This is a genomic window from Sphingomonas sp. UV9, from assembly GCF_004101245.1.
Lineage (GTDB): Bacteria > Pseudomonadota > Alphaproteobacteria > Sphingomonadales > Sphingomonadaceae > Sphingomonas.
The window spans coordinates 627,034-739,696 of sequence record NZ_SCIN01000003.1 but is presented as its reverse complement, the minus strand read 5'-3'; the positions used below and the strand labels follow the sequence as shown (position 1 = coordinate 739,696).

Annotated in this window: 110 protein-coding genes, 1 tRNA gene and 1 riboswitch (1 of these 112 cut by a window edge); of the genes, 43 read left to right on the top strand and 68 right to left on the bottom strand. The window is 66.4% G+C overall.

Annotation, left to right across the window (positions count from 1 at the left end; all coding sequences use genetic code 11):
* Window positions 1–495: 495 nt before the first annotated feature.
* The 3 genes from EQZ23_RS15690 (at window position 496) to EQZ23_RS15680 (ending at window position 4,050) form a co-directional block, all read left to right on the top strand.
* Window positions 496–1,791: a reverse transcriptase domain-containing protein gene (locus EQZ23_RS15690; protein WP_128455338.1), complete on the top strand. Its 1,296-nt coding sequence runs from the start codon at window positions 496–498 to the stop codon at window positions 1,789–1,791.
* A gap of 478 nt (window positions 1,792–2,269) precedes the next feature.
* Window positions 2,270–3,574, top strand: a complete 1,305-nt coding sequence (locus EQZ23_RS15685) for an ectonucleotide pyrophosphatase/phosphodiesterase (RefSeq protein ID WP_128455337.1) — start codon at window positions 2,270–2,272, stop codon at window positions 3,572–3,574.
* 14 nt (window positions 3,575–3,588) lie between these two features.
* On the top strand, window positions 3,589–4,050 hold the full coding sequence (locus EQZ23_RS15680) for a MaoC family dehydratase (protein WP_128455336.1): 462 nt from the start codon (window positions 3,589–3,591) through the stop codon (window positions 4,048–4,050).
* 210 nt (window positions 4,051–4,260) lie between these two features.
* Here EQZ23_RS15680 and EQZ23_RS15675 read toward each other — a convergent pair whose 3' ends face one another.
* From EQZ23_RS15675 to petA, 5 genes are all read right to left on the bottom strand, one after another.
* Window positions 4,261–4,896: a hypothetical protein gene (locus EQZ23_RS15675; protein ID WP_128455335.1), complete on the bottom strand. Its 636-nt coding sequence runs from the start codon at window positions 4,894–4,896 to the stop codon at window positions 4,261–4,263.
* A gap of 290 nt (window positions 4,897–5,186) precedes the next feature.
* Window positions 5,187–5,735 carry an adenine phosphoribosyltransferase gene (locus EQZ23_RS15670; RefSeq protein ID WP_128455334.1) on the bottom strand — a complete coding sequence of 183 codons (549 nt, stop codon included), beginning with the start codon at window positions 5,733–5,735 and terminating at the stop codon, window positions 5,187–5,189.
* Window positions 5,736–5,881: 146 nt separating this feature from the next.
* Entirely contained in the window at window positions 5,882–6,724 is an 843-nt protein-coding gene (locus tag EQZ23_RS15665; protein ID WP_128455333.1) for a cytochrome c1, read from the bottom strand.
* A gap of 21 nt (window positions 6,725–6,745) precedes the next feature.
* Window positions 6,746–8,065 (bottom strand): cytochrome b N-terminal domain-containing protein, encoded by a 1,320-nt coding sequence (locus EQZ23_RS15660; RefSeq protein ID WP_128455332.1) that lies wholly within the window; start codon window positions 8,063–8,065, stop codon window positions 6,746–6,748.
* A 10-nt stretch (window positions 8,066–8,075) separates the two neighbouring features.
* Window positions 8,076–8,642, bottom strand: a complete 567-nt coding sequence (petA, locus tag EQZ23_RS15655; protein ID WP_128455331.1) for a ubiquinol-cytochrome c reductase iron-sulfur subunit — start codon at window positions 8,640–8,642, stop codon at window positions 8,076–8,078.
* Between the two features lie 203 nt (window positions 8,643–8,845).
* Here petA and EQZ23_RS15650 point away from each other — a divergent pair, with 203 nt between their 5' ends.
* From EQZ23_RS15650 to EQZ23_RS15640, 3 genes are all read left to right on the top strand, one after another.
* Complete coding sequence (locus EQZ23_RS15650; protein WP_128455330.1) at window positions 8,846–9,295, top strand: tRNA (cytidine(34)-2'-O)-methyltransferase; 450 nt, start codon at window positions 8,846–8,848, stop codon at window positions 9,293–9,295.
* Between the two features lie 140 nt (window positions 9,296–9,435).
* On the top strand, window positions 9,436–10,278 hold the full coding sequence (gene hemF, locus EQZ23_RS15645; RefSeq protein ID WP_128455329.1) for an oxygen-dependent coproporphyrinogen oxidase: 843 nt from the start codon (window positions 9,436–9,438) through the stop codon (window positions 10,276–10,278).
* Window positions 10,279–10,282: 4 nt separating this feature from the next.
* Window positions 10,283–10,876, top strand: a complete 594-nt coding sequence (locus EQZ23_RS15640; protein WP_128455328.1) for a GNAT family N-acetyltransferase — start codon at window positions 10,283–10,285, stop codon at window positions 10,874–10,876.
* A gap of 122 nt (window positions 10,877–10,998) precedes the next feature.
* On the opposite strand, the gene EQZ23_RS15635 is transcribed toward EQZ23_RS15640, so the two are convergent.
* A complete protein-coding gene (locus EQZ23_RS15635) occupies window positions 10,999–11,739 on the bottom strand; it encodes a hypothetical protein (protein ID WP_128455327.1) in 741 nt (246 codons plus the stop codon).
* Window positions 11,736–12,557 (bottom strand): hypothetical protein, encoded by an 822-nt coding sequence (locus tag EQZ23_RS15630; RefSeq protein WP_128455326.1) that lies wholly within the window; start codon window positions 12,555–12,557, stop codon window positions 11,736–11,738. Before EQZ23_RS15630 ends, EQZ23_RS15635 begins: the two co-directional genes overlap by 4 nt.
* Window positions 12,558–12,671: 114 nt before the next feature.
* On the opposite strand from EQZ23_RS15630, the gene lipB reads away from it, so the two are divergent.
* The 3 genes from lipB (at window position 12,672) to EQZ23_RS15615 (ending at window position 14,718) form a co-directional block, all read left to right on the top strand.
* Window positions 12,672–13,370, top strand: a complete 699-nt coding sequence (gene lipB, locus EQZ23_RS15625; protein ID WP_240663609.1) for a lipoyl(octanoyl) transferase LipB — start codon at window positions 12,672–12,674, stop codon at window positions 13,368–13,370.
* Between the two features lie 88 nt (window positions 13,371–13,458).
* Window positions 13,459–13,725, top strand: coding sequence for a hypothetical protein (locus EQZ23_RS15620; protein WP_128455324.1), 267 nt, complete (start codon window positions 13,459–13,461; stop codon window positions 13,723–13,725).
* A 282-nt stretch (window positions 13,726–14,007) separates the two neighbouring features.
* On the top strand, window positions 14,008–14,718 hold the full coding sequence (locus EQZ23_RS15615) for a hypothetical protein (RefSeq protein WP_128455323.1): 711 nt from the start codon (window positions 14,008–14,010) through the stop codon (window positions 14,716–14,718).
* A gap of 257 nt (window positions 14,719–14,975) precedes the next feature.
* Here the strand turns inward: EQZ23_RS15615 and queE are convergent, their stop codons facing one another.
* The 7 genes from queE to parE form a co-directional block, all read right to left on the bottom strand.
* The gene (gene queE, locus EQZ23_RS15610) at window positions 14,976–15,608 is read right to left on the bottom strand and encodes a 7-carboxy-7-deazaguanine synthase (RefSeq protein ID WP_128455322.1); all 633 of its coding nucleotides are present in this window, start codon (window positions 15,606–15,608) and stop codon (window positions 14,976–14,978) included.
* Between the two features lie 2 nt (window positions 15,609–15,610).
* Entirely contained in the window at window positions 15,611–16,315 is a 705-nt protein-coding gene (gene queC, locus EQZ23_RS15605; protein ID WP_128455321.1) for a 7-cyano-7-deazaguanine synthase QueC, read from the bottom strand.
* A gap of 191 nt (window positions 16,316–16,506) precedes the next feature.
* Window positions 16,507–17,394: an Hsp33 family molecular chaperone HslO gene (locus tag EQZ23_RS15600; RefSeq protein ID WP_128455628.1), complete on the bottom strand. Its 888-nt coding sequence runs from the start codon at window positions 17,392–17,394 to the stop codon at window positions 16,507–16,509.
* Between the two features lie 165 nt (window positions 17,395–17,559).
* Window positions 17,560–18,483, bottom strand: coding sequence for an ornithine carbamoyltransferase (gene argF, locus EQZ23_RS15595; protein WP_206364275.1), 924 nt, complete (start codon window positions 18,481–18,483; stop codon window positions 17,560–17,562).
* Between the two features lie 186 nt (window positions 18,484–18,669).
* Window positions 18,670–19,860, bottom strand: a complete 1,191-nt coding sequence (locus EQZ23_RS15590) for an aspartate aminotransferase family protein (protein ID WP_128455320.1) — start codon at window positions 19,858–19,860, stop codon at window positions 18,670–18,672.
* Between the two features lie 209 nt (window positions 19,861–20,069).
* A complete protein-coding gene (locus EQZ23_RS15585) occupies window positions 20,070–21,257 on the bottom strand; it encodes a hypothetical protein (RefSeq protein WP_128455319.1) in 1,188 nt (395 codons plus the stop codon).
* A 170-nt stretch (window positions 21,258–21,427) separates the two neighbouring features.
* Window positions 21,428–23,437, bottom strand: a complete 2,010-nt coding sequence (parE, locus tag EQZ23_RS15580; RefSeq protein ID WP_128455318.1) for a DNA topoisomerase IV subunit B — start codon at window positions 23,435–23,437, stop codon at window positions 21,428–21,430.
* 158 nt (window positions 23,438–23,595) lie between these two features.
* Here parE and EQZ23_RS15575 point away from each other — a divergent pair, with 158 nt between their 5' ends.
* On the top strand, window positions 23,596–24,441 hold the full coding sequence (locus EQZ23_RS15575; protein ID WP_128455317.1) for an outer membrane beta-barrel protein: 846 nt from the start codon (window positions 23,596–23,598) through the stop codon (window positions 24,439–24,441).
* A 654-nt stretch (window positions 24,442–25,095) separates the two neighbouring features.
* Here EQZ23_RS15575 and EQZ23_RS15570 read toward each other — a convergent pair.
* On the bottom strand, window positions 25,096–25,851 hold the full coding sequence (locus EQZ23_RS15570; RefSeq protein WP_128455316.1) for a GcrA family cell cycle regulator: 756 nt from the start codon (window positions 25,849–25,851) through the stop codon (window positions 25,096–25,098).
* Window positions 25,852–25,916: 65 nt separating this feature from the next.
* On the opposite strand from EQZ23_RS15570, the gene EQZ23_RS15565 reads away from it, so the two are divergent.
* Both EQZ23_RS15565 and EQZ23_RS15560 read left to right on the top strand, forming a co-directional pair.
* The gene (locus EQZ23_RS15565) at window positions 25,917–26,771 is read left to right on the top strand and encodes an ABC transporter permease (protein ID WP_128455315.1); all 855 of its coding nucleotides are present in this window, start codon (window positions 25,917–25,919) and stop codon (window positions 26,769–26,771) included.
* On the top strand, window positions 26,771–28,039 hold the full coding sequence (locus EQZ23_RS15560) for a serine hydrolase (RefSeq protein WP_128455314.1): 1,269 nt from the start codon (window positions 26,771–26,773) through the stop codon (window positions 28,037–28,039). The genes EQZ23_RS15565 and EQZ23_RS15560 overlap by 1 nt, the downstream gene beginning before the upstream one ends.
* Before the next feature lie 73 nt (window positions 28,040–28,112).
* On the opposite strand, the gene EQZ23_RS15555 is transcribed toward EQZ23_RS15560, so the two are convergent.
* The 19 genes from EQZ23_RS15555 to EQZ23_RS15465 form a co-directional block, all read right to left on the bottom strand.
* Complete coding sequence (locus EQZ23_RS15555) at window positions 28,113–28,640, bottom strand: GNAT family N-acetyltransferase (RefSeq protein ID WP_240663608.1); 528 nt, start codon at window positions 28,638–28,640, stop codon at window positions 28,113–28,115.
* 41 nt (window positions 28,641–28,681) lie between these two features.
* Window positions 28,682–29,464, bottom strand: a complete 783-nt coding sequence (locus EQZ23_RS15550; protein ID WP_128455312.1) for a LysR family transcriptional regulator — start codon at window positions 29,462–29,464, stop codon at window positions 28,682–28,684.
* A gap of 10 nt (window positions 29,465–29,474) precedes the next feature.
* The gene (gene apaG, locus EQZ23_RS15545; RefSeq protein WP_128455311.1) at window positions 29,475–29,873 is read right to left on the bottom strand and encodes a Co2+/Mg2+ efflux protein ApaG; all 399 of its coding nucleotides are present in this window, start codon (window positions 29,871–29,873) and stop codon (window positions 29,475–29,477) included.
* Entirely contained in the window at window positions 29,870–31,075 is a 1,206-nt protein-coding gene (locus EQZ23_RS15540; RefSeq protein ID WP_128455310.1) for an aminotransferase class I/II-fold pyridoxal phosphate-dependent enzyme, read from the bottom strand. The genes apaG and EQZ23_RS15540 overlap by 4 nt, the downstream gene beginning before the upstream one ends.
* A gap of 219 nt (window positions 31,076–31,294) precedes the next feature.
* On the bottom strand, window positions 31,295–32,392 hold the full coding sequence (locus EQZ23_RS15535) for a glycosyltransferase family 2 protein (RefSeq protein ID WP_128455626.1): 1,098 nt from the start codon (window positions 32,390–32,392) through the stop codon (window positions 31,295–31,297).
* A gap of 7 nt (window positions 32,393–32,399) precedes the next feature.
* The gene (gene leuB, locus EQZ23_RS15530; protein ID WP_128455309.1) at window positions 32,400–33,446 is read right to left on the bottom strand and encodes a 3-isopropylmalate dehydrogenase; all 1,047 of its coding nucleotides are present in this window, start codon (window positions 33,444–33,446) and stop codon (window positions 32,400–32,402) included.
* Between the two features lie 40 nt (window positions 33,447–33,486).
* Window positions 33,487–34,218, bottom strand: coding sequence for a DNA repair protein RecO (gene recO / locus EQZ23_RS15525; RefSeq protein WP_128455308.1), 732 nt, complete (start codon window positions 34,216–34,218; stop codon window positions 33,487–33,489).
* 118 nt (window positions 34,219–34,336) lie between these two features.
* A complete protein-coding gene (locus EQZ23_RS15520; protein ID WP_128455307.1) occupies window positions 34,337–35,251 on the bottom strand; it encodes a GNAT family N-acetyltransferase in 915 nt (304 codons plus the stop codon).
* Window positions 35,251–36,228, bottom strand: a complete 978-nt coding sequence (locus EQZ23_RS15515) for a polysaccharide deacetylase (RefSeq protein WP_128455306.1) — start codon at window positions 36,226–36,228, stop codon at window positions 35,251–35,253. The genes EQZ23_RS15520 and EQZ23_RS15515 overlap by 1 nt, the downstream gene beginning before the upstream one ends.
* A gap of 87 nt (window positions 36,229–36,315) precedes the next feature.
* Window positions 36,316–38,241, bottom strand: coding sequence for an excinuclease ABC subunit UvrC (gene uvrC, locus EQZ23_RS15510; RefSeq protein ID WP_128455305.1), 1,926 nt, complete (start codon window positions 38,239–38,241; stop codon window positions 36,316–36,318).
* Between the two features lie 325 nt (window positions 38,242–38,566).
* Complete coding sequence (locus EQZ23_RS15505) at window positions 38,567–38,887, bottom strand: SMR family transporter (protein ID WP_128455304.1); 321 nt, start codon at window positions 38,885–38,887, stop codon at window positions 38,567–38,569.
* A 203-nt stretch (window positions 38,888–39,090) separates the two neighbouring features.
* Window positions 39,091–39,708 (bottom strand): hypothetical protein, encoded by a 618-nt coding sequence (locus EQZ23_RS15500; RefSeq protein ID WP_240663607.1) that lies wholly within the window; start codon window positions 39,706–39,708, stop codon window positions 39,091–39,093.
* Window positions 39,701–40,195, bottom strand: coding sequence for an ATPase (locus tag EQZ23_RS15495; RefSeq protein WP_128455302.1), 495 nt, complete (start codon window positions 40,193–40,195; stop codon window positions 39,701–39,703). The genes EQZ23_RS15500 and EQZ23_RS15495 overlap by 8 nt, the downstream gene beginning before the upstream one ends.
* A 57-nt stretch (window positions 40,196–40,252) precedes the next feature.
* Window positions 40,253–40,480, bottom strand: coding sequence for a F0F1 ATP synthase subunit C (locus tag EQZ23_RS15490; protein ID WP_055873230.1), 228 nt, complete (start codon window positions 40,478–40,480; stop codon window positions 40,253–40,255).
* A 38-nt stretch (window positions 40,481–40,518) separates the two neighbouring features.
* The gene (locus tag EQZ23_RS15485; protein ID WP_107962158.1) at window positions 40,519–41,277 is read right to left on the bottom strand and encodes a F0F1 ATP synthase subunit A; all 759 of its coding nucleotides are present in this window, start codon (window positions 41,275–41,277) and stop codon (window positions 40,519–40,521) included.
* Between the two features lie 70 nt (window positions 41,278–41,347).
* Window positions 41,348–41,668: an AtpZ/AtpI family protein gene (locus tag EQZ23_RS15480; RefSeq protein ID WP_128455301.1), complete on the bottom strand. Its 321-nt coding sequence runs from the start codon at window positions 41,666–41,668 to the stop codon at window positions 41,348–41,350.
* A 270-nt stretch (window positions 41,669–41,938) separates the two neighbouring features.
* Window positions 41,939–42,316, bottom strand: a complete 378-nt coding sequence (locus EQZ23_RS15475) for a YdbL family protein (protein ID WP_128455300.1) — start codon at window positions 42,314–42,316, stop codon at window positions 41,939–41,941.
* Between the two features lies 1 nt (window position 42,317).
* Entirely contained in the window at window positions 42,318–42,494 is a 177-nt protein-coding gene (locus tag EQZ23_RS15470) for a YnbE family lipoprotein (protein WP_128455299.1), read from the bottom strand.
* Window positions 42,495–42,541: 47 nt separating this feature from the next.
* Window positions 42,542–45,706: a YdbH domain-containing protein gene (locus EQZ23_RS15465; RefSeq protein ID WP_240663606.1), complete on the bottom strand. Its 3,165-nt coding sequence runs from the start codon at window positions 45,704–45,706 to the stop codon at window positions 42,542–42,544.
* A gap of 86 nt (window positions 45,707–45,792) precedes the next feature.
* Here EQZ23_RS15465 and radC point away from each other — a divergent pair, with 86 nt between their 5' ends.
* The gene (gene radC / locus EQZ23_RS15460) at window positions 45,793–46,497 is read left to right on the top strand and encodes a DNA repair protein RadC (protein WP_128455298.1); all 705 of its coding nucleotides are present in this window, start codon (window positions 45,793–45,795) and stop codon (window positions 46,495–46,497) included.
* A 112-nt stretch (window positions 46,498–46,609) separates the two neighbouring features.
* Here radC and EQZ23_RS15455 read toward each other — a convergent pair whose 3' ends face one another.
* Window positions 46,610–47,071 (bottom strand): EF-hand domain-containing protein, encoded by a 462-nt coding sequence (locus EQZ23_RS15455; RefSeq protein WP_128455297.1) that lies wholly within the window; start codon window positions 47,069–47,071, stop codon window positions 46,610–46,612.
* 219 nt (window positions 47,072–47,290) lie between these two features.
* On the opposite strand from EQZ23_RS15455, the gene purB reads away from it, so the two are divergent.
* Entirely contained in the window at window positions 47,291–48,589 is a 1,299-nt protein-coding gene (gene purB, locus EQZ23_RS15450) for an adenylosuccinate lyase (RefSeq protein ID WP_128455296.1), read from the top strand.
* 440 nt (window positions 48,590–49,029) lie between these two features.
* Complete coding sequence (locus EQZ23_RS15445) at window positions 49,030–49,293, top strand: hypothetical protein (protein ID WP_128455295.1); 264 nt, start codon at window positions 49,030–49,032, stop codon at window positions 49,291–49,293.
* Between the two features lie 218 nt (window positions 49,294–49,511).
* Here EQZ23_RS15445 and EQZ23_RS15440 read toward each other — a convergent pair whose 3' ends face one another.
* The 4 genes from EQZ23_RS15440 to dnaK form a co-directional block, all read right to left on the bottom strand.
* Window positions 49,512–49,970, bottom strand: a complete 459-nt coding sequence (locus EQZ23_RS15440) for a TM2 domain-containing protein (protein ID WP_128455294.1) — start codon at window positions 49,968–49,970, stop codon at window positions 49,512–49,514.
* 71 nt (window positions 49,971–50,041) lie between these two features.
* Window positions 50,042–50,428, bottom strand: coding sequence for a hypothetical protein (locus tag EQZ23_RS15435; protein WP_128455293.1), 387 nt, complete (start codon window positions 50,426–50,428; stop codon window positions 50,042–50,044).
* A gap of 110 nt (window positions 50,429–50,538) precedes the next feature.
* Complete coding sequence (dnaJ, locus tag EQZ23_RS15430) at window positions 50,539–51,675, bottom strand: molecular chaperone DnaJ (protein ID WP_128455292.1); 1,137 nt, start codon at window positions 51,673–51,675, stop codon at window positions 50,539–50,541.
* Between the two features lie 116 nt (window positions 51,676–51,791).
* Window positions 51,792–53,699, bottom strand: a complete 1,908-nt coding sequence (dnaK, locus tag EQZ23_RS15425) for a molecular chaperone DnaK (protein ID WP_128455291.1) — start codon at window positions 53,697–53,699, stop codon at window positions 51,792–51,794.
* A gap of 165 nt (window positions 53,700–53,864) precedes the next feature.
* Between dnaK and EQZ23_RS15420 the strand changes: the two genes are divergently transcribed.
* Complete coding sequence (locus tag EQZ23_RS15420; RefSeq protein WP_206364274.1) at window positions 53,865–54,302, top strand: copper chaperone PCu(A)C; 438 nt, start codon at window positions 53,865–53,867, stop codon at window positions 54,300–54,302.
* Window positions 54,299–54,763 carry a vgr related protein gene (locus tag EQZ23_RS15415; RefSeq protein ID WP_128455290.1) on the top strand — a complete coding sequence of 155 codons (465 nt, stop codon included), beginning with the start codon at window positions 54,299–54,301 and terminating at the stop codon, window positions 54,761–54,763. Before EQZ23_RS15420 ends, EQZ23_RS15415 begins: the two co-directional genes overlap by 4 nt.
* A 137-nt stretch (window positions 54,764–54,900) precedes the next feature.
* On the opposite strand, the gene EQZ23_RS15410 is transcribed toward EQZ23_RS15415, so the two are convergent.
* The 5 genes from EQZ23_RS15410 to hrcA all read right to left on the bottom strand — a co-directional run bounded on the left by EQZ23_RS15410 (window position 54,901) and on the right by hrcA (window position 58,356).
* On the bottom strand, window positions 54,901–55,140 hold the full coding sequence (locus EQZ23_RS15410) for a hypothetical protein (protein ID WP_128455289.1): 240 nt from the start codon (window positions 55,138–55,140) through the stop codon (window positions 54,901–54,903).
* Window positions 55,141–55,247: 107 nt separating this feature from the next.
* Window positions 55,248–56,471: a threonine synthase gene (locus EQZ23_RS15405; protein ID WP_128455288.1), complete on the bottom strand. Its 1,224-nt coding sequence runs from the start codon at window positions 56,469–56,471 to the stop codon at window positions 55,248–55,250.
* A 132-nt stretch (window positions 56,472–56,603) separates the two neighbouring features.
* Window positions 56,604–56,729: a hypothetical protein gene (locus tag EQZ23_RS20505; RefSeq protein WP_276318479.1), complete on the bottom strand. Its 126-nt coding sequence runs from the start codon at window positions 56,727–56,729 to the stop codon at window positions 56,604–56,606.
* 18 nt (window positions 56,730–56,747) lie between these two features.
* Complete coding sequence (gene grpE, locus EQZ23_RS15400; protein WP_128455287.1) at window positions 56,748–57,287, bottom strand: nucleotide exchange factor GrpE; 540 nt, start codon at window positions 57,285–57,287, stop codon at window positions 56,748–56,750.
* Between the two features lie 25 nt (window positions 57,288–57,312).
* The gene (gene hrcA, locus EQZ23_RS15395; protein ID WP_128455286.1) at window positions 57,313–58,356 is read right to left on the bottom strand and encodes a heat-inducible transcriptional repressor HrcA; all 1,044 of its coding nucleotides are present in this window, start codon (window positions 58,354–58,356) and stop codon (window positions 57,313–57,315) included.
* 202 nt (window positions 58,357–58,558) lie between these two features.
* Between hrcA and rph the strand changes: the two genes are divergently transcribed.
* Both rph and rdgB read left to right on the top strand, forming a co-directional pair.
* Window positions 58,559–59,275: a ribonuclease PH gene (gene rph, locus EQZ23_RS15390; protein ID WP_056055360.1), complete on the top strand. Its 717-nt coding sequence runs from the start codon at window positions 58,559–58,561 to the stop codon at window positions 59,273–59,275.
* Window positions 59,272–59,907 carry an RdgB/HAM1 family non-canonical purine NTP pyrophosphatase gene (gene rdgB, locus EQZ23_RS15385; protein ID WP_128455285.1) on the top strand — a complete coding sequence of 212 codons (636 nt, stop codon included), beginning with the start codon at window positions 59,272–59,274 and terminating at the stop codon, window positions 59,905–59,907. Before rph ends, rdgB begins: the two co-directional genes overlap by 4 nt.
* A gap of 162 nt (window positions 59,908–60,069) precedes the next feature.
* Here the strand turns inward: rdgB and EQZ23_RS15380 are convergent, their stop codons facing one another.
* Window positions 60,070–60,780, bottom strand: coding sequence for an EAL domain-containing protein (locus tag EQZ23_RS15380; RefSeq protein WP_128455623.1), 711 nt, complete (start codon window positions 60,778–60,780; stop codon window positions 60,070–60,072).
* Window positions 60,781–60,931: 151 nt separating this feature from the next.
* Complete coding sequence (locus EQZ23_RS15375; protein WP_128455284.1) at window positions 60,932–61,489, bottom strand: CAP domain-containing protein; 558 nt, start codon at window positions 61,487–61,489, stop codon at window positions 60,932–60,934.
* 43 nt (window positions 61,490–61,532) lie between these two features.
* On the opposite strand from EQZ23_RS15375, the gene hemW reads away from it, so the two are divergent.
* The gene (gene hemW / locus EQZ23_RS15370) at window positions 61,533–62,705 is read left to right on the top strand and encodes a radical SAM family heme chaperone HemW (RefSeq protein WP_128455283.1); all 1,173 of its coding nucleotides are present in this window, start codon (window positions 61,533–61,535) and stop codon (window positions 62,703–62,705) included.
* 200 nt (window positions 62,706–62,905) lie between these two features.
* Here the strand turns inward: hemW and EQZ23_RS15365 are convergent, their stop codons facing one another.
* A complete protein-coding gene (locus tag EQZ23_RS15365; protein ID WP_128455282.1) occupies window positions 62,906–64,105 on the bottom strand; it encodes a penicillin-binding protein activator in 1,200 nt (399 codons plus the stop codon).
* Window positions 64,106–64,115: 10 nt separating this feature from the next.
* On the opposite strand from EQZ23_RS15365, the gene rsmI reads away from it, so the two are divergent.
* From rsmI to EQZ23_RS15345, 4 genes are all read left to right on the top strand, one after another.
* A complete protein-coding gene (rsmI, locus tag EQZ23_RS15360) occupies window positions 64,116–64,961 on the top strand; it encodes a 16S rRNA (cytidine(1402)-2'-O)-methyltransferase (protein ID WP_128455281.1) in 846 nt (281 codons plus the stop codon).
* A gap of 48 nt (window positions 64,962–65,009) precedes the next feature.
* Entirely contained in the window at window positions 65,010–65,417 is a 408-nt protein-coding gene (locus EQZ23_RS15355; RefSeq protein WP_128455280.1) for a YraN family protein, read from the top strand.
* Window positions 65,418–65,586: 169 nt separating this feature from the next.
* A complete protein-coding gene (gene gshB, locus EQZ23_RS15350) occupies window positions 65,587–66,540 on the top strand; it encodes a glutathione synthase (RefSeq protein WP_128455279.1) in 954 nt (317 codons plus the stop codon).
* A gap of 187 nt (window positions 66,541–66,727) precedes the next feature.
* On the top strand, window positions 66,728–67,327 hold the full coding sequence (locus tag EQZ23_RS15345) for a DedA family protein (protein ID WP_128455278.1): 600 nt from the start codon (window positions 66,728–66,730) through the stop codon (window positions 67,325–67,327).
* A gap of 6 nt (window positions 67,328–67,333) precedes the next feature.
* Here EQZ23_RS15345 and EQZ23_RS15340 read toward each other — a convergent pair whose 3' ends face one another.
* Window positions 67,334–68,233: a tyrosine recombinase XerC gene (locus tag EQZ23_RS15340; RefSeq protein ID WP_240663605.1), complete on the bottom strand. Its 900-nt coding sequence runs from the start codon at window positions 68,231–68,233 to the stop codon at window positions 67,334–67,336.
* 63 nt (window positions 68,234–68,296) lie between these two features.
* Between EQZ23_RS15340 and EQZ23_RS15335 the strand changes: the two genes are divergently transcribed.
* Together EQZ23_RS15335 and EQZ23_RS15330 are read left to right on the top strand one after the other, a co-directional pair.
* Window positions 68,297–69,757 carry a diguanylate cyclase gene (locus tag EQZ23_RS15335; RefSeq protein ID WP_128455277.1) on the top strand — a complete coding sequence of 487 codons (1,461 nt, stop codon included), beginning with the start codon at window positions 68,297–68,299 and terminating at the stop codon, window positions 69,755–69,757.
* A 41-nt stretch (window positions 69,758–69,798) separates the two neighbouring features.
* Window positions 69,799–71,970: a primosomal protein N' gene (locus EQZ23_RS15330; RefSeq protein WP_128455276.1), complete on the top strand. Its 2,172-nt coding sequence runs from the start codon at window positions 69,799–69,801 to the stop codon at window positions 71,968–71,970.
* Window positions 71,971–72,210: 240 nt separating this feature from the next.
* On the opposite strand, the gene EQZ23_RS15325 is transcribed toward EQZ23_RS15330, so the two are convergent.
* From EQZ23_RS15325 to EQZ23_RS15300, 6 genes are all read right to left on the bottom strand, one after another.
* Complete coding sequence (locus tag EQZ23_RS15325; RefSeq protein ID WP_055873595.1) at window positions 72,211–72,465, bottom strand: ATP synthase F1 subunit epsilon; 255 nt, start codon at window positions 72,463–72,465, stop codon at window positions 72,211–72,213.
* A 117-nt stretch (window positions 72,466–72,582) separates the two neighbouring features.
* Entirely contained in the window at window positions 72,583–74,058 is a 1,476-nt protein-coding gene (atpD, locus tag EQZ23_RS15320) for a F0F1 ATP synthase subunit beta (RefSeq protein ID WP_128455275.1), read from the bottom strand.
* Between the two features lie 4 nt (window positions 74,059–74,062).
* Window positions 74,063–74,626 carry a hypothetical protein gene (locus tag EQZ23_RS15315; RefSeq protein ID WP_128455274.1) on the bottom strand — a complete coding sequence of 188 codons (564 nt, stop codon included), beginning with the start codon at window positions 74,624–74,626 and terminating at the stop codon, window positions 74,063–74,065.
* 14 nt (window positions 74,627–74,640) lie between these two features.
* Window positions 74,641–75,534: a F0F1 ATP synthase subunit gamma gene (locus EQZ23_RS15310; protein WP_128455273.1), complete on the bottom strand. Its 894-nt coding sequence runs from the start codon at window positions 75,532–75,534 to the stop codon at window positions 74,641–74,643.
* Window positions 75,535–75,604: 70 nt separating this feature from the next.
* Window positions 75,605–77,134, bottom strand: coding sequence for a F0F1 ATP synthase subunit alpha (gene atpA, locus EQZ23_RS15305; RefSeq protein WP_055873607.1), 1,530 nt, complete (start codon window positions 77,132–77,134; stop codon window positions 75,605–75,607).
* A gap of 2 nt (window positions 77,135–77,136) precedes the next feature.
* Window positions 77,137–77,697 (bottom strand): F0F1 ATP synthase subunit delta, encoded by a 561-nt coding sequence (locus tag EQZ23_RS15300; RefSeq protein ID WP_240663646.1) that lies wholly within the window; start codon window positions 77,695–77,697, stop codon window positions 77,137–77,139.
* A gap of 289 nt (window positions 77,698–77,986) precedes the next feature.
* Between EQZ23_RS15300 and EQZ23_RS15295 the strand changes: the two genes are divergently transcribed.
* Window positions 77,987–78,664 (top strand): dienelactone hydrolase family protein, encoded by a 678-nt coding sequence (locus tag EQZ23_RS15295; RefSeq protein ID WP_128455271.1) that lies wholly within the window; start codon window positions 77,987–77,989, stop codon window positions 78,662–78,664.
* 289 nt (window positions 78,665–78,953) lie between these two features.
* Here the strand turns inward: EQZ23_RS15295 and EQZ23_RS15290 are convergent, their stop codons facing one another.
* The gene (locus tag EQZ23_RS15290; RefSeq protein WP_128455270.1) at window positions 78,954–79,799 is read right to left on the bottom strand and encodes an oxidoreductase; all 846 of its coding nucleotides are present in this window, start codon (window positions 79,797–79,799) and stop codon (window positions 78,954–78,956) included.
* 114 nt (window positions 79,800–79,913) lie between these two features.
* Here EQZ23_RS15290 and ada point away from each other — a divergent pair, with 114 nt between their 5' ends.
* Window positions 79,914–80,945 carry a bifunctional DNA-binding transcriptional regulator/O6-methylguanine-DNA methyltransferase Ada gene (ada, locus tag EQZ23_RS15285; protein WP_128455269.1) on the top strand — a complete coding sequence of 344 codons (1,032 nt, stop codon included), beginning with the start codon at window positions 79,914–79,916 and terminating at the stop codon, window positions 80,943–80,945.
* 62 nt (window positions 80,946–81,007) lie between these two features.
* On the opposite strand, the gene EQZ23_RS15280 is transcribed toward ada, so the two are convergent.
* Window positions 81,008–82,594: a hypothetical protein gene (locus tag EQZ23_RS15280; RefSeq protein ID WP_206364273.1), complete on the bottom strand. Its 1,587-nt coding sequence runs from the start codon at window positions 82,592–82,594 to the stop codon at window positions 81,008–81,010.
* 74 nt (window positions 82,595–82,668) lie between these two features.
* Window positions 82,669–84,171 (bottom strand): trypsin-like peptidase domain-containing protein, encoded by a 1,503-nt coding sequence (locus EQZ23_RS15275; protein ID WP_128455268.1) that lies wholly within the window; start codon window positions 84,169–84,171, stop codon window positions 82,669–82,671.
* Between the two features lie 136 nt (window positions 84,172–84,307).
* Here EQZ23_RS15275 and EQZ23_RS15270 point away from each other — a divergent pair, with 136 nt between their 5' ends.
* From EQZ23_RS15270 to EQZ23_RS15260, 3 genes are all read left to right on the top strand, one after another.
* A complete protein-coding gene (locus EQZ23_RS15270) occupies window positions 84,308–85,843 on the top strand; it encodes a CpaF family protein (RefSeq protein WP_128455267.1) in 1,536 nt (511 codons plus the stop codon).
* A 262-nt stretch (window positions 85,844–86,105) separates the two neighbouring features.
* Window positions 86,106–87,323: an aspartyl protease family protein gene (locus EQZ23_RS15265; RefSeq protein ID WP_240663604.1), complete on the top strand. Its 1,218-nt coding sequence runs from the start codon at window positions 86,106–86,108 to the stop codon at window positions 87,321–87,323.
* A 7-nt stretch (window positions 87,324–87,330) separates the two neighbouring features.
* Complete coding sequence (locus tag EQZ23_RS15260) at window positions 87,331–88,773, top strand: hypothetical protein (RefSeq protein WP_128455266.1); 1,443 nt, start codon at window positions 87,331–87,333, stop codon at window positions 88,771–88,773.
* Window positions 88,774–88,788: 15 nt separating this feature from the next.
* Here the strand turns inward: EQZ23_RS15260 and EQZ23_RS15255 are convergent, their stop codons facing one another.
* Window positions 88,789–88,974, bottom strand: coding sequence for a hypothetical protein (locus EQZ23_RS15255; protein WP_128455265.1), 186 nt, complete (start codon window positions 88,972–88,974; stop codon window positions 88,789–88,791).
* A 16-nt stretch (window positions 88,975–88,990) separates the two neighbouring features.
* On the bottom strand, window positions 88,991–89,527 hold the full coding sequence (gene phaR / locus EQZ23_RS15250) for a polyhydroxyalkanoate synthesis repressor PhaR (RefSeq protein ID WP_128455264.1): 537 nt from the start codon (window positions 89,525–89,527) through the stop codon (window positions 88,991–88,993).
* Window positions 89,528–89,604: 77 nt separating this feature from the next.
* Between phaR and EQZ23_RS15245 the strand changes: the two genes are divergently transcribed.
* The 4 genes from EQZ23_RS15245 (at window position 89,605) to EQZ23_RS15230 (ending at window position 96,311) form a co-directional block, all read left to right on the top strand.
* Window positions 89,605–90,600 carry an alpha/beta fold hydrolase gene (locus tag EQZ23_RS15245; protein ID WP_128455263.1) on the top strand — a complete coding sequence of 332 codons (996 nt, stop codon included), beginning with the start codon at window positions 89,605–89,607 and terminating at the stop codon, window positions 90,598–90,600.
* Window positions 90,601–90,633: 33 nt separating this feature from the next.
* Window positions 90,634–91,821, top strand: coding sequence for an acetyl-CoA C-acetyltransferase (locus EQZ23_RS15240; RefSeq protein WP_128455262.1), 1,188 nt, complete (start codon window positions 90,634–90,636; stop codon window positions 91,819–91,821).
* A 147-nt stretch (window positions 91,822–91,968) separates the two neighbouring features.
* Window positions 91,969–95,241, top strand: a complete 3,273-nt coding sequence (locus tag EQZ23_RS15235; RefSeq protein WP_128455261.1) for a TonB-dependent receptor — start codon at window positions 91,969–91,971, stop codon at window positions 95,239–95,241.
* Window positions 95,242–95,402: 161 nt separating this feature from the next.
* The gene (locus EQZ23_RS15230) at window positions 95,403–96,311 is read left to right on the top strand and encodes a 2OG-Fe(II) oxygenase (RefSeq protein ID WP_240663603.1); all 909 of its coding nucleotides are present in this window, start codon (window positions 95,403–95,405) and stop codon (window positions 96,309–96,311) included.
* Here EQZ23_RS15230 and alr read toward each other — a convergent pair.
* From alr to EQZ23_RS15200, 6 genes are all read right to left on the bottom strand, one after another.
* Entirely contained in the window at window positions 96,304–97,332 is a 1,029-nt protein-coding gene (gene alr, locus EQZ23_RS15225; protein ID WP_240663645.1) for an alanine racemase, read from the bottom strand. The two genes, EQZ23_RS15230 and alr, sit on opposite strands and share 8 nt — an antisense overlap.
* A 103-nt stretch (window positions 97,333–97,435) precedes the next feature.
* On the bottom strand, window positions 97,436–98,215 hold the full coding sequence (locus EQZ23_RS15220) for an ABC transporter ATP-binding protein (RefSeq protein WP_128455258.1): 780 nt from the start codon (window positions 98,213–98,215) through the stop codon (window positions 97,436–97,438).
* The gene (locus EQZ23_RS15215) at window positions 98,206–99,174 is read right to left on the bottom strand and encodes an iron ABC transporter permease (RefSeq protein ID WP_128455257.1); all 969 of its coding nucleotides are present in this window, start codon (window positions 99,172–99,174) and stop codon (window positions 98,206–98,208) included. Before EQZ23_RS15215 ends, EQZ23_RS15220 begins: the two co-directional genes overlap by 10 nt.
* Window positions 99,175–99,331: 157 nt before the next feature.
* Entirely contained in the window at window positions 99,332–100,105 is a 774-nt protein-coding gene (locus EQZ23_RS15210; RefSeq protein WP_128455256.1) for an ABC transporter substrate-binding protein, read from the bottom strand.
* Between the two features lie 20 nt (window positions 100,106–100,125).
* Window positions 100,126–102,024, bottom strand: a complete 1,899-nt coding sequence (locus EQZ23_RS15205; RefSeq protein WP_128455255.1) for a TonB-dependent receptor — start codon at window positions 102,022–102,024, stop codon at window positions 100,126–100,128.
* A gap of 113 nt (window positions 102,025–102,137) precedes the next feature.
* A riboswitch (cobalamin riboswitch) is annotated at window positions 102,138–102,354 on the bottom strand.
* Between the two features lie 172 nt (window positions 102,355–102,526).
* Window positions 102,527–104,590, bottom strand: a complete 2,064-nt coding sequence (locus EQZ23_RS15200; protein ID WP_128455254.1) for a TonB-dependent receptor — start codon at window positions 104,588–104,590, stop codon at window positions 102,527–102,529.
* A 188-nt stretch (window positions 104,591–104,778) separates the two neighbouring features.
* On the opposite strand from EQZ23_RS15200, the gene msrB reads away from it, so the two are divergent.
* From msrB to EQZ23_RS15190, 3 genes are all read left to right on the top strand, one after another.
* Window positions 104,779–105,228 carry a peptide-methionine (R)-S-oxide reductase MsrB gene (msrB, locus tag EQZ23_RS15195; RefSeq protein WP_128455253.1) on the top strand — a complete coding sequence of 150 codons (450 nt, stop codon included), beginning with the start codon at window positions 104,779–104,781 and terminating at the stop codon, window positions 105,226–105,228.
* 252 nt (window positions 105,229–105,480) lie between these two features.
* Entirely contained in the window at window positions 105,481–105,999 is a 519-nt protein-coding gene (locus EQZ23_RS20350; RefSeq protein WP_240663602.1) for an alpha/beta hydrolase, read from the top strand.
* A 26-nt stretch (window positions 106,000–106,025) separates the two neighbouring features.
* Window positions 106,026–107,156, top strand: a complete 1,131-nt coding sequence (locus tag EQZ23_RS15190) for a major royal jelly family protein (RefSeq protein ID WP_240663601.1) — start codon at window positions 106,026–106,028, stop codon at window positions 107,154–107,156.
* Between the two features lie 110 nt (window positions 107,157–107,266).
* Here the strand turns inward: EQZ23_RS15190 and EQZ23_RS15185 are convergent.
* Window positions 107,267–107,341, bottom strand: a tRNA-Val gene (locus tag EQZ23_RS15185).
* A 44-nt stretch (window positions 107,342–107,385) separates the two neighbouring features.
* A complete protein-coding gene (locus EQZ23_RS15180) occupies window positions 107,386–107,763 on the bottom strand; it encodes a response regulator (RefSeq protein WP_128455252.1) in 378 nt (125 codons plus the stop codon).
* A gap of 156 nt (window positions 107,764–107,919) precedes the next feature.
* Between EQZ23_RS15180 and EQZ23_RS15175 the strand changes: the two genes are divergently transcribed.
* Entirely contained in the window at window positions 107,920–108,765 is an 846-nt protein-coding gene (locus EQZ23_RS15175) for an N-formylglutamate amidohydrolase (RefSeq protein ID WP_128455251.1), read from the top strand.
* Between the two features lie 60 nt (window positions 108,766–108,825).
* Here EQZ23_RS15175 and EQZ23_RS15170 read toward each other — a convergent pair whose 3' ends face one another.
* Window positions 108,826–109,539 (bottom strand): FadR/GntR family transcriptional regulator, encoded by a 714-nt coding sequence (locus EQZ23_RS15170; RefSeq protein WP_128455250.1) that lies wholly within the window; start codon window positions 109,537–109,539, stop codon window positions 108,826–108,828.
* Between the two features lie 184 nt (window positions 109,540–109,723).
* Here EQZ23_RS15170 and EQZ23_RS15165 point away from each other — a divergent pair, with 184 nt between their 5' ends.
* The 4 genes in view from EQZ23_RS15165 to bioD are tightly spaced (at most 54 nt apart) and all read left to right on the top strand, a layout consistent with a single transcriptional unit that may run on beyond the window.
* Window positions 109,724–110,587 carry a 2-dehydro-3-deoxygalactonokinase gene (locus EQZ23_RS15165; RefSeq protein WP_128455249.1) on the top strand — a complete coding sequence of 288 codons (864 nt, stop codon included), beginning with the start codon at window positions 109,724–109,726 and terminating at the stop codon, window positions 110,585–110,587.
* Entirely contained in the window at window positions 110,584–111,228 is a 645-nt protein-coding gene (locus EQZ23_RS15160; RefSeq protein WP_128455248.1) for a 2-dehydro-3-deoxy-6-phosphogalactonate aldolase, read from the top strand. The genes EQZ23_RS15165 and EQZ23_RS15160 overlap by 4 nt, the downstream gene beginning before the upstream one ends.
* A 54-nt stretch (window positions 111,229–111,282) precedes the next feature.
* Entirely contained in the window at window positions 111,283–112,404 is a 1,122-nt protein-coding gene (locus tag EQZ23_RS15155; protein WP_128455247.1) for an 8-amino-7-oxononanoate synthase, read from the top strand.
* Window positions 112,401–112,663, top strand: partial view of a dethiobiotin synthase gene (gene bioD, locus EQZ23_RS15150; RefSeq protein WP_128455246.1) — the 5' portion only. Its footprint extends 355 nt past the window's final position; only the first 263 of its 618 coding nucleotides appear in the window; its start codon is at window positions 112,401–112,403; the stop codon falls past the right edge of the window. Before EQZ23_RS15155 ends, bioD begins: the two co-directional genes overlap by 4 nt.

The following is a 112,663-nucleotide window of genomic DNA, read 5'->3' as shown; positions in this document are numbered from 1 at the left end:
ACCGTTCAAAATATCGGGCGCGAGCGGTTCGCGAAAATTGTTGTGATTACGTTTACGGCGGAGCCGCGCGGTGCTATGCCCCCTTCATCCCGATCGTAAGTGAGGGAGTAGGTTGTTTATACCGTCAACAGCTAATTTCTCGTTGGTGTCGCGCATTGTCGCCTCGCTCGCTTGAATGAAGATGGGATGATCGGTCCAGACGCAAGTCTCGATGATCGCCACTGTTACAGTATACTCGATTTCGTTCGAAAATGTCCCAGCAGAGCGTTAGGAATGGTGCTCGACAGATAATGGTGCTGGGGGAAGTACGTTTCCGATAGGAAAGGTCCGCATGGGACGCGGATTGTTCTTCCCCCCTCTCGTGGAGCGGGCGCAATCGATTGGTCTCCGACACTTAAGCATTATCCGCACTTCGATAAGCCGATACGGCCTAGCGATATCGAGAAGCTGGTACATGATCCTGATGCGGTTGCCCGCAACAGCTTCTATCCCTTCATGCGGTTCGAAGAAAAGTGGCAGCCGTACCGAGATAAGCAAGGCGGTAAACCCGCCAAAAAGATCCGGCAACTTAGATTCGCAAGCCGACGCGATGCTTATATTTATTCCTTTTATCGGCACATTCTTCGCGAGCCGTATGAAGCGGCTTTGAAAGCACGCGGTCTCGACGGTAACGTTATCGCTTACCGAAAGCTGGCGACGCCAGAGGGCAAAGGTAAATCCAACATTGATTTTGCCTTGGACGCTTTCAACGTCATTCGGGCGTATGGCGACGCGGCAGTCGTAACGCTCGATATCAGCAAGTTTTTCGAGAGCATCGACCACCAGCTGCTGCGGCAACAATGGTGTGGCTTGCTGGGGGTGGCGGAACTTCCGCGCGACCATGCAGCAGTCTTCCGCGCTATGACGCGGTACGCGATAGTCGATCGCGACGCCGCATACGAACGACTTGGTTTTCTCAAATGGCAAGCAAAAGGCTCAAGCCAGATTCCGGTTTACACGACCGGATTTAAGGACATGCCGCGCCAATTATGCTCTAACGGCGATTTCCGCGAGAAAATATGCGGCAAAGGTGGCTCGTTCGCCAGCTTAATTGAAACGAACAAGGACGACTTCGGTATCCCTCAGGGGTCTCCGATCTCGGACATGCTGGCAAACCTCTACTTAATCGACTTTGATAGTGCTCTGAAAGCTTACGTCGACGCCATTGGAGGGGCCTTTTTTCGTTATTCAGACGATATTATTATTATCGTTCCCGGCGGCGACGCTGAAGCAGTCGCGGCGCGGGACTTCGCGATGGCGGAAATTAAGAAGCACGGGTCGATGATCGTTATCAAAGAGAGTAAAACGTCTGTACTTCGGTATTACTCCGTGCCGGGTGGGCAGGCGTTCGTTAAGCTGCACGGCGAGCAAGGCCAAAACGGCCTCGAATATCTTGGCTTTCGATACGACGGTAAAGCGGCGTATCTACGCGATGCTACGATGTCTCGGTTGTATCGGAAGGTAACGCGGTCCATACGCGCAGAAGCGAGAGCTTTGGTAAAGCGATATCCCGGGAGGGACCAAGCTTACATTGAAAGCAAGTTCGATGCCCCCAGGTTCATGCAACGCTATGGTCGAGTCGCCGACTTCGACCAGACCGGCAACTATGACACGTGGACGTTTTGGACATACGCAAAGCGAGCTATCGAAACATTCGGCTCGTTAGGTCAGCCGATCGGAAGTCAGTTAAAAAACTATTCCGGGATCGTTCGGACACGTATGGCACACGAGATATCGAAGGCACTCGCATAGGTCTGGAAGCGTGGTCGGATAAACCGATTGCTTCGTGAATCTGATCCGCCGCTCTAGCGTCGCGACGAGAACAGAGGCTTATACCTCTCTCAGGCGCGGACTGATTATGGGATCACGCATATCTTTGCTGAACGACAAGCACTGGCCGCGTACCTAGCGCATATCCGCGTCGCGCCGCTCTAGGATACGTCACCGTCGGCGGACGAGCTTCCGATAATTTCGTAATCGATGACAATAGTAAAGCGTCGGCCAGCAGGCGCCGCTGAGAACACTGTGGTCACGAATGCAATTTCCGCCACCTATCACTATACCCCCCGGCCTCCGCCGGGGAGGTGCTGTTTTCGAACGAACCCGCATCTTGGGGCGTCGCACAATGACTGCGGCTGCGGAACGACGCCGGCCCGACGGATCGCTTCCACTCGCCGGTCGTGCCGCGTAAGGACCGCGCGAAGTCGGCACCTGCTCGGGACGAACGGTTATGATCAAGACGACTGCGCTCGCACTCCTGGGGCTGACGCTCGCCGGGTGCGCCTATCCGTTCACGCCCCCTGCCCTTGCACCGATCACGGCCCCCGCCCCGACAACGACGGCCGCGGCGGCGATGCCGGGCGAGGCACGCGCGCCGGTCACGATCCTGGTGTCGATCGACGGCTTTCGCCCGGATTATCTCGATCGGGGCGTGACGCCCAACCTCAATCGCCTGCGCACGAGCGGCGTTTTCGCGAGCATGCGGCCGTCGTTCCCGAGCGTCACCTTCCCCAATCACTGGACGCTGGTCACCGGGCTGCGCCCCGACCGGAGCGGGATCGTCGGCAACAAGATGGAGGATCCGGCGCGGCCGGGCGAGACCTTCACGATGGCGACCGACGATCCGTTCTGGTGGAGCGAGAGTTCGCCGATCTGGGTCGATGCGGAGAAGGCCGGGATCCGGGCCGCGACGATGTTCTGGCCGGGCGCGAACGTCGCGGTCGGCGGCACCGCCAAACCGAACAGCCACGGCGCGATCGAGGGCGGGACGAGGCCCGAGGACTGGCAGCAGTTCAACCAGCAGGTGAGCGGCACGCAGCGCGTCAACGCGGTGATCGATTGGATGCGGCGGCCCGCGGCGATCCGCCCGAAGCTGGTGACGTTGTATTTCGATACGGTCGACAGCGCGGGGCATGCGAACGGCCCCGATGGCGCCGCGACGACACAGGCAGTCGCGGACGTCGATGCGAGCATCGGCATGCTGATCGACGGGCTCGCCACGCTGGGCCAGCCGGCGAACCTCGTCATCGTCGCAGACCACGGCATGGCCGCGACCAGCAGCACGCGGGTCGTCGCGCTCGACACGGTCGCCGACAAGGCGGATTACCGCGTGGTCGAGAGCGGACCCTATGCGACTCTGTTCGCGGTGCCGGGGCACGAGGCGGCGCTGGAGGCGCGGTTGCTGAAGCGCCACGATCACGTGCAATGCTGGCGGAAAAGCGAGATCCCCGCGCGCTTCCATTATGGCCGCAACCCGCGCGTGCCGAGCTATCTGTGTCTCGCCGATGTCGGCTGGAAGGTCGAGCTGACCGCGCCCACCAAGGCGTCGGCGGGTGGCGCGCATGGCTATGACAATATGGCGCCGGAGATGCGCGCGCTGTTCCTGGCCAACGGGCCGGCCTTCGCCCGCGGCAAGACGATTCCGAGCTTCGACAATGTCGCGATCGAACCGCTGCTGCGCGACCTGATCGGGTTGCCTGCGGAACCGGGACTGGACGGCACCGACGCGCCCTTCCAGAAGGTGTTGCAACGATAAGAGGAGAGGCGCGGATGCAGTATTTCGAGGATATCGCGGTCGGTGGGACGGCGTCGTTCGGCCATTATGCCGTCACGCGCGAAGAGGTGATGGACTTCGCCGCGAAATACGATCCGCAACCGTTTCACCTCTCCGACGACGCTGCCGCGCAGACGCATTTCGGCCGGCTGTCGGCGAGTGGCTGGCATACCTGCGCGATGACGATGTCGATGCTGGTCGGTTATTTGAAGGCGAACCGGCAGGCGGGGCTCGGATCGCCGGGGATCGACGAGCTCAAATGGCTGAAGCCGGTCTATCCCGGCGATACGCTGCGGTGCGAGAGCGAGGTCCTGGAGAAGCGCGTTTCGGCCAGCCGGCCCGAGATGGGGATCTTCAAGAGCCGGATGCGCGTGTTCAATCAGGACGACGTGATGGTGATGACATTCGTGTCCAACGGGCTTGTCGCGACGCGGCCCACGGAGGCGTCGGCCGGCTGATCGCTGGTTTCGTCCCGAACGCCGTCTGGGTGCCGGGACGGAGCTTTTTTGGTTCACGCGAAGCTGCAATGGCGCGAAGAGAAAGGTCAGATTCCGCGCGACGGCTTGGCCACCTTAGAATCTCTACGCGTCTCCGCGCGAACCAATCTTTTCTCTTCGCGCCTTCGCGCCTTCGCTTGGGCCAAGCTGCGCTAGTTCCCGGGGTGTAAGTTACTTGGGCGTACGAACGCCACTGGGATTGCCGCCGCGGAATCCGCGGTTACCTCCACCGAAGCCACGCCCCTGGCCACCGCGATTCTGGCGGTATTCACGTCGATCCTGACGGGCCTCGCCGCGATATTCCTGGCGCGCTTCGCGACGCTCGCCGCGGAACTGACCCGGTGTGACCTGGCCGTTGCGGAGTTGACCGCGATCCTGGCGGCGGTCCTGGCGGAAATCGCGATTGGCCTCGCGCCGATCCTGGCGATACTCACGCGCCGCGGGGTTGTTGCCGCGGGCGAAATTGCCCCAGTTGCCGTTACCGCGATAATTCCCGCGACGGCCCTGCCAATAGCGCTGTTGCGCACCGTTCCAACGATACGGGCGACGATTACGATCGTAGACGTAGACGCCCGAACCCGGATAATAATAATTGCCGTTCCAGCCGTAGTAGGAATTCAGGCCGCCATAGCCTGCGAATCCGTCATACCCTGCGCCGTAATAGCCGCCGCCATACCCGCCCCCGTAATAGGGATCGCTGGCATAGCCGAGGCCAGCACCGCCATAGCCGTAACCGTCAGTGCAGCCGGCGACGCCCAATCCGAGGCCCAGAGCTAGGCCGATAATGCCGAAGCGTTTCATAAACATGGAAATTCTCCCGTACGCGGAGGGCGGACACAACGCGCCGCCATTCGTCGCACAACGGAGACACTATGTCGCAAGTTCCATGAACGGCGTCTGACGGGATTTCGTACCGGGGGCGGGAAAGCGGTCTGACGGGTTTGAGTTCCGCATCAGCTTGGCGGGACCGGGACGCCTCACGTTACTGTTCCCCCCGCGTACGCGGGGGTCCAGGGTAACGGTGCGCTACGGTATTTAGCTGGGCCCCCGCGTCCGCGGAAGAACAAGACTGGAAGGCTTCCGGGGAAAGAGTGCGATCAGTGACCGGGGAAGTGGATCAGGGCGGTTGCTTCGATGCCGTCCGAGCGTAGCGCTTCCGCGCCGCCCAGCTCGGGGAGATCGACCAGGAACTGCGCCTGCGTGACCACGCCGCCGGCCTTGTGGAGCAGGCGGACGGCAGCGCGGGCGGTGCCGCCGGTGGCGATCAGGTCGTCGACCAGCAGCACGCGCGCGCCGGGGGCAAACGCATCGGCGTGGATCGCGATACGGTCCGTGCCGTATTCGAGCGCGTAATCCTCGGCGATAGTCGCGCCGGGGAGCTTGCCGTCCTTGCGGATCAGCAGGACGCCGGCCTTGAGCGGCGCGGCGAGTGCAGCGGCGAACAGGAAGCCGCGGGCTTCGATGCCGGCGACCAGATCGATTGGCCCCGAAACCGCCGCGACCATCCGCTCGATCGCGGTCGCCCAGCCGTGCGGGTCGAGCAGCAAGGTGGTGATGTCGCGAAACTGGATCCCGGGCTTGGGGAAGTCCGGGATGGTACGGATCAGCGCCTTCAGGTCGGCGTTGCGCTCTTGGGTATCGGGCATGGAGCTCCCTTCTCTCTGCACGGAGGCGGTGGATGCGCCGATGCGCGACACTGCGCTACGGCCAAACCGAAAGCGGCGGACAAGGCACCCTGCCCGTCCGCCGCTCCCTGTATCCGTACGCCCTTACCGTGGGCGCCCAGTCGCCATCAATGCTTAACGTCGCGCCAGACGTTCTGGTAGGCGCCCCAGGCAAGCCCGCAGAAGATCAGGATGAAGATGATCGACGCGAACCCGGCGGCGTGGCGTGCCTCGAGGTTGGGCTCGGCGGTCCAGGTCAGGAACGCCGACACGTCGGTCGACATCTGCTCCATCGTCGGCTTCGTCCCGTCCGCATAGGTCACCTGGCCGTCGGAGGTCAGCGGCGGCGGCATCGCGATGTTGAGGTTGGCGAAATACGGGTTGTAGTAGAGACCCTCGGGCGTCTTGATGTCCGGGAATTCCTTCAGCAGCGCGGCCGGCTGCGTCGTGTAGCCGGTCAGCAGCGAGTGGACGTACGCGGTGCCCTCCTCGCGTGCCTTGGTGATCAGCGAGAGATCGGGCGGCAGCGCGTTGTTGTTGGCGGCACGCGCGGCGACCTCGTTGGCGAACGGCGACGGGAAGCGATCCGACGGGATGTTCTTGCGCGTTGCCGCTTCACCCGTCTCCGGGTTGATCGACGGCTGCTCGATCACCCACTGGTTGGCGATCGCCTTAACCTCGGGCTCCGAATAGCCGATCTTCTGCAGGTCGCGGAACGAGACGAGCCGCAGCGAGTGGCAGGCGGCGCAGACTTCCTTGTAGACCTGGAATCCGCGCTGGAGCTGGCGACGGTCGAACTTGCCGAACACGCCATTGGAGGCGAGCTCGAGCTCCTTCGGATGCTTGTGCGCGACGCTCTCTGCGGTCGGTGCGACGGGATCGGTGATGACCCCGACCACGCTGCCGAAGAGCGCGATGCCGAGCACCAGCACGAAGGCCGCGCCGACCAGGGATGCAATGAGACGAACCATGTGTGTATCCTCGAGTTCGTATCAGTGCGCGGCGTGCGGCGTGGACGACGTCGGCGACGTCTCAAGGGCGGTGTGCGCAGGGCTCGTCCCACCGTGATTGGCCAGCACGGCCTCGGTGATCGAGTTCGGCAGCGGCCGCGGCCGTTCGGAGCGCGAGATGATCGGCAGGATGATCAGGAAATGCGCGAAATAATAGGCCGCGCAGATCTGGCTGAGGATCACGTAGAACGCGTTGGCAGGCGCGCCACCGCAATAGCCGAGCACTAGGATATCGGCGACCAGCACCCAGAACGCGATCCGCGCCTTGGGACGATAGTTCATCGACCGCACCGGCGAACTGTCGAGCCAGGGCAGGAAGAACAGCAGCAGGATCGAGCCGAACATCGCCAGCACGCCCCAGAGCTTGGCCGGCAGGATGAAGTCCGCGGTGAAGGCGCGCAGGATCGCGTAGAACGGCCAGAAATACCATTCGGGAACGATGTGCGCGGGCGTCGAGAGCGGGTTCGCCGGGATGTAATTGTCCGGGTGGCCGAGATAGTTCGGGAAGAAGAACAACAGGCTGGCGAACACGAGCAGGAAGATGCCCAGCCCGAAGCCGTCCTTCGCGGTGTAATAGGGGTGGAACGGGACGGTATCCTGCTCGCCCTTCACGTCGACGCCGGTCGGGTTGTTCGAGCCCGGGATGTGCAGCGCCCAGATGTGCAGGATGATGACGCCCGCGATCACGAACGGCAGCAGGTAATGCAGCGAGAAGAAGCGGTTGAGCGCGGCGTTGTCGGGCGCGAATCCGCCCAGCAGCCAGATACGGATGGTGTCGCCGACGAGCGGGATCGCCGAGAAGAACCCGGTGATGACCTGCGCGCCCCAGAAGCTCATCTGCCCCCACGGCAGGACATAGCCCATGAACGCGGTCGCCATCATCAGCAGGAAGATCGTCACGCCGAGCAGCCACACCATCTCACGTGGTGCCTTGTACGAGCCATAATACAGCCCGCGGAAGATGTGCGTGTAGACGACGATGAAGAACATCGACGCGCCGTTCGCGTGGGCGTAGCGCAGGAACCAGCCCGCATTGACGTCGCGCATGATATGTTCGACCGAATCGAACGCGACCGCGCCGTTGGCGGCGTAGTGCATCGCCAGCGTGATGCCGGTGATGATCTGGATCGCCAGCGCGGCGCCGGCGAGAACGCCGAAATTCCAGAAGTAATTGAGGTTGCGCGGGACCGGATAGCCGCCGCCGAGTGAATTATAGACGAGCCGGGGAACGGGAAGCCGCTCATCCAGCCACCGCGTCAGCGGCAGCTTCGGTTCGTATTGCTTGGCCCAGGGAAAGCTCATGTCAGTTTCCTCAGCCTACCGTGACGACGGTGTCGGAGTTGAAGGCATAGTCCGGCACGTGGAGGTTGGTCGGTGCGGGGCCTTTGCGGATGCGCGCGGCGGTGTCGTAGGCCGAGCCGTGGCACGGACAGAAATAGCCGCCGAACGGGCCCTTGTTCTCGCCCTCGCCCGCGCCGAGCGGGACGCAGCCGAGATGCGTGCAGACGCCCAGCGTGATCAGCCAGTTCTTCTTGCCCGCCTTGGTGCGCTCCTCGAGCGTCTGCGGATCGCGCAACGTCGAGATATCGACCGCGTCGGCCTCGCTGATTTCCTTTGGCGTCAGGTTGCGCACGAACAAAGGCTGCTTGCGGAAGCTGGTCTTGATCGCCTGGCCGGGGAGGATCTTCGACAGATCGATCTCGGTGGTCGACTGCGCGAGCACGTCTGCGCTCGGGTTCATCTGGTTGATCAGCGGCAGGACGATCGCGACCGCGCCCACCCCTGCGAACGAGACGGCGGCGATGTTGATGAAATCACGGCGGCGGGGATCGTGCGCGTCTTCATGAAACGGCTCCGGTGATTCACCCGGGGGAACCATATCGTCCACTGTCGCCATTCATCTCGCCCTTGCACGTTATTTTTTTCGTGGCGGTCCGGGCCTTCGGTTTCGCGAAACCACATCCCCATTCCGCCCGACCGTCCCCACGGAGGCTGCGGTCTGATAGACGGCGGGACGATGGTTTGCCAACTGGATTTTGCTTTGGGTTACCGCCGCGCGCTTGCCGCGGTAGAGGGCTCGGTATGCGAATAGCCCTTTACCAGCCCGATATCGCCGGAAACGTCGGCGCGATTCTGCGGACCGCCGCGTGCATGGGAATCGGCGTCGACCTGATCGAACCGATGGGATTCACCTGGAGCGACAAGGCCGTCGCGCGCGCCGGCATGGACTATGTCGGCGCGGTCGACGTGGTTCGGCATGCCGATTGGGATGCGTTCCTGGCGCAGGTCAGCGGGCGGATCGTCCTGTTGACCACAAAGGGTGCGGTGCGGCTGGACGTGGCCGAGTTTCGCGAGGACGACGTGCTGCTGATGGGCAGCGAGGGCGCGGGCGTGCCGGACGACGTGCATGCGCGGGCCGACGTCCGGGTCGTGATCCCGATGCGATCGGGGCTGCGATCGATGAATATTTCCGTGGCGACGGGAATCGTGGCGGCGGAGGCGCTGCGGCAGACGGGGGGCTGGCCGAAGTAACATCCTCCCCTTGCAGGGGAGGAACTCGAGGTCATGCTAAAAGCGCCCCTCTCCATTGTGCGGCGAACCCCCTCCACCATTCGCCAAGCGGCGAACGGTCCCCCTCCCCGTTTCGGGGAGGATTTGGTAGAGAGCCGCGCATGACCGATCTCGATCCCCAGCAAGCCGCCGCCCGCCACTGGTTCGAATCCTTGCGCGACCGTATCTGCGCGGAGTTCGAGGCGATCGAGCGCGAGGCGGGTTCCGACGCGTCGTTCGAATACACCCCATGGGACCGGATCGATCCGTCGGGCGAACCCGGCGGCGGCGGTGTGCGGGGAGTCATGAAGGGCATGGTGTTCGAGAAGGTCGGCGTCAACGTCTCGACCGTCGGCGGGACGTTCGAGGGCGACTTCGCCAAGTCGATCCACGGGGCGGGCGAAGACCCGCGTTTCTTCGCGACCGGGATCAGCCTGGTCGCGCACATGACGAACCCACACGTGCCGGCGGTGCACATGAACTGCCGCTTCCTCAACACGACAAAGCGCTGGTTCGGTGGCGGCGGCGATCTCAACCCACCGCTGCCGATCGAGGAGGACACCGCCGACTTCCACGCGACGATGAAGGCGGCGTGCGACGCGCATGACCCGGCGCATTATCCGCGGTTCAAGGAATGGGCCGAGACCTATTTCTATATCCCGCACCGGAAAGTCGGCCGCGGCGTCGGCGGGATTTTCTTCGATCATCTCGACGGCGATTTCGAGACCGAATTCGCCTTCACGCGCGACGTCGGCGAGGCGTTTCTCGACGCCTACCCGCGGATCGTGCGGCGGCGGATGGATACGCCGTTCGATGCGGCGGAAGAGGCGCAGATGCTCGAATGGCGCGGGCGCTATGCTGAGTTCAACCTGGTGTATGATCGCGGCACGCTGTTCGGCCTCAAGACGGGGGGCAACATCGACGCGATCCTGATGAGCCTGCCGCCGCGCGCGACCTGGTCTTAGAACGGTGGCGCTGATTCCGGTCGCCGACGACACGCTCGCGACGATCGTCACGACGCTGGAAATGCGGAAGCGGCCACCGCTGCGGCCTAGCCCCGGTTCGCGGTTGCGGCTGGTGCGGTGGGAGCGACCGGCGCTGGAGAAATACCGCGCGCTGTTCCGGCGGGTCGGGAGCCCGTGGCTCTGGTACTCGCGGCTGGTGATGGCGGACGACGTGCTGGCGGCGATCGTCCACGATCCGGGGATCGCGGTGTATGCGGTACTGGATCCGGCAGGGATCGAGGTCGGGATGCTGGAACTGGACTTCCGCGCAACTGCCGCGTGCGAAATTTCGTATTTCGGGCTGATCCCCGAACTCGCGGGGCAAGGCCATGGTCGCTGGCTGATGGCCGAGGCCTGCGCGAGGGCGTGGGGCAAGGGTGTGGAGCGGGTGTGGCTGCATACCTGCACGCTCGACCATCCTAGCGCGCTTGGCTTCTACCGTGCGCAGGGATTCGTGGCGGTGAAGCGGACGATCGAGACATTTCCCGATCCTCGGGCGTCCGGGTTGCTGCCGCCCGAGACGGCGCCGCAGATTCCATATTTGGGGAAGCGGGAGTAGTTCGCCCTCTCCGTCACCCCGGACTTGTTCCGGGTCCACTTTTCCGCGAACCCAGCTTTGTCGAGTGTGCGGATCGGTGGGTGCCGGAACAAGCCCGGCATGACGGGGGTGGTGGGGCAGGCCTACCGCGCCAGGCGGCGATAGGCGGAGATTGCGATCAGGGCCATGGCGATGCCCGCGGCCATTGCCGCCACCGCGGCGCCCGCATCGACGATCGCGAGCGCGACCGGATTGGGTTCGCCCGCTTCCCGCAGAGCTCGGTCGAGCATCATGAACGGCGCGCCGGCGATCCAGCCGCTAATGTAGCTGAATGCCGCCAAGCCCATCAACGGCAGCCCGGAACCGCGGCTGAGCGTGAAGCTGCGACGGATCGCGCCCAACGCGCCGAGCGGCGCCTCGGCGAACAGCGCCGGCCCGGTCAGCATCGTCCGGCCGAGAATGTACAGGCCGGGAATCGCGTACAGCAATAGCCCCGCCCCCGCCGGCAGCGACACGATCACCATCGCCAGCAGGAAGCGCGGAAAGATCCGCAGGCAGCGCGTCAACGCCTCACGCAGATCGAGATGATCGCGATCGAGATACAGCGCGTAGAACAGCGACGTGCCGAAGAAGCTCATCACATAGGCGAGCAGGTACCAGCCGCCATGCGCACCCGCCCAGACCTGCACCGCGTCGGCCCACGCCATCGCCTGCGCTTCGTTATCGCCCGCGCCCGCCACCGGCATCGGCGGATCGGGTACGACCAGAGCGAGCGCGAAGGCGGGCAGGAACAGGAACGGCGCGGCGACCCGCAGCAACAGATCGCGGTCGCGTTTGAACAAGGTCCACGCGTCGGAGAGAACGGTCGCGAAATCGAGCTTCATGGGGTGACGGTTTTCTCTCTGACGGCGACATAGAGCTGCGCGGTGAAGACGGCGGCGAGCGCGGTGAAGGCGGTGGTGACGATCGTCGCGGCGACCCCCGATAGGAAGGTCGCGGTGGCGACCCCGTCGGCGCCGAGCGCCAGGCGGAAGAGTATCCCGGTGACCGCCTGCGCGGCCCAGGTGGAGACCAGCGTCACGATCGCGAACAGGATCATCACGCCGATGATCCGCCACGTCAGCCCCTTGGTAAGCCGGATCGAGCGCCGGATCGCCCCGACGCCGAGGCGCTCGTTCAGGACGACCGGGTTGAGCAGCACCAGCCGCGCGCCGATCCAGATGACGGCGATGATGTAGGCGAGGGCGTACAGCCCGACGAACCCGGCGGCACCGGGGCTGGGCGGAGTCATCTGGACGCTCGATCCGTTCGCGGCGGCGGTGAAGTCGAAGCCCGACTGGATCAGCACGACGACCGGCGGCACCATGAACAGCAGCGCGACGATCATCAGGATCACCGTGACGCCGAGCGCCGGCCCGACGCGCGCGCCGGCCTGACGCCGTGCGGAGGACGCGTCGGTCGCCGGATCGGTCGCGATCGCGACGATCGCGAGCTGCGCCCAGATCATCGCCACCAGCGCCGCGATCGTCAGCACGCCGCCGACCAGCGCGAACATCGCCGTCCCCGGCGTCGAGAAGGCGACGAAGCCGTCACGGATCACGCTGGGCAACAACATGCCGAGCAACGCGATCGGCGCGATCATGCCGGTGCGCCCGTTGAGCACCTCGACCGTGCGATCCCAGACCGTTCCCATCTTCACCATGTGCCTGCTCCCCAGCGTCGCCCGATGTGTCGGGGGTTAGCCCAAGCCCCCGCGCTTGACCACATGGTTGCACGTCGGGTTGCAAGTCGGAACGCGGGTGCGCAATTGGGGATCGTGACCACCCTGCCACCCTCCGCCGCCCCCGCCGCCCCCGCCGCCCCCGCCGATGTCGAATGGCGTACCAGCGCCGGTCTGACGCCCTATGCCGATGCACTGGCGGAGATGGAGGCGCGCGCGGTGGCGGTCGGCGCGGGCGAGGCGCGCGAGCTGTTGTGGATGCTCGAACATCCGCCGGTCTACACCGCGGGCACCAGTGCCGAGCCGGGCGACCTGATCGACGCACGCTTTCCGGTGATCCCCACCGGACGCGGCGGAAAATACACCTATCACGGGCCGGGCCAGCGGATCGGCTATGTCGTGCTCGACCTGACAAAGCGCGGCCGCGACGTGCGCTGTTACGTCCACGCGCTCGAATCATGGGTGATCGCTGCGCTCGGCGAACTGGGCGTGGAGGCGTTCGCGGTCGATGGGCGGGTCGGCATCTGGACGCTCGACCGGGGCCGGGAAGCCAAGATCGGCGCGATCGGTGTGCGGGTAAAGCGCTGGGTGACGCTCCACGGCTTCTCGGTGAACGTCGACCCGGACCTGTCGCACTTCGGTGGTATCGTGCCCTGCGGCCTGCCTGAGTACGGCGTTACCAGCCTGCAATCGCTCGGCATTTCGGCCGACCTTGCAACTTTCGACGCCGCCCTGACGTTGACCGTCGATGCTTTCCTTGAAACAGTTTCTTGTCCTCAGGAAAACGAGGCTTGAGGACAAAGCGTTATCGGATTAATGTCCACTACGATTTGGGTATTAAGGGCGAGCAGCCAGCCAAATCCTCTATCTAGGGAGCTTCCACATGCGTGCACTCATTTCCAAGGTCCTGACCGGTTCGCTGATCGCCAGCGCAGCACTCGCCGTTTCGGCGTGCGGTCCCAAGACCGAGACGACCACCGACAACACGATGGTCACCGACATGAACGCCACCGAGGGCATGGACACCATGACCGACAACATGACTGCCGTCGACGGCACGATGAACGGTGGCATGATGGCCAACGACACCATGATGGCGAACGACACGATGATGTCGAACGACACCATGATGACCAACAACGCAATGTAATCTGCGCGGAGGCTGCCCGTTTCGGCGGGCGGCCTCCGACAGGAATTACGTCGTGTGAAAGGCCGCCCGGGCAACCGGGCGGCCTTTTTCGTTCCAGCGCTTTTCGGCGTTGGCAGGCGGATTTGCGCCACCTGGGGCGATCGTTTCGGAGGCGGCGAATCGAGTTGCGCGGGACCCTGCGGACGATGTTCCACGGATCATCGGAAAAGGTTAAATTCGCTTGGGAGTTTTGCGGAAACGCTCTAGATTCGCGGACTTGAAGTGTGCCCTGGGGAGGTTGGAATGAAGGTGTTGCGTACCGCGCTCGCGCTATGCGTGGCGTCGAGCGGGCTAGCGGTAGCGCAGTCGGCGTCGGCGCAGTTCTTTTTGCAGTCGCGCGATTTCTCGGGTGCGGCGGTCGTCGGCGACGAGGCGGATCTTGGCCAGGCCCTGCCGGGCGCGACCTCGGCGGAAACGCGCGCTGCGCTCGTGTGGCACATGCGTGCCGCGCTCAACGTCGCCGCGCTGCAATGCCAGTTCGAGCCGACGCTGCTGACCGTGCCGAACTATAACTCGATCCTCGCCGATCATGGCGAAGAGTTGAAGGGCGCGTTCGATACGCTAGCCAAGTATTTCCTGCGCGTGAACAAGGCCGCGGGCCCCCGCGCGGGGCAGGCCGCGCTCGACCAGTTCGGCACGCGCACCTACTCCAGTTTCGCGACCGTCGCCGCACAATACGGCTTCTGCCAGACCGCCGCCTCGATCGGTCGCGACGCCGTGTTCGCACCGCGTGGGCATTTCTTCGAGGTCGCGCTGGCCCGCTCGCGTGAGCTGCGCAACAGCCTGATCCCGTGGGGCGAACAGCGCTTCCCGCGCTATATCGGCAGCGAGCGGTCGGCGCCCATGATGGTCCGCCTCGACCCGATCTGCTGGAACAAGAAGGGCGAATGGGTCGCGAAGAAATGCGGCGCGCAGAACTGGCCGCCGGTCGGTGTCGGGATTGCCGGGCGGTAAAGTCGCTCCCCGAACCGACCCGCGCCTCCCTCTTCCATCGGGAGAGGGTCAGACGCCGGAGGTGGCGATGGGTAAGAACAATCGGGAACAAGGCGCGACGAACGCTCGCCCCTCCCCTACCGTCACCCCTGCGAAAGCTGGGGTATCTCACGAGGCGGGCGACAGGAGCCCCACGGGGAGATCCCAGATTTCGCTGGGATGACGGACTGGGAGGCAGGGGCATTGGGCGGGTCCGTGGAGGCCCCTGCCCCAACCGCTCAGCGCAGACCCAGCAGCTTGTGCGTCTGGAGCGACAGCCGCCACTGCGGTCGCGCCATCACCATCTCCACACACGCCTCGCGGTTAGCCTCCGCCCTCGGATCGTCGAGCGGCTGAAGCAGCAGGTTCGCGAAGTCCCAGGTCTCGACATCGTCGATATCGGTGCCGGGCTGCGGCCAGACCAGCTTTAGCTCGTCGCCGGTCCGCTGGACGACGATGCTGCCCGCCTTCGGACTGATGCACACCCAGTCGATCCCCGGATGCGCGGCAATCGTCCCGTTGCTCTCCATCGCGATCCGGAAGCCCTCGACATGGAGCGCATCGACGATCGCGTCGTCGATCTGGAGCATCGGCTCGCCCCCGGTCAGCACGACGAAGCGGTCGCGCACACCCTCGCCCCAGAAGCCCGCGACCGACGCCGCCAATTCCCGCGCATCGGCGAACTTGCCACCGCCGAGCCCATCGGTGCCGACGAACTCGGTATCGCAGAACTTGCACACCGCGGTCGCGCGATCCTGCTCGCGGCCTGACCAGAGGTTGCAGCCGGCGAACCGCACGAACACCGCGCGGCGACCGGCGTTCACGCCCTCGCCCTGCAGCGTCAGGAACATCTCCTTGACCGCGTAGCTCATCGTCAGATCGGCTTCACGGCATAGCGGGTCGGATCGGCGATCCCGGCTTCGTCGAAGCCCCGCGCGCGCAGCCGGCAGCTGTCGCATTCTCCGCAATGCAGCCCGCCCGGCGCCGGATCGTAGCACGACCAGCTCAGCCCCAGATCGAGCCCGAGCCGGGTCCCCTCGCGGACGATATCCGCCTTGGTCATGTGCTGGAGCGGCGCCTGGATGCGGAACGGATCGCCCTCGACACCGGCCTTGGTCGCAAGTTCGGCGAGACCCTCGAACGCGGCGATGAACTCGGGGCGGCAATCGGGATAACCCGAATAATCGAGCGCGTTGACGCCGATATAGATGTCGCGTGCGCCCGCCGCCTCGGCCCAGCCGAGCGCGAGGCTGAGAAAGATGGTGTTGCGCGCCGGCACGTAGGTGACGGGAATGCCGCCGCCGTCTTCGGTCCCGGCGCCGTCCTTCGGCACGGCGATATCCGCGGTCAGCGCGGAACCACCGAACGCGGACAGGTCCATCGGCAGGACGATATGGCGCTCGGCACCGAGCGTGTCGGCGATCCGTCGCGCCGCGTCGAGTTCGACGCGGTGACGCTGATTATAGTCGAACGACAGCGCGAGCAGGCGCTGGCCGGCCTCGCGCGCGATCGCGGCGGATACCATCGAGTCGAGCCCGCCCGAAACGAGCGCGACCGCAAAGGGAGCAGGAGATGTCATGATGCGGAGTGCGCTAGGCCAGCGGCGCGCAAAAAGAAAGGGCCGCCCCGGTGGAGCGGCCCTGAGGTCGGCGCAGGTTGCGCCACAAGGGAGAAAAAACGTGCCGAATAAAAGCACGTGATCACGGGTAGTGGAGAAGCGTGAAAGGGACGTTAACGGCCGTGTTTCCCCCTCCCCTCGGGCAGAGGGTTTCAGGCCTCTACCGGGACCGGGAATTTCTTCGCGCAGAACGCGCAATCGACGACGATGAAGCCGGACTCGTCGGCCATCGAGCGCCGTTCCTCGATCGGGAATTTCGAGATCACGCCCTTGATGTAGTCCGGATCGCATCGGCAGCCGCGGCTGATCGGGATATCCGCTAGGATGCGGACGTCGTCCTCCTCGTTGAACAGGCGCCAGACGAGCGTCTCCAACGGCAAAATCGCATCGGTCAGCTCGTCCGCACCCATCGTGCTGCCCAGCGTCGCGACATGCTCCCATTCGGGATGGTCGAGCTTCGTGTGCAGCCGTTCGCGTCCATCCTCGCCCTCGGGAAGATGCTGGAGAAACAGCCCGCCGGCGACGCAACGCCCATCCGGGCCCTTTGCCATGCCGGTACGGATCATCGTCGGGATCTGTTCCGACTGGGTAAAATAGCTTTGCGCGGCCTGAGACAACGTGTCGCCGTCGAGCGGGACGATCCCCTGATAGCGCTCGTTGCTGCTCGCCATGTCGAACGTGATCGCGAGATAGCCGGCGCCGAACAGCGCGAACAGCGTTGGCTCGGTAGGCGCTTCGGCAAGCTTGTCCGCGTCATATTCGATATAGCCGCGGACTTCGCCGCCGCGGTAGTCGCAGACGAGCAGCTGGACGACACCGTTGTCGGTGCGCGTCTGCATGGTCAGCTGGCCGCTGGCGTCCTTGAGGGTGGAGCCGATCAGCGCGGCGAGCGTCAGCGCTTCGGCCAGCAACTTCTCGATCGGGGGCGGATAGGCATGCGCGGCGAGCACTTCGTCGAGCGCGGTGCCGAGCCGGACGATCCGGCCGCGTGCGCTGCGCGCGGGAATCGCGAAGGCCAGCGCGCGGTCGAGATCGGTCATGTTGGGGTCGTTCACCATCGTTCCTTCGTCATTCCCCATCGCGTCGTCATCCCCGCGCAGGCGGGGATCCAGAGCGGCAAACGCTCACGGTTTCAACGCCGGCTCGGAGTTTATGGGTTCCCGCCTCCGCGGGAATGACGGAAATGGGGGCGCGCGCGTGTCCGATCAACCAATCTGCCCGAAGCACCAGCGCAGCACCGATTTCTGCGCGTGGAGGCGGTTTTCGGCCTCCTGCCAGATTAGCGACTGCGGGCCGTCGATCACCTCGGGCGTGACCTCCTCGCCGCGGTGCGCGGGCAAGCAGTGGAGGAACTTCGCGTCGGGCCGGGCGCGCGCCATCAGGGCTGCGTCGACCTGATACGGCGTCAGCGCCTTCAGCTTGGTCTCCGAATCACTCTGCCCCATCGAGATCCAGGTGTCGGTGACGATGATGTCCGCCCCCTCGACCGCCTCTTGCGGCGACGCAACAACCGTCGCGCGGCCCTTGCCGAGCGCGACGTCGGCGTCGGTCGGCTGATACCCCTGCGGGCATGCCGCGACGACGTCGAACTGCATCAGTCCCGCCGCCTCGACGATCGAGGCAAGCACGTTGTTGCCGTCGCCCAGCCACGCGACCTTGAGCCCGGGCAGCGCCTTGCCGCTTTCGACGATCGTCAGCAGGTCGGCCATGATCTGGCACGGGTGCGACGCGTCGGTCAGGCCGTTGATCACGGGCACGCTGGCGTAGTGCGCCATCTCCTCGATCTTCGCGTGATCGTCGGTGCGGATCATGATCGCGTCGACATAACCCGACAGGATGCGCGCGGTGTCGGCGATGCTCTCGCCGCGGCCGAGCTGCATCGAGCCCGCATCCGCGACGATCGAGGTGCCGCCAAGCTGGCGGATCGCCATGTCGAACGAGAACCGCGTGCGCGTCGAGTTCTTCTCGAACACCATCGCCAGCACGCGCCCGTCGAGCGGTGCATCGGGATCGACGCAGCCCTTGGGGAAGCCGGCGCGCGCAGCCTTGCGGTCGAGCGCATCAGCCAGCATCGCGGCGATGCCGTCAGGGCCGGCGTCGGTCAGATTCAGGAAATGGCGGATGGTCATGACATCGGATCCAGTAAAAAAAATGCCGTTCCTCCTGAGTAGGGGCTGAGCGAACCCGAAGACCTGTATCGAAGGACCCCATATCGAAGGACAGTGACCCAAGCGGGCCAATCCTTCGATACGCCATTTCGACTTCTCTCAGTGGCTACTCAGGACGAACGGCGTTTAGTGACCGCGCAAAGGCGCTCAGTCGTCGCTCGCCGGCACGTACACGCGCGCCGCTGCCGACAGCTTCTCGATGCACTCGGCGATGTGGCTCTCGTCGATCACCAGCGGCGGCAGGATGCGGACGACGTTCTCGCCCGCCGATACCATCAGCAGATTGTGGTTGTCGCGCGCGAACGCCACGAACGCGCGGCTGTCGCTCTTAAGCTTCAGCCCGAGCATCAGCCCGGTGCCGCGGACGCTGTCGAACAGATGATCGTGATTGGGGATCATCTGTTCGAGCCCCTGCCGCAACCGATCGCCCATCGCGGTGACGTTCTCGAGGAAACCCTCCTCGAGGATCACGTCGAGGATCGCCTCGCCCGCCGCCATCGCCAGCGGGTTGCCGCCATAGGTGGAGCCATGCGTCCCCGCGACCATGCCCTTGGCCGCCTCCTCGGTCGCGAGGCACGCGCCGAACGGGAAGCCGCCGCCAATGCCCTTGGCGACCGACATGATATCGGGCGTGATGCCGTACAGCTCATGCGCGAAGAACTTGCCCGTCCGGCCATAGCCGCACTGGACCTCGTCGAGCACCAGCAACAGGCCATGCTCGTCGCAGGCCTTGCGCAGGCCGGTCAGGAACTCATGGCTCGCCTGGCGGATACCGCCCTCGCCCTGGATCGGTTCGACCAGGAAGCCGGCGGTGTTGTCGTCGATCAGCGCCAGCGCACCTGCGAGATCGTTGAAATTCGCATAGGCGAACCCCGGCAACAGCGGCTCGAACCCGTCGCGCATCTTGGCCTGGTTGGTCGCCGAGATCGTGCCTAGCGTACGGCCGTGGAACGCGGTGTCGAAGGTGATCAGCGTGTGACGCTGCGGGTTGCCGTTGGCGAAGTGATAGCGCCGCGCAGTCTTGATCGCGCACTCGACCGCCTCCGCGCCCGAATTGGTGAAGAACACCGTGTCGGCAAACGTGTGATCGACCAGCCGCTGCGCGAGATGCTCACCCTGCGGCGATCCGTACAGGTTCGACACGTGCATGAGCGTCGCCGCCTGCTCGGCGATCGCCTTGGTCAAATGCGGGTGGCCATGGCCGAGCGCGTTGACCGCGATGCCGCTGGCGAAATCGAGATATTGCTGGCCGTCCTCGCCATAGAGGTACGCGCCCTCGCCTCGGACCGGACGCACGCCACACCGCGGGTAGACGGGCATGAGCGGGGTGATGGTCACAAGCGCTTCCTTTCCGAAACGAGAAGGGCGACCCACTGGCCGCCCGGAAGGCCTAATACGGGCGCGGTGCCCACCGGGTCAACACCACGTAAATGACGGCCGCGCATTAAGCGCGACAGCTTAGGCATCGTCTGCGTTGGCCGGCAGTCTGCCGCTCACGCGCCCTCCGAGCAGGCACCTCCAGATATCTGGCCAGATATCTGGCACGATCAGGTCGCTGTCGGCTCAACCGTCAGATCGAGAATTTCGACATGCGGGATGTTCGACCTCACTGGAACGCGAGACCCTGTTTTCCTGACAAGGTTATAGACCAGCGAATAGCGCTCGATCCTTCGAATTCCGGGATCGGACGGCGGCAGTTTCAATGGCCGATACATCCGCTCGCCCAGCGCCTTCGTGACCAGTTTCAGCCATCGTTCGTCAACGTTCGGTGACGCACGCACGGTATCGATGTCGCGTACCGATCCGTCGGGTGCCACCCAGAATGCGACATCAGCCCATTGCGGTGTCGACTTGCCGTGCATCACCGTCGTAGCGGAGGTCTGCGGACTCCACAAATCCTGCAAGTCGATCGGCGGGGCGTAGACCAGTTGGGCAATCGTAGCGCTGTCGCCTACCTCAGACTGCGCACAAGCGCGTCCCTCCTTCGTGCCGCCGGTATCCTGCATGCGACACCGCAACAACTTCGCGGCATCGCGGAACGGCGCAAGGTCGGGCTCGGTCGTGTCGTCGATCCGGCGCAGCGCGTCGTAAGCGGTTTCCCGATAATCCGGCCGTTCGCGGGCGAGCGCAGTGTAGAGTCCGGCAACACGGAAAAGCGCATAGCCTTTAACCCGGACATCGCCCGCCGCGTCGGCTTGCTTCGCGACTTTGTTGTAGACGTCCCTTGCGGCGATCACTCGGCCACTCTTCACGAACGCATCGCCAACGGCGAGTCTTTGAATGAAGATCCGTCTGTCGTTCGAGGGAAGACCACTCTTGAGCGCGTCGAGTGAGTCTATTGCCGTAATCCGCGACGCTTCGCTTAAACCGTTCAGCGCCAGCATCCGGCCACTGGCGCGCAACAAATCGCCGACATCGACCGGAAGCTCCTTTCTGTATTTCATGTTCCGCGCCCGCGCCTTCCCCAACGTACGCTGCGCTTCGGCATAATCGCCGGCATGGAATTGGTTCTCGGCATGGGCTAGAGACGCGTCGATTTCTTCCTTTGGCGGACAATTGCGCGCGATACAGGCCGCCAGCGCACGTTCGCTATCCTCAACCCTGCGGCCGACCACCACGATGGTTTTTCCGTCGACCTCGGTGGACTGCGCCGGGGGTATGGTCGGTGGGGCTTGTAGAGGAGCCGGCGGGAGGGATGCTGCGGACTGCAGTAAGGCGATGACTAACGGGATCATGCGACACATCCCTATCTTTCCGACGGCTTACACGCCGCGGTTCGCTGCAGTTTATTCCAGTATAATGGGGATGCAAGCTGGCGATTGCGTCGGAAACCGATGCTTCGAACTCCGGATTTTACGCAACAAACGAAGGCTCATAACCCGGTCTTCCTGATCGTAGCCCGGTGTCACGCGTCGATCGCTTCCTCATCCATCCGACCGGCATTCTCCTGGATGAATGCGAACCTATGCGCCGGGTTGTTGCCCATCAGGCGGTCGACCAGGTCCTTGACCTGCGCGCGCTCCTCATATTCCTGGGGGAGCGTGATGCGGAGCATGCCGCGGGTCGCTGGGTCCATCGTGGTTTCGCGGAGCTGGCTCGGGTTCATCTCGCCGAGGCCCTTGAAGCGGCCGACGTCGACCTTCTTGCCCTTGAAGACGGTGCGTTCCAGCTCGGCGCGGTGCGCGTCGTCGCGGGCGTAGACGCTCTTGGTGCCGACGGTGAGGCGGTAGAGCGGTGGTTGGGCGAGGTAGAGGTGCCCGCGGCGGACGAGCTCGGGCATCTCCTGGAAGAAGAACGTCATGAGCAGCGTCGCGATGTGCGCGCCGTCGACGTCGGCGTCGGTCATGATGACGATGCGTTCGTAGCGCAGCGTATCCGGCGTGCAGTCCTTGCGCGTGCCGCAGCCGAGCGCGAGCGTCAGATCGGCGATTTCCTGGTTGGCGAAGATCTTCGCGCTGGTCGCCGAGGCGACGTTCAGGATCTTGCCGCGGATCGGGAGGATCGCCTGCGTTTTCCGATCACGCGCTTGTTTCGCCGAACCGCCTGCCGAATCGCCCTCGACGATGAACAGCTCGGTCCCCTCGGGCGAGTTGGCGGAGCAGTCGGTGAGCTTGCCCGGCAGCCGCAGTTTGCGCGCGGACGTCGCGGTCTTGCGCTTGACGTCGCGTTCCTGCTTGCGGCGCAGGCGCTCGTCCATCCGCTCCAGCACGTAATTCAGCAGCGCCTTGCCGCGCTCCATGTTGTGGCTGAGGAAATGGTCGAAATGATCGCGCACCGCCTTTTCGACGAGGCCGGCGGCCTCGGGGCTGGTCAGGCGATCCTTGGTCTGGCTCTGGAATTGCGGTTCGCGGATGAACACCGACAGCATCAGCTCGCTCCCGACCATCACGTCGTCCGCGCTGATATCCTTGGTCTTCTTGTTGCCGACGAGGTCGCCGAACGCGCGCAGGCCGCGGACTAGCGCCTGGCGCAGGCCCTGTTCGTGCGTGCCGCCATCGGGGGTCGGGATGGTGTTGCAATACCAGCTGTGCGAGCCGTCGCTCCACAGCGGCCAGGCGACCGCCCATTCGACGCGGCCCTGCGTTTCGCCGTTCGCGCTCGGGAAATCCTGAGAGCCCGAGAAGAAGTCGGACGTCGCGCATTCGCGGCCGGCGATCTGGTCGCGCAGATGGTCAGCGAGGCCGCCGGGGAACTGGAACACGGCCTGCGCGGGGGTGTCGTCGCCGATCAGGTCGGGCGCGCAATGCCAGCGGATCTCGACGCCCGCGAACAGATACGCCTTCGACCGGACCAGCTTGTAGAGGCGTTGCGGCTTGAAGTTCAGTTCGGTGCCGAAGATCTCGGTATCGGGCGTGAACGCGACGCTGGTGCCGCGACGGTTGGGCGTCGCGCCGAGATGCTCGATCGGGCCGAGCGTCAGGCCCTTCGAGAATCGCTGGCGATACAATTGCTTGTCGCGCGCAACCTCGACGACGGTGTCGGACGACAGCGCGTTGACAACGCTGATGCCGACGCCGTGCAGGCCGCCGCTGGTCGCATAGGCCTTGCCCGCGAACTTGCCGCCTGAATGGAGCGTCGAGAGGATCACCTCCAGCGCGGACTTGTCGGGAAACTTCGGATGCGGATCGACCGGGATCCCGCGACCATTGTCGACGATCGTCAGGCGGTTGTTCGCCTCCAGCGTCACCTCGATACGCGTCGCGTGCCCCGCGACCGCCTCGTCCATCGCGTTGTCGAGCACCTCGGCGGCAAGGTGGTGCAGCGCGCGTTCGTCGGTGCCGCCGACATACATGCCGGGGCGGCGGCGTACGGGTTCGAGGCCTTCGAGTACCTCGATCGACGATGCGTCGTAGGTGTTGGCGGCGGTTTTGCCGGCGCCGGGTGCGCCCGGAGACGCGAACAGATCTTCAGCCATGGCGGGAGCGTAGCCGCCCGCGTTGGACAAAGCCACAGGCTCCGTTTGTTCTCCCTGTTACCCGAAAGCCACATTGACGCAGATTGTTATGCTTGCTGCATAATTTTCCAAGATCAGCCGTTTATGAAAAACCTGTCATGAAATTTCCGGGAGTGAATATGAACAAGACGATGATGGTGGCGCTTGCAAGCGTTGCCGCGCTGGGTTTCGCAATGCCTGCCGCTGCACAGGACGTGGCCGAGGAAGCGCCGTTCAGCGGCCTCTATGTCGGCGGCTCGTTCGGTTATGACGTCCAGCCCAACGACAACGGCGAGACGATCGCATTCGATCGCAATCTGGACGGCGTCTTCGGCGACACCATCTCGACTGCGACCGCCCCCAACGCGTTCTCGCCGGGCTTCTGCAACGGCCGCGCGACCAGCAACACCGCGCCCGCCGTCGGTGGTCGTGGTTGCCGTAGCGACAAGGATGGCATCGGCTATTCGGCGCGTGTCGGCGCGGACTACCAGCGCGGCAACATCGTCGTCGGTGTGGTCGGCGAATTCGGCAAGAACGAGATCAGCGACAGCGTCACCGCCTTCAGCACCACGCCCGCCTTCTACACGATGACGCGCGACCTGAAGTGGGAAGCATCGGCGCGCGGCCGCCTGGGCTATGCGGCGAACACGACGCTGTTCTACGGCACGTTCGGCGTCGGCTATGCCAACATCGACAACAGCTTCACGACCGGCAACACCGCCAACACCTTCACCACCAACGGTGGCAGCAAGGAATGGGGCATCGTCGGTGGTGGCGGTATCGAGCAGAAGCTGGGTCGCAACTTCTCGGTCGGTCTCGAATATCAGTACCACCAGTATCAGGACACCGATTACCGCGTTCGCGCATCGGGCGGCCCGACCGGCGGCCCCTTCACGCGCGGCAACACGGCTGGCACCGACTTCCGTCGCAGCTTCGACGATTTCCGCTGGCACAGCCTGCGCGCGACGGCTGCGTTTAGGTTCTGAGGCGACGGGCGGCCTGCGCCACGCTGGCGCAGGACTCGCCCGAGCCCGGCCGGCGTGGCAAGGCCGCGTCCGACGACATGGGCTTTGCCCATGATTAGCGTGATACGGAAAAGGCCGCTTCCTCAGGCGAGGGAGCGGCCTTCTTCTTTTGCGCGCTCGGTGCGCCGAGGAGTAATCCAATCGCCTCGTCATCCTGACGAGCGTGTTGCGAAGGCATGCCCGCCCTTCGCCCCAACACGACCTAAGAGCATGTTCCGGCGCTGAGCACGTGCCTTCAGGACCTTGGTTCCCCGCGAAGGCGGGGAACCAGACGGCCTCCCGCCTTCGCAGGAGAACAAGAAAGTTCAGCACACTCGCGTTTTGCGGCAGAGCACCACCCCGGCGAAGGCCGGGGCCCAATTGGGAAACGTTGCTAAGCGGGGTGAGCGCTCGGTAACCGCGACCTTTCCAACTGGGCCCCAGCCTCCGCCGGGGTGGTAGCAATTTTGAAAAAGGCCGCTTCCTGTCCCGAGAAAGCGGCCTTTTTTTTCACGCTAGCCATGGGCAAAGCCCATGTCGTCGGCCGCGGCTAGCCGCGCCGGCCGGGCTTGGGCGGGTCCTACGCCAAGTTGGCGCAGGACGCCCTGCGCCTCACCTAGGCCGCGGACCGCCGCCTCACCTAGGCCGCGGACCGCCGAACGGGAGCGGCGGGGTCGGGCGGCGATCGCGGCGCGGCAGCTGCGCTTGGTACGCATGGCCGCAGTGATCGACGCAATACGGGAAGCCGGGGTTCACCGCCTTTCCGCAGAAGTGGAAGTCGGGCTCGCCCGGATGACCCAGCGGCCATTTGCAGATCCGGTCGTTCAGCTCGAGCAGGCTCGTCTTGTTCGCCATTTCGGGCGACGGCTTGGCGGGCACGAGGCGGCGCGGCGGCGCGGGCGTGCTCGGGGGCTGCTGTTCACCGGGGGCCTGGCGAAGGAAACCACCAGGGCCGACCGAACGTAGGATCGGCTGCGGCGCACGAACGGGTGCAGCAACCGCCGGAGCAGCCTCATCCTCGTCTTCGTCCTCGTCGTCCTCGGGCCCTTCGACGACAGGCTCGACCATGACCGCCGCGGCGGGCTTCGGGGCAGCGACAACCGGCGCCGCGACGGGCGCTGGCTTGGGGGCCTCGACCTCGACCGGCTCGGGCGCAGAAACAGCGGGCGCGACCGACGCCGACGCCCCCGCCGCAGCAGCCGCCGCCGCCGCTTTGGCCTCGGGATCGGTCGGCTTCACCGGCGAGGGACGCGCCTGCAGTTCGAGGCGGTGCGCCTTGCCGATCACGGCATTGCGGCTGACGCCACCCAGTGCTTCGGCGATCTGGCTGGCGGTCTGGCCGGCCTCCCACATCGTCTTGAGCGTCTGGATGCGCTCGTCGGTCCAGGACATGTTCGTTCCTTAGTCTTCGTCAGCCGGGTTGCGGGCGGCAGCGGCAGCGATTACCCGCAACGCCTATGAGCAGCCAGCCCCCAATCGGTGAAATCCATTCGGCGGTGCGATCCGCCCCCGGCGTTCCCGTCATAAAGAGCGTGAACTGGGAGGGACTGCGAACCCTCTATATCAAGGAGGTGCGCCGGTTCTTCAAGGTGCAGCTTCAGACGGTGTGGGCGCCGGCGATCACCACCCTGCTGTTTCTGATCGTGTTCACGATCGCGACCGGTGCGAAAAGCCCGGTGCCGGTGGGCGGACAGATCGTCGATTTCGCCGATTTCATCGCTCCCGGCCTGATCATCGCGCAGGGCATGATGGGGCCGGCGTTCGCCAATGCGAGCTTCTCGCTCCTCGCCGGCAAGATGCAGGGGACGATCGTCGATTATCTCCAGCCGCCGCTGTCGACCGGCGAGCTGCTGACCGGGCTGGTTGGCGGTGCCGTCACGCGCGCCGTGATCGTCGGCATCGTCGTGTGGGCGGCAATGGCGCTGTACCCGGGCGTGCACGTGACGCCGCATGCGCCGCTGGCGATCCTGTGGTTCGGGTTGCTGGGCGCAGTGTTCCTCGCGCTGCTGGGCGTGCTGACCTCGATCTGGGCGGACAAGTTCGATCATGCCGCCGCGGTCACCAACTTCGTGATCGCGCCGCTGTCGCTGCTGTCAGGGACTTTCTACTCGGTCGACAAGCTGGCGCCGGCGTTTCGTACGTTCAGCCATGCGAACCCGTTCTTCTACGTCATCTCCGGCTTCCGCTACGGGTTCCTCGGGATGGCGGATTCGCCGGTGATGATCGGCGGGATCGTGATCCTGCTGATCGATCTGGCGCTGGCCGTGCTCTGTTACCGCCTGCTCAAGACGGGTTGGAAGCTGAAGAACTGATGCGTGGGCTCGCACTCTGGCTGGTGGCATTACTGATGGCGTTGCTGCCGACAGCGGCCTCGGCGCAGGGTGCGGCCGATCCGGCATTGCGGGCGAGGGCGGATGCGCTGGTCGCGATCCTCGACGGGCGCGGCACGTACGATACCTATTTCGCCGCGCGCTTCCGCGAGAAGGTGCCGAAGGCCAAGTTCGCAACCATCCTCGCGCAGTTGAAGGCCACGCTCGGTGAGCCGCAGAAGATCGACTCGCTGACTGCGACTTCGGCTTGGGCCGCGGATCTGGTCGTGGGGTATGCGCGCGGGACGGCTAGCGTTCGCCTGGCGATCGATCCGGCCGCACCACATGCCGCGACCGGGTTGCTGATCACCGGCACGGGCGCACGCGACGACAGCCTCGCCAAGATCGAAGCGGAGTTTCGCGCGCTGCCGGGCGCCAGTGGCGTCGGGCTATACGCGTTGGGCGAAGGCAAGCCGCAGCCGATCTTCGAATACCGTGCCGATGTGGCTGCACCGCTCGGGTCGGCGTTCAAGCTGTGGGTGCTGGCGGAACTGGCGCGACAGGTCGCGGCGGACGAGCGCCACTGGGCGGACGTCGTGAAGGTCGGCGCGCCGTCCCTCCCCTCCGGCGTGTTGCAGACGTGGCCCGCGGGATCGCCGGTGACCGTGCAGACACTGGCGACGCTGATGATCTCGATCAGCGACAACACCGCGACGGATACGCTGCTGACGACGCTGGGGCGTGCGAAGGTCGACACGCTGGCCAAGGCTGAAGGCGGGACGGTGCCGGTGATGACCACGCGCGAGATGTTCGCGCTGAAGAGCGATCCGGCGTTGATGAAGGCGTGGGCGGCGGGCTCGGTGGACGAGCGGCGCGCGTTGCTGGTCGACAATGCGGTGAAGATCGCCACCGCCAAGCTGGATCCTAGCGTTTTCGCGGGGAAGCCCGTGGCGATCGACAGCGTCGAGTGGTTTGCGAGCCCGGCGGCGATGGCGGGCCCGCTGGACCGGCTGCGCGGCGCGGATGCGACGACGAAGGCGGTGCTGGCGGTAAATGCGGGGGTAGACCCGACGATCGCGGGACGGTTTCGATATATCGGCTTCAAGGGCGGCGGCGAGCCCGGGGTGCTGAGCTTGAACTACCTCGTCCAGGCGAAGGACGGGCGCTGGTATGCCGCGACCGGGAACTGGCACCGGGTGGACGCCGCGGTGAACGAGTTGCGGTTCGCAGGATTGATGGGCCGGGCGCTGGCGTTGCTCGCGGCGCGGTAAACGATATTTTTCCGCGTGCCCGTTTCTCCCGGGCACCACCAGGGTGGCAAAATCAATATGGTGAGTATTGGGGCTAAGCCCGGCCAGCCGCCTGCCAGCTATCGGCGCAGAGTCCGTAGATCAGGCTGTCGCGCAGGCCCAGATGCGTCTCCCACTCGTCGCGCAACAGACGTTCGCGGCGAAACCCCAGCCGCTCCAGCAGCAGGATCGACGCGGCATTCTCGGTATCGGCATCCGCGAAGACGCGGCTACGTCCTTCCGCGAACAGCCGGTCGATCACCGCCGACACGGCCTCGCGCGCGATCCCCCGCCCCCACGCTTCCCGCGCGAGGATGAAGCCGATCTCCGTTACCCCTGCCCCGTCCGCCTCGCTGCCCGAAACCCAGCCGATCGCGCGATCGTCGCCGGTCCGTGTGATCGCCCAGGTCCGCTGGTTACCCGGCGCGGCTTCCTCGGCAAGGTAGGTGCGGACGTCGTCGACGCTGCTGAGCGGGCCGTCGGCCGAATAGGTCATCAACTCGGCATCGGCGAGCATCGGGTGCAACGCCGTCGCATCGCCTTCGACGAGCGGGCGCAACCGCAGCCGCTGCGTCTGCAGCACCGGCGATACACCGGCGCGCCGTGGCCTACGTCTCGGCCGTCTCACGCGGTCAGCGCGTCCACGAGCGCCCGGACTTTCTTCTGGCGCCACTGCGGGAGAGGGGCGACGAGCCAATAGCCCCCCTTCGACGGCTGAGACTCGCCGATGACCTGGACGCGAGACTGTGCAAGATCGCGCCGCGCCAGCAGTTCCGGTACGGTCGCACGTCCGAGCCCCGCCGCCGCTGCGTCGATCGCGAGCCCGGCATCGGTGACACGGACCAGCGCGATGCCGTCTTCTCCCGACCAGGCGATCACCGACTCGCTATCCGTGCCGGGCTTGGCGATCGTCACCATGCCTTCGGATTCGAGCGCCTCGCCCTCATGCTCGCCCGGACCTTCGCCCCAGCGGATCGCGAGATCGAGATTGGCCTCGGTGAAGTCGACATTCTCGTCGGCGGTAATGAGCACGAAGCGGAGTTCGGGATCGGCCTCGGCGATCTGCGCAAGCCGAGGCATCAGCCACTTTTCGGTCAGGTCGCGGGGCGCGGCGATCGTCAGCGACTTAGACGACTGCCCGGCCTGCATCGCGCGCACGGCCTCCTCGAACTGGAGGAAACCGCCACGCAGCGCCCCCAACCCCGCCTCGGCCTCCGGCGTCAATTCAAGCCCGCGGGTGGTGCGGCGGAACAGGACGACGCCGAGCGTATCCTCCAGCGCGCGGATCTGCTGCCCGACCGCGGCCGGGGTGACCGCGAGCTCGTCCGCAGCGCGCGTGAACGACAGATGCCGCGCCGCCGCGTCGAGTACGCGCAGGCCGTTCAACGGGAGATGCGTGCGCTTCATCGCGGCCTCCTCAATTAAGCACCGCAGGCGCGAACAGCGCGAAACGCGGGATTTCTACCGCAAACACCGCGCCGTCCTCGCGGACCATCTGGTAGCTCCCCTGCATCGCCCCCGATGGCGTCGCGAGCGGGCAGCCCGAAACATAGTCGAAGCTCGCGCCCGGCTCGATCACGGGCTGTTCGCCGACCACGCCCTCACCCTCGACCGAATGCCGCGCGCCCCGGCCGTCGGTGATCACCCAATGGCGGGTCAGCAGCTGGACGCTTTCGTCGCCCTCGTTCTCGAGGCGGATGTGATACGCCCAGAACCAGCGGCCGCGTTCGGGCTCGGACTGTTCGGGCAGATAGCTTACCGACACGCGCACCGTCACCCCATCGGTCGTCGCCGCGTTGGGGAACAGCGCCTTCATAGACCCGCCTTGCTCAGGGCCTGGTCGAGATCGTCGATCACGTCCTGCGCGTCTTCGAGCCCGACGTTGATCCGCAACAGGCCTTCGGTCACGCCCATCTCGGCCTGCTTGTCGGGCGAGACGCTCGCATGCGTGGTCGAGGCCGGATGCGTCATCAGCGAGCGCGAGTCGCCGATGTTGTTCGAGATATCGACCAGTTCGAGCCCGTCGAGCAACGCATGCGCCTGTTCGCGCCCCTCGACCTCGAACGCGAAGATCGGGCCGCAGGCGTCCATCTGGCGCATCGCGAGTTCGTGTTGCGGGTGGCTCGGCAGGAAGGGGTGGAGCACGCGCGGTACGCGGCCTTCCAGAAACTGGCCGACCTTCATCGCGTTCTCGGACTGGCGGTGGATCCGCAGATCGAGCGTCTCCAAGCCCTTGAGCACGACCCAGGCATTGAACGGCGACAGCGTCGGCCCGGTGTTGCGCGTGAAGGGCAGCAGCGTGTTGGTGATGAAGTCCTCGGTCCCGCAGACCGCGCCGGCGAGTACGCGGCCCTGCCCGTCCATCATCTTGGTCGCGCTGTACGCGGTGACGTCGGCGCCGAACTCCATCGGCCGCTGAAGTGCCGGTGTCGCGAACGCATTGTCGACCACCGTCGTGATGCCGTGCTCGCGCGCGATGGCGCAGATCGCGGTCAGGTCGGCGATGTCCATCGTCGGGTTGGCGGGCGTCTCGAAGAAGAACACCTTCGTCTCGGGGCGGATCGCGTCGAGGAACGCCTGCGGATCGCGCGCATCGACGATCGTCGTGGCGATCCCGAACTTCGGCAGCAACGTATCGGTCAGCCATCGGCACGATCCGAACGCCGCGCGCCCGCCGACGAGGTGATCGCCGGTCTGGAGCTGGCACAGCAACGCCGCAGTCATCGCCGCCATGCCCGTCGCCATCGTCCGGCACGCCTCGGCACCCTCCAGCAGCGCGATCCGCTCCTCGAGCATCTGCACGGTCGGGTTCTGCAGGCGGGAATAGGTCATCCCCTGCTGCTCGCCGGCAAAGCGCGCCGCGGCGTCGCCCGCCTTGTCGTAGCAATAGCCCGAGGTGAGGAACAACGCCTCCGACGTCTCGCCATATTCGCTGCGGGCGGTGCCGCCGCGGATGGCGCGCGTCGCGGGACGCCAATTCTGGGTGATCGAACGATCCTGGCCGGTCTTGCGCTTCATGCCCGTCGCTTTGCCGGGGGGGAGCCGCGATGACAAGCCTTGCGGTCTCGTCGGGCGGCGGAGATGCACCGCAACACCTCAATCCTCCCCCGCCAGGGGGAGGTGGCTGGCACCTTTGCCAGACGGAGGGGGCGGTAAGGGAAACGTCTGTTCCGTGTCCTCCCCCTCCGTCACCTTCGGTGCCACCTCCCCCTTGCGGGGGAGGATTTTAGAGCTCGCCTAGTACCGCCCCCAGGTGAACTTTGACGACAGCGCGTAGTTCCAGACCGCGCCGACCAGCACGCCGACCAGCGCCGACATCGCCCAGGCGCCGTTGCGGAAATCGTGGAGGAACGCCGCGACGCCGACGTTCGCGATCGCGCCGACCGAACAGATGAGCGCGAACGACACCCAGCCGTCGAGCATCTGCCGCCACCCCTTCAAGCGGCGGTCGCGATACGTGAGCGCGTTGTTGAGGAAGAAATTGAGCGTCAGCGCGGCGAGCGTCGCGACGATCTCGCCCACGACGAAATTCGCCCCGAACCCGACGAACAGCGCACTCAGCACCGCCATGTGGATCCCGACGCCCAACACCCCGATCGCGGAGAACATCGCGAACCGTACCGGCACGATACGCCCGAACATCCGGTCGTAGATCGCGATCAGATATTCCATCGCGACGACGTGATCGAGCTTGCTCTCGCCTTCGGTGCGACAGCGGAAGGTGTAGGGGACCTCGACGAAGCGCAGCGGCGTCGGCGAGGCCGTCAGCAGATCGAGCAGAATCTTGAAGCCGATCGCCGACAGCGACGGCGCGAGGCTGCGGACGATATCGGTGCGGATCATGAAGAAGCCACTCATCGGATCGTTGAGATCGCACTTCAACACGCGGCGCGACATCCTGGTGGCGAGCGCGGATTTGGCGACGCGGTCGCTGTCCCATTCCCCGGTGCCGCCGCCAGCGACGAAGCGCGAGCCGATCACCACGTCGGTCTCGTCCGTCTTCAGCAAGTCGAGCATCGCCGGCAGCAGCGTCTCGTCGTGCTGGAGATCGCCGTCGATCACCGCGACGACCGGCGCCGCGGTCGCGCACATCCCCTCGATGCACGCCGACGACAGCCCACGCCGGCCGATCCGCTGGATCACGCGCACGCGCTTGTCGAGCCGGGCGATCTCGCGCGCGGCGTCGGCGGTGCCGTCGGGACTGTCGTCGTCGACGAAGATCGCCTCCCAGTTGCGCCCGGCCAGCGCCTGGTCGAGCTTGGCGATCAACGTGGGCACGTTGGCCTTCTCGTTGAACGTCGGAATGACGATCGCAAGTTCGAGAAGGTCGGCGATCACGGGGTCAACCGAGTTCGGCGAGAACGGCGTCGCCCATCGCCGACGTCGACAGCGTGCCGCCGAGATCGGGCGTGCGCGCACCGCCGAGAATCGCCGCGGCGACCGCGGCCTCGATCCGGTCGGCGGCGTCGGGCAGCCCGAGCGAATGCCGCAGCATCATCGCCGCGGACAGGATCGCCGCGCACGGATTGGCCTTGCCCTGCCCGGCGATGTCGGGCGCGCTGCCGTGGATCGGTTCGTACATGCCCTTGCTCGAGTCGTTGAGCGCCGCGGACGGGAGCATGCCGATCGAGCCCGCGCACATCGACGCCTCGTCGGACAGAATATCGCCGAACAGATTGCCCGTGACGATCACGTCGAACTGGCCCGGGTTGCGGACCATCTGCATCGCGGCGTTGTCGACATACATGTGGCTGAGTGCGACATCGGGATAGTCGGCCGCAACCTCGATCACGACGTCGCGCCAGAGCTGCGAGGTCTCGAGCACATTGGCCTTATCGACCGACAACAGCTTGCCCTTGCGGGTACGCGCGGTCTCGAAGCCGACGCGGGCGATGCGCGCGATCTCGGTCTCGTCGTAGCGCATCTCGTCATGGCCTTCGCGCAGGCCGTCGGCGGTGGTGCGGATGCCCTTCACGCCGAAATACACGTCGCCGGTCAGTTCGCGGACGATGACCATGTCGATCGAGCGGGCGATCTCGGGACGCAGCGCGGAGGCGTCCTCGAGCCCGGCGAACAGCTTGGCAGGCCGCAGGTTCGCGAACAGGCCGAGGTCCTTGCGCAGGCCGAGAATGGCTTGCTCGGGGCGGAACTGGCGTTCGAGCGCGTCGCAGTCGGGATCGCCGACCGCACCGAACAGGATGGCGTCGGCACGCCGCGCGAGGTCGAGCGTCTCGGGCGGCAGCGGATGCCCCGCGGCCTTGTACGCGGCGCCGCCGACGAGGCCCTCCTCATAGGTCAGGTCGAGGCCGAGCGTATCGAGCACCCGGCGCGCTTCCGCGGTGACTTCGGGTCCGATGCCGTCGCCGGCCAGTATCGCGATCAAGGGCATGTGCGTTCCTCCTGCGCGGCCCTTGCCGGGCGAGGCACGCTCACGCAACCGCCCTTTTGAGCCGATCGACCAGCCGGTCGCGCGCCGCCAACGGGTCGGCGCGCCGGTCGACGAGGATGTCGCGCGCGAGGAAATGGCCGGTCAATCGCAGCCCGTCAAAGATCTCGGGCCAGTCCGCCTCGCCCCCGGCCTTGAGGAAGCGCGGCAACCGCAACAATTTGGCCTCGTACCCGAACGCCGCCCCCCGCGAGACGGCTGCGCCACTCTTGGGGGAAACGAAATCTAGGTCGTCGATCGATCCGCTGGCGACGCAGCGATCGAGATCGAGACCGAAGCCGAGTTCCGCGAGCAGCAGCAATTCGTACCGCACCAACGCCGCCGCCCAGCCGCGCGCAGAGGGCGCCACCTCGATCGCGCTGAGCACCCCCTCCAGCGCGTCGTGGATCTGCGGATAGGGCTGCGCCTCGGGCAGCGCGGCGGCGGTCAGCGCGGTGCTCCATTCGAGCGCGCCGGCGGCAAGCGGCTCGCCGTGCATCTGCGCACGGCTGTGGACCAGCTCGGCCGTCAGCGAGGCAAGCTGTTCGCCGGTCCGCGCGCGCCATTCGCCCTGGATGACGTTCGCCTGGAGCAACACCGGCCGCATCGCCCGCGACCGGCCGCCGCGGACATAACCGGGCTGGACACCATCGTTCCGGGTGAGCGCACGCACGATCGCGCCATGCTCGCCGTGCTGGCGGACGGCGACGACGATGGCGGCTGCGCGGAGATGCATAAGGTGTTCTTAGCCTCTCTTGTGGTGCGTGGGAGACCTCTTGTTCCGCTTGCCCGTCATCCTGACGGAAGTCAGGATGACGGGGGGTGCCGTACGACGATAGAATCTTGATCAAATCCTAGCGCCGGATCTTCTTCGCCAGCCTCGTGAGTGCGGGATGCGCGGCGACGCGCTTTGCCGCGGTTACCGTTGCATCGAAGGTCCGCAGCGCCGCTACCGTCGCGCGATTGCCCGGCGTCCTCCGCAGCAACAGCACATCGACGCACGCCGTCCCGCCGGTGGAGAATTGCCGCTTGTGCTGCCCTTCCCCCTCGGTGAAGTCGAACCGCACAAACCGCCCCTCCGCGAACAGCTCGCGCATCGCCTCGACCTGCAAGACAGCGCCCGGCGACAGCTCGCTATGCGCCGGATCATGCCCCACATAGGTGTAGCACAGCGACTCTCCATCAGCCGTGCAGCACAGATATGCGACCGGAACCCCCGCGAAAAACAACAGCCAGGCACGCAACCCGTCCTGCGCGGCGAGCGATTCGAGATAGCGCACCGAGGCCGCATCGTCCGGCAGTCCCGATCCGAGCAGCTTCTCCTGATAGGTCGTCGCCGACACCGCGCGGGCAAGCGGATGAAACTCCGCGAACGCCGCCGCCTCGTGATAACGCCGGATATCGAGCGCACCGCCATTTGCGACCGCGAGCTTCCTGGCCTTGCGCTTGATCCCCGACCGCGCGCTGCCCGACAAGCCTGCCAACCACGCAGCCTCCCCCGCCGACAGATCGGCATGATACCGCCTGTAGCGCTGCCGGACGAAGGCGAGCAGGCCGTGATCATCGAGACCGGCAAGCATCGGTTCGGGCAACGACGTCACCAGATATCCATCGGCGTCGTCGGGCAGCCGCGGCAGGATCGGTGCGGTCGCCGCGAGCACGGCATCGAGCGAAAACGGCACGCGCACCAATTGCCGGGTAATGGTCGCCAGGGTCCGGGCACCGATCTGGAACTTCAGCGGCAATCGCCGAGCCGCAATTTCCACCATTACAGCCCGCGCGATCGCGGCCGTTCCTCGACCCAGTTCGACCAGAGCTGTTCGGCCTGCCGCCAGCGGGTCCGCAGCTGATCGGGCGCGAGCGGCGTGTCCGCGCGATCGACCGCGAGCGGCGCCCGATCCGCGAAATGATGCGTCGGCAACACGTCGCGCATCTCCGACAGCATCCCGCACAACGCCGTGAAACGCCGCACATGGACCGCGTTGGGTCGCGTGCCGCTCCGGTTCGCCAGTTCGAAACCGTGGCTGACGATCGTCACCACCGCATGGCCGGATACCGCCGCATGCTCCAGCGCGTCATAGGTCTCGCCAGTCGACAGCGCGCAGAGCTGGAAGGTCCGGATCTTGTCCCGCCGATCCTCGATCACGGTGACGGGCACTTCGATCAGGCCCTTGTCCTGTGCGCGCCGCACAGGGGAAATCTGCTGCGCGGGCAACGAGATACGGCTCGTTCCCGGCGCCTCCGAGCCATTATGGCTGCTGTCGTAGCTGAACCCGAGCGTCGCGAGCGCAGTCAACGTGTCGTCATTGGCCGCATAGCTGCCGGCCCGGAAGGCGATGGGATGCGGTGCTCCCGCCTCGACCAGCAATTCGGTGGCGCGCATGAGCAGGTCGGTCTGCTCGGCGAGACTATAGTCGAACAGCGAGAACCGCTCGTGCGCGGCGCCGCGGTCGCCGGCCTTGGCGGTCGTCCAATGGGGGTGGAGGTGAAGTTGAACCTCCTGTCCCGCGTCGAGAATCGTCTCGATCATGCGACGAATGGGGGCAAGGCCGAAGGTGATGGCTGGCATCGGATCGACGAAGAAGCACGCCTTCAGATCATGCCGTGCGAGTTCGGCCAATTGGTAGGCGAGCCCGACGCCGGCCGGCTCGAGCGACCGCGCGTAGATCGCATCGCAATCCAGCCCGGCGACATGGTGCCGCCATGCGAACTCGGTGTCGATGGTCAGGAAGACGGGCGTGGTCACTGCGCCAGCTCTATCCGAGGATAATGAAGATAGGGTTTCGTTCTCTCACGATAGCGCGCCATCTGGGTGTCGCCAACAGCTGGCCGGTCAGCGCGAATGGTAGAAATCGTAGACCTGCTGCGCGACCCCGGCCGAAACGCCCGGCGCCTGTTGCAGGTCCTGCAAACTCGCATTGCGGACCGCACGGCCGGTGCCGAAGTGCATCAGCAGCGCTTTCTTGCGCGCCGGGCCGATGCCGGGCACTTCGTCAAGCGGGCTGGCGCCGATCGCCTTGCTGCGCTTGTCGCGGTGGACGCCGATCGCGAAGCGGTGGACCTCGTCGCGCAGGCGCTGGAGGTAGAACAGCACCGGCGCGTTGACCGGCAGCTGGAATTCGCGGCCGTCGAGCATGTGGAACACCTCGCGCCCGTCGCGGCCATGTTGCGGGCCCTTGGCGATTCCGACGAGGCACACGTCCTCGACGCCGATCTCCTCGAGTGCGGCCTTGACCGTGTTCAACTGTCCCTTGCCGCCGTCGATCAGCACCAGGTCGGGCCATTCGCCCGAATCGCGATCGGGGTCCTCGGCCTGCGCCCGCGAGAAGCGCCGCATGAACACCTCGCGCATCATGCCGAAATCGTCGCCGGGGACCGTCTCCTTGTTCTTGATGTTGAACTTTCGATACTGGCCCTTGCGGAAGCCCTCGGGTCCCGCGACGACCATCGCGCCGGTCGCGGCGGTGCCCTGGATATGGCTGTTGTCGTAGATCTCGATGCGCTGCGGCGGCTCGGCGAGATCGAACAGGTCGGCGACCTCGCGCAACAGCTTGGCCTGCGTCGTCGACTCGGCCTGGCGGCGTTCGATCGCCTCGATCGCGTTGCGCTTTGCCTGATCCATCAGGCGACGGCGGTCACCGCGCTGCGGCACCTGGAGCGCGACCTTGTACCCGGCGCGCTCGCCGAGCGCCTCGACGAGCAGCGCGCCCTCGGGAAGGTCGCGGTCGAGCAGGATCTGCTTTGGCGGCGGCACGTCTTCGTAGAACTGGCCGAGGAAGCTGGTGAGCACCTCGTCCTCGGGGACGTCGTTGGTATGCTGCGGGAAGAAGCTGCGATGGCCCCAATTCTGGCCGCCGCGGATGAAGAATGCCTGGATGCCGATGAGGCCGTCCTTGCACGCCATCGCAAAGATGTCGGCATCACCGACGCCCTCGGCGTTGATCGCTTGCGTGCCCTGGATGAAGGTGAGCGCGCGGAGGCGGTCGCGCAGCAGTGCGGCGAGTTCGAAGTCCATATTCTCGGCGGCCGCCTGCATCTGCGCGCCAAGCTTGGCCTGCACGCCGGTCGACTTGCCCGCGAGGAAGCTCTTCGCGTCGTCGACCAGCTCCTTGTACGCCCCCTCCTCGATTCGGCCGACACACGGCGCGGAGCAGCGCTTGATCTGGTAGAGCAGGCACGGCCGGTCGCGCGTCTTGAAGAAACTGTCGGTGCAGGATCGCAACAGGAACAGCTTCTGGAGCGCGTTGAGCGTGTTGTTGACCGACCCGGCGCTGGCGAACGGCCCGTAGTAATTGCCCTTCGCACGCCGCGCGCCGCGGTGTTTCTGGACGCGTGGAAAGTCGTGATCGTCGCGCAGCAGGATGAACGGGAAGCTCTTATCGTCGCGCAGCAGCACGTTGTACGCGGGGCGGTAGCGCTTGATGAGCTGCGATTCGAGCAGCAGCGCCTCGGCCTCGTTGTTGGTCGTGACGATCGTCATCGACCGGGTCTGCGACACCATCCGCTGGAGGCGTTTCGTCAGCCGCTCGACCTGGCAGTAATTGGCGACTCGGTTCCTGAGCGCGCGCGCCTTGCCAACATAGAGCACGTCGCCGCGCGCATCCTGCATCCGGTAGACGCCGGGGCGGATCGGCAGCGTGTCGAGCACGTTCCGGATCGCCGCCACCCCCGCCGCCAGATCGGGCGCCTCCCCGCCACCGCGGACGGCAAAGGTGGATTTGTCTTCGTTGAAACGATCGGGGGAATTGGGGGAGGACATCGCCGAGGAATCTAGGGTGTGCGAGGGGCTTATGCCAGCGATCGTCTGTGTCTCGGGTACAAGTGATTTTCACGCGAAGGCGCAAAGGCGCGAAGAGAAGGAGTTCGGTTCACGCGGAGGCGTGGAGCCGCGAAGAGAAGATTATCGCGGCAGCGCTCGCCCTAAACTGCCGAAGGCTCACATCCACTCGTGGCTGCTCTGTACATCAACCCGAGACGCAACACCTCCGCGTCTCCGCGTCTCCGCGTGAACCCACCTTCTCTTCGCGCCTTTGCGCCTTCGCGTGAATCAGCCCTCTTCATGCCCTGCGGGCCAAGCGAGAGGATCAGGTTTGTGCGAACACCTTGGTGCCGACGATGCCGACTACGGTCAACGCCATGAAGCCGGCCTGCACGCCGCTGACCTTGTCGCCGAACAGGAGTACGCCGCCGATGATGACGCCGATCGCGCCCGCGCCGGTCCAGATCGCATAGGCGGTACCCGCGGGAAGGCCGCGCATCGCCAGCGCGAGCAGGCCCATGTTGACGAAGCTGAGCACGATCGGGACGCTCGACGCCTGCCACGTGGCGATCGTGGCCGCCCATTTCAGGCTGAGCGCCCAGCAGATTTCGGTGACGACGGCGACTGCGAGGATGAGCCAGGACATGAGTGTTCTCCAACGGGCTCAGATTGGAGACTCGGCCGCCGGAAACCCGGGAAGAGACGGCCGTCTTTGAGAAACGGAAAAAGCGCCAGGCGAACTACCGTTCCCCCGCGGAGGCGGGGGTCCAGGGTTGCAGGCGCTGTCCTATGAGATTCTGGCCCCCCGCCTTCGCGGGGGAACGGCAGCGCCAGTCGCGCTGCCTCCACTTAGTTCAGGCGGCCCAGTCCCGCGATCGAGCGGTCGACCATTGCGCGGTCGGCGGCGGCGTCGTGGTGCTCGGCGATGAGGATGCCGGCAGCCTTCGCCGCAGCATCGGCAGCCCGTGCGCGGACTTCGGCGATCGCGGCACGTTCGGCGGCCGCGATCTTGTCCTCAGCCATCTTAACGCGACGAGCCATCAGATCCTCGGCACCGGCCTTTGCCTTGGCGATGATCGCTGAAGCCTCGTGATGCGCATGCGCCTTCATGGCTTCGGCCTCGACATGCGCGGTCTTGGCCTTGGCCTCGTATTCGGTGCGGATCGCCTCGGCTTCGGCACGGAGCGCCTTGGCTTCGTCGAGCTGCGTGCGGATGCCGGCAATGCGCGTATCGAGCATCTTGCCGATCATCCCTGGAACCTTCTTCCAGATCATCAGCAGGATCACGACGATCATCGCCACCGCGACCCAGCCGGTCGAGGTCAGGCCGAGCGCGGTCGGATCGGCGACGTGCTCGACGCCACCGGGGGCGGTCGTGTGACCCTGGATACCCTGGTTGTCGATCGCACCCTCGGGCGCCATGCCCTCCTCGTGGATCACCTTTGCGGCGGAATCGGGATTAGCCATGAGCCGTGGTCCTGCGTACCGCATCGCTCGCCGCATCCAGGCTGACCTGGAGGCCGGCGACCTTGGCGGCCAATTGCTGTGCTGCTTCGGCGGCGACACCCTGAAGGTTCGAGAGCGCCTCGGCCTTCGCGTTCGCTACCGCCAGGTCGTTATGGCCCAGACGCTCGGCGAGTTCGACGTCGGCCGCATGGACCTGCTGCTCGAACGCCGCGGCGGCACGCTTCGCAGCGGCAGCCGTCTCGGCCTGCGCCGCGACACGCGCCGCGTCCATTTCAGCCTGCCAGTTCGCCTGGACCGTATCGGCCTGCGCACGGGCAGCGACCGCCGCCGCCAGATCGCCCGCGATCTTGCCTTCGCGCGAGTCCACATTGGACACGATCTTTGGCACCATTCCCTTGCCGATCCCGAAATACAGGATGCCGAAGGTAAGGAGCAGCCAGAAGATCTGCGAGGCGTAGGTAGCGGCTATCTGGGCAATCTGTGGCATTGGTCTGTCCTGCGTTAATCCGGCCGGGCGCGGTTGCCCGGCCAAATCACCGAGTGGTTAGGCGACGAACACCAGGATGATCATGGTGACGAAGGCGAGCAGGCCGAGAAGCTCGGCTGCTGCGAAACCGATGAACAGACGGCCCTGCTGGCTGTCGGCTGCGCCCGGGTTACGGAGAGCGCCGGCGAGGAACTGGGCGAACACGTTGCCCACGCCGAGTGCGGCGAGGCCCATGCCGATCGCTGCGAGGCCGGCACCGATCATCTTTGCTGCTTGTGCGTCCATGATAAATTCCCTTTGAAATCAGTTAGGTAATGGAAAACTTAGTGAAGATTGACGGCGTCGTTCAGATAGACCGACGTCAGCAACGCGAAGACATAGGCCTGGATCGCGGCGACCAGCAGCTCGAGCAGCGTGATGCCAATCATCAGCAGCATGCTCGGCGCGCTCACCAGCCCGATATACATCCCGCCCAGGTTCAGGCCGTTGATCACGAACGCGGCGAGAACCTTGAGCAGGATGTGCCCTGCGGTCATCGCTACGAACAGTCGCAGACCGAGCGAGAACGGACGCACCAGGAACGACATCAGCTCGACCACGAAGATCAGCGGGATCATCAGCACGGGCGTGCCGCTCGGCACGAACAGCGAGAAGAAGTGGAAGCCGTGCTTGCCGAAACCGACGAGCAGCACGATCGCGAAGCTGATCAGCGCCAGCACGCCGGTGACGGTCATGTGGCTGGTCACGGTGAACGGGTGAACGCCGGGGACGATGCCGAACGGCAGCAGGCCGATGATGTTCGCGAACAGGATGAACATGAACAGCGAGAAGACATAAGGCACGAAACGCTTGCCGCCGGGGCCGACATTCTGCTCGAGCATGCCCGAGATGAAGCCGGTGAAGCCTTCGACCGCCATCTGCCATCGACCGGGGACGAGCTCGCGCTTCATCCCGCCGATCATGAACGCCCACAATGCGACCAGCGTCACCACCATCCACAATGCGGAGTTGGTGAACGACAGGTCATAGCCCCCTACGATCCAGTGCGAGCCGAACGCCGGCTCGATCAGGAACTGGTGCATCGGATCGATCTTGCCGCCCTGTTCTGCCGCCACGTGGAATCCCTGCCGTCTTGATACGACAAACGCCCGGTTACTCCGGGCGTTCGCCTGAAATTCGAATGATCTGCCTGAACGCGACCGCTATCCCGAGGAACAGCAACACGATCAGCCCCCAAGGGCCAGTACCGAACCAGTGGTCAATCAACCAGCCGATCAGCGCACTGCCGACGAGACTCCCGATCAGAGCGGAAATGACGCGATTGCCTTGCGAGTATCCCCGCTCGGCATCCGCCCCCTTCTGCCCCTTTGCCAGCGCTTCCCGAGCCTTGACCTCTCTCAATCGCTCATCGAGCGCGGAAAGTCGCGGATCGTCAACACCCTGGGGGTCCTGTCCGGGTTCGATCTCCGCCACGCAAGTCCCTCCTCCAGATACGACACCGGGGAGAAATACGCAGCGACGAGCGATCCCGCCAAGGCGCGGTCCGTTTAGAAAAGGGGGGGGTGCAAGTCAACCGGTGTGAATTGCGTGTCATGATGTGGGCACCGGGCGATCCTCCCCCGCCAGGGGGAGGTGGCGCCAGAGGCGTCGGAGGGGGAGGACACGGAACCGCTGTTCTCCTTTCCTCCCCCGCCGTCATGCTGCGCCTGCCACCTCCCCCTTGCGGGGGAGGATTGCCCGAATTCAAACGCAGCGCGAATCGCGCTCGGGCGCGCTGGCGGTGCGGGTCTTCCAGACCCCGTTCGGCGTCTTGTATTTTTCGCCCGGGTTCGTCGCCGCGATCAGGTTGCAGCCGCTGGTGAACGCCAGCTGCTCGACCGTCGCGCCACTCGCCTGCGCCTTTTGCGTGTACGCCGACTTGCGCTGGATATTGATGTTGTTGACCAGCGCGCGCAGGTCTCCGCTCGCCGCACCGACAAGGCCGAGATACCCGTCGGGCTGCTCGCCGATCTCTCCGCCCGCGCGCGCCGCGGCATAGGCCGGATCGCGCTGCGCCGACGCCGCCACCGAAAGGCCGCCGAGAACCGCGGCTGCGGCAATCATGGCAATGACCTTCTTCATATCAAAATATCCCCGGATTCTGCTGGATCAACGATTTCGCCTCGCCATCGAGACGATAGACCACTTCCTGCGTGACGTTGATGTTGAGGTTGATCTCGATCGGCTTGTCGGGCGCCGACACGCTGATGCAGCCCGGCAGGGCGGCGGCGGTCGTGACCAGAAAAGCGATCGTCCTCATCACCTGCAAGATCGGCCTTTGCTCCAGCTTCTTCAATCCTGTTTCGGTCATGGCACGATACTGCTTTCCAGGGGCTGAATGAGGGAAGGTTTGGGCGGTGATGAAGGCGGGAGAGGCGCCGACTGCTGTTGGATCAGCGCGGGCAGGTTGCGCTCGATCAGCCGCTTCGGGTCGTAGAAGCTCTGCGCGGTATCGAGCAGCCCGCGGAACGGCGCCTTGATCCGGATATTGAACACGAACGGCAGTTTCTGGAGGCGGCGGACGATGAAGTTCGCCTTTGCCCCCTCGCCCTGGCTGATCCCGGCGAAGCGCACGTCGGTGACCATCTCGCCGGCGAGCGGCCCGTTCATGCCGACCCGCAACGACTGATAGCGCAGCGACTTCAGCGCTTGGAACGCGATGTTCGCCCAGATACCGAGATCCTTCTGGCTGAGATCGCCGACATAGGCGAGCGTCCCTCCACCCGGCCGCACGCGCAGATCGCCGCCCTCGATCCGGCCGCCGCTCTGGTCGAAGATCATCGGCAGGACTCCGTCGAAGATCCCGGTCGCGTCGAGATTCTTGAAATCGAACTGCTGGAGGAACTGGTCGGCCGCCATGTTGGCGATGTGGAACGTCATCCGCCGCTCCTTCGGCGCGGAGAAATCGAGCAGGGTCGGATCGAGCGTCAGCGATCCGCCGGCGAACGGCCAGGAGCCGCCCTCGACCTGCACGCGCGCGCCCGGCAGCGTCTGGTAGCGGACCGTGCCGTCGGTGACCGGGATGCCGGGGTTCAGCGTGCGGATCGTCGCCACCTGCCCCGGCGCGCTCTGGAGATTGAGCAGGTCGGTGAAGCGGATCTCGGTGGCGATCCCGGTCACCGGGCCGAACGCCGCGGCGAGATCGGTGCCGGCGGTGCGGAACACGCCGGTGCTCGTCACGCCGGCCGCGTTCCAGGCGATATGCCCCTCGCCGCTGACCGAGCCATTGACGTCGGCGATCACGCCGAAGGTCAGCGGGGTCAGTGCGTCGGGTTGCAGTCTGTCCTTGGCGAACGCGATCGCGGGCACGTTCAGGTCAGCCTTGCCCGCCCCCGTCCCGAGCGCGTGATTTAGCGTGACGTCGGCGACCTTGGTGCTGGTGGTCGGCTCGAACAGCGTGCCCGCGGCGGTGATCGTGCCGTTCACGAGCGCGAGCGTCACGGTACGCGCGGCGAGCGGCTTGAACCGCGGCGTCGGCGCGGCATCGGAAACGCCCATCGTGCCGGTGAGGTTCAGCGCACCGCCGACGAGCGTCCACTCCCCCGCAGCCGCGCCGAGCAGCAGCGGCACGTTGGCGATCTGGCCCGAGCCTCCGGTAAACGCGCCGGCGACGCCCTGCCCCGTCATGCGGCCCGTAATGGTGCCGAAATCGAGTCGCGTGACCCGCTCGGGCGCGCCGATTCGCGTCTGCACGCCGTCGATCGCAAAGCCGCGATCTGCCAGTCGGACGGTCGCGCCAGAGGTCGCGAGCGTGATCGGGGTGGTGCCCAGCCGCCCCTTGAGCATCGCCGCGGCGATCTTCGCGCCACCGCCGACCCGCGCGCCATCGACCTGGACCAGTGCGCCGCCGACGGGGCACAAGGTCAGTCGCGACGGATCGAGTACCAGTCCGGATATCGCGAGGCGCTGGACGGCAAGCGGGGCGCAGCCGGTGTTGACGACCAACCGACCACGACCATTCCACAAAGCCGCCACCGGCATCGACAGGCCGTCCACACGGCCGTTCGCGATCGGCCCGTCTAGCGTCGCCTGCGTGGCAATCGAGGTGGCGCCGCCGGGCGTCGCGCTGAACGTCACCGGGGTCAGCGCCAGCCGGGCGCCGCCCGCCGCATAAGGGGCGATTCGCGCCACGCCGCGGACCGCCGCGCCGGGCTTCGCCTGCGCGAGCGACACGCGCGCCTCGGGCAGGCCGCCGCCTTGCAGCGCCAGGTTTGTGTCGAGCCGCACGCCGCCATTCGGCCAACCGAACGCAACGCCCCTTCCGCCGCCGAGCGCCACGCGCGCACCGCTGGCCGAGGCGAGCGCGAGGCGGGACAGCACCGCCCTGCCGCGTCCGCCGTCGATCCGCACCGACACGTCGCCATCGGCTGCGAAACCGCGCCCGGCGCGCACGATGGCCTGCGTCATGGCGACCGCGAGCGGTGCCACCGGCGTTCCCGCCGCCGCGCTGGCAAGGCCGCCCACGCCCGCACGCCGCGCCTGCGTCACGGCCGCACCGCTCGCCCGCACGCGTCCGTCGAATGCGATCTGCTTGCCGATCCGGTATGCGCCCGCAATCGAAACACGCCGTGCCCGGCCTTCCGCAGTCCGCACGGTATCGGCGGCGATATCCGCCTTGCCGCTGGTCGCCGCTGCGGTGCCGGTAAAGTCGAGCGTGCCCCCTGCCCCCGCCAGCGCGATACCCGGCGTACGGGCCGCGCCGGTCTTCAGCGTCGCCTTGCCCTGCCAGCGGTCGAGCGCCGCCGAGAGCCCGACGTCCATATCCGCGACGAGGTGATCGATCCGCGTCGCTCCGCAGGCGAGTCGCGATATGCGAATCGGCCCGGTGATCGTCGGTTTCGCCGCGTCGATCCGCAGTTTCACCGTCGCCGCCATCCGGTCGATCGCGCAGCCAGCAACGTCGAGCCGCTCGCTGATCGCCGCCAATGTACCGCGAAAACCGTCATCAAGCTTGCCCGATCCGGCGAGCTTCAGCCCGACGACACCCTGCGGCGTCTCCAGCCGCATCCGCCCATCGGCGATCGCCACCTCGAGCGCAGGCAGCGAGAACGGCTTGCCCGTCGATGCCGGGAGCAGTTTGTCGATCGCGCCGAGCGAAACCTTGCCGTCGATCAGCCGGCCACGCAGCCGAACTTTCCCCGCGCGCACGCCCTCCAGATACGGCCCCGACAGCCCGACCCCGGTCCGTGTCTCGACCCAGTCCGCCACCAGGTCGGGATGCGCGGGATCGCCCAGCACGACGTTGGTGAGCCGCTGGCCGCCCAGCGCCAGGTCCGCGATCTCGTACCGCGCAGGCACGCCGGCTTTCGCGAGTTCGCGATCGATAAAGCCCTCGGCGATCGGTTTGCGGACCAGCCACAACGCGATCAGCGCAGCCAGCAAAACCAGCGCGATGACGAGAATTACGCGCCGGACGCGCGGACGGCGAGGTTGGGGTCCGGGGTCGGCCCCCGTCTCGCTCGTCTCGCTCACTCACTCACTCCGCCGCTCGTCGGGGCCTTGCATAGGCGGGAGCGGGGGCGTCATGCAATTGCGCGCGGATGTGCTAGCCTCACGATATGGCCGATGCAGACGACGACGCCACAGTCTTGGGGAACGATCTGAAAGGCCATCGCGGCCGGCTGCGCAAACGCCTGTTCGAAGGCGGCAGCGACGCGTTGCTCGATCACGAACTGGTCGAATACCTGCTCGCGATCGCCATTCCCCGCGGGGATACCAAGGCGCTCGCCAAGGCGCTGATGCGCGAATTCGGTGGGATCGGCGGGGTGCTCACCGCGGATGCCGAGGCGCTCGGCCGGGTGAAGGGCATGGGCGAAATCTCGACCGCGGCGATCAAGATCGCGCATGCGGCCGCGATTCGTCTGCTTCAGTCCCACGTCAGCGAACGACCGGTTCTCGCCAATTGGCAGGCGTTGCTCGATTATCTCCGCGCCGACATGGCACACCACGCGATCGAGCGGTTTCGCGTGCTGCACCTCAATACGAAGAACATGCTGATCCGCGACGAGGTGATGAGCAAGGGCTCGATCGACCAGGCCGCGGTCTATGTCCGCGAGGTCATCCGCCGCGCGATCGACCTCGGATCGGCCTCGATCATCCTCGTCCACAACCACCCGAGCGGAGACCCCTCCCCCAGCCGCGCGGACATCGAGATCACGCGGACCATCGCCGAGGCCGGCAAACGGCTGGGTATCACCGTGCACGACCATATCGTGATGGGCACCGGCGGCCATGTCAGCTTGCGCGCGCAAGGCTTGATCTAGGACGCGTCGGTTCGTCTTGCTGCAGACCGGCACGATCCCTGCGCTCGCGACGCGAAAAAGGCCGCCGGGGTATCCCGACGGCCTCTTGCCCATTCCACGAGATCGCGGTGGATCAGCCCTGCGACAGGAAGCTGGTCAGTTCCGGCTTGGTCAGCGACTTGCTCTTGTCGGTATCGGCCTGCGCGAAGGCCGCGGCGACCCATTTCTTCGTCTCGGGCGCATCCGGCTTGGTGCTCGGGTCGGTCTTGGTCTTCAGGGCTACCATCCATGCGCTGAATTCGCTCGTGCTGAGCTTGCCGTCGCCATTCTTGTCATAGGTCGGGAATTCGGTGTCGACGACCTGCGCGACCTGATCGCTGCTCGCAGGCTGCGTCGCCTGTGCGGTCTGTGCGGTCTGGCTTGGCGCAGACTGAGCTGGTGGCGTCTGGCCCGGCGCGGTTTGGGTGGGCGACATCGAAGGATCGGTTGCGCCCGGTGTAGCCCCCGGCGCAGTCTGCGGCGATGTCATCGTGGATTGCGCGAGCGCTGGCGCAGCAATCGTCATCGCGCCTGCGAGCAGAGCATATTTGAGCATTGCCATTCTCCATCGGCTAATCGAAATCGTTACTGGACGATCGCCGCAGCAGCCACGAGGATACTAGGCGAATACTGCAGCACACCAACCGTCGAAGGCGGATATAGGCCGAACGCATTGCAGTTTGTACCCCCGTCGATGGCCTGCTAGGCGCTCCGCAGGCGTCTCCCGAGGGGAGCGCGCGACGAGCCGTGCCATTCACCAGCCCCGAGGAAACCCATGGTCCCCCGCTATTCCCGCCCCGACATGGTCGCGATCTGGACGCCCGAAGCGCGTTTTCAAATCTGGTTCGAGATCGAGGCGCACGCCACCGACGCGCTCGCCGAACTGGGCGTAGTGCCGAAGGAAGCCGCCGCCGCGATCTGGGAAAAGGGTGCGTTCGAGGTCGACCGGATCGACGAGATCGAGCGCGAGACCAAGCACGACGTCATCGCCTTCCTGACCAACGTCGCCGAGCATGTCGGTCCCGAAGCCCGCTTCATGCACCAGGGCATGACCTCGTCCGACGTGCTCGACACGTGCCTCGCGGTGCAGCTGGCCAAGGCGAGCGACATCCTGATCGCCGATCTCGACGCGCTGCTGGTCGTGCTTGAACGCCGTGCGCGCGAACACAAGATGACGCCGACGATCGGCCGCAGCCACGGCATCCATGCGGAGCCGGTGACGTTCGGGCTGAAGCTGGCGCAGGCGCATGCCGAGTTCGCACGCAACCGGGCGCGGCTGGTGGCGGCGCGCGAGGACGTCGCGACCTGTGCGATCTCGGGCGCGGTCGGCACGTTCGCCAACATCGATCCGTTCGTCGAAGAGTATGTCGCGGGCAAGCTCGGCCTGTCGGTCGAACCCGTCTCGACTCAGGTCATCCCACGCGACCGCCACGCGATGTTCTTCGCGACGCTCGGCGTGATCGCCAGCTCGATCGAGCGGCTCGCGACCGAAGTGCGCCATTTGCAGCGGACCGAAGTGCTCGAAGCGGAGGAATTCTTCTCGCCCGGCCAGAAGGGCTCGTCGGCCATGCCGCACAAGCGGAACCCGGTGCTGACCGAGAACCTCACCGGCCTCGCGCGGATGGTGCGCGGCTATGTCACGCCCGCGATGGAGAATGTCGCGCTGTGGCATGAGCGCGACATCTCGCACTCGTCGGTCGAGCGCTATATCGGGCCGGACGCGACGATCACGCTCGACTTCGCGCTCGCGCGGCTGACCGGCGTGATGGACAAGCTGGTCGTGTACCCCGAGCGGATGTTGAAGAACCTCAACAAGATGGGCGGGCTCGTCCATTCGCAGCGCGTGCTGCTCGCACTGACGCAGGCCGGCGTGAGCCGCGAGGACGCGTATCGCCTCGTCCAGCGCAACGCGATGAAGGTGTGGGATTCGGACGGTGCGCTGTCGCTGCTCGAACTGCTTAAGGCAGATCCGGACGTGACGCTCAGCGATGCAGAGCTCGAGGACAAGTTCGACCTCGGCTATCATCTGAAGCATGTCGACACGATCTTCGCACGGGTGTTCGGCGCGGCCTAATCCCACCGGAACACTAGGCAAGTGCACGCAACGCAATTGCGATTGTATGTTACAAAATTGCGACAGGGCGCAACTATAGCCATATCGCCCTTGCCGGATATTTTTCCGGTATCGGAGACCTACCCATGCGCATGTTCGAAACCGTGACCAGCACCATGCTGGCGATCGCGGCTCAAGCGCTGGTGGTCGGGGTGGTCATCACCGCCTTCTGATCCATCGGCCCGCCCGCCCCCTTCATTGGGGGCGCGGCTAGGCCGTCGGAGTACCTCAGGACCTACCGATATCTGGTGGTTTTTCCTGAAAATTGGTTTCCCTGCCCTATCATTTGTCGGCATGATAAAACTAAATCATGCTGGATGAACATGTTAGGTGTCTGGCATCATTAATGCAGTGACACGGGCATGGCACAGTTTGGTGTCATGCTCTGTGAAAGGCATTCAATGTTCCAGTCTCTCTCGTTCCGCCCTGCCGCTCTGCTGGTGGCGAGCCTCGGCGCAGTCGGTGGCGCCGCCGCACCCGCCTTCGCAACCGGCGACAAGCCGATCTCCGTCACCCTGCCTGCCAGCGTCTTCAAGGACGATACCAGCCGCGTCTGCATGCCGCGCACCATTCTCGGTCGCAAGGCGGACAAGACGCTGCCCGAGACGATCTGCGAGACCCGCTCCGAGTGGAACGCACGCGGCGTGCTCATTCGTACCAAGTGAGTGCGGTCCGAACTGTAGGCAAGCCACCGGTCGGTTTGTGATCCTCCCTCGCAAGGGAGAGGTTTCGCCGAAGGTAACAGAGGGGGAGGGCACCGAGCAGAGGTTATTTCCAACCTCCCCCTCCGTCTGACGAGAGCCAGCCACTTCCCCCTTGCGGGGGAGGACCGATGAGTCGACGAGGTTAGTCGCATTGAACCGATCGCGGGCTAACCAACCCGCTAGCGCGTCCGCGGATAGCGTGCCGCGAATTCCTCGTCCGACATCATCAGATAGCGAATCATGTCGATCAGCGCCCACGGTGCGCTGATGATCAGGCCGATCACGGTGATGCTGAGCACCAGCATGACGATGCCGGAGCCGGTACGGCCGAGATAGAAACGGTGGATGCCGAGCGTGCCGATCACGAACGCCATGACCGCGGCGACGTATTTGTTGCGGTCGTTGGCCGGCGCGGCGACGGGGGCAGGCGGGACCGCGCGACGCGGGCCCGGCGCGGTCGGCATCGGGAATACGCTCAATGCACGATCGTTGGCTGCTTCGAAATCGACTTCAATGCCGATCGCCGGTTCGCCGCGATGCGCCCAGTCCTCCGGCGCGAACCGATAGCGTTGTCCGTCTTGCCCTGCGACGATCCCTTCGCCGGTGCGTGGGTCGACGCCTAAAACCTGTCCGCGCATGTCATTCCTCGATGGTCGCTATTCATTCTGGCGGAAGCCGCGGCGCATTCAAGCGCGAATTCACCCCGAGATCAGGCCGCAATGGCAAGCCAGTGCCTGTCATCGTCGTTGTCAGCCGCCGTCGGCCGTACTCTCCGCGAGCGGATCGCCCGCTGACGGGCTTTTGCTGCCGGGTGTCGGCCGAACGCCCTGAGATAACGCCCCATGACGCCGCGGATGCGAAGACTGGAGACCGTGGCCGCGAGCGCCATGACGATATCGAGATAGACCGACACTTCGAAGGTGGTGATCCAGATCGCAACATCGGGCGCGGCCAGCGTGAGCAATCGAATGCCGTCCCCTTCGCCGACCAGCGTCACCATCCCGGCTGCCATCATCAAGAAGAACATCACGGCAGCGTCGCCGCGGGTAAAACGCGACAACCGCGCAGCCGGCCGCTCGATGGCCATGCGGCGCATCGCTTTGCCGATCGGTGTCTGGGGGGCAGCCACCATAACCAGCCAACATGCCATCGCCGTAAAAAGACATGCCAGCATTGTGCCCCCTCTCGTTCAATACCGTACCCGGCTTATTCCGCGGCGAACACGCCCTTCAACTTGGCGAAGAAGCCCTGGCTGGCCGGGCATTCGTCGCCGGTTTCCGTCTCGCGGAACATTTCCAGCAGTTCCTTCTGGCGGTTGCTGAGTCGGGTGGGGGTTTCGACGTCGATCTGCACCACCAGGTCGCCGAAGCCCCGGCCCTGCAGCACGGGCATGCCCGCGCCGCGCTGGCGGAGTTGCTTGCCCGACTGGATGCCGGCGGGAATCTTGACCTCGTGCGTGCGGCCGTCGAGGCCGGGGATCGATAGCGATCCGCCAAGCGATGCGACCGTGAAGCTGATCGGTGCGCGCGCGAACAAGGTCGTGCCTTCGCGTTCGAACAGAGCGTGCTTGGTCACGTGGAGGAAGATGTAGAGGTCGCCCGGGGGGGCACCGCGCGCGCCCGCCTCGCCTTCGCCCGACATGCGAATGCGCGTGCCTTCGTCGACGCCGGGGGGGACGTTGATCGAGAGCGTCTTGGTCTTGTCGACACGGCCTTCGCCGCGGCAGTCCGGGCAGGGATCGGCGATGACTTCGCCAGCGCCATTGCAGACCGGGCAGGCGCGCTCGACCACGAAAAAGCCTTGCTGCGCACGGACTTTCCCATGACCGCCGCAATGTTGACAGGTCTTCGCGCGAGTGCCGGCGCGTGCGCCAGAGCCGTCGCAGGTCTCGCAGAGCGCTGAGACGTCGATCGTGATCTCGGTCGTCTTGCCGTGGAACGCCTCCTCGAGGCTGACCTCCATGTCGTAGCGCAGGTCTGCACCGCGCCGTGCCGCGCTGCGGCCACCGCCGCCGCGCTGCGCGCCGCCCATGAATTCGCCGAAGACGCTTTCGAAGATGTCGCTGAAGCCGCCGAAATCCTGCGCGCCGCCGCCGCCCGCGCCGGCGCCGCCATTCTGAAACGCGGCGTGGCCGAAGCGATCATAGGCCGCGCGCTTCTGCGGGTCCTTGAGGCAATCATATGCCTCACTAACCGCCTTGAACTGCGCTTCGGAATCCTTGCAGCCCGAATTCTTGTCCGGGTGATATTTCATCGCGAGCTTGCGGTAGGACGACTTGATCGCCCCCGCATCCGCGGTCCGCTCGATTTCGAGCAGTTCGTAATAGTCTGTCTGGGTACTCATCGTCTTCGCCCTCTCCCCTCCGGGGAGAGGGTTGGGAGAGGGGCCGCCACACGCGGACCCTCTCGGTACTGCCCCTCACCCCGACCCTCTCCCCAAGGGGGAGAGGGGGAAGTCGTTTACGCCTTCGGGTTTTCGTCGACTTCGGAGAACTCGGCGTCGACGACGTCGTCGTCCTTCTTCGCCGCGTCGCCGTCGGCCGAAGGCGATGCGTCCGCCTGCGCCTGCTTCTCGTAGATCGCCTGGCCGAGCTTCATCGCGACCTGGGCGAGCGCGGTGCTCTTCTCAGTCATCGTGTCCGCATCGCCGCTTTCGACCGCAGCCTTGGTCGCGTCGATCGCGGCCTGGATCTCGGTCTTCAGCGACTCGTCGACCTTGTCGCCATTATCGGCGAGCTGGCGCTCCGTCGTGTGGACGAGGCTCTCGGCGTTGTTCTTCGCCTCGGCGCCCGCACGACGCTTCTTGTCCTCCTCGGCGAAGGTCTCGGCATCGCGGACCATCTGGTCGATGTCGTTGTCCGACAGGCCACCCGACGCCTGGATGCGGATCTGCTGCTCCTTGCCGGTGCCCTTGTCCTTGGCCGAAACGCTGACGAGACCGTTGGCATCGATGTCGAACGTGACCTCGATCTGCGGCACGCCGCGCGGTGCTGGCGGGATGCCGACGAGATCGAAATTGCCGAGCATCTTGTTGTCGGCCGCCATCTCGCGCTCGCCCTGGAATACGCGGATCGTCACCGCGCCCTGGTTGTCGTCGGCGGTCGAATAGGTCTGCGACTTCTTGGTCGGGATCGTCGTGTTGCGATCGATCATCCGGGTGAACACACCACCCAGCGTCTCGATGCCGAGCGACAGCGGCGTCACGTCAAGCAGAAGCACGTCCTTGACGTCGCCCTGCAGCACGCCGGCCTGGATCGCGGCGCCCATCGCGACGACCTCGTCCGGGTTGACGCCGGTGTGCGGCTCCTTGCCGAAGAACTGCTTCACGACTTCACGGACGCGCGGCATGCGCGTCATGCCGCCGACGAGCACGACTTCCGAGATGTCCTCGGGCTTCAGGCCGCCGTCTGCGAGCGCCTTGCGGCAAGGCTCGAGCGTGCGCTTGACGAGGTCCTCGACCATCCGCTCCAGGTCGGCGCGCGTGATCGACTTCACCAGATGCTTCGGGCCGTTCTGGTCCGCGGTGATGAAGGGCAGGTTGACCTCGGTCGACTGTGCCGAGCTGAGCTCGATCTTCGCCTTCTCGGCCGCTTCCTTCAGACGCTGCAACGCCAGCTTGTCCTTGGCGAGGTCGATGCCCTCCGCCTTCTTGAACTCGTCGGCGAGGAACTGGACGATCTTGTTGTCGAAATCCTCACCGCCGAGGAAGGTGTCGCCGTTGGTGGCCTTCACCTCGAACACGCCGTCGCCGATCTCGAGGACCGAGATGTCGAACGTGCCGCCGCCCAGATCGTAGACTGCGATCGTCTTGCCGTCCTGCTTGTCGAGGCCGTAGGCCAGCGCCGCCGCGGTCGGCTCGTTGATGATACGCAGCACTTCGAGGCCGGCGATCTGGCCAGCGTCCTTGGTCGCCTGGCGCTGCGCGTCGTTGAAGTAGGCCGGCACGGTGATGACCGCCTGCGTGACCGTCTCGCCGAGATACGACTCCGCGGTTTCCTTCATCTTCTGCAGCGTGAACGCCGAGATCTGCGACGGCGAGTAATCCTTGCCGCCCGCCGAGACCCATGCGTCGCCGTTCGGCCCGCGCGAGATCTTGTACGGGACCAGCTCGGTGTCCTTCTTGGTGATGGGATCGTCGAAACGACGGCCGATCAGGCGCTTCACCGCGAAGATGGTGTTGTCGCCGTTCGTCACGGCCTGGCGCTTGGCCGGCTGGCCGACCAGCCGCTCACCGTCCTTGGCGAATGCGACGATCGACGGCGTGGTGCGCGCGCCCTCGGAATTCTCGATGACCTTGGGCTTGCCGCCTTCCATCACGGAAACGCAGCTGTTGGTCGTGCCGAGATCGATGCCGATTACTTTAGCCATGAGTACTAACTAGCCCCTCGCATACGATAAAACGAAACCGGTTCCGCCCCGTTACGGCAGCGGAACCTTTCTGATGATGGGCGCGATATAGGTGGCCTCGCGCTTGCCGCAAGATTGTATGGGCCATAGGATGCGCAAGAGGCAGCGCCTGGAGAAAAGTAACCTATGCGTATCGTTTTTGGACTGGGTGTTGCGGCGATGGCACTGGCGTCGTGCTCGCAGCCGAAGGAACTGTCGGTCGACGGCGCCTATATCCGATTGGGCGCGGTGACCGGGCGGCCTGCAGCGGCGTATTTCACGGTCCATGGCGGGCCGACCCCGGCGACGCTGATCTCGGTCACCACCGACGTCGCGATCAAGGCGGAGATGCACGAGACGATGGCGAAGGACGGCGTGACATCGATGGCGCCACTGACGCGCATCGAGATCCCGGCGAAGACCGACGTCGCGTTCGCACCGGGCGGGCGGCACGTGATGCTGTTCAACATGAACCCGGGGATCAAGCCCGGCGCGCGGGCGATGCTGACGTTTGCGTTCTCGGACGGGACGCGAATTCTGTACAATGCGAACGTGGTCGCTGCGGGGACACCGGCCGGCCAGTGAAGCGCACGCTGACCGACGGCGAGACCGCGCTGGCGGCGTCGGTGTTCGGCGGCGCGATCGATTATTCCCAGGTAAGTCTGGCGCGGCGCAAATGGGCGTTCTTCCAGCCGCGCGACACTGTGATGGCGCCGCGTGGTTGCATCCACTTCCACCCCAAGGGCGAACTGTGGTGCGACGACTTCGCGCACGCCAACCTGACGTTGCAGGGGCTGTTCATCCACGAGATGACGCACATCTGGCAGCATCAGCGCGGCGTGTTCCTGCCCTTAGCGCGGCATCCCTGGTGCCGGTACGATTATGCATTCCGGCCGGGGGTGGCGCTGCACCGGTACGGGATAGAGCAGCAGGGCGAGATCGTGCGCCACGCCTTCCTGCTGCGAGCCGGGGCGAAGGTGGCGGGGGCACCGCCGCTCGCGCAATACGAGACGGTGCTGCCGTTCGTGCCGACATCGGTAATTTGAGGCCCGCCCCCCAATCCGTCATCCCAGCGAAAGCTGGGATCTCCCGCGGCAGGGGCGCGCGCTATCACCGGGAGATCCCAGCTTTCGCTGGGATGACGTGTTTGGATTGCGCTAAGGATTAGTCCGATGACGGCACATTAAAGCCAGCTACGACCATCCGGCCCGGCACATCCATAAGGCGGCAACTGGTCCGGGAAGCGCGCCTGCATCTTGTGGCAGCCCCAGGCGCGCATCGGTCCGGGCGCATAGCCGTTCAGCGCGATGCCGACCTCGTCATACGGGCTCGAACCGCGCGCGACATACATGTACCAACGCCCACCGAACATCACCGCCGCAGCGATGAGTACGACGCAAACGACTTGAACAATTTTCTGCATTGAAGACCCCTGTTGTGAAGAAGGGCGCCCCGTTGCAGGCAACATGGATCAATTTCAACCACCGATCTGGTAGTTCGCAACCCACCAAAACGGGGGAAATCGGCCGTTTACAGCGCGTCGAAATCGATAGGTCGTGTTCTATCAAGCGCTTGCGGCGCTTCGGGCATCGGATATTTCAGCCCCGTGGCGCAGTTGAAAAGAACGACCTTGTCGTCCTCATCGACCAGTCCGGTGCTCAGCGCCTGGGTGTACGCCGCCAGCGTCGCGCCGCCTTCGGGGCATAGCAGCAGCCCGTCCTGCTTCGCCGCGGCATCGACCGCCTTGAGGATCGCAGGATCGCCGACCGCCAGCGCCTGCCCGCCCGACTCCCGCACGGCGCGGAGAATCAGGAAGTCGCCGACCGCTTTCGGCACGCGGATGCCTGCCGCGACGGTGCTCGCATCTTCCCAGCGCTCGGCATGCTCCTCGCCCGCCTCGAACGCGCGAACGATCGGCGCGCAGCCGCTCGCCTGCACCGCGAACATCTTGGGGCGCTCCGATCCGATCCAGCCGAGCTTCTCCAGTTCGTCGAACGCCTTCCACATGCCGATCAGGCCGGTGCCGCCACCGGTCGGATAGAAGATCGCATCGGGCAGTTTCCAGCCGAACTGCGCTGCGAGTTCGAGGCCCATCGTCTTCTTGCCCTCGATTCGATAGGGCTCTTTCAGCGTCGAGAAATCGAACCAGCGCCCTTCCGCGGCGCCCTTGCCGACGATCGCGCCGCAATCGTCGATCAGGCCGTTGACCCGCCAGACGCGGGCGCCCTGCATCGCGATCTCGCGGACGTTGATCTCGGGGGTGTCGTCGGGACAGAATACGATCGTCTCGATCCCGCAACGCGTCGCGTAGGCCGCCAGCGCGGCGCCCGCATTGCCATTGGTCGGCATCGCGATCTTCGTGACGCCGAGTTCCTTCGCCATCGCCACCGCCATGACCAGCCCGCGCGCCTTGAACGAGCCGGTCGGCAGGCGACCTTCGTCCTTCACGAGGACATTGGGGCCGCCAGACTTGGGGATCGGCACGAGCGGCGTTTCGATCTCGCCGAGGCTGACGATGTTGGCCGTGTGGCGAACCGGGAGCAACTCACGCCACCGCCACAGATCGGTCGGCCGCGCCGCGATCGTGTCGCGCGAGATCGTCGAGCGCACCGCGTCGAGATCGTAGCGCACCAGCAACGGCCGCCCGGCGCGCGACAGGCCGTGCAGCTGGTCCGCCTCGTACCGCTCGCCGGTGATCGAGCATTCGAGATGCGTGACGAAGGTCTCGCGATCGGTGGTGAGGTTCTGGTTCAAGTCATCATCCTGCCGATGCCGAGAAGTGATCGTCACCCCGGACTTGTTCCGGGGTCCATCGTGCCGCAAACCAAACGGTCGTTAATGCGCGGAACGGTGGATGCCGGAACAGGTCCGGCATGACGGACGGTATTAAAGGAAAACAAAAAACAGTCCGATCAGCACGGCCACGACCGCCAGCCAGATGAAAAACTGCTTCCATGTATCAGGGCAAGCGGCGCCCATTCCCTCGATCGGCACTCCGACCAGATCGTGCACGCCGCTCTCCTCGTACCGTTAACCCGCCTTGGCGACGCCGACCATCGCCGGGCGCAGCAGGCGGTCCTTGATCATGTAGCCGACCTGCATCTCCTGGACGATCGTGCCGGCCGGCTGGTCGCTCGGGATTTCCATCATCGCCTGGTGCTTGTTCGGGTCGAGCATCTGGCCCTCCGACACGATCTTGGTAATGCCGTGGCGCTGGAACACGCTCTCCAGCTCGCGACCGGTCGCTTCAAGCCCGGTGACGAGCCCCTTCATCTTCTCGTCCGAGCGCAGGTCCGCCGGGATCGCCGACAGCCCGCGCGACAGGTTGTCGGCGACCGACAGCACGTCGCGCGCGAACGCGGTGGCGGCATAGGCACGTGCGTCCTGCGCTTCCTTCTCGGCGCGGCGGCGGACGTTCTGGATCTCGGCCTGTGCGTACAGGACGTTCTGCTTGGCTTCGGCGAGCTGATTCTCGAGCTCGGCGACGCGGTCGTTCGTGGCGACTTCGGGCGCGTCCTCGGCGGTTTCTTCGCGCAGGTCGGCAGGGGCGTTCTGGTCGGTCTCGGACATGGTTTTCCCTATAATTTGGGCCGGCTCAACCCATCAACCGGGCGAGCGTTGCGGCCGTGAAATCCACCATGGGCACGACGCGCGCATAGTTCAACCGCGTGGGCCCGATCACGCCGACCACGCCGACCACCCGGCCGTCCAATCCACGGAACGGGCGCGCGATGACGGAAGAGCCTGACAACGCGAACAATTTCGTCTCCGCGCCGATGAAAATCCGCGTCGAATCACCGGCGCGCGCACTGTCCAGAAGCGACGCGACTTCCTGCTTCCCTTCGAGATCGTCGAGCAGGTCGCGGACCCGGTCGAGATCGGCCGCGGCCGCCGCGTCGATCAGGCGCCCCTGCCCGCGCACGATCAGCACCGGGCGGCGATTCGCATCCTCGCTCCACACCGCGATTCCCTGCTCGACCAGCGTCCGCGCCGCGCCGTCGAGCGCCGCCTGCCCGTCCGCCAGTTCGCGCTCGATCCGGCCCCGCGCCTCGGCCAGCGTGAGCCCCCCGAGCGTCGCGGACATGTAGTTGCCCGCCTCGACCAGCGCGGACGGCGTCATGCCCGACGGCATCGCGATCACGCGGTTCTCGACCGACCCGTCTTCGCTCACCAGCACTGCCAGCGCCTGCTGCGGCGACAGCGTCACGAACGCGATCTGGCGCAGTTTCAGCTCGCGCTTGGGCACCATCACCAGCCCCGCGCACGCCGACAGCCCCGACAGCGCGAGCGTGGTGGCGGCGAGCGCCTCCTCGACCGGGCCGCCGACACCGGCGCGCGCCTCGATCGTCTGGCGCTCCTCGATCGATGGCTCCATCGCCTGCATCATGCCGTCGACGAACAGCCGCAGTCCCAGATCGGTCGGCATCCGCCCCGCGCTGGTATGCGGGCTGGCGAGCAGGCCGAGCCCCTCGAGTTCGCCCATCACGCCGCGAATCGACGCGGGCGAGAGGCTCAAGCCCGTCAGCTGCGCGATCGTCTTCGACCCGACCGGCGTGCCGCTGGCGAGATAGCTGTCGACGACAGCGCGGAAGATATCGCGCGCGCGGTCGGTCAGTTCGGTGACGGGGGGCGTGGCCATGCGCCTGATCTAGGCTGGCGAGCGACCAAACGAAAGGCTAGGCAACGCACATTGCCCACCACCCGTTCGTCCTGAGTAGGGACTGAGCGAAGTCGAAGGCCCGTATCGAAGGATATGCCCCAAACCGGCCAATCCTTCGATACGCCGCTTCGACACGCTCAGCAGCTACTCAGGACGAACGGAAGAAACTTAGGAATACATCATGCGCCCATCAGGCCGCGCCCCAGACCAGATGCGTGCGATCACGATCGAGCCGCGCTTCACCAAGCATGCCGAGGGCTCCGTCCTGATCGGTTTCGGCGACACCAAGGTGCTCGTCACCGCCAGCGTCGAGGAGAAGGTGCCGCCGTTCATGCGCGGCAAGGGCGAAGGCTGGGTGACCGCGGAATACGGCATGCTCCCGCGCGCCACCAATACGCGCAACAACCGCGAGGCCGCCAAGGGCAAGCAGTCGGGCCGCACGCAGGAAATCCAGCGGCTGATCGGCCGCAGCCTTCGCGCCGTCGTCGACCTGAAGCTGCTCGGCGAGCGCCAGATCGTGATCGATTGCGACGTGATCCAGGCGGATGGCGGCACGCGCACCGCGTCGATCTCGGGCGGCTGGGTCGCGCTGCGGCTCGCGATCGACGGGTTGCTCGCAAGCGGCAAGCTGACCGCCGACCCGCTGACGCAGAAGGTCGCGGCGATCAGCTGCGGCATCTATCAGGGTAATCCGGTGCTCGACCTCGACTATATCGAGGATTCGGGCGCGGATGCGGACGCGAACTTCGTGCTGCTCGAAAACGGCAACATCGCCGAGGCGCAGGCGACCGCCGAGGGCGCGACTTACGATGAGGAAGCGTTGCTCCGCCTGCTGCGGCTTGCGCGGATCGGCTGCACCGACATCTTCGCAGCACAAGCGAAAGCCGTCGCCAAGTGAGCGGCGAAGGGAAGGAACCGCAGGCGATCCGCAAGCTGCAACCCGGCAAGCTGGTCATCGCCAGCCACAACAAGGGCAAGGTCCGCGAGATCGCCGCTTTGCTCGAAGGTCATGGGCTCGAAGTGGTCTCCGCCGCCGAGCTAGACCTGCCGGAGCCCATCGAGACGGGGACGACGTTCTTCGCGAATGCCGAACTGAAGGCGCGCTCGGCCGCGGACCTGTCGGGCTATCCGGCGCTCGCCGACGATAGCGGGCTGTGCGTCGATGCGCTCGGCGGCGATCCGGGCGTCTACACCGCCGACTGGGCCGAAACGCCGACCGGTCGCGACTGGAACATGGCGATGCAGAAGGTCGAGGACGCCGTCCGCGCCAAGGGTCCGGACGCAAGCCGCGCCGCGCATTTCGTCAGCGTGCTCGCGCTCGCCTGGCCCGACGGCCATGTCGAATGGTTCGAAGGGCGTGCAGAGGGTACGCTCGTCTGGCCGCCGCGCGGCAATGTCGGGTTCGGGTACGATCCCATGTTCGTACCGCTCGGCCATGACCAGACCTATGCCGAGCTGCCGCACGAGACTAAGAACGCGATCAGCCACCGCAACGAGGCGTTCAAGCTGCTCGAAGCCGCGGTGTTCTGAGATTTTCCGTACGGCGATCCTCCCCCGCCAGGGGGAGGTGGCTGGCACTTGCCAGACGGAGGGGGAGGTTAGGAAAACCGCCGTTCCGTGTCCGCCCCCTCCGTCACCTACGGTGCCACCTCCCGCTGGCGGGGGAGGATTGCACGTCCGGGGTCAGCCGCTTCAGACGGCGATCTGTTGCTTCCTCGGCCAGTTTACCTCCGGCAGCGCCTCGAACGCGGGTTTCGCCAGCAGATACCCCTGGATATAGCGCACCCCGAGATCGCGCAGCGCCGCGAACTCGCCTTCGGTCTCGACGCCCTCGGCGATCACCGAAATCCCGAGCTCGGTGCACATCCGCAGCATCCCCTCTACGATCATCCTCCTCGGCAGGCTGGTGTCGATGTCGCGGATCAGCTCCATGTCGAGCTTGATGATATCCGGCTGGAACCGCGCGAGCAGAGTGAGCCCGGCATGGCCGGCGCCGAAATCGTCGAGCGCCGTTCCGAACCCCATCTTCTGATACGTCCCGATGATGTTCGCGACATGCACCGGATCGAGCATCTCCTCGTTCTCGGTGAACTCGAAGATGAGGCGATCGGTCGGCATACCGACCGCGCCCGCGGTCTTCAGCGTGAGCTGGATGCAAGCCGCCGGCGAATACACCGCGTTCGGCAGGAAATTGATCGACAGTCGCGAAGGCGTATCGAGCAGCCCCGCCTCCACCGATGCCTCGATCGCGCGAACCCGGCATTGCTGGTCGAATGCGTAGATGTTCGCCGAGTCGACCTGCCCCAGCACGCTCGCCGCCGACTGCCCCTCGGGACCGCGTACCAACGCCTCGTACGCGAAGACGGTTTCTGTCTCGATATCGACGATCGGCTGGAACGCCATGGAGAAGGCGAACGACAGGCCGGCGCCGTCGCGGCATCCGGCGCACCCGCCAGGACGGACTTCGGGCTTGAGCTTTGATTGCATTGAAGCAGGTTAACCTGAGCCGACTTAAGAAAGTACGACCGACGACGAGGTTTCCACTTGCTCCAGATCAATATGCCCGTTCACCGAAGACGTTGCCGGGGGGCGAATATCGGCACACCAGATAGTCGTCGGTCTTGTTGCTCGCCATCGCACAGCCGACCTGGGTCGAGCCGCGCCAGACGATCTGCGTATAGTGCGCGACGTCCTCGAACTTGCCGGTGCGGCTGAACCCGGGGGTCGGCATGTTGATGAAATCGCGCTTCTCGGCGACCCAATGCCCGATCATCTCGGGATAGGCATAGGCGTAGCGCGTGCCGGTCCAGAGGTTTTCGCCTTCACGCCTCATGTCCTGGGGTTGCGGGGCGTGCGCGAACTTGCGGGTCCGCGCCATCTCCTCGGCATAGGCGCGCGCGGTCGTCGCCAGCGTGTCGCTCCAGCTCAGCGGCGCCACGCCCACCGCGGCGCGCGCGGCGTTGTGGCCGTCCATCATCGCGGTCTTGAGCAGGCTCGCACCGCGCGGTGCCGGCGCCATCGATTCGCGCGGCTCGACGACTCGCTCGGGCCCCTGCACGCAGCCCGCCAGCAACAGCGCCCCGGCGATCGCCAAACCCATCCGTGCCGTCATAGCGCTTCCTTCGGCCGCCCCGTGCGACCATATGCGCGAGATAATGGCCGTCTTCGAAACACCAAGCCCCAACGCTCATCAACCGGGCGATCTCGCGCTCTACGTCCACTGGCCGTTCTGCGTGTCGAAATGCCCGTATTGCGATTTCAACAGCCATGTTCGCGACGAGGTGGACCAGGCGGCGTGGCGCGCCGCGCTGCTGACCGACCTCGCGCATGAAGCGCGCGTGCTGCCGGGGCGGAAATTACAGTCGATCTTCTTCGGGGGTGGCACGCCGTCGCTGATGCCGCCCGAAACCGTCGCGGCCGTGCTGAATGCGGCGGAAAAGGCATGGGGGTTCGCCGAGGGAATCGAGATCACGCTGGAGGCGAACCCATCCTCGGTCGAGGCGGCACGGTTCGCCGATCTGGCCAGCGCAGGCGTGAACCGGGTGTCGCTCGGGCTGCAATCGCTCGACGACCAGGCGCTGAAGTTCCTCGGCCGCGCGCATGACGTGAACGAGGGGCAGGCGGCGCTCGCGACCGCGCAGCGCGTCTTTCCCCGCGTGAGTTTCGACCTGATCTACGCGCTCCCCGGCCAGCGGCTCGACGACTGGCGTGCGGAACTCGCGCGCGCGCTGAGTCTCGGGACGGAGCATCTGTCGCTGTATCAGCTGACGATCGAAGCCGGCACACGGTTCGCGACCGAGGCTTTGGCGGGTCGGATCGTGATCCCCGATGGCGACTCCGCGGCCGACCTGTTCGAGGTGACGCGCGCCGACACCGCGGCGGCGGGGCTGCCCGCGTACGAGACGTCGAACCACGCGCGGCCGGGGTCGGAGAGCCGCCACAATCTCGCTTACTGGCGCTACCAGGATTATGCCGGGATCGGTCCGGGCGCGCATGGCCGGCGTGGCGGGCTGGCGACGGTGCGTCGCAAGAAGCCGGAGAACTGGCTGGCCGCGGTCGACCGCAACGGCCACGGCATGGAGGTGGAAGACCCGCTGACGCCATCGACCCGCGCGACCGAGGCTTTGCTGATGGGATTGCGGTTGGCGGAAGGGGTCGATCTGGACCGGATCACGGCGCTCAACGCGGGCGTGGTGCCTGTGGACATGGCGGCGGTGGCGCGGCTGGAGGATCTGGGACTGATCGCGCGCACGCCCGGTCGGCTGCGTGTCACCGAAGCAGGTGCGCTGCTGCTCGACGCCATCCTGCCGGAGATCGTGACCGCCTGAGACCCGAACACGCTGCCCGTCCGTCATGCCGGGCTTGTTCCGGCATCCACGGTTCCGCATGACTACGTCGTCTTAGTGTGCGGAACCCGTCATGCCGGGCTTGTTCCGGCATCCACGGTTCCGCATGACTACGTCGTCTTAGTGTGCGGAACGGTGGCCCCCGGAACGAGTCCGGGGTGACGGCGTGGGTAGGACCGGCTCTACTTCCCGAACCCGGTCGGCGCTGGCGAAACCACCGTGGTCGTGCCCCCGCGGATTTCCTTCACCTCCAGCGCGCGCTCGGCGATGTTGTCCTTGCCGAAGCGGAAGGCGCCGTCGATGCCCGCGAAGCCGTCGCCGTCGCGCAGGCGGTTCACCGGGAACGGCGTGCCGGGCTTCCAGTCGCGCGCGATGCGCACCGTCAGCAGGACCGAATCATACCCGAGGCTCGACAGGCGGTATGGCCCGGTGCCGAAGCGCGCGCGGTATTTGGCGGCGTATTGGCGGTACAGCGTGTCCGATACGCTGGCGTACCACGCGCCCGACAGCGCGGGCTTGGCGGCAATCGCGGTGTCCGAGTTCCAAAGTTCGGTGCCGAGGATACGCGTCGACGCACCGCTGCCGCGCTTGACCATCGCTGCCGCCGACGCCGCGGTGGCGCCGCCGTCGGCGATCAACACCGCATCATAAGGTGCCTTTGCCGCAAGCCGCGTGACGGCGCCGGCGACTGCGCCCGGAGCACGCGCGTAGGTCTGGAGCGAGACGACCTGGCCGCCAGCGCCCTCGACGGCGCGAAGGAACGCGGTCGATGCACGCTCGCCGTACAGGCCGTTGGGGACGAGGCCGGCAAAGTTGCTGACGCCGCGCTCCTTTGCGAAATCGACGACCCGCGCGATCGACTGGGTCGGGACATAGCCCATCAGATACGCGCCGTTGCCGGCCACGCCGAGATCGTTGGAAAAGCTCAGCACCGGGATGTTCGCGGCGCGGGCGATCGGCGCGACCGCGCGGACGTCGTCGGCGAGCAGTGGCCCGAGGATCAGTTGCGCACCCTCGGCGATCGCACGCTGTGCGGCGGCGGCGGCACCGGTCGCGGTGTCGTAGTTGGTGATCCGGACGCGCTGGTTCTGCGTGTCGAGCAGCGCGAGCATCGTCGCGTTGGCGATCGACGTGCCGACGCCAGCGTTGCTGCCCGACAGCGGCACGAGCAGCGCGACGCGGTTGCGCTCGGCATCGCGCGGGATGCCGGTCTCGACGCCGATGTCGGGACGATCGACGGGTCGCGTGGTCGGGCGCTGCTGCGACGGCTCGAGCGGCCCGCGCGGGACGATCGTCTGGCACGCGCCGAGCAAACATGCGGCCGTGAGGGTGGCCCAGCGTATGAATGCGCGTGGTTGCCGTATCGTCGTCGCGTCTGCCATGACCGTCCCCATGAACCCTGAAACTCTTCTCGATCCCGGCCTCTACATCGTCGCGACCCCGATCGGCAATCTTGGCGATCTGTCGCCGCGCGCCGCCGACATCCTCCGCCGGGCCGACGTGATCGCGGTCGAGGACAGCCGCGTGACCGCCGGCCTGCTCCGCCATGTCGGTACCAAGACGCCGATGGTGCCGTATCACGACCACAGTGCGGAGGGCGTGCGACCGGCGCTGATCGCGCGGATGGCGACGCAGGCGGTGGCGCTGGTGTCGGACGCGGGGACGCCGCTGATCTCGGATCCCGGGTTCAAGCTGGTGCGCGACGCGCGCGCGGCGGGGCATCTGGTGGTGACGATTCCGGGTCCGTGCGCGGCGGTGGCAGCGCTGACGCTGGCGGGGTTGCCGACCGACCGGTTCCTGTTCGTCGGGTTCCTGCCGTCGAAGATGCACGCGCGGGCCGAGGCGATCGCGGAGGTGGCGACGATCCGCGCTACACTGGTGATGTATGAGTCGGGGCCGCGGTTGGGGGCATGTCTGGCGGCGCTGCTGGAAGGGCTCGGCGACCGCGAGGCAGCGGTGACGCGCGAGATCAGCAAGAAGTTCGAGGAGGCGGTGACGGGGACGCTGTCGACGCTCGCCGACCGCTATGCGGACGCGCCGCCGCGCGGGGAGATCGTGATCGTCGTCGCGCCGCCGGGTGAAGCGCCGCCTGCGAGTGCGGAGGACGGCGACGCGGCGCTGGTCGAGGCGTTGACGCGGTTGTCCACCGGGCAGGCGGCGAGCGAGGTGGCGAAGAAGCTCGGGCTTGATCGCAAGGCGCTTTATGCGCGGGCGCTGGAATTGAAGGCAGCGAGCTGATCTCCCCTCCCGCTTGCGGGAGGGGTTGGGGGAGGGCATGTCACGGACGTGCCGCCCCCGCCCTCCCCTAGCCCCTCCCGCAAGCGGAAGGGGAACACGGCAGACCGACAGGTTGCGGAAGCGGCCGGGCGTCGTGGCGAGCGCTTGGCCGGGTGGTGGCTACGGCTGAAGGGGTGGAGCATCCTGGATCGCCGCGTGCGGACGCCCGCCGGCGAGGTCGATCTCGTTGCGCGCAAAGGCAATCTGATCGCGTTCGTCGAGGTCAAGACCCGCGCGACCGCGGCCGAACTCGACTTCGCGATCGACGAGCGCCGGCTTGCGCGGGTGGCGGCGGCGGCGGAGTATCTGATGCCGCGCTATGCCGGGCCGGGCGACGATATCCGGGTCGACGTCATCCTGCTCGCGCCGGGTACGCGGCCGCGGCATATCGAGAATGCGTGGATCGGAGGGGGATAGGCTGAGGCGATCGGGCGAGCGTGGGTGACAAATCCCGCCCGCCTTCCTAAGTCCCGATCCGAACCATCCCAACCCGTCACCCCAGCGGAAGCTGGGGTCTTCCAGTTACGGGGAGACCCCAGCTTCCGCTGGGGTGACAGAAATTGGGATGCATGGAAGGAATGCGAGAATGAGCCTCACCGTCGCCGTCCAGATGGACCCGCTCGACAGCATCAACATCGCCGGCGATTCGACGTTCGCGCTCATGCTGTCGGCGCAGGACCGGGGCCATACGCTCTTCCACTATTCGGCCGAGGACCTGAACTACCGCGACGGCCGGGTCTGGGCGAAGGCACATCCGGTCACTGTGCAACGCGTCGTCGGCGATCACTTCAGCGTCGGCGAACCCGTGAACCTCGACCTCGGCGACGAGGCCGATGTCGTGCTGATGCGGCAGGATCCGCCGTTCGATCTCGGTTATATCACCGCGACGCATCTGCTCGAGCGGATCGCCGACAAGACGCTGGTCGTGAACGATCCCGCGCAGGTGCGGAACGCGCCCGAGAAGGTCTTCGTGCTCGACTACCCGCAGTTCATGCCGCCGACGCTCGTCACGCGCTCGCTCGACGAGGCGCGGAAATTTCTCGCCGAGCACGGCGCGATCGTGATCAAGCCGCTGCACGGCAACGGCGGCAAGGCGATCTTCAAGGTCGAGTCGGACGGCGCGAACCTGTCCGCGCTGATGGAGGTGTTCAACATGACGTGGCGCGAGCCGCACATGGTGCAGGCGTTCCTCCCCGACGTCGCGAAGGGCGACAAGCGGATCGTGCTGATCGACGGCGAGGTCGCGGGCGCGATCAACCGGTTGCCGGGCGCAGGCGAGATCCGCTCAAACCTGGCGGTCGGCGGCTCGGCGGAGAAGTCGGAACTGACCGACAAGGAGCGCGAGATCTGCGCGGTGCTCGGGCCGGAACTGAAGAAGCGCGGGCTGCTGTTCGTCGGGATCGACGTGATCGGCGGCACGTGGCTGACGGAGATCAACGTAACCTCGCCGACCGGGATAGTCGCGATCGGGAATTTCGACGGAACGGATGTGGCCGGCATGATCTGGGACGCGATCGAGGCGAAGGTCGCGGCGCGCTAGTCTTTCCCCATTCACCACCCCGGCGAAGGCCGGGGCCCAGTTGGAAAGGTTGCGGTAACGGAACGCGATCCTTCGCGATAACCGTCCCCCAACTGGACCCCGGCCTTCGCCGGGCAGGTGCATATGTTCGCTAGCTTGCGCAATCACCGGCGGAACACATCGGGCATCCCGGCAGTATCTGATACCCATGACCGAATTCATCCTCGATCTGATCGCCTGGGGCGGATATTTCGGTATCTTCCTGCTGATGGCGCTCGAGAATATCGTTCCGCCGGTGCCGTCCGAGGTCATCATGGGGCTGGGCGGCATGGCGGTCGCGCGGGGCAACATGAGCGTCGTGCCGCTGATCGCGTGGGGGACCGCAGGCTCGGTCGTCGGCAATTACTTCTGGTATTATATCGGCCGTAACATTGGCTACGAACGCTTCCGCCCGTTCATCGCGCGCAACGGGCGCTGGCTGACGATGGAATGGTCCGACGTCCAGAAGATCCACAGCTTCTTCGTGAAACGCGGCGGGTGGGTCATCTTCGTATTCCGCTTCATGCCCACCTTTCGAACCGTCATCTCGCTGCCCGCGGGCATGACGTGCATGCCGATCTGGCAGTTCGTGATCTGGACCGCTGCCGGCAGCGCGATCTGGAACACGGTGCTGACCTATGCCGGCATCCTGCTCGGATCGCATTTCGAGGAACTCGACCGCTATGTCGGGCCAGTCGCGGTGGCGACGTTCGCGGTCATCATCATCGGCTATGTCTGTCGCGTCGTGACGTGGAAGCCGAAGGGCTAACGCTCTCTACGCCCTGGGGTGCGCGTTGCGGTACACGTCCATCAGATGCGCCGCGTCGACCTGCGTATAGACCTGAGTCGAGCTCAGGCTCGCATGGCCCAGCAGTTCCTGGAGCGCGCGCAGGTCTGCGCCGCGCCCGAGCAGATGCGTCGCGAAACTGTGGCGCAGCGCATGCGGTGTCGTCCGGTCGCCGAGCCCGAGCCGCGCGCGCGCCGCCTGGACCGCGCGGCGGATCATCACCGGCGAAAGCGGCCCACCCTTCACGCCGCGAAACAGCGGCTCGTCGCGCGCGATCGGCCAGGGTGTCTGCGCGACATAGGCTTCGATCGCGGTGCGGACCTGCGGCAACAGCGGTACGACGCGGGTCTTGTTGCGCTTGCCCGTCACCCGGATCGTCTCGCCGAGCGGCAGGATCTCGCCCTGCAACGTCAGCGCCTCGCCGATCCGCAGACCGGCGCCGTACAACAGCATCAGCACCGCCCAGTCGCGCGCGCCGATCCAGGGCTCGGCCGCATCGTCGGCCACCTCCTCCGCCAGCGCAACCGCTTCGGCCGGCGAGATCGGCCGCGGCACGCCGGTCTTGACGCGCGGCCCCCGCATCCGCGGTTGCTCGGCGTCTTCGTTCGCCCAGGCGAGAAACCCGCGCACCGCCGACAATTCGCGCGCGGCCGAGGCGTTGCCGAGCCCCGATTCGCGACGCTGCGCCAGATACGCGCGGAGGTCCGTCGCCGTGACCCGCGCCAGCGCCGCGCGGTCGATCGCCTCGCCCCAATGGCCGATCAGGAACGCGGTCAGTCGCTCGGCCGACGCCTGATAGGCGCGGACCGTGTGCACAGATCGCCGACGGTCGCTCACCAGATGCTCGGCCCACCGCATCGACGGCGGCAAGGGGTCGGTCCGGTCCATGACGTGGACAGTAGCGCGTTCGAACGACAAAGAAAATTAACGTCCTGTCGATATTGAACGGTCATGTCCCGCGCCAATTCGACGACTGAAATCTTTGCAGACGAAACGCGACGGCTGGCGGCGCTGCATGCCCTGGCCTTGCTCGACAGCGAGCCCGAGCGCGAATACGACGCGCTCGTCACACTGGCGGCCGAGATGCTGGATTGCCCGACTGCGCTGCTGACGCTGGTCGACAGCGAACGGCTGTGGATCAAGGCGGCGGCGGGCGGCGAACGCGGCGAGATCAGCCGCGATATCGGCATGTGCGCCTACACGATCTGCAACAAGGATCCGCTGGTCATCGAGGATCTGAGCTGCGATCCGCGGTTCACGCGAAACCCTCTGGTCGCACCATCCGACGGTGCGCGCTTTTATGCGGGTGCGCCGATCCACGCGATCGACGGCCACGGAGAACGACACGCGATCGGCACGATCTGCGTCATCGATACCGTGCCGCGCAGCCTGAACGACGCCGGCCGCGCGGCCCTGTTGAACCTCGCCACGCTTGCCGAAACCACCATCGCCGCACGCGCCGCGGCGAACCGCGCGATCACGATCGCCATCACCGCTGATCAGCAGGCCGCAGCGCTTGTCCGGCAGGACCGGATCTTCCGCCAGGCCGAGCGGATGGCAGCGATCGGATCGTGGCGCGTGTCGCTGGACGACAATCACCTCGAATGGTCCGAGGGCGTCTATCACATCTACGGGCTGCCGGTCGGCGACCTGCCAGACATGGCAACCGCGATGGACTTCTATCCGGCGAACGCGCGCGACGCATTGACCATGGCGCTCGACCGCGCGATCGAGAGCGGCGCACCGTTCGACCTCGAGGTCGACTTCACCACCGTCCAGGGCGAGCCACGCCGGGTGCGCGTCCTCGGCGAACGGGAATGCAACGACGACACGCCGGTCGCGCTGGTCGGCGTGTTCCAGGACGTGACCGAGCGCCACGCACTCGAAACCACGCTGCGCCGCTCGGCCGACACCGACGCGCTCACCGGAATCGCCAATCGCGCGGCGTTCGACCGCGCGCTCGACGCGGCGATGGCACGGTCGCGCGCCAATGCGACGCCGCTGCTGCTCGCGCTGCTCGATCTCGACGGGTTCAAGGCGATCAACGACACGCTCGGCCATACCGCGGGCGACGACGTCCTGCGCGGCGTCGGCCGGGTGTTGCGCGAACCCTGGCTCAAGGACAGCTTCGTCGCGCGGCTGGGCGGCGACGAATTCGCGGTGCTAGTCGAGCATCCCGCGCTCGCCGCGATGCCGAGCCAGGTCTGCGCGCGATTGCAGGACGCGTTACGCTTCCCGGTCGCGCTCAACGGGCTGGCGATGGTCAGCGCCGGAACGGTCGGGATCGCCGCGCTCGAGCCCGATTGCCTCTCGATCCGCGACTTCGTCCACCGCGCCGATACGGTGCTCTACAAGGCCAAGCGCGCGCGCGTCGGCGAACGTCGCCGCTCGGACCGGCGCAACGCCGCGTAAGACGGTTCCCGCAGGCGCGATCCGGCCCCATATATGACACGATGTCGTCCCGCGCCCGTGTCCTGATCCTCAACGCCGCCCTCGGGCCGCTCGACTACCGCGTGCCGCAGGGCATGGAGGTCGGGCCGGGCTCGATCGTCGTCGCGCCGCTGGGGCCGCGGCAGTTGCTCGGCGTGGTGTGGGAGGCGGAGCGGATGCCGTCCGATGCGGAGGTCGGCGACAACCGGTTACGCAACCTGCTCGCGGTCGCCGACGTGCCGCCGCTGGGGGAGCCGCTGCGGCGGCTGGTCGAGTGGACGGCCGACTATTACCTCGCGCCGGCAGCGTCGGTGTTGCGGATGACGCTCGCCTCTACCTCGGCACTGGAGGGTGCGCGGACGGCTGTCGAGTATCGCTCGACCGGAGTTTTGCCCCCCCGCCTCACCCCGCAGCGCGAGCAGGCGCTGGAGCGGATCGGTGACCGCCAGGGCCTGATCCGCGAACTCGCCACCCTCGCCGAGGTCAGCGATGCGGTGATACGCGGGCTGGTGAAGGTCGGCGCGATCGAGGCGGTCGAGGTGAGTATCGACGTCCCCTACCCCATGCCCGATCCGCGGCATCACGAGCCGACATTGTCCGACGACCAGCGCGCCGCGGCCGATGCTTTGGTGGCCGGGGTGGCCGAGCATGCCTTCCATCCGACCTTGCTCGACGGCGTTACCGGCTCGGGCAAGACCGAGGTGTATTTCGAAGCGGTCGCGCAGGCGATCCGCGACGGGCGCCAGACGCTGGTGCTGCTCCCCGAGATCGCGCTGACCGAGCCGTTCCTCAAGCGCTTCCACGACCGGTTCGGGTGCGAACCCGTCGCGTGGCATTCGGGGCTGCGCTCGACGCAACGGCGGCGCGCGTGGCGCGCGATCGCGAGCGGCGAGGCGCTGGTGACGGTCGGCGCGCGCTCGGCGCTGTTCCTGCCGTATCGCGACCTCGGGCTGATCGTCGTCGACGAGGCGCACGAGACCAGCTTCAAGCAGGAAGAGGGCGTGCATTATCACGCACGCGACGTGGCGGTCATGCGCGGCAAGTTCGAGGGGTGCCCGGTCATCCTCGCGTCCGCCACCCCCGCGATCGAGACCCGGCAACAGGTCGCGACCGGGCGCTATGCCGAGCTGAAGCTGCCCGGCCGGTTCGGCGTCGCGGAGATGCCGACGATCGAACCGATCGACCTGATCAAGGATCCGCCCGAGCGCGGCCGGTGGCTGGCGCCCAAGCTCGTGCAGGCGATGCAGGCGACGCTGGCGCGCGGCGAGCAGTCGCTGCTGTTCCTCAACCGGCGAGGCTATGCGCCGCTGACCTTGTGCCGGACGTGCGGGCACCGGTTCCAGTGCCCGAACTGCACCGCGTGGATGGTCGAGCACCGGCTGACCAACCGCCTCGCCTGCCATCATTGCGGCCATGCCGAGCCGACGCCGCGCGTGTGCCCCGAGTGCAAGGGCGAGGACACGCTCGTTGCCTGTGGGCCAGGGGTCGAGCGGATTGCGGACGAGGTGGCGGCACTGTTCCCCGAGGCGAAGACCGCCGTCGTGACGTCCGACACGATCTGGTCACCCGCCAAGGCGTCCGAGTTCGTCGGGCGGATGGAGGCGGGCGATATTGATATCGTCGTCGGCACGCAGCTGGTGACGAAGGGCTATCACTTTCCGAACCTCACGCTGGTCGGCGTGGTAGACGCGGACCTGGGCCTCGACGGCGGCGATCTGCGTGCGGCGGAGCGTACCTTCCAGCAGATCCGGCAGGTATCGGGGCGCGCTGGGCGCGGCGAGAAGCCGGGGCACGTGTTCATCCAGACGCATAGTCCGGACGCGCAGGTGATGCAGGCGCTGATCACCGGCGATGCGGATGCGTTCTATGCGGCGGAAACCGACGCGCGCAAGGACGCCGGCGCGCCGCCGTTCGGGCGCTATGCGGCGATCGTGGTGTCGTCGGAGGACCAGAAATGCGCGCACGAGACCGCCAAGCTGGTCGGGCGTAGCGCGCCCGAGGTTGACGGGATGCACGTTTATGGGCCGGCCCCTGCCCCGCTGGCGATGCTGCGCGGACGGCACAGGTATCGGCTGCTGGTCCATGCGCGGCGGGCGCTGGACGTGCAGGACGTGATCCGCGAGTGGCTGGGGAAGCTGGACTGGCCGTCCAAGGCGCGGGTGACGGTGGACGTCGACCCGTATAATTTTCTGTAGGCCAAGTCGAAGCCCACATTAGCGGAGCGCCGCATAGCCACCTCCCCGGCGGAGGCCGGGGTCCAGTTGGGCGGACTTGCCTGAGTAAACGCAGCGGCCGGTTACGCCTGCCTTCCCAACTGGGCCCCGGCCTTCGCCGGGGTGGTGCAAAGAGAAGACATGTTCACCCGCGAAGGCGGGTGCCCAGACTGGGTCCCCGCCTTCGCGGGGAAACAAATCTTACTTCAGTTGACGGTAAGCTTACTCGCCCGCGTGTTCGGCCAACACGGTCAGGCCCTTGGCGCTGACCTCGGCGAAACCGCCGCGGATCGCGATCGTCTCGGGCGTGCCGTTCTGCGTGCGATACACCTGAACGCCGCCATCGCGGACCGTCGACATGAACGGCGCATGGCCCTCCAATACGCCGAAATCGCCTTCGGTGCCGGGGACGACGACCATATAGACCTCCTCCGAGCGGACGAGCTTTTCTGGCGTGACGAGTTCGAAATGCAGCATGTCTATCTTCTCACTCCCTCCCCTTTCAGGGGAGGGTCGGGGTGGGGGAGTGCGGCAGGCGCGACGCGCGCGGTCAGGCCCCACCCCAACCCTCCCCTGAAGGGGAGGGAGCTAAGCTTACGCTTCGGCGGCCATCTTTTCGGCCTTGGCGACAGCTTCATCAATGCCGCCGACCATGTAGAACGCTGCCTCGGGCAGGTGATCATACTCGCCCTCGACGACCGCCTTGAACGAGCGGACGGTGTCCTCGAGCTGCACGAACTTGCCGCTGATGCCGGTGAAGACCTCGGCGACGTGGAACGGCTGGCTGAGGAACTTCTGGATCTTCCGCGCACGCTGCACGGTCAGCTTATCTTCCTCGCTCAGCTCGTCCATGCCGAGAATCGCGATGATGTCCTGCAGCGACTTGTACTTCTGCAGCGTCGACTGGACCGCACGCGCGGTGTCGTAATGCTCCTGGCCGACGACGCGTGGCTCGAGCAGACGCGAGGTCGAATCGAGCGGATCGACTGCCGGGTAGATGCCCAGCTCCGAAATCGCACGGTTGAGGTTGGTCGTCGCATCGAGATGCGCGAACGACGTCGCAGGCGCCGGATCGGTGAGATCGTCGGCCGGCACGTACACGGCCTGCACCGAGGTGATCGAGCCCTTGTTCGTGGACGTGATGCGCTCCTGCAGCGCGCCCATGTCGGTCGACAGCGTCGGCTGATAGCCCACGGCCGACGGAATACGACCGAGCAGTGCCGAAACCTCTGCGCCCGCCTGCGTGAAGCGGAAGATGTTGTCGACGAAGAACAGCACGTCCTGGCCTTCGACGTCGCGGAAATACTCGGCGATCGTCAGGCCCGACAGCGCGACGCGGGCACGTGCGCCTGGCGGCTCGTTCATCTGGCCGAATACGAGTGCGACCTTCGAGCCTTCCGACTGCGGATTGCCGTCGGCATCCTTGGCGATGACGCCCGCGTCGAGGAACTCGTGGTACAGATCGTTACCCTCGCGGGTACGCTCGCCGACGCCCGCGAACACCGAGGTGCCGCCATGGCCCTTGGCGATGTTGTTGATCAGTTCCTGGATCAGCACGGTCTTGCCGACGCCGGCGCCGCCGAACAGGCCGATCTTGCCGCCCTTTGCATAGGGTGCGAGCAGATCGATGACCTTGATGCCCGTGACCAGGATCGCGCTCTCGGTCGACTGGTCGACGAACAGCGGTGCCGACGCATGGATCGGTGCGGTCGTCTCTGCGCCGACGGGGCCACGCTCGTCGATCGGCTCGCCGATGACGTTGAGGATGCGGCCGAGCGTTTTCGGGCCGACGGGCACGCGGATCTGCGAGCCGGTGTCGGTGACGGTCTGGCCGCGGGTCAGACCCTCGGTCGCGTCCATCGCGATCGTGCGCACGGTGTTCTCGCCGAGATGCTGGGCGACCTCGAGCACGAGCCGATTGCCGTTATTGTCGGTTTCGAGCGCCGACAGAATGGCGGGCAGGTTGTCGGGGAAATGCACGTCGACGACGGCACCGATCACCTGCGAAATGCGGCCCGTATTGTTCGTGGCGCCCTCGGTAGGGCGGATTGCTTCAGCGGCGGTTGCCATCACACTATCCTTGGGTCTTGCTGTTGGCCGGGCTGGTAGCCGGAGAACGGGTAAAAGTCACGTCGATGCGCTGAGGCGCACCGTTGGTAGCAGGGACGAGCGCGACCTTGGCAGGCGCCGCATCGAGCGGCTGGCCGAGGCGGATCGCCCTCAGGAGGTCGGGCGACGCCTTGATCTTGAAGCGGCCGAGAAACTCGCCGACGGTCTGCGCGAGCCGCATCCGTGCCGTCGTCGCGTCGACCGGATCGGTCAACGTCAGCGCATAGGTCACGGTATCGATCGCCGCTGCGGTCTTGCCCGTAACAGCGACGGACGTCGTGTTGGGCTTGGCCGCGTTGGAGTTCGAGAACATCCGCGGCTGGCCGGTCGCCGTGAAGCCCCCGTCCTTTGCCGCATAGTCGCCGAGCGCGAAGCCCGCTTGGTTGATCGCGCCGATCGTCTCCTGCGGGGAGGCGAACAGGCGGTCCCAGCCCGACAGCGTCGCGACGGAGGCGGTTTGCGCCGCTTCCTGCTCGCGCACCGACGGTGCCGGCTTGCCGCAGCCCGCCAGCATCACAGTAAGGGTCAAGGCGACCGCGACCCTCATTTCAGCGCTTCGGCACCCGAGATGATCTCGACCAGTTCGGTCGTGATCGCGGCCTGACGCGTGCGGTTATACTGGATCGACAGACGCGTGATCATGTCGCCGGCATTGCGCGTGGCGTTGTCCATCGCGTTCATGCGCGAGCCCTGCTCCGACGCTGCGTTTTCGAGCAGCGCGCGGAAGATCTGGATCGCGACGTTGCGCGGCAGCAGGTCGGCGAGGATCGCCTCCTCGTCTGGCTCGTATTCGGTCACGGCTTCCGCAGGTGCGTTCGGCTTGGCCTCTGCACCGGGGATCGTCGAGATCGGCACGGGGACGATCTGGATCCCGGTCGGGATCTGCACCAGCGCCGACACGAACTTCGAATAGAACAGGTGCGCGACGTCGAACTGACCTTCGCCGAAGCGCTTGATCAGGTCTTCGGAGATCTCCTGCGCGTCGCTGAACGCGAGCTTCTTGATCTGGCTCATCTCGTGATCGGCGAGGATGTCGTTCGGGAAGAACCGCTTGATCACGCGACCCTTCTTGCCCGCGACATAGAATTTCACGGTCTTGCCGGCCGCGATCAGCTCCTCGGCCTTGCGGCGTGCCGCGCGGACGATGTTGGTGTTGAACGCACCCGCCAAGCCACGCTCCGACGTCGCGATGACGATCAGGTGGACCTGGTCCTTGCCGGTCCCGGCCAGCAGCGGCGATGCGCCCGGCGCGATGCCGACGCGCCCCGCAAGGCTCGCCATCACCGCTTCGAGCCGCTCGGCATAGGGCCGGCCGGCGACCGCGGCGTCCTGCGCACGGCGCAGTTTTGCAGCGGCGACCATCTTCATCGCCTTGGTGATCTTCTGCGTCGACTTCACCGAGCCGATGCGGATCTTGAGTGCCTTGAGGCTCGCCATCTACGTCCCTTTGTTCCTCCGCGAAGGCGGAGGCCCAGCCTGCCCCCGCGTCAGCGGGGGCATGTTCTACTTAAGCGAAAGTCTTGGCGAACGCCTCGAGCGCTGCCTTCAGCTTGTCCTTCGCCTCGTTACCCAGATCGCGGGTATCGCGGATCAGTTTCAGCACATCGGCGTGGTTCGCGCGCATGTCGGCGAGCAGCGCCTGCTCGTAGCGGGTCACGTCGGCGACGGGCACCTTGTCGAGATAGCCGCTGGTGCCAGCGAAGATCGACACCGTCTGCTCTTCGAACGGCAGCGGCGAGAACTGGGCCTGCTTGAGCAGTTCAGTCAGACGCGCACCGCGGTTGAGCAGCTTCTGCGTCGACGCATCGAGATCCGACCCGAACTGCGCGAATGCCGCCATCTCGCGGTACTGCGCGAGCTCGAGCTTGATCGAGCCCGACACCTTCTTCATCGCCTTGGTCTGTGCGGCCGAGCCGACGCGGCTGACCGAAAGACCGACGTTGATCGCCGGGCGCACGCCCGAGAAGAACAGGTCGGTTTCGAGGAAGATCTGGCCGTCGGTGATCGAGATCACGTTGGTCGGGATGTACGCCGAAACGTCGCCCGCCTGAGTCTCGATGATCGGCAGCGCGGTCAGCGAGCCGCCGCCGTTCGCGTCCGACATCTTGGCCGCACGCTCGAGCAGGCGGCTGTGGAGATAGAACACGTCGCCCGGATACGCCTCACGGCCCGGAGGACGACGCAGCAGCAGCGACATCTGGCGATAGGCGACCGCCTGCTTTGACAGATCGTCGTAGCAGATCAGCGCGTGCATGCCGCGATCGCGGAAATACTCGCCCATCGCGACGCCGGTGTAGGGCGCGAGATACTGGAGCGGTGCGGGGTCCGACGCGGTCGCGGCGATCACGATGGTGTATTCCATCGCGCCATTCTCTTCGAGCGTCTTGACGAGCTGCGCCACGGTCGAGCGCTTCTGGCCGATCGCGACATAGACGCAGTACAGCTTCTTCGACTCGTCGTCGCCGGCATTGGCGATCTTCTGGTTGATGAACGCGTCGATCGCGACGGCCGACTTGCCGGTCTGGCGATCGCCGATGATCAGCTCGCGCTGGCCGCGGCCGACGGGGACGAGCGCGTCGATCGCCTTGAGACCGGTCTGGACCGGCTCGCTGACCGACTGGCGCGGGATGATGCCCGGTGCCTTGACCTCGACGCGGCTGCGCTCGGTCGTGTGGATCGGGCCCTTGCCGTCGATCGGGTTGCCGAGACCGTCGACCACACGGCCGAGCAGCTCCTTGCCGATCGGCACGTCGACGATCGTGCCGGTGCGCTTGACGATGTCGCCTTCCTTGATCTCGGAATCGCTCCCGAAGATCACGACGCCGACGTTATCGGCCTCGAGGTTGAGCGCCATGCCCTGCACGCCGTTCGAGAATTCGACCATCTCGCCGGCCTGGACGTTGTCGAGGCCGAAAATGCGCGCGATGCCGTCGCCGACGCTCAGCACCTGGCCGGTCTCGCTGACCTGGGCCTCGGTGCCGAAATTGGCGATCTGATCCTTGATGATCTTCGAGATTTCTGCGGCGCGAATATCCATGGTCAGCCTTTCATCGCCTGCGCGAGCGTGTTCAAACGGGTCTTGATCGACGAATCGATCATCTGGCTGCCGACGCGGACGACGAGTCCGCCCAGCAGCGATGGGTCGACGCTGAGGTCGACGGAAACGTCACGGCCGACGCGCTGGCGGAGCTGCTGCTTCAGCTCGATCACCTGCTCGTCGCTCAGCGGATGCGCCGAGGTCACTTCGGCGGCGATCTCGCCGCGATGCTGCGCAGCAAGCGTGCGATACGCCTTGATGATCTTCGGCAGCGCGCCGAGGCGGTGGTTCTCAGCGAGGACGCCGAGGAAGCTCTTCGTGGTCGCATCGACGCCAAGTGCATCGGCGACCGCGAGGACCGCCTTCACCGCCGCGCCGCGCGAGACCATCGGGCTGGTCGTCAGATTGCGGAAGTCCTCGGACTGCGCGAGCGCGTCGCGCACGTTCGCCAGGCTCGACTCGACTGCGTCGATCGTCTTCGCGTCACGTGCGAGTTCGAACAGGGCCAGCGCATAACGCCCGCCTAAGCTCGCCTGAATACCGCCGCCGGGGTTACCGGGAATTATCTCCACGGACCTGTAAATCCTCGCCTGAAACCGAAAATGTTGCCGCCCCATGGGGGAAGAGGGCGCGAAAGCACCTCTCATGGGACGCGGCGCGGTTAGCATCGGGTTCCCGGATTGGCAACCCGGCGGGATGGTCGGGGGACTGGGTTTGTGACTGTTTTGTCATCGGCCTTCCGTCACCCCGGGCTTGTTCCGGGGTCCACCGCTCCGCTAACTCTACGGCTTGTTGCCTATGCGGCACGGTGGATGCCGGAACCAGTCCGGCATGACGGAACGAGGAATCAGAATGACCGGCACGATGGAAACGATGACGATGTCCGACGGCGCGACCGTCGCGGTCTATCATGCGCAGCCGACCGGCGCGCGCCGCGGCGGGCTGGTCCTGGTGCAGGAAATCTTCGGCGTCACCGACCATATCCGCGATCTCTGCGACGAATACGCCGCCGACGGTTACGAGGTGCTGGCGCCGGCCCTTTTCGACCGCGAGCATCCCGGCTTCGAAGCGGACTATTCGGGCGACGGCCTCGCCCGCGGCATCGAACTCGCGCGCCAGCTCCATCCGTTCGACCTGTCGTTGAAGGACGTCCAGAGCTGTATCGACACGCTGGCGCCGGCCGGCGCGGTGTTCGTGGTCGGCTATTGCTATGGCGGCTCGGTCGCATGGTTCGCCTCGACCAAGCTCACCGGCGTCGCGGCGGCGAGCGGCTATTATGGCAGCATGATCCCGGCCGCTGCGGACGAGGAACCCAAGGTCCCGGTCATCCTCCACTTCGGTCGCCACGACCACGGCATCCCGATGGAGGGCGTCGAGCAGGTCATCGCCAAGGATTGGCCGAATTCGACGGTGTACGTCTACGAGGCGGGCCACGGGTTCAATTCGGACCGGCGGAAGGACTATCACGAGCCGAGCGCGGATCTGGCGAAGGCGCGGACGCTGGAGCTGTTCCGCGCGAACGGGGGCTGAGGTTAGCCGAGTCTCCACCAACCACACCACCCCGGCGAAGGCCGGGGCCCAATTGGAAAGGTGGCAATAATTGAGGGCTGCGCTCCGTCAGCGACGTCCCCCAATTGGGCCCCGGCCTTCGCCGGGGTCGTGGCCCTGTTACAGGGCTCAGTGTAGGGTCAGAGACTTCGGCGCAGCTGGCCTACGAACGCGGAGGCAGCCCCTTCTTCCCTTGTTCTCCCGCGAAGGCGGGAGCCCAGTCTGGGTCCCCGCCTTCGCGGGGAAACAGTGCGCGGTAGGTCCTACGTGATCACCCCTCCGGAAAATCCGCGCCGAGGCTCGCCGCTTTGTGCGCCTCGATCTCCTTCAACCGCGCCGCCACCTTCTGCACCGCCGCCTCATACCCCCAGCGCCCCAGCACCAGATGCCGCGGCGGGTTCGCATCCTCGGTCAGCGCGATCATCGCCTCGCCCGCGCGCACCGGGTCACCCGCCTGCGTCCCGCTGATCTCGCGCGTGCCGTCGAGCCGCTTGCCCGCCGTCTCGGCATAGTCCGCGATCGCCACCGGCGTCTGCTTGAGCGAGCGCCCCGCCCAATCGGTGCGGAACGGCCCCGGCTCGACGCACGTCACCCGAACCCCCAGCGGCGCTACCTCGGCGAGCAGCGAGTCGGAGAAGCCCTCCACCGCATGCTTCGACGCGGCGTAATAACCCGAGCCCGGAAACCCGACCAACCCGGCGACCGAGGTGATGTTGATGATATGCCCGCTCCGCTGCGCGCGCAGGATCGGCAGCACCGCGCGGGTCATCGCGAACAGCCCGAACACGTTCGCATCGAACTGCGCGCGGATTTCGGCGTCGTCGCCCTCCTCGATCGACGCCTGATAGCCATAGCCCGCATTGTTCACGAGCACGTCGATCCGTCCGAACTTGGCCTTGGCCTGCGCGACCGCGTCGTCGATCTGCGCCTGATCAGTGACGTCGAGCGACACCGCCAGCGCGCGGTCCCCCACCCCGTCCGCGAGATCGGCGACCCGCGCCGCATCGCGCGCGGTGACGACCGCACGCCAACCGCGCGCGAGCACGAGCTTGGCGAGTTCGCGCCCGAACCCGGTCGAGCAGCCGGAGATGAACCAGACGGGGGTGTCGGTGGCCATGAGACGTCTTTCTATAAGGTGATACGAGGAAGAACGGCCCGCCACGCCAATGGCTCCGACGTTTGACCGCAAGCCACGGGATGCGCGCTCTCTGCGAGCGCCTATAACCGCATCATGAGCACCGCCCCCGCACTCGACGACGACGCCGCCTGGATCGCATTCGAGCGCCGCGATCGCGCGTGGGATGGCCGGTTCGTCGTGGGCGTGACGACCACCGGCATCTACTGCAAGCCGAGCTGCCCGGCCCGCCACCCCAAGCGCGAGAACGTCACCTTCCACCCCGACCCAGTTAGCGCGCGCGCCGCCGGCTTCCGCGCCTGCCTGCGCTGCATCCCGGACGAAGTGGGTCGCGACCGGATCGCCGTCGCCGCCGCAATCGCATTGCTCGAAGCCGCCGACGACCGCCTCTCGCTCGACGCGGTCGCGGCGAAGGTCGGCTACGCGCCGCACCATTTCCACCGCCTGTTCAAACGCGCCACCGGCGTCACCCCCGCCGCCTATGCGCGGGCCCTGCGCACCGGCCGCGCACGCGACGCCTTATCGGAGGACTCGACCGTGACCGAAGCGATCTACGACGCCGGCTATTCCGCCCCCAGCCGGTTCTACGAGGCGGACGCGAAACGGCTCGGCATGGCGCCCAGCGCCTGGGCCCGCGGCGGTGAAGGCGTGACGATCCGCTGGACGGTGGCTGACACGAGCCTCGGCGCGCTGTTCGTCGCCGCTACCGACAAGGGTCTCTGCCGTGTGTCGTTCGACGAAGACGCCGACGAACTCCGCCGCCGCTTCCCCAATGCTGCTATCGAACCGGGCGACACAGCCCTCGCAGACCTCGCCGCACAGGTGGTGGCGGCCGTCGAATCCCCCGATCGCGACCACGATCTTCCGCTAGATGTCCGCGGCACCGCGTTCCAGGAGGCGATCTGGCAGGCGCTGCGGACGATTCCGATCGGAGAAACCCGCACCTACAGCGAACTTGCAGCGCTGGCCGGCCGCCCCGCCGCGGTCCGCGCGGCCGGCAGCGCGTGCGGGCAGAACCCGGTCTCGATCGTCATACCCTGCCACCGCGCGCAACGCATCGGTGGCGCGCTCGGCGGCTATGCCTACGGCCTCGACCGCAAACGCGCGCTGCTCGCGCGAGAGCGCTAGGGGGCTGGCGCGAGAGCGCTAGGGGGCTGGCGCGGGAGCGCTAGGGGGCTCGCGCGGGAGCGTTAAGGCGCGGTGGCGGGCGGTGCGGCGCCGCCACCGCCCTCGGCCTCGCCGCCGGTCTCGCCTTGGGCTTTGGTAAGCGCGCGCATTGCGGCTGGCCCGGTCGCACCCGAATCGAGGATCGCGATCAGCCGTGCCGCCGGGTTGTCGGCGGGCCGGTGCGGATCGAACGCGAGCGGCTGCAGCGCCGTCTTGGCAGCGGCGTTGTTGCCGCCGAGGATCGCCTGCGCCGCCACCTCGAACCGCAGCGACGGATCCTGCGGCACGAGTTCGAGCGCGCGGTTGATCCCAGCGATCGCGGGAGCGGAAGGCTTGGCGCCCTCGGCGCGAAAGCTGTCATAATAGACCTCGAGCGCGTCGGCATCGTCGGGGGACTGGCGGTTCGCCTTGACGATCCAGCGGCGCGCCACTGCCCAGACCGCAGGGTCGCTGGACTTGGCCATGGCCGCGCGCCGCACCAGCACGCGCGCCTTGTACAGCATAGCCTGCGCCGACGTCGGATCGGCGGCCAGCGCACGGTCCGCCGCCGCCTCCGCCTCGCCGTCACTGCCCGCGTCATAGGCCATCTCCGCGAGCCAGCCCTGCGCCACCGCGTCGGCCGGATAGGCAGCCGCAATCTTTGCCGCGCGCACGAAGATCGGCTGCGCGGTCGTGCGATTGACGCCGCGTTCCGACTGCATTCGCAACTCGACCAGCGCCGCCGCGCCCGGCGACAGTGGCGTCACGTCGACCGTCACCGCAGGCAGTTTGTCATAGGGAATGCGCAGCCCCGGAATCCGCGACTGGCGGAGATAGGCGTCGAGCGCCTTGTCGAGCGCGCGCAAGTCGCCGAACGCCGCGGTCGCCGCCGCGATACTGGGCGTGCCGCTGTTGAGCGCGGTCAGATAGCTGCCCAGCTGCTTCCCGCGCGCGGCATCGAACATGATGTAATGCGTCAGCAGCCAGCCACGCGCATACATGGATGCGCGCTGGTCCCTGGTCATACGCTGGCCGGTCGCGAACAAGGTCGCGGCGGGCAGTGGCTTGGCCTGCAACAGGCTGTACGCGCGGTGCTGCGCCGCGACCCCGAGTTGGACATAGGTCTTCTCGAAGGCGGCGGTCGAGACGAACTCGGCATAGCCTTCGGAGAACCAGCCCGGATAGGCCGCGGCGTAATTGCCGAGCAGGAAATGATGCGCATATTCGTGGAACAGCACGATCTGCGGCATGCCGCCGGTATCGCCGGTGCGCGGCGTGAACGCGACCGATCCGCTGGCGCGCGGCAGGTAGAAGCCCGCGATAGTCTTATCGCCCGATAATTTGCGGATCGCAGCCACGTCGCTTGCCACATACACGGTGACGCGATTCGTACCCTTCGCGCCGGCCGCTTCGGGCGTGCGATGCAGATAGCGGATCGCGCCGTCGAAGCGTTCGAGCCGGGTCGCCATCTTTTCCAGCTCGGCCGGCGACTGATCGGCATAGATGACGAAATGGTCGGACGTCACGCGCATCCACTTCGCCGACGCGGGTGCCGCCGCGACGACGGCACCGAAGCCCGCCGCACAGCCCAAACCCAACCGTATCGCCGCGTTCAGCCCCGTCCGTCGCATGCCCGCCCCCTCGTCATGCGATCATCCTGCCACGCATCTCCCGGTTTGCCGAGCGGCAAACCGTTGATTTCGGATCATCGCGTCGCCGCGCACCGATAGACGAGCTTCTCGTTCGGCAGGGGCGGCAGCACCGCGCGGATCGCCGCCTGTTGACCCGCCAGGCGCGCGATCGCGGCGTCGTCCATCCGGCACACATTGGGCACCACGCCCCGCGCCTTGCGCGCCGCCTCCATGTCCGCCGCGGACAGCAGGTACCGCGTGTTCGAATAGACCCGGGTCGCCGGATCGAACGACAGCACCGACACGGTCTGTTCATTGTCCGGCACCAGCACGCGGTCGAAGCGGCCATTCGCGCCGACATATTGCGTCTTGCGGTTCATGCAGCCCTTGGCTCCCCAGTCGATCGGCACGTCGTCGCTTGACGAGATCGTGATCCGGCTCCGCTCGGGGATCAGCGTGCACATCAGCTTGCCGAGCGCGGCATCGGGCGTCGACAGGCGCGACTTTGGCAGCGCGGACACCGGGAGGTCGACCTCACCCGAGGGCCGCAGCACGAACACGATGATCGCGACCAGCACGCTGACGCCGCCGACCGACACCGCCCAGATCGCCTGCCGCCGCTGGCCACGCGATTCGAGCAGACCCGCACTCCCGATCACCAGCGCGCCCGCCACCAGCAACAGCCCCGCGATCGCCATCACGTTTTCGCGCGTGCGCCCGGCCTCGGTCCGCGCCTTCTCCAGCGCCACCTCGCGCGCCATCGCATCCTGGGTCGCGGCGTCGCGCTTGGCGGCCGCCGCATCGGCGGTCGCCCGGGCGTCTGCGTCGCTGTCCTGTCGCAGGCGATCCTCGATCGACGTGCAGCCCGTGCCGATCGACGCATAAGGCTGTTTCGCGTCGCGCAGAAAACCGGCCAGCTCGGTATCAGCGATCGCGAAGCCGAACGTCGAATCGCCGTCCTCGCCGCGCGTGATCGCCGAGTTCACGCCGATCACCCGCCCGCAGCGATCGAGCAGGGGGCCGCCCGAATTGCCGCGCGCGATGCTGGCGGTGTGGAGCAGCACCTCGACGTTGCTGAGCGCGCGCCGGCCCGACAGCACGCCCTCCGAGCGCACCGGCGTCATCGGCCGGATATAATCCGCCGCCGACCGCGCGGTCGCCAGGTCGACATTGCCGGGAAACCCGAGCGACACCACCGCGTCGCCCTCGCTCATCGGCCCGGTATACAGCGCGCTCGGCGGCAGGCGCGCACCGGTGAACTCGATCAGCGCCAGGTCGCGCTGCGAATCATACGCGATCACCTTGCCCTGATAGGATTTGTCGCCCTCGGTCGGCACGATCCCGACGACGACGTTGTCGGGATACCGCTTGGCGAGATCGACGACGTGCGCGTTGGTGACGATCCGGTTTGGCGCGATCGCGAAGCCGCTGCCGTGCCCGAAGCCGACCACCTGATCGTCGACCACCGCGATCGTCACGACGCGCACCACGCCGCGCCCGGCGGCGGCGATATCGTCGGCCGACGCGGAACTGGCCAACCCGAAAGTCAGCGCGAGGAGGAGCAGCAGGCGGATCATGCGCCAGCCTTCGGGGAGTTCGCGGTGGCGATCAACCCTTGGGCGCTTATCGGACGCTCCCCGCCCGTCCGGTTTGGTTAGCGAATTATCAAGCCTTGGCGCCTAACCCCTTGGGCAATCATCCGGGGATTTGGGCATGAGCGCATTCGGGCGTCGTAACGGCATCAGCGGGGGGCAAGCGGCCCGGCCCGCATTCGGCGTCGCCCGCCCGATGCAAGGGGGTAGCTCCGCGCCGCGGCCAGAGCCGGAAGGCGGTTCTCAGTTCCCGCCGATCGACTCGTTGCCGATGCCCGGTGAGATCGATGGCTTCGGGCCGGGTACGATGCCCGGCACGCAGATGGACGCAATGCAGCGGCTCTCCGATCGTCAGAATGCGAGCGGGGAAGCCGGCAACAGCCGGACCGAGGGCTTCGAACAGTCGATCCACAAGATCAAGGAACAGGTCCTCCCGCGCCTGCTCGAACGCGTCGATCCGGAGGCGGCGGCGACGCTCAACAAGGACGAGCTGGCCGAGGAATTCCGCCCGATCATCGGCGAAGTGCTCGCCGAGCTGAAGCTGACTCTCAACCGCCGCGAACAGTTCGCGCTGGAAAAGGTGCTGGTCGACGAGCTGCTCGGGCTCGGGCCGCTGGAGGAGCTGCTGGCCGATCCGAACATCACCGACATCATGGTGAACGGCCCCGACCAGACCTATGTCGAGCGCAAGGGCAAGCTCGAGCTCGCACCGATCCAGTTCCGCGACGAGGAGCATCTGTTCCAGATCGCGCAGCGGATCGTCAATTCGGTCGGCCGCCGCGTCGACCAGACCTCGCCGCTCGCCGATGCCCGCCTGAAGGACGGCTCCCGCGTCAACGTGATCGTCCCGCCGCTCAGCTTGCGCGGCACCGCGATCTCGATCCGTAAATTCTCGGCGAAACCGATCACGCTCGACATGATGGCCGGGTTTGGCAGCATGAGCCCCAAGATGGCGACCGCGCTGAAGATCGCGGGGGCATCGCGGTTCAACGTCGTCATCTCAGGCGGTACCGGCTCGGGCAAGACGACGATGCTCAACGCGCTGTCGAAGATGATCGACCCCGGCGAGCGCGTGCTGACGATCGAGGACGCCGCCGAGCTTCGTCTGCAACAGCCGCACTGGCTGCCGCTCGAAACCCGCCCCGCCAACCTCGAGGGTCAGGGCGAGATCAGCATCCGCGATCTCGTCAAGAACGCGCTGCGTATGCGGCCTGACCGCATCATCCTGGGCGAAATTCGTGGCTCCGAGTGTTTCGACATGCTCGCGGCCATGAACACCGGCCACGACGGCTCGATGTGCACGCTCCACGCCAACTCCCCGCGCGAGGCGCTGGCCCGCATGGAGAACATGGTGATGATGTCGGACATCAAGGTGCCCAAGGAAGCCATCTCGCGCCAGATCGCCGATTCGGTCGAGCTGATCATCCAGGTGAAGCGCCTGCGCGACGGCTCGCGTAGGGTCACCAACATCACCGAGGTAATCGGCATGGAGGGCCCGGTGATCGTCACGCAGGAACTGTTCAAGTTCGAGTATTTGGACGAGTCGGCGGACGGGAAGATCCTGGGCGAATACCGGTCGATGGGCCTCAGGCCGTACACGCTGGAGAAGGCCAAGCAGTTCGGCTTCGACCAGGCGTATCTGGAGGCGTGCCTGTAGGGGATCGTTCATTCACTGAGCTATGTCTTCCGACCGCCACCCTGGCGAAGGCCGGGGCCCAAGTGGAAAGGTCGCGGTAACGGAGCGCTGCCCGCAGTGATCCCCGTCCCCCAATTGGGCCCCGGCCTTCGCCGGGGTGGGGCTCTTGGCGATTTCGCACGCCTTTATCGGGGGGCTGCGTCGACCTTCGTCGGGTCTCGACCCCGGTTCGGCGACGCGCCGGCTTGTACCGCCCCCGCGACCCGCTAGGGACCACCCCTACATGCGCAGCGCCCTTTTCGCCCTCGTCCCGCTGATCGCGGTCCTGTTCGTCTCCGCGCGCGAACCTGCGTCTGCGCCGGCCGCCATCTCCCCCGCCGCGCGCGACCGCGGCGTCTATCATCTCGCGACCGACGCCGAAGCCCGCTGGATCCCGTTCGACCTGACCCCCGGTAACCAGATCCGCTTCACGATGCAGATCGACGGCCGCAACGTCACCGCGATCCTCGATACCGGCGTCAGCTATACGTTGCTCGCCAAGGCCTCCCCCGCGGTCGACACCGCCAAGCTGGTCGCCGGCGGCAGCGCGACCGCGATCGGCGGATCGGTCGCGCTGGGCTGGATGCCGACCCGTACCGTCGCGCTCGGTGGCCTTGCTCGGACCGGCGGCGGCGTGACCGTCGCCGACCTGCCGGCGATCGCCACCGGCAGCGCGTCCGCGGTCGACCTGCTGGTCGGCGCCGACATGCTCGCCGGTCACGCGCTCGATATCGACTATGCCGCCAAGCGCTTCCGCCTGCTCCGTTCCGGCCGCCTCCCGTTCAAGGGCGAGACCGCGCCGCTCCGCGTCTCCACCGAACGCAGCGTCTACGAAAGCGCGATCACGCTCGGCAACCGGCGGCTGGCGCCGGTCGTCGTCGATACCGGCGATGGATCCTCGATCACCGTCACCGCCGCCGGTTGGCAGGCGGCCGGCCTGAAGGACCTGCGCGTCACCACCGCGATCGCGTTCGGGCTCGCCGGACCGGCAATCAGCGGCCTGGCGATCGTCCCCGATCTCCGCGTCGGCACGATGACTGCGCGCGCCACCGAAGTCCGGATCGAACCCGCCGGCGGCTTCTCGCAGGCGATCGGCACTGCGGGTCGGATCGGATCGGGCTTCCTCCAGAATTACCGCGTGCTGCTCGATCCCGGCGCGCGCCGCATGGTGCTCAGCCGCGGCCCGACGGCCGACACGGCGCCGCTCCGGTCGACCAGCGGGCTGCTCGTCGGCGCCGAACCGGATCGACTGAAGGTCCTGCACGTCATGCGCGGCGGGCCCGCCGAAGCGACCGGCTGGAAGGACGGCGACATGATCTGCGCGATCGACGGCGTACCGATCCCGACCGATTATCCCACGAGCCCGCTGACATCATGGTCGGCCGGCACCCCCGGCCGTGTCGTGACGCTCGGCCTGTGCGACGGCACGACCCGCAAGCTCGAACTGACGCATTTTTATTAGGACGATCATGTTTAGTCTGCGTCACCGACCGGGGCAGGCGATCGTCCTGCTCCTCATTGCCCTTGCCCTCCGCAGCCCGTTCTTCGGCAACCCGGTGATCCATAGCGACGAGCAATTCTACCTGCTGGTCGGCGATCGCCTGCTGCACGGCGCATGGCCGTTCGTCGACATCTTCGATCGCAAGCCGGTCGGGCTGTTCCTGATCTTCGCTGCCATCCGCAGCGTCGGCGGCGATGGCATAGTGATGTACCAGCTTGCCGCGACGCTCGTTGTTGCGGGCACCGCATGGCTCGTCGTTCGGATCGTCGACCGCCTCTGCCCCGTGGCCACGAGCCCGGTGGCAAGCCTGGGCGCGGGGCTGATCTACCTCGTCTGGATCATCGTGTTCGACGGCGCGGGCGGACAGTCGGCGGTATGGGGCAACGCCCTGATGGCAGCGGCGGCGCTGCTGGTGCTCGATACGACGCGCGACCAGCGGCATATCAGCCTGCGCGGCGCAGGGGCGATGCTGCTGGTCGGCATCGCGATGCAGATCAAGTACACCGCGATGTTCGAGGGGATCTTCTTCGGCCTGACGCTGGTGTGGACCGCGCATCGCGATGGCCGATCGATCGGCCGACTGGCGGCCGACGCGGGCCTGTGGATCGCAGCGGCACTGCTGCCGACCGCGCTTGCCTGGGCCGTCTATGCCGCGGCCGGCCACGGCGACGCCTTCGTCTTCGCCAATTTCCTCTCGATCTTCGGGCAGCAGGACGACGACACGCTGTTCTCCAATCTCCTGAAGCTGCTCGGCGGGATCGGCCTCAGCGTGCCGCTCGCCTGGCTGGCGTGGCGCGGCCGACGGGCCGGCAGCTTCGCGCTCGGATGGGTCGTCGCCGCGGTGATCGCGATCCTGATCATGCACACGTTCGAGCTGCTCTACATGCTGCCACTCGCGCTGCCGCTGTCGGTCGCCGCCGGCACGGGACTCGCCGGGCCAACCGTCCGCACGGCCGTATTTCGGCTTGCCGCCGTACTCGCATTCGGTGCGCTCGCCGCGACCATCCTGACGAGCGTCCGCGTCGGACGGCGCGGCAACGCATGGCAGATCGCCCAACTCGTCCAGCTGATCGGCCAACACCCGCGAGGCTGCATGTTCGCGTATGGCAGCGAACCGATCCTCTATTTCCTCACCCGATCCTGCCTGCCGACGGCCTATATCTTTCGCAGCCATCTCGGCCAGACGACCGAGTCGCATGGTACGGGGATCGATCCGGTCGTCGAAGTCACGCGGCTGATCGCGGCACGTCCGGGCGTGATCGTCCTGCGCGCGCCCAAACCGAGTACGAACCTGGCGACCCAGGCGCTGGTACTGCGCGCGATCGCCGCGCGTTATCGGCTGGTCGGTTCGGTGAAGATCGGCGAGTTGCCCCAGAGCGTCTATCGTCTGCGTACCGACACGCGCCGGTGACGCCGTACGGAACGCTCAGGTCTTGAATGCCAGCCCGACCGTGACGGCCAAGGCGATCAGCGCGAGCATCTGCACGGTCGGCCAGTCCACCCAGCCGACCGAATCCGGATCGCGCCGCCGTCGCCTGCGTCGCTCGCCGAACCCGGCGACGACCGCCAGCGCGGCCAGGCCGCCACTCGCACTCCACAATACCGGCCCCATCGGTCAGCCCGCCCGGTCAGCCGAGCTTCTCGACCTTTTCCTGCAATTTGGCGAGTTCGGTGCGCAGCGCCGCGATCTCGTCGTCCTTGCTGGCGGCAGGCGCGGGGGTGGCCGGGTTTATCGCCTGGGTGGCGACGTCGAACATCGCAAGATTGCGCTTGGCCAGATCGGCGAACGGCGAGTTGGCGAATGCGCCCTCGACCGCGGACTTGAACTGATCGTGGTTGCGGCGGAAGCTGTCCATCGACGCTTCGAGATACCCCGGCACCATCGTCTGCATCGAGTCGCCATACATCGAGATCAGCTGGCGCAGGAAATTCACCGGCATCATCGTCTCGCCGCGGCTCTCCTCCTCCATGATGATCTGCGTCAGGACGTTGTGCGTGATGTCCTCGTCGGTCTTCGCGTCGACCACCTTGAAGTCGCGGCCCTCGCGGGTCATCGTCGCCAGATGATCGAGCGTGATGTAGGATGAGGTCTCGGTATTATAGAGCCGCCGGTTGGCGTACTTCTTGATGATGACGATTCCGTCGGCCGCCGGTTGCTTCTTCATGGATCCCCCGTCTTATGTTTGAAACGGAGGCTACAGTCTTTGATGACGCACCGCAACAAGGACCGAGGCCCTTACCCTTGTTCCTCAACGTGCTAAACAGCGAGACCGCAGCATCGCCCGAACGGATGGCCCGCGCGCTGGCCGGATTGCGTGCCTATCAGGCCGCACCACGAGAGCAGCGACCCGATCCGAGGCCGGCGATCCACCGCGCGGGGCGGGTTTCGCTGCGCGATTACGGGGGCATCGGACGCCCCGTCGTGTTCGTCCCGTCGCTGATAAATCCCCCCGAAATCCTCGATCATTCGCCTGAGACTTCGCTGGTGCGGTGGATCGCCGCACAAGGTTTTCACGCATGGCTGGTCGATTGGGGAGCGCCCGGCTCTGAGGACCGCGACCTCGATCTGGCGGCGCATGTCGAGCATCTGCTCGTGCCGTTGCTGCGGGAGCTGGACGAACCGTCGGTGCTGGTCGGCTATTGCCTCGGCGGGACGCTGGCGATCGGTGCCGCCGCGATCACCGCTACGGCCGGCGTCGCGACCATCGCCGCGCCGTGGCACTTCACCGGCTATGGCGAAGGCCGCGCGACACTTGCTGCAACCTGGGCTGCGGTCCAGCCCGCAGCCGCGATGCTCGGCGTGCTCCCGATGGAAGTTCTCCAAGCCGGCTTCTGGCAACTCGACCCAGCGCGCACGATCGCCAAATACGAAGCCTTTGCCGACCTCGCCCCCGACAGCGACGCGGCGCGCGCGTTCGTCCGACTCGAGGATTGGGCGAATGCCGGCGCCCCCCTCCCCTACGCCGCCGCCGCGTCGCTGTTCGACAACTGCATCGCCGACGACCTTCCCGGCAAAGGTGGCTGGATCATCGCCGGCACCCCGGTCGATCCGCTCGCACTCCCCTGCCCGACCGTCGAGTTCGTCTCGCTCAGCGACCGCATCGTCCCCGCCGCAACCGCGATCGGCTTCGCCGACCGTCGCGATCTCGGCGCCGGCCATGTCGGCATGATCGTCGGCCGTTCCGCGCGCGCGCGCCTCTGGGAACCGCTCGCCAACTGGATCGCCGCGCTCCGCTGACCTACATGGGGTCCAACCATAGAGGATTCCGACATGACCGACCTGCTTCCAACTGACGTCGTTATCACCGCCGCCAAGCGCACCCCCGTCGGCAGCTTCCTCGGCGCGTTCGCGACGACGCCGGCCCACGAACTCGGCCGCATCGCGATCGAAGCCGCGCTCGAACAGGCGGGCGTCGCCGGCGAGGACGTCTCCGAAGTCATTCTCGGCCAGGTCCTCACCGCCGCCCAAGGCCAGAACCCCGCGCGCCAGGCGTCGATGGCCGCCGGCGTCCCCAAGGAAGTCCCCGCCTGGGGCGTCAACCAGGTCTGCGGCTCGGGCCTGCGCGCGGTCGCGCTTGCGGCACAGGCGATCAAGACCGGCGACGCGACGATCGTCGTCGCCGGCGGCCAGGAATCGATGTCGCTTTCTGCGCACGCCCAGTCGATCCGCGCCGGCCAGAAGATGGGCAGTCTCAGCCTCGTCGACACGATGGTCAGCGACGGCCTGACCGACGTCTTCAACGGCTATCACATGGGCATCACCGCCGAGAATCTCGCCGAGCAATACCAGGTCACGCGCGGCGAACAGGACGCCTTCTCGGTCGCTTCGCAGAACAAGGCCGAGGCCGCGCGCGGCTCGGGGAGGTTCAAGGACGAGATCGCCCCGGTCACGATCAAGGGCCGCAAGGGCGACACGGTCGTTGCCGACGACGAATACATCCGCGCCGGCGCGACGATCGGGAGCGTTTCGGGCGTGAAGCCAGCGTTCAAGAAGGACGGCACCGTCACCGCCGCCAACGCCAGCGGTCTCAACGACGGCGCCGCCGCGCTCGTCATGATGCGCCGCGACGAAGCCGAACGCCGCGGCTCGACCATCCTCGCGACGATCAAGAGCTGGGCGTCGGCCGGCGTCGACCCGTCGATCATGGGAATCGGCCCCGTCCCCGCGACCAAGCGCGCGCTGGAGAAGGCCGGCTGGACGCTCGCCGACCTCGACCTGATCGAAGCAAACGAAGCCTTCGCCGCCCAAGCCCTGTCGGTCGGCAAGGAACTCGGTTGGGACGCCGCGAAGGTCAACGTCAACGGCGGCGCGATCGCGCTCGGCCATCCGATCGGCGCGAGCGGCGCGCGCGTCCTGACGACGCTGGTCTACGAGATGCAGAAGCGCGATGCGAAGCGTGGGCTGGCGACGCTGTGCATCGGCGGCGGCATGGGAATCGCTATGTGCATAGAACGGTAGGCTTTATTACCAATTGTTGCATCTTTGTAACACGACACGTTCAATAATGGCGCCCTGTTCATGAACCCGCAATAAACCGTTGCGCGACTGCCCCCCTCGCGCCACGGTACGTCCATTACGGCACAAATGCCGAAATGGGGGGTTTTCATGAACTTAGCTCGCTTTTTAGGCGCGACCGCATTGGTCGGCGCTCTTTCGCTTCTGCCCAGCCTTGCCGTTGCACAGGACGTTCCCGACGCGAATTCGCCGCCGGTCAACGCAGACGGAACCACGCCGACCCAGGTAACGCAGGGGGAAGACGCCGGGGCGGAGGAAATCCTCGTCACCGGGTCGCGCATTCGTCGTGCCAACGACGAATCGCCCAATCCGATCACGACCGTCACCGCTGCGGACATCTTCGCATCCGGCCGCGTGTCGATCGGTGACGTTCTGAACGACCTGCCTCAGCTCCGTAGCACGGTCAGCTCGCAGAACTCGACGAGCGGGCTTGGCGTTCGCGGCCTCAACCTGCTCGATCTTCGCGGTCTGGGTACCTCGCGGACGCTCGTTCTAGTGAACGGCCGACGCCATGTCTCGTCGGAGATCATCAACAACGGCAACAGCCCCGACATCAACACGTTCCCGACCGACCTGATCGAGAAGATCGAAGTCGTGTCCGGTGGCAACTCAGCCGTATACGGCTCGGACGCAATTGCCGGTGTCGTCAATTTCGTCCTGAAGGAAAATTATGACGGCCTGGCTCTGCACGGCCAGACCGGCATCAGCAAATATGGTGATGCGGGCAACCAGTATCTGTCGGCAGTCGCCGGCAAGAACTTTGCCGATGGACGCGGCAACATCGCCGTCAACCTGGAATACGCGCACCAGCAGGATTATTACGCATCGGGTCGCCCGAATCTTCGCCAGAACGACGGTTTCGTCATCGTCGATACGGATCCGGCAGGCGCGGTAAACGGATCGGACAGTATTCCCGATCGTGTCTTCGTCCGCGACATCCGTTCGACGACGATTTCGACCGGCGGCCAGGTCGGCATCCGCTATGCAAATACCGCCAACGCACCATGCGGCGTGGATTCGGTGGGTAGCTCGTTCACCTGCGCCTATCTGTTCCAGCCGAATGGCTCGCTGACCCCGCAGACGGGTACGCGCATCGGTCTCGGGCCAAATGGCAGCTATGTCGGCGGTAACGGCTATACCGGCCGCGAAGGCCAGCTGCTCGTGCTGTCGCCGGAACTCAACCGGTATGCCGTCAACCTGATCGGCCATTTCGAGGTCAGCCCGGCATTCGTACCGTTCGTCGAAGCCAAGTATGTCCGGTCGGAAGCGCGCGGCTCGCAGAGCGGTCCGTTCTTCTCGCAGGGGCAGACACTCGCCGACGCCACGTCGATCGCCGGGTTCAACGATCGGTCCTACGTCCTTACGAATCCGACCGGCAACGGACCGGTCAATCGTGAGGGCATTCGTCTCGACAACCCCTATCTCGATGCGGGTGCTCGTGCGACGATCGCCGCCCAGCTGACCGCGGCGGTAAATTCCGGTGTCAACCCGAACACCGGCGCCGCATTCGGCACCACCGCAAACGGGGTTGCCCTCCGCAATGCCACGCTGGCGCAGATCGCGGCCGGAACGTACCGCTTCTCGTCGCGCCGCAACTATGTCGATCTCGGCATCCGTGACGAAAACATCCGCCGCGAGACCTACCGTATCGTCGGCGGCGTCCGTGGCGATTTCAACACCGACTGGCATTACGAATTGTCCGCCAACTACGGCGAACATCGCGAACGCAACGTCATCCAAGGCAACATCAACCGTCAGCGCTTCCTGCTCGCCAACGATTCGGTGCGCAATGCATCCGGGCAGATCGTCTGCCGCTCTCAGGTCACTCCGGCCTATGCCGGCACCGATCGGGCGGGTAACCCCGCCGTGCTGGCAGCGGATGTCGCGGCATGCGTTCCGCTCAATCCGTTCGGCGACGGTTCGGTCAGCCAGGCGGTTCGCAACTATCTGACCGTTACGACCGAAGCGACCGGCAAGGCGACCCAGTTCCAGGGTATGGGCTACATTTCCGGCGACCTGAGCCAGCTGTTCGAGCTGCCGGGCGGCCCGATCGCGTTCTCGCTGGGCGGCGAGTATCGGCGGGAAACGCTCTCCTATGATCTCGATCCGGTGACGCAGGCTGGGTACGCGTTCTACAACGCGATCCCCTCCTTCCGTTCGCCAGCGTTCGAGGTGAAGGAAGCGTTCGGCGAAATCTCGATCCCGCTGGTCAAGGACGTTCCGCTTCTGCAGGAGCTGACGATCAACGGCTCGGGTCGCGTCGCGGACTATAAGGGTTCGGTCGGCACGGTGTACGCATATGGTGGCGGCGTTAACTGGCGTCCGATCCGTGACCTGATGGTGCGTGGTTCCTATTCGAAGTCGGTACGCTCTCCGTATCTGGGCGACCTGTATTCGGCGCAGAGCCAGAACTTCACGCCGGCACCGAACGATCCCTGCTCGGCCCGCAACCTCGCCACGGGCTCTGCAACCCGCGCGACGAACTGTGCCGCAGCAGGCGCACCCGCCGGCTACGACTATGTGTACAGCTCGTCGCTGGAGATCATCAGCGGCGGCAACCCGCAGCTTGAGGCCGAAACGTCCAAGTCCTACACGATCGGTGGTGCATTCCAGCCGCGTTTCCTGCCGGGTCTTTCGATCACGACCGATTACTACAACATCACCGTCGACAAGGTGATTTCGGCCGTTACCGCGCAGAACATCCTGAACCTGTGCTATGATTCGCCGACACTGAACAATCCGTTCTGCGACCTGTTCCAGCGCGCAGGCGCCGGTGGCGGTCCGCGCGGCGAAATTCCGTTCCGTGTTCTCGAAGGGTCGCTGTTGCAGACGACGGCTAACTTCGCCAAGTTGAAGGCGACCGGAATCGACACCAACATCGCGTACAATCATCGCTTCAACTGGGGCGAAGTGTCCGCCAAGGGCATCTGGACCCACGTTATCCAGCGCGACAACTTCACCAACCCGGCTGATCCAAGCTTCAAGAACACGATCACGGGCGAATTGGGCGATCCGTCGGATCAGTTCAACATCAGCGCAGACGTCAAGATCGGCAAGGTCTCGTTCGGCTACTCGGTGCGCTGGATCGACAAGATGTACATCAATACGTTCGAGGATTTTAACGGCCTGAATGGCCTGCCGCCGCAGAATGCCGATTATGCGACGATCGAAAAATATCCGGCCGTCACCTATCACGACATCCGTGCCGGTGTTGACGTGAACGAGCGCTTCAATGCGTATTTCGGTGTGAACAACGTCAGCAACAAGCTGCCGCCCTTCGGTCTCACGGGTATCGGCGCAGGCAGCGCGATCTATGACAACCGTGGTCGCTTCGGTTACGTCGGCGTCACCGCCAAGTTCTAAGCAACCGGAACGAAAAACCTGAAAAGGGCCGAGGAAACTCGGCCCTTTTTTTTTGTGTGGGTTAGCGGTTTGCGGGCGCGCTCTGCTATGAAACGGACATGACACAAAGCCCTGCGGCGACCGCCTTACATCTGGTTTCGAACGGCCAGGTCTCTGAAGCGATGGCTCTTTTAAACAATGCCGCCGATCGCGGCGATGTCGACGCGCTGATGCAATTGGCAGTTTGGTATCTCGCCGGCGACATCGTTTCCCGAGACTTGACCCTTGCTCGCACGCTATTGGCCCGCGCGGTTTCGATCGGTCACGTCGATGCCGCACTGATGGAGATCGCGCTGACCGCCAACGGTAGCGGTGGCAAGGCCGACTGGCCGGGTGCCCTTGCGCTGTTGCGAACTGCGGCACGAAACGATCCGGTCGCGCAGGGGCAACTGGCGCTGATCGAGGCGATGGCCATAGATACTGCTGGCGCGCCGATCACCTTGCCAGTCCCCGAGATACTGAGCGCGGAACCCGATGTGATCCGTTTTCCGAAATTGTTCACCGCCGCGGAGTGTGCTCATCTCGCCGGCGTCGCGGCGACGATGCTGGAGCCCGCCCGCGTGATCGATCCGCGCACCGGTCGCTGGATCGCGCACCCGATCCGGACGTCGGACGGAACCGCGATCGGGCCTGCGCGCGAGGATCTGGTCGTTCGTGCCCTCAACCGGCGCATTGCAGCCATCAGCGGCACGGATATTGCCCAGGGCGAGCCGCTCACAATATTGCGGTATCGACCGGGGCAGCAATATCGGCTGCATCTGGACACGATCCAGGACGCCGCGAACCAGCGCGTCGCGACCGTTCTGATCTATCTGAACGAGGGCTATGGCGGCGGTGAAACGCAGTTTCCCGCCGGCAACCTGACGATTACGCCGCGCGGTGGCGACGCGATCGTCTTCCGGACACTGACCCGGGACGGGGCGATCGACCAATCCAGCCGGCATGCCGGCTTGCCGGTGACACAGGGCGCCAAATGGCTGGCGACGCGCTGGATCCGGGCGAAACCGATCGATCCGTGGACGATCAGCTAGTCGTCCACACCCGCTCGAACCGCTGGCCGAGGCCGGTGAGCAGTTCGTATTGCGACAGCCCCGACGCGGCCGCGCTGGTCGGCAGGGCATAGTCCAGCATGACCCAATCGCCCTCATCAAGGTCGCTGGCCGCGTCGACGCCTATCGCGACCAGGTCCATCGAGACCCTGCCGAGAACGGGCAACACCCGGCCAGACACCACCGCCGCGCCGATATTGGTGAAATCCCGTCGATAGCCATCCGCGTAGCCGACGTTGAGGATCGCGACCTCGGTGTCGTTCTTGGCCGTCCAAAGCGCGTTGTAACCGACCGTGTCGCCCGCGCTGACCCGGCGGCGCTGAAGGATCTGCGCCTCGGGGCGAACGACCTGCCGGATCGCGGTCATGTCGGCGCGGGGGATGCCGCCGTAGAGCGCCAGGCCCGGACGGGTCAGGTCGAACGCATAGCCCTTGAGCGCGATGCCGGCGGAGTTGGCGAGGCTCATGCGCCGCGCGGACGTCGTGCCCGCCAGCGCAGCGAAGCGGTCGCGTTGCGCTGCGTTCATCGGCGAGTCCTGGTCGGCGCACGCCAGGTGACTCATCAGCGTTTCGATCGCGAGGCCGTCGAGCAGGCCGCCGGCGATGTCGTCCGCCGAGACGCCGAGGCGGTTCATGCCGGTGTCGACCATCACGTCGCACGAGCCGCCGCCTGCGGCTTTCCAGCGGGCGACCTGGGTGGGCGTGTTGAGCACCGGGCGGGCGAAGCCGGCGGTGGCGGCGGGCATGTCCTCCTCGCGGATGCCGTGGAGGACGGACACCCTCAGCCCCAGCGGGGCGAGTTCGGCGGCTTCCTGCCAGTTCGAGACGAAGAAATCGCGGCAGCCTGCGTCCGCAAGGCGGCGTGCGACCTCGATCGCGCCCAGGCCATAGCCATTCGCCTTGACCGCGGCACCGCAGGCCGCGGTGCCGCTCATGCGGTCGAGCGTCCGCCAGTTCTGGACAAGGGCGTCGCCGTCTAGGCGCAGGCGGAGGGGGGCGGGAATGTCGATCACCCGGCGCGGGATAGTGAACCGGGCCCGGCGCGTCGATGATCTTTCACCCGGTCTGCCCTGGGCCAGACGCGATCCGACCCTTCCGGCGATCGGTCTAGCCGACCTCGATGCGCCCGACCGGCACCAGCAGCCGGCGGCCGCCATCGTCGAGCGGCGCGACGCGGACGCCGAACACGCGCGCGAGGATGTCGGCGGTCATCACGTCGGCGACCGGGCCGAACGCGACGACGCGACCGTCTGCGATCACCAGCGCATCGTCGGCCGCGCGCTGCGCCTGGACGAGGTCGTGGAGGACGATCGCGACTCCTGCCCCACCAGCCGCATAGGCGCGCAGGCGGGCGAGCAGGTCGATCTGGTGCGAGGGGTCGAGGCTGGCGAGCGGTTCGTCGGCGAGCAGCCAGCGCGGTTCGCCTGCGAACACGCGGGCGAGCAGGACGCGGGCGCGCTCGCCGCCGGAGAGTTCGCCGACCGGGCGATCGGCGAGGTGCGTGGTTTCGGTGTCGTGCATCGCGCGGTCGGTGGCGGCGCGGTCCTCGGGCGACGGCGCGGCATGCGCGCCGAGATGGGGCAGTCGGCCGAGCGCAACGACGTCGCGGGCGATGATGTTCCAGTGGACCGTCGCGTCCTGCGGGAGATAGCCGATCGCGCGGGCGCGGGCGCGCGGGTCCATCGTCGCGACGTCCTGCGTATCGAGGCGGACGCGGCCCTCGCTACGATCGACGAGCGCCGCGGCGGCCTTGACCAGCGTGCTCTTGCCGGCGCCGTTGGGGCCGAGGATCGCGGTGACGCGGCCGGGGCACAGGTGGGCGGACACGTCGTGGAGGACGATGCGCTTGCCGAGCTTCACGCTGAGCGCGTCGACGATCAGATCCATGCGCGACCCCGTTCCTTGACCAGCAACCCCAGGAAGAACGGCGCGCCGATCAGCGCCATCGCGACGCCGAGCCGGACTTCGCCTGCGCCGGGGGCGAGGCGGACGAGGCTGTCGGCGGCGAGCACGAGGGCCGCGCCGCCGAGTGCGGATGGCAGCAGCAAGGCGCTCGGGCGGTGGCCGAAGATCGGGCGCAGCAGATGCGGGACGACGAGACCGACGAAGCCGATCACGCCGGTCACCGCGACGCCGGCGCCGACCACCAGCCCGGTGCCCAGCACGACCAGCCACCGCACCCGACCCATCCTTATGCCGAGCGACCGTGCCGCCGCCTCGCCCAGCGACAGCGCATCGAGCGAGCGGCCCGTCAGCATCAGCAGGACGCCGCCGAGCAGCATCGGCGGCAGCGCGAGCGTGATGTCGTCCCAGCCGCGATCGGTGAGCGCGCCCATGATCCAGTCGATCACCTCGGCGACGGCATAGGGGTTCGGCGCGATCGAGATGAGGAACGCGGTCAGCGCGCCGGCGAGGCTGGCGAGCACGGTGCCGGCGAGGATGAAGGTGATCGCGCTCGGCGACCGCCACGTGAGCGCGGCGAGCAACGCGACCGCGCCCCCTGCCCCGAGCATCGCGGCGGCGAAGATCGCTAGGCCCGAACCGGCGCCGAACAGGATCGCGGCGACCGCGCCGAGTGCTGCGACCGACGACACGCCGACGACGGCCGGGTCGGCGAGCGGGTTGCGCAGATAGCCTTGCAGGACCGCGCCCGACAGCCCGAGCGTCGCGCCGAGTGCGAGCCCGAGCACCGCGCGAGGCAGGCGAAGTTCGAGGATGATCCACCAGCGCGGGTCGCTCGAGAACCAGGCGTCGAGCGGTACCCAGACTTTCCCACAGCCAAGCGACAGGCCGAACAGGAGGAGCACGAGCAGGCCGAGGGCGATGAGTTTGGGCGTGCGGGTCATCAGAACGCCTCCTCGCCCATACCGACCACCGCCACCACCCCGGCGGTGGCCGGGGCCCAATTGGGGGACGATCGTGACAGCGCACGGCGCTCCGTTACTTCGGCCATTCCAATTGGGCCGCGGCCTTCGCCGGGGTGGTTTTGATATGGGTGTCGCATCACAGCCCCGCCCTTATCGCGGCGAGGCGTTCGAGGGCGGGCGGGATGGTGGGGCCGCCGCAGTTGATCAGCACGCGCGGGAAGACGGCTTGCGGCGTGGTCGGCAGCAGGCGGCGGCGCAGCGCGGTGCCGCGGCCGGCGCGTTCGGGGGCGATCACGATGGCCGGCGGCTGCGTCACGATCGTCTCGGCGGACAACGTGCCGGTATGCGTCAGGCCATAGGTCGCGGCGGCGTTGCGGAAGCCGACACGGGTCATCATTTCGTTCAGCAACGTGCTCCCCCCGGTCGCGAGATCGCCGCTTATATACAGCAACGCGCTCGGCGAGGGTTCATCCTTGCGGCTCCAGCGGGTCACGGCGCGGTCGATATCCGCGTTGATCCGCGCGCCTCCCGCGGGCGCGCCGACGGCATCGGCGATCTGCGTCACCTGCGCCTGGCTTTCGGCGATCGAGTCGGGGATGCCGAGCAGCAACGTCTTCAGCCCCGCGCGCGCATAGGCGGCCTGGGTCGCGGGCGGGGTGTAGGTGCTGGCGATGACGAGATCGGGGTGCAGCGCGATCACCTCCTCGGCTGTCCCGGCGGTGGCGTGGAAGCGGCGCGCGACGCTGAGCGGGAGCGAGGTCGCCGCCGGGTCCTGCGAATAATGGCTGATCGCCGCGATCCGCGATGCGGGCAGGATCCGGATCAGCACCGAATCGACGCACGGATTGGTCGAGACGATCCCGCCGCCGCCACTGCCGGGTGTCCGTGCGCAGGCCCCCAGCAGCAGCATGAGAAGGATCGCCCCGCGCCTCACTTCAGGCGCAACCGCACGCCGCCATACGCGGCGCGGCCGTAATTGCCGTACCCGGCGACCGTCTCGTACCGCGAGTCGGTCAGGTTATCGACGCGGCCGTACAGCGCGATCCGGTCGTTGATCGGCACCTCCGCGCGGACGCTGGCGAGCGCATAGCCGTCAAGCCGCGTGGTGTTGGCGGCGTCGTCGAAGCTGTCGCCAATCATCGTCACGGTGCCGCCGACGGACAGCCCGAACGCGAACCGGTAATCGGCGTCGACGCTGGCGGTCTGCCGGGGACGGCGCGCGAGGTCGTTGCCGAGATCGCTGCCGATCGAGCGGTTCTCGGTGTCGATATAGCTGTAGTTGGCGGTCAGCGTCAGCGCATCGACCGGGCGCAGCGCGAGCGTGAACTCGACGCCGTCCGCCTCGGCGCGGGCGATGTTGTCGTATACGCCGAACGGGCGGTCGACGCAGATCGAACCGGCGGTCGTCTGCTCCGCCGGACTGCAATCGCGGAAGTCGATCTGGTTGCGCGCCCGCCGATTGAAATAGGTTACGCCCGTGCGAACCCGGTTATCGAGGAACGCCTGCTCGACACCGACGTCGAAGTTGCGCGCCGTCTCCGGATCGAGACCGCGGTTCCCGTAGTCGGAAAAGAGCTGGTACAGGGTGGGTGCCTTGAAGCCTTCGCCATAACTCGCGCGGATCGTCGTGCCGGTGCGCAACGCCAGCGCCGCGTTCGCGCCGAACGTGGTGTGGCTGCCGAAATCGTCGTGATCGTCGTTGCGGACGCCGCCGGTGATGGTGAGGATGTCGAGCGGCTTGACGATCAGCTGGCCGTAGACGCTGGTGATTCCGGTGTTCGCGAAGGTGAAGCCGTCGTTGAAGCGGCTGTTCTCGCGCTCGACGCCAGCGACCACGCGGACCTGGTCGAGCGGGCGGAAGTCGCCCTGATATTCATAGCGTTCGCTGCGGCCGCGGCCGATGAAGGTCGGATCGCTGCCGAAGCTCGGGTCGAAATTGTCGCGGTCGATGTCGGCGATCGTGAACGCGACGCGGTTGTTGAACCGGCCATCGGCGAAGTTCGCGTGCAGGCCGGCATAGCCATAGGCCTCGCGCGTCTTCGAATATTCGGCGGTGTCGGCAAGGACGAAGTCGGGTGCCGGAAACCCGTCGATCTCGACGCGGCTGTCCGCGAAATACCCGCGCAGATCGAGGCCGATCCCCGGCGCGAACTCGACGCCCAGCCGTCCGGTCGCGCCATATTGGCGATAGCCGTCGCGCTCGGTGCCGCTGGCCGCGGACGAGATGCCGTCGGTCTTCAGATACCCGCCGGTCAGCGAGCCCGACACCGGCCCCGTCTTGCCCGAGACGCCTGCGCTCGCGAACAGGCTGTCGGCATAGCCATATTCGGCGTTGGCGCGCGCCTGGACGCCTTCGGTCGGCGCTGCGGTGATGATGTTGACGACGCCGCCGATCGCCTGGCTGCCCCACGGCACCGAGTTCGGTCCGCGCAACACCTCGATCCGCTCGACCGAGCTCGACAGGAGATTGCCGAAGTTGAAGCCCCCCCCGGTCGACGACGGATCGTTGACGCGGACACCGTCGATCACGACCAGGGTCTGGTCCGCCTCGGCACCGCGGATACGGACGCTGGTCAGCGCGCCGACCGTGCCGTTGCGGGTGACGGTGACGCCGGGCGTGGTCGCGAGCAGATCGGAGACGACGACGGTCTGCCGGCGCTCGATCTCGGCGCGGTCGATCACGGTCACCGCCTGCCCGATCTCGCTCAGCGGCTGCGCGGCACGGGTAGCCGTGACGACGACTTCGGGCGCGTCGGTATCGGGAATGGTCTGGGAATACGCCGGGGCTGCGATCGCTGCGGCGCTCAGGAAAAGGAAGAATTTCGTCATGGGGCACGTCCTGACAGAACCGCCCTCGACCATTCGGGAGCGGCAGACGTCTCTCGCTCGAGGAAACCCGGCTGGACCGGAGCACTCGTCCGCGCCGGAGCACCCGCCCGCGCAGTGGATCGACCGTGAAAGGCAGGTCTCCTGGCTTCCGGGTCATCGCCTCCACCCCGCCTTCCCAGGTCGAAACCCAGTGGCGTAATCGGGGTGGCCGCTATCCGGTCACAGTTGCGGGGACAGCGCCGGTCTTGCGGATGAGGATCTGACGACCCGGCCCGCGCACAGACTTCCCTTTTGATCCCGTCGCCGGGAACCCTTCACGAGAGTGGCATTAGTCGCGCGCCATGCACGGGTCAACGCGGAGGTGCCCCGTCAATCCTCCCCCGCCAGGGGGAGGTGGCAGGCGCTTGCCAGACGGAGGGGGCGGACACCGAGCAGAGGTAGTCGCTTACCTCCCCCTCCGTCACCTCCGGTGCCACCTCCCCCTGGCGGGGGAGGATAAATCTTAGCGCCCGCCGTAGCGCAGCCCGATCCAGATCGTCCGCGGCGTCGCGCGCTCGACGATGGTCGCGCCGCTGATCCCCGCCTCGACACGCTCGTCGAACAGGTTCTCGCCGCGCACCTCGGCCACCAGCGAGCGCAGTATCGGCAGCGCGGCATAGGCGTCCAATGTCGTCGCGGCTCCAAGCACGCGCGTATTCTGGTCGTCGTCGAACTGCCGACCGATATGCCGCACGGTCAGCGACAGCGCCGCCGCGTCGTGCCGCCAGTCGACCGTCCCCGACACCTGGTCGCGCGGGGTCTGCGCGGGCCGCAAGCCGTCCAGAGCGGCGGTGATCCCCGAGCCCTCGACCTTCGAATTGGTGTGCGACCACGACGCCTGCACGCCCAGCGGCCCGGGGCGGTACGACGCATCCAGTTCGAACCCGTGCGCCCTGATCGCGTCGAGATTCTGACGGACACGGTATGTAGCGACACCCGGCAACACCTGCGGCGGGTTGGTCGTCGTGACGTTGGCGATCGCGTCCTTCAACCGGTTGTAGAAATAGGTTGCGGCGATGCTCACCCCCGGCGCCGGCGTCAGCGTGACGCCACCCTCGACCCCGGTCAGCCGCTCGGGCGACAGCACCGCGTTCGCCGCGGTTGCGTCGTTGCCGACCCGGAACGGGCGATACAGTTCGTTGAGCGTCGGCAGTCGCCAGCCGCGATACCCGGCCGCGCGCAGCGTGATCGCCGCGATCGGCTGGTATGCGATCCCCGCGCGCCCGGTCGTCTCGCTGCCGTCGCGGTCCGCATAGCGCAGGTCGGTCAGCGCCGCACCGGTCGCCAGCGGGCGCTCGGACAGATAGCCGCCATCGATCGACCACCAGTCCACCCGCCCGCCGAGGCTGAAGGTGACGTCGCCCGCAACCAGGCTTCCATCGGCGAACACGCCGGTCGTCGTGGTGCTCCCGCCAGCCTCGCGCCGCCGCGTCGGCGCCGCGCTCACGAACGTATAGAGTTCCTGCGTCTTGCCGCTCACATCGCGGACATCCGCGCCCAGCCTGAGCGTGATGCTCTCGCCCAGCGGGGGGAGAATCTCGATACGTCCGCCAAGCCCGGTGGCGGGCGTGTTATACTGGTTCAGCGACTGGATCGCGGTCGTCCGCGCGGCATTGATACTGTTGAAGCTGCTCGCGAACGCGCGCGTCTGCAGATACGCCAGCGCCGAATAGCCCCACGCACCGCGCCCGATCAGCCGGATGCTCGCATCGGCCCCCTCGCTCGTGTTGGTCGTGAAATCGCTGCCGCGGTCGCGCGTGTCGGTGAACGCGCTCGCATTCATCTGCAATTCGGTCTTCGCGTCGATCCCGACGACGGTTCGCAGCGCCCCCGACGCCTGCTCGTACGGAGCGGCGCGATCGACGATCCCGCGGCTTTCCTCGACGGTCGGCGTAAAGCCGTCCCCGCGCGCATACGCGCCCGACAGGGTCGCGAACCCCGCCCCGCGCACCAGCGCCGCCGACCCCTGCGCATCGACCGAATCGCGGCTGCCATAGGCGACGCTGCCCTGGAACGGCGTCAGTTGATCGGGTGTCGCGCTCTCCAGCTCGACCGTCCCGGCCAGTGCGCCCGGTCCCTGATACCCGCTCCCGCCACCGCGCGTCACGCGGATGCGGCCGAGCCGCCCGGTCGCATAGGCCGGAAACGCGACCCAGCCGCCGAACGGATCCGCCTGCGGCACCCCGTCGAAGATCAGCAGCGCACGACTGGAGGCATTGCCGCCGATCCCGCGCAGCGAAATACCCTGGCTGGTCGGGTTGGCGCTGCGCGAGTCCGATCGGCGAAACTGCTGCAGTCCGGCGACGTCGGCAAGCACGCTCTCCAGCCGATTGCTCGCATTCGCCTGGATCCGGTCGCGCTCGATCGTGACGATATCATAGGCGCGATCGCCGGGCGCATCCGCCAGCCCGCGCCCGGTGACGACGATGTCGGGGCCTGCCTCGGTCGGTACCCCGGTCGATTGGGCAAGGGCGCTTCCGGACGAGAACAGGATGCAGGCGAGCGCGGACAGCGGGGTGCGAATCATCGACACCGCATGACAGCTTTTCCCGTCGTCTGAAAAGCCGGACGCGCGCAGGCCGGGAATATATCGGCGCCCGGGCCTGCGACCGCGCGCATTGGGCCAGCGCCAAGACGCCCTATATTGACGGAAACCCCATCGATGCGAGCGTTCGATATCGGTGGAGGCCCGCGTTCACGCTGATGGGACATACCATGACCAACTATAAGAAGACCGACGAGGCGATCGCCAAGCTCACCCCCGAGCAGTTCCACGTGACGCAGCAAAGCGGCACCGAACGGCCGGGAACGGGCGAATATCTGAATACCCGCGAACCGGGCGTCTACGTCGATATCGTGTCCGGCGAGCCGCTGTTCGCGTCGGCCGACAAGTTCGATTCGCATTGCGGCTGGCCCAGCTTCACCCGGCCGATCTCGCCCGTCCACGTCACCGAACTGCACGATCGCAGCCACGGCATGGTCCGCACCGAAATCCGCTCGGCCGGCGCCGACAGCCATCTCGGTCATGTGTTCGAGGACGGCCCGCAGGATCAGGGGGGCTTGCGCTACTGCATCAACTCCGCCTCGCTGCGGTTCGTGCCGCGCGACGAGATGAAGGCGCAGGGCTACGCTGCCTATCTTGATCAGGTCGACGCGGCCGGCTGACGGCACGGCTAGCGATCCGGGGACCTGAGACGGGACGGCACGCACGGGCGATGCCGTCCCGTTTTGTCGTAACGAGATAGGCGAGCGTCAAAGGCCGCGCATTGCGACTGATCGGGCTGGGGATTGGAACAGCGTCCCGTGCGGACTGTTCCCCTCGAAAGCGTCCCACTGCCGACGACCTTCAATCGAGGCTTGGATCTCGATCTGGCGCCCGTTTCGAGCTCGTCGCGCCCTCGTTCCCGAAGGACCCTCATGCCGATCCTGACCACCGAAGATCTCGCACTCGCCTATGCCGACACCGGCCCGCGCGATGGCCCACCGGTGCTGTTGATCCACGGCTGGCCCGACGACGCATCGACCTGGGACGCCGTGCTTCCCGCGCTTCATCAGGCGGGATTGCGGACGATCGTGCCGACATTGCGCGGCTTCGGCGACACGCGCTTCGTCGGCGACGCGCCGCGCACCGGCAACAGCGCGATCCTGGCGATGGACATGATCGCGCTCATGGACGCGCTCGGGATCGAGACGTTCATGGTCACGGGGCATGATTGGGGCTCGAACACCGCGGAAGCGCTCGCGGTCGGCTGGCCGGACCGGGTCGAGCGGATGGCGATGCTTGCGACGCCGCCACGGCTCGGCGGCATGCCGACGCCCCCGTTCGAGCAGGCGCAGCGACGCTGCCGGGCGTCGGCCACTTCATCCAGCGCGAGGCCCCCGACGCAGTGTCGCGCCATCTCGTCCGGCTCTTCACGGGCGATCCCGCAACCTTGAGCGTGGCTATGGACCAGACCCCCGCCATGTCGAAAGCGAAGCCCTATCTGGTCGGGGCGGCGGCGATTGGCATGCTCGCGACCGCGGCGATCGGCATCGCCCATGCGCAGGCACGCGCCGCGAGCCCGCTGACCAGGATCGCGGAGTTCGATAATCAGGTCACGGGCGTCGCGGTGACGGTGGACGGCCGCCACTTCGTCAATTTCCCGCGCTGGACCGACGACGCGCCGATCTCGGTTGCCGAGCTTATGGAGGACGGCGCGCTCCGGCCCTATCCGGACGCCAAGTGGAAGAGCTGGCGCAATGCGCGGGCGAACGAGCTGCCGGTCGGGGACTATTTCGTCTGTGTCCAGTCGATCGTCGCCGATGGCCACGGCAACCTCTGGGTGCTCGATCCCGGCGCGCCCGGCAACGAGAAAATCCTCGAAGGCGCACCCAAACTGGTGCAGATCGACCTCGCCACCGACCACGTGGTCAAGGTCATCCCGGTACCGCCCGACGTCGCCCTGCAGGGCACGTACCTCAACGACATCCGGTTCTCGCCCGACGGCCGGACCGGTTACGTCACCGACAGCGGCACCCGCGGCGCGATCATCGTCATCGACCTGGACTCGGGCCGCTCCTTCCGCGCGCTGGATGGCCACGGATCGACCCAGGTCGACAAGGCGGTGACGGTCGAGACCGACGGCACGCCGCTGCTCCGCCCGGACGGTCGCCGACCCGCCTTCGTCGCCGATGGCATCGCGATCTCGAACGACGGCGAGACGCTCTATTTTCAGGCGCTCACCGGCAGGACGCTGTATGCAATCGCCACGGCCTTGCTGCGCGATGGCGTCAGCGAAGCGGACCGTGCGGCCGGGTTGAAGACCGTGGCGCACACGCATGTCGCCGACGGACTGTGGATGAGCAAGGCGGGCGTGCTGTATCTCACCTCGCCGCCCGATAACGCGATCACGCGGCTGGTCGGCGACCATGTCGAACCGGTCCTCACCGACCCGCGACTGCGCTGGCCCGACACCTTCTCCGAAGGTACGGACGGTCGCATCTACGTGACGGCAAGCCACATCCAGGACACCAACTGGTTCGAACCCGGCGCCCCCGCATCGATCCGCACCGAACTCCTCGCGTTCACGCCGGACGCCGTTCGCCCTGACTGACCGTGACCTCGCCCTGTTGGCGGCTAGCGGCTAGCGGCGGGAACAGGGCGATGGGACCGACCCCAGAACGTTAAAAACCCCGCTAGCCTTGGGGCTAGCGGGGTTTTCAATGGTGGGCGTGGCAAGGATTGAACTTGCGACCCCTGCGATGTCAACACAGTGCTCTACCACTGAGCTACACGCCCGCCGGAGGGCTCCACTAGCCGCGACTATCGCGGCGTGCAAGCGCTCAATGCACGCCAGTCATATTATCCATCTCGAACAGGCGATCGACCTCGGCGACGAGGTCGCGCAGGTGGAACGGCTTGGACAATACGCGCGCGTTCGGCATCGCCCTGCCGGCCTTCAGCGTGACCGCCGCAAAACCCGTGATGAACATCACGCGCAGGTCTGCGCACATCTCGCCGGCCTTCTGTGCCAGTTCGATCCCGTCCATCTCGGGCATCACGATATCGGTCAGCAGCAAGTCGAATTTTTCGGTTTCGAGCAAGGGAATCGCGGCCGTACCGCGATCGACCGCGGTCACCCCATAGCCCGAGCGCTCGAGCGCACGCGTCAGATACTCGCGCATCACCTGATCATCCTCGGCCAGAAGAATTCGCAACATCGATCTAACGCCCCGCTTTCACTCACACGTTCACGCCCTGGCCCTACGCGCGAAGCGGTTAATATTTCCAGTTCGTTGACCATAAAGCACGACGGAGAGACCGAGCGGCGCGGGAGGTCGATTGCCCCGCTGGCCGCGCGGCCCTAGCGTGGGGCGATGTACCCATCTCCCTTCGAGCGTTTCGGCACGATGCCGCCGACCAGCCCGGTGGTGCTGTCGGTGCCGCATGCCGGTCGGGAGTATCCGCTGGCGCTGAAGACCGCGCTCCGGGTACCGCTCGCGGCGCTGCTGCCGCTCGAGGACCGCCTGGTCGACGCGGTGGCGCGGGCCGCACGGACGAGCCAGACGACGATCGTCCAGACCCGCGCGCGCGCCTGGATCGACCTCAACCGCGGCGAAGACGAACGCGATCCCCTGATCGACGAGGGCGCCGCATCGGTGACCCCGGCGCAGCAATCCGCCAAGCTGCGCAGCGGGCTGGGGCTAGTGCCACGGCGCGTATCGGGTGCGGGCGATCTCTGGGCGCGACGCTTTACCGATGCCGACGTCACCGCCCGGATCGCGCAGGATCATCGCCCTTATCATGCGGCGATCTCGAGCGCGCTTCAGGCGGCCAAGGCGCAGTTCGGCGTCGCGGTGCTGCTCGACCTGCATTCGATGCCGCCGCTCGGCCCCGGCGGCACGCGGATCGTCCTGGGCGATCGGTTCGGCCATGCGGCCGCGGCGCGGTTCATGACGCGGGTCGAGACCGAATGCACCGCACGCGGCTTTTCGACGGCGGTCAACGCGCCCTATGCCGGCGGCCATATTCTCGAGCGCCACGCACGCCCCGCGGCCAATATCCACGCGGTCCAGCTCGAACTCGACCGTACGCTCTATCTCGACCGCAAGCTCCATGCGCCGGGCGCCGGCTTCGCCCGGGTCGTGGATCTCGTGCGATCGATCCTGTCCGCACTCGCCGACGAGGCGCTGTCCACCCCGCTGGCACAGGCCGCGGAATAAGCTCCACCGGATCGCCCCCACGTGTCGCCATTTCCCGGCCTGGGGCGTGCAGGTCCGGTGTTATTCCTCGCCGATCAGCGTCAGAACATCGCCGATTATCCGGGTCATCGCGATCCGCGCGGCATCGGGATCACGCGCGATGATGGCGTCGGCCACCGCCGCGTGGTCGCCGATGTTGGCAGACCGGCCCTTGATGCGGTTGGTAAAGCGGATCGAGGTGCGCAGCGCCGTCGATACCACCGACTGGAATTGCGCATAGAACGGATTCTTCGACGCCCGCAGGATCGCCATGTGGAAGGCGATATCCGCCTCTAGCGGATCGGTCAGCCCCGCCTCGCCCGCCTCCATCTGCTCCAGGCCGGCTCGGATCGTCAGGAAATCGGCCTCGTCGCCGAACCGTGCCGCCAGCGCGGCGGCCTCCGGTTCGATCGCGACCCGCAGCTGGTTGAAATGCCGAAGCAGGTCGACCGAGAATTTCCGCTCCAGCGTCCAGCGCAGGACATCGGTATCGAACAGGTTCCACGCACTGGCCGGCTGCACGATGGTGCCCTGTCTCGGGCGGGCGCTGACCAAGCCCTTCGCCGTCAGCATCTTGACCGCTTCACGCGTCACCGATCGGCTCACGCCGTGCGTCTTGGCGATCTCCGCCTCGGTCGGAAACGGACGATGTTCGTACCGTCCCGTGACGATTGCACGGCCGAGCGTATCGAGCATGCCATGCGTGAGGTTACGCCCCAATGCGGTTACGGTCGGACCGCCATCGCCGTCTGTCATATCGATCGCCATCGACAAGGTTCTGACGCAAGCGCGCGACACTGTCACCCGTCTAAAGTACACGCCGAGCGATCATACATGACAAAACAATCGGTAATTGTCATATAAACACCGGAGTTCGATCATCGCCACCGTGCGCGACCGATTCTACTGCGGCACAGGCAACGAGCCCGAGGGTGATACAATGGGCAATTTCATTGCGGTCGATTGGGGAACGACCAATCGACGCGCGTTCCGGATCGAGGACGGGCATGTCGCCGCGACCGAGCGGGACGATCGCGGCGCAGCGAACGTCGCGGCGGGCGACTATGCGGCGGAGGTCGCCGGCATCCGCGCGCGGCTCGGCAACCTGCCGATGCTACTTGCCGGGATGGTGGGATCGAACATCGGCTGGCGCAGCGTGCCGTATGTCGCGGCGCCTGCGGGTCTCGCCGAGATTGCCGCGGGGCTCGAGCGGATCGACGATCGCACCGCGATCGTGCCGGGGCTGTCGTACCGCGACGGGCTGCATGCCGACGTGATGCGCGGCGAGGAGGTGCAGTTGCTAGGCGCGGTCGCCGCCGGGCTGGTACCGGCCGACGCGTTGCTCTGCCAGCCCGGTACGCATTGCAAATGGGCGACCGTGGAAGGCGGTGCGATCACCCGCTTCACCACCGCGATGACCGGCGAACTCTTTGCGCTGCTCCGCGCACACGGCGTCCTCTCGCGGCAGCTCGGCCACCCGGTCGAACTTGGGTCCGCGTTTCTCGAAGGCGTCGCGGAGGGCGCGCGGCGCGATCTCGCCGCCAGCCTGTTCGCGATCAGGGCGCGCGGCGTGCTCGGAATCGCCGACGACGCGCATGCCGCGTCGTTCGCCAGCGGGTTGCTGATCGGTGCCGATACCGCCGCGCGGATCGAGCCGGGCGCCACGGTGCACATCCTTGCCGACCCGGCACTCGGTGCACTCTATGCCGGCGCGATCGATGCGCTGGGCGGCAGCTCGCACCATATCGACAGCCAGGCCGCCTTCGTGGCCGGCATCACCCGTATCCAGGATCTTGCAGCATGACTCCCCCCACGACCCACCGCCGGGCCTTCGACGACGCCTTCGCGAGATGCCCGCTGATCGCGATTTTGCGCGGCGTGAAGCCGGATGAGGTCGAGGCGATCGGCGAGGCGCTGGTCGAGGCGGGCTTCACCATCCTCGAAGTCCCGATGAACTCGCCCGATCCGCTCGACAGCATCGCCCGGCTGGCGCGCACGCTGAAGGGCCGCGCGGTCGTCGGTGCGGGCACCGTGTTGCGCGTCGAGGACGTGGCGGCGGTCGGTGCGGCGGGTGGCACACTGATAATCGCGCCCAACGCGAACGTGCGGGTGATCGCGGCGGCAGCCGAGCGCGGCTATGTCGCGCTGCCCGGCATCGCGACGCCGACCGAGGCGTTCGCGGCGCTGGAGGCGGGCGCGGCGGCGCTGAAGCTGTTCCCGGCCGAGGCCGCGAGCCCCGCGGTACTGAAGGCGATGCGGGCCGTCCTTCCCAAGGACACGCGTGTGCTGCCGGTCGGTGGTGTGGTACCGGAGATCATGGCCGAGTGGCGCAAGGCGGGCGCGGCCGGGTTCGGTCTGGGCTCCGCACTGTATGCGCCGGGGATGACGGCGGCAGATGTCGGCGCGAGGGCGCGCGGGTTTATCGCGGCGCTGAAGGCGAGGTAACGTCTCCGTCGGCCCGCTATCGTCTTCGCGCCGCGTTGGGGTTAGGGCGGCGCGATGATGTTCGCCGACCAGGAACGAGACCTCGCCACGCTGGCCGCCGCCGACCGGTATCGATCGCTCAGGCCGCCGGCGGGCGTCGACTTCGCCTCGAACGACTATCTCGGCCTCGCCGGATCGGACCGTCTGCGCGGCGCGATGATCGAGGCCTTGGCGCGGGGCGTGCCGGTCGGATCGGGCGGCTCGCGGTTGTTGCGTGGCAACGCGCCCGAGCATGAGGCGCTGGAAGCAGATGCGGCGCGGTTCTTCGGGACCGAGGCCGCACTGTTCTTCGCCAGCGGGTATGTCGCCAACACGATCCTGTTCGCGACGGTGCCGCAGCGCGGCGACCTGATCGTCCACGACGCCCTTATCCATGCGAGCGCGCATGAGGGGATGCGGCTGACGCGGGCGACCTGCGTAAGCGCGGCGCATAACGACGCGGGTGCGTTCGAGGACGCGATCGCCGATTGGCGCGCAGCCGGCGGTACGGGGCGAGTCTGGATCGCGGTCGAGAGTCTCTACAGCATGGACGGCGACCGCGCGCCGCTCGCCGATCTCGCACGCGTCGCGGACCGCCACGACGCGATCCTGCTGATCGACGAGGCGCATGCGACCGGCGTGTTCGGCGCCGATGGCCGGGGCCTCGCCGAGGGGCTCGACGGGCGCGACAACGTCGTCACCTTGCGGACCTGCGGCAAGGCGCTTGGCTGCGAAGGCGCGCTGCTCTGCGGGCCGGCGGTGATGCGCGAGTTCATCGTCAACCGCGGACGCGGGTTCATCTTCTCGACCGCGCCGTCGCCGCTGATGGCGCTGGCGGTCCGCGAGGCGCTGCGGATCAGCGCCGACGAACCGGTGCGGCGCGACCGGTTGTGGGCGCTGATCGCGACGGCGGAGCGCGTGTTGGGTCCCTACGGTGTCGTGGCGACCGGATCGCAGATCCTGCCGCTGGTACTCGGCGATGCCGCGCGGACGATGCGGGTGGCCGCCGCGATCCAGGCAGCCGGGTTCGACGTCCGCGGCATCCGTCCGCCGACCGTCCCCGAGGGTGGATCGCGGTTGCGGATATCGTTGACGCTCAACGTCACGACGGCGGATATCGAGGCTTTGGGCGAGGTCATGAAGGAGGCGCTGCAATGACGATTATCGTCACCGGAACGGACACGGATATCGGCAAGACGGTGTTCGCCGCCGGGCTGACCGCTGCGCTCGGCGCGCGCTACTGGAAGCCGGTGCAGGCCGGGCTTGCGGACGGTAGCGATGCGGCGTCGGTCGTGACCTTGGGCGTGCCAGCGGACAGCGTCCTGCCTGAGGCATACCGGCTGACGACACCGTGTTCGCCGCATCTTGCCGCGGAGATCGACGGGGTGACGATCGACCTCGAAAAGCTAACGCTGCC

Coding starts and splice junctions, on each gene's coding strand:
- EQZ23_RS15690 (WP_128455338.1), top strand. CDS start 496: ATGCGGTTCGAAGAAAAGTGGCAGCCGTACCGAGATAAGCAAGGCGGT.
- EQZ23_RS15165 (WP_128455249.1), top strand. CDS start 109,724: ATGGGCAATTTCATTGCGGTCGATTGGGGAACGACCAATCGACGCGCG.
- EQZ23_RS15575 (WP_128455317.1), top strand. CDS start 23,596: ATGAACAAGACGATGATGGTGGCGCTTGCAAGCGTTGCCGCGCTGGGT.
- EQZ23_RS15650 (WP_128455330.1), top strand. CDS start 8,846: ATGCGAATAGCCCTTTACCAGCCCGATATCGCCGGAAACGTCGGCGCG.
- dnaK (WP_128455291.1), bottom strand. CDS start 53,699: ATGGCTAAAGTAATCGGCATCGATCTCGGCACGACCAACAGCTGCGTT.
- EQZ23_RS15270 (WP_128455267.1), top strand. CDS start 84,308: ATGAGCGCATTCGGGCGTCGTAACGGCATCAGCGGGGGGCAAGCGGCC.
- uvrC (WP_128455305.1), bottom strand. CDS start 38,241: ATGTCCTCCCCCAATTCCCCCGATCGTTTCAACGAAGACAAATCCACC.
- ada (WP_128455269.1), top strand. CDS start 79,914: ATGAGCACCGCCCCCGCACTCGACGACGACGCCGCCTGGATCGCATTC.
- EQZ23_RS15435 (WP_128455293.1), bottom strand. CDS start 50,428: ATGCGCCGCATGGCCATCGAGCGGCCGGCTGCGCGGTTGTCGCGTTTT.
- hemF (WP_128455329.1), top strand. CDS start 9,436: ATGACCGATCTCGATCCCCAGCAAGCCGCCGCCCGCCACTGGTTCGAA.
- EQZ23_RS15565 (WP_128455315.1), top strand. CDS start 25,917: ATGAGCAGCCAGCCCCCAATCGGTGAAATCCATTCGGCGGTGCGATCC.
- EQZ23_RS15520 (WP_128455307.1), bottom strand. CDS start 35,251: ATGGTGGAAATTGCGGCTCGGCGATTGCCGCTGAAGTTCCAGATCGGT.
- EQZ23_RS15330 (WP_128455276.1), top strand. CDS start 69,799: ATGTCGTCCCGCGCCCGTGTCCTGATCCTCAACGCCGCCCTCGGGCCG.
- dnaJ (WP_128455292.1), bottom strand. CDS start 51,675: ATGAGTACCCAGACAGACTATTACGAACTGCTCGAAATCGAGCGGACC.
- EQZ23_RS15635 (WP_128455327.1), bottom strand. CDS start 11,739: ATGAAGCTCGATTTCGCGACCGTTCTCTCCGACGCGTGGACCTTGTTC.
- EQZ23_RS20350 (WP_240663602.1), top strand. CDS start 105,481: ATGCCGATCCTGACCACCGAAGATCTCGCACTCGCCTATGCCGACACC.
- EQZ23_RS15170 (WP_128455250.1), bottom strand. CDS start 109,539: ATGACAGACGGCGATGGCGGTCCGACCGTAACCGCATTGGGGCGTAAC.
- EQZ23_RS15505 (WP_128455304.1), bottom strand. CDS start 38,887: ATGTCCTGGCTCATCCTCGCAGTCGCCGTCGTCACCGAAATCTGCTGG.
- EQZ23_RS15560 (WP_128455314.1), top strand. CDS start 26,771: ATGCGTGGGCTCGCACTCTGGCTGGTGGCATTACTGATGGCGTTGCTG.
- EQZ23_RS15210 (WP_128455256.1), bottom strand. CDS start 100,105: ATGCTGCTGCTGGGGGCCTGCGCACGGACACCCGGCAGTGGCGGCGGC.
- EQZ23_RS15490 (WP_055873230.1), bottom strand. CDS start 40,480: ATGGACGCACAAGCAGCAAAGATGATCGGTGCCGGCCTCGCAGCGATC.
- EQZ23_RS15200 (WP_128455254.1), bottom strand. CDS start 104,590: ATGATTCGCACCCCGCTGTCCGCGCTCGCCTGCATCCTGTTCTCGTCC.
- EQZ23_RS15570 (WP_128455316.1), bottom strand. CDS start 25,851: ATGTCCTGGACCGACGAGCGCATCCAGACGCTCAAGACGATGTGGGAG.
- EQZ23_RS15675 (WP_128455335.1), bottom strand. CDS start 4,896: ATGTTTATGAAACGCTTCGGCATTATCGGCCTAGCTCTGGGCCTCGGA.
- petA (WP_128455331.1), bottom strand. CDS start 8,642: ATGGTTCCCCCGGGTGAATCACCGGAGCCGTTTCATGAAGACGCGCAC.
- EQZ23_RS15420 (WP_206364274.1), top strand. CDS start 53,865: ATGCGTATCGTTTTTGGACTGGGTGTTGCGGCGATGGCACTGGCGTCG.
- EQZ23_RS15685 (WP_128455337.1), top strand. CDS start 2,270: ATGATCAAGACGACTGCGCTCGCACTCCTGGGGCTGACGCTCGCCGGG.
- EQZ23_RS15475 (WP_128455300.1), bottom strand. CDS start 42,316: ATGAAGAAGGTCATTGCCATGATTGCCGCAGCCGCGGTTCTCGGCGGC.
- EQZ23_RS15600 (WP_128455628.1), bottom strand. CDS start 17,394: ATGACCGATCTCGACCGCGCGCTGGCCTTCGCGATTCCCGCGCGCAGC.
- EQZ23_RS15540 (WP_128455310.1), bottom strand. CDS start 31,075: ATGAAGCGCAAGACCGGCCAGGATCGTTCGATCACCCAGAATTGGCGT.
- EQZ23_RS15230 (WP_240663603.1), top strand. CDS start 95,403: ATGGCTCTTTTAAACAATGCCGCCGATCGCGGCGATGTCGACGCGCTG.
- EQZ23_RS15470 (WP_128455299.1), bottom strand. CDS start 42,494: ATGAGGACGATCGCTTTTCTGGTCACGACCGCCGCCGCCCTGCCGGGC.
- EQZ23_RS15295 (WP_128455271.1), top strand. CDS start 77,987: ATGACCGGCACGATGGAAACGATGACGATGTCCGACGGCGCGACCGTC.
- EQZ23_RS15265 (WP_240663604.1), top strand. CDS start 86,106: ATGCGCAGCGCCCTTTTCGCCCTCGTCCCGCTGATCGCGGTCCTGTTC.
- EQZ23_RS15160 (WP_128455248.1), top strand. CDS start 110,584: ATGACTCCCCCCACGACCCACCGCCGGGCCTTCGACGACGCCTTCGCG.
- EQZ23_RS15235 (WP_128455261.1), top strand. CDS start 91,969: ATGAACTTAGCTCGCTTTTTAGGCGCGACCGCATTGGTCGGCGCTCTT.
- purB (WP_128455296.1), top strand. CDS start 47,291: ATGGTCCCCCGCTATTCCCGCCCCGACATGGTCGCGATCTGGACGCCC.
- EQZ23_RS15485 (WP_107962158.1), bottom strand. CDS start 41,277: ATGCACCAGTTCCTGATCGAGCCGGCGTTCGGCTCGCACTGGATCGTA.
- EQZ23_RS15240 (WP_128455262.1), top strand. CDS start 90,634: ATGACCGACCTGCTTCCAACTGACGTCGTTATCACCGCCGCCAAGCGC.
- EQZ23_RS15495 (WP_128455302.1), bottom strand. CDS start 40,195: ATGCCACAGATTGCCCAGATAGCCGCTACCTACGCCTCGCAGATCTTC.
- hrcA (WP_128455286.1), bottom strand. CDS start 58,356: ATGGCCACGCCCCCCGTCACCGAACTGACCGACCGCGCGCGCGATATC.
- EQZ23_RS15365 (WP_128455282.1), bottom strand. CDS start 64,105: ATGGCAGACGCGACGACGATACGGCAACCACGCGCATTCATACGCTGG.
- queE (WP_128455322.1), bottom strand. CDS start 15,608: ATGAGCTACGCGGTCAAGGAGATGTTCCTGACGCTGCAGGGCGAGGGC.
- radC (WP_128455298.1), top strand. CDS start 45,793: ATGGCCGATGCAGACGACGACGCCACAGTCTTGGGGAACGATCTGAAA.
- EQZ23_RS15550 (WP_128455312.1), bottom strand. CDS start 29,464: ATGAAGCGCACGCATCTCCCGTTGAACGGCCTGCGCGTACTCGACGCG.
- rsmI (WP_128455281.1), top strand. CDS start 64,116: ATGAACCCTGAAACTCTTCTCGATCCCGGCCTCTACATCGTCGCGACC.
- phaR (WP_128455264.1), bottom strand. CDS start 89,527: ATGAAGAAGCAACCGGCGGCCGACGGAATCGTCATCATCAAGAAGTAC.
- EQZ23_RS15175 (WP_128455251.1), top strand. CDS start 107,920: ATGTACCCATCTCCCTTCGAGCGTTTCGGCACGATGCCGCCGACCAGC.
- atpD (WP_128455275.1), bottom strand. CDS start 74,058: ATGGCAACCGCCGCTGAAGCAATCCGCCCTACCGAGGGCGCCACGAAC.
- EQZ23_RS15205 (WP_128455255.1), bottom strand. CDS start 102,024: ATGACGAAATTCTTCCTTTTCCTGAGCGCCGCAGCGATCGCAGCCCCG.
- rph (WP_056055360.1), top strand. CDS start 58,559: ATGCGCCCATCAGGCCGCGCCCCAGACCAGATGCGTGCGATCACGATC.
- grpE (WP_128455287.1), bottom strand. CDS start 57,287: ATGTCCGAGACCGACCAGAACGCCCCTGCCGACCTGCGCGAAGAAACC.
- EQZ23_RS15340 (WP_240663605.1), bottom strand. CDS start 68,233: ATGGACCGGACCGACCCCTTGCCGCCGTCGATGCGGTGGGCCGAGCAT.
- EQZ23_RS15290 (WP_128455270.1), bottom strand. CDS start 79,799: ATGGCCACCGACACCCCCGTCTGGTTCATCTCCGGCTGCTCGACCGGG.
- EQZ23_RS15255 (WP_128455265.1), bottom strand. CDS start 88,974: ATGGGGCCGGTATTGTGGAGTGCGAGTGGCGGCCTGGCCGCGCTGGCG.
- EQZ23_RS15325 (WP_055873595.1), bottom strand. CDS start 72,465: ATGCTGCATTTCGAACTCGTCACGCCAGAAAAGCTCGTCCGCTCGGAG.
- EQZ23_RS15620 (WP_128455324.1), top strand. CDS start 13,459: ATGCGTGCACTCATTTCCAAGGTCCTGACCGGTTCGCTGATCGCCAGC.
- recO (WP_128455308.1), bottom strand. CDS start 34,218: ATGCATCTCCGCGCAGCCGCCATCGTCGTCGCCGTCCGCCAGCACGGC.
- argF (WP_206364275.1), bottom strand. CDS start 18,483: ATGACCATCCGCCATTTCCTGAATCTGACCGACGCCGGCCCTGACGGC.
- apaG (WP_128455311.1), bottom strand. CDS start 29,873: ATGAAGGCGCTGTTCCCCAACGCGGCGACGACCGATGGGGTGACGGTG.
- leuB (WP_128455309.1), bottom strand. CDS start 33,446: ATGCCCTTGATCGCGATACTGGCCGGCGACGGCATCGGACCCGAAGTC.
- hemW (WP_128455283.1), top strand. CDS start 61,533: ATGGCCGTCTTCGAAACACCAAGCCCCAACGCTCATCAACCGGGCGAT.
- EQZ23_RS15310 (WP_128455273.1), bottom strand. CDS start 75,534: ATGGCGAGCCTCAAGGCACTCAAGATCCGCATCGGCTCGGTGAAGTCG.
- EQZ23_RS15670 (WP_128455334.1), bottom strand. CDS start 5,735: ATGCCCGATACCCAAGAGCGCAACGCCGACCTGAAGGCGCTGATCCGT.
- EQZ23_RS15680 (WP_128455336.1), top strand. CDS start 3,589: ATGCAGTATTTCGAGGATATCGCGGTCGGTGGGACGGCGTCGTTCGGC.
- gshB (WP_128455279.1), top strand. CDS start 65,587: ATGAGCCTCACCGTCGCCGTCCAGATGGACCCGCTCGACAGCATCAAC.
- EQZ23_RS15630 (WP_128455326.1), bottom strand. CDS start 12,557: ATGGTGAAGATGGGAACGGTCTGGGATCGCACGGTCGAGGTGCTCAAC.
- EQZ23_RS15660 (WP_128455332.1), bottom strand. CDS start 8,065: ATGAGCTTTCCCTGGGCCAAGCAATACGAACCGAAGCTGCCGCTGACG.
- EQZ23_RS15180 (WP_128455252.1), bottom strand. CDS start 107,763: ATGTTGCGAATTCTTCTGGCCGAGGATGATCAGGTGATGCGCGAGTAT.
- msrB (WP_128455253.1), top strand. CDS start 104,779: ATGACCAACTATAAGAAGACCGACGAGGCGATCGCCAAGCTCACCCCC.
- atpA (WP_055873607.1), bottom strand. CDS start 77,134: ATGGATATTCGCGCCGCAGAAATCTCGAAGATCATCAAGGATCAGATC.
- EQZ23_RS15335 (WP_128455277.1), top strand. CDS start 68,297: ATGTCCCGCGCCAATTCGACGACTGAAATCTTTGCAGACGAAACGCGA.
- EQZ23_RS15500 (WP_240663607.1), bottom strand. CDS start 39,708: ATGGCTAATCCCGATTCCGCCGCAAAGGTGATCCACGAGGAGGGCATG.
- EQZ23_RS15260 (WP_128455266.1), top strand. CDS start 87,331: ATGTTTAGTCTGCGTCACCGACCGGGGCAGGCGATCGTCCTGCTCCTC.
- EQZ23_RS15615 (WP_128455323.1), top strand. CDS start 14,008: ATGAAGGTGTTGCGTACCGCGCTCGCGCTATGCGTGGCGTCGAGCGGG.
- EQZ23_RS15585 (WP_128455319.1), bottom strand. CDS start 21,257: ATGATCCCGTTAGTCATCGCCTTACTGCAGTCCGCAGCATCCCTCCCG.
- EQZ23_RS15440 (WP_128455294.1), bottom strand. CDS start 49,970: ATGCGCGGACAGGTTTTAGGCGTCGACCCACGCACCGGCGAAGGGATC.
- EQZ23_RS15275 (WP_128455268.1), bottom strand. CDS start 84,171: ATGATCCGCCTGCTGCTCCTCCTCGCGCTGACTTTCGGGTTGGCCAGT.
- EQZ23_RS15445 (WP_128455295.1), top strand. CDS start 49,030: ATGTTCCAGTCTCTCTCGTTCCGCCCTGCCGCTCTGCTGGTGGCGAGC.
- EQZ23_RS15455 (WP_128455297.1), bottom strand. CDS start 47,071: ATGCTCAAATATGCTCTGCTCGCAGGCGCGATGACGATTGCTGCGCCA.
- EQZ23_RS15410 (WP_128455289.1), bottom strand. CDS start 55,140: ATGCAGAAAATTGTTCAAGTCGTTTGCGTCGTACTCATCGCTGCGGCG.
- EQZ23_RS15190 (WP_240663601.1), top strand. CDS start 106,026: ATGTCGAAAGCGAAGCCCTATCTGGTCGGGGCGGCGGCGATTGGCATG.
- queC (WP_128455321.1), bottom strand. CDS start 16,315: ATGACATCTCCTGCTCCCTTTGCGGTCGCGCTCGTTTCGGGCGGGCTC.
- EQZ23_RS15215 (WP_128455257.1), bottom strand. CDS start 99,174: ATGACCCGCACGCCCAAACTCATCGCCCTCGGCCTGCTCGTGCTCCTC.
- EQZ23_RS15220 (WP_128455258.1), bottom strand. CDS start 98,215: ATGGATCTGATCGTCGACGCGCTCAGCGTGAAGCTCGGCAAGCGCATC.
- EQZ23_RS15345 (WP_128455278.1), top strand. CDS start 66,728: ATGACCGAATTCATCCTCGATCTGATCGCCTGGGGCGGATATTTCGGT.
- EQZ23_RS15665 (WP_128455333.1), bottom strand. CDS start 6,724: ATGGTTCGTCTCATTGCATCCCTGGTCGGCGCGGCCTTCGTGCTGGTG.
- EQZ23_RS15375 (WP_128455284.1), bottom strand. CDS start 61,489: ATGACGGCACGGATGGGTTTGGCGATCGCCGGGGCGCTGTTGCTGGCG.
- parE (WP_128455318.1), bottom strand. CDS start 23,437: ATGGCTGAAGATCTGTTCGCGTCTCCGGGCGCACCCGGCGCCGGCAAA.
- EQZ23_RS15155 (WP_128455247.1), top strand. CDS start 111,283: ATGATGTTCGCCGACCAGGAACGAGACCTCGCCACGCTGGCCGCCGCC.
- EQZ23_RS15380 (WP_128455623.1), bottom strand. CDS start 60,780: ATGGCGTTCCAGCCGATCGTCGATATCGAGACAGAAACCGTCTTCGCG.
- EQZ23_RS15280 (WP_206364273.1), bottom strand. CDS start 82,594: ATGCGACGGACGGGGCTGAACGCGGCGATACGGTTGGGTTTGGGCTGT.